96 protein-coding genes and 5 pseudogenes (1 of these 101 only partly in view) are annotated in these 113921 nt (G+C 72.0%); 55 read left to right on the plus strand and 46 right to left on the minus strand.

What is annotated here, in order from left to right:
• Positions 1-3 precede the first annotated feature (3 nt).
• Both ACZ7P3_RS14630 and ACZ7P3_RS14635 read left to right on the plus strand, forming a co-directional pair.
• The gene (locus tag ACZ7P3_RS14630; RefSeq protein ID WP_472081418.1) at positions 4-672 is read left to right on the plus strand and encodes a TetR/AcrR family transcriptional regulator; all 669 of its coding nucleotides are present in this window, start codon (positions 4-6) and stop codon (positions 670-672) included.
• 35 nt (positions 673-707) lie between these two features.
• Complete coding sequence (locus tag ACZ7P3_RS14635) at positions 708-1232, plus strand: GNAT family N-acetyltransferase (protein WP_472081420.1); 525 nt, start codon at positions 708-710, stop codon at positions 1230-1232.
• Between the two features lie 139 nt (positions 1233-1371).
• Here ACZ7P3_RS14635 and ACZ7P3_RS14640 read toward each other — a convergent pair whose 3' ends face one another.
• The 4 genes from ACZ7P3_RS14640 to ACZ7P3_RS14655 all read right to left on the minus strand — a co-directional run bounded on the left by ACZ7P3_RS14640 (position 1372) and on the right by ACZ7P3_RS14655 (position 7063).
• Positions 1372-1881 carry an inclusion body family protein gene (locus ACZ7P3_RS14640; RefSeq protein WP_472081422.1) on the minus strand — a complete coding sequence of 170 codons (510 nt, stop codon included), beginning with the start codon at positions 1879-1881 and terminating at the stop codon, positions 1372-1374.
• 46 nt (positions 1882-1927) lie between these two features.
• Positions 1928-3757, minus strand: a complete 1830-nt coding sequence (locus ACZ7P3_RS14645) for a thiamine pyrophosphate-binding protein (RefSeq protein WP_472081424.1) — start codon at positions 3755-3757, stop codon at positions 1928-1930.
• Positions 3754-5832, minus strand: a complete 2079-nt coding sequence (locus ACZ7P3_RS14650; protein ID WP_472081426.1) for a flavin monoamine oxidase family protein — start codon at positions 5830-5832, stop codon at positions 3754-3756. Before ACZ7P3_RS14650 ends, ACZ7P3_RS14645 begins: the two co-directional genes overlap by 4 nt.
• Positions 5833-6220: 388 nt before the next feature.
• Entirely contained in the window at positions 6221-7063 is an 843-nt protein-coding gene (locus ACZ7P3_RS14655) for a DUF6461 domain-containing protein (RefSeq protein ID WP_472081428.1), read from the minus strand.
• A 675-nt stretch (positions 7064-7738) separates the two neighbouring features.
• On the opposite strand from ACZ7P3_RS14655, the gene ACZ7P3_RS14660 reads away from it, so the two are divergent.
• From ACZ7P3_RS14660 to ACZ7P3_RS14675, 4 genes are all read left to right on the plus strand, one after another.
• Positions 7739-8488, plus strand: a complete 750-nt coding sequence (locus ACZ7P3_RS14660) for a GNAT family N-acetyltransferase (protein ID WP_472081969.1) — start codon at positions 7739-7741, stop codon at positions 8486-8488.
• A 465-nt stretch (positions 8489-8953) separates the two neighbouring features.
• A complete protein-coding gene (locus ACZ7P3_RS14665; RefSeq protein WP_472081430.1) occupies positions 8954-10339 on the plus strand; it encodes an MFS transporter in 1386 nt (461 codons plus the stop codon).
• Positions 10340-10426: 87 nt separating this feature from the next.
• Positions 10427-11137, plus strand: coding sequence for a response regulator transcription factor (locus ACZ7P3_RS14670; protein ID WP_472081432.1), 711 nt, complete (start codon positions 10427-10429; stop codon positions 11135-11137).
• Positions 11134-12501: a sensor histidine kinase gene (locus ACZ7P3_RS14675; protein WP_472081434.1), complete on the plus strand. Its 1368-nt coding sequence runs from the start codon at positions 11134-11136 to the stop codon at positions 12499-12501. Before ACZ7P3_RS14670 ends, ACZ7P3_RS14675 begins: the two co-directional genes overlap by 4 nt.
• 170 nt (positions 12502-12671) lie before the next feature.
• Here the strand turns inward: ACZ7P3_RS14675 and ACZ7P3_RS14680 are convergent, their stop codons facing one another.
• Positions 12672-13631, minus strand: a complete 960-nt coding sequence (locus ACZ7P3_RS14680) for a TAXI family TRAP transporter solute-binding subunit (protein WP_472081436.1) — start codon at positions 13629-13631, stop codon at positions 12672-12674.
• 120 nt (positions 13632-13751) lie between these two features.
• On the opposite strand from ACZ7P3_RS14680, the gene ACZ7P3_RS14685 reads away from it, so the two are divergent.
• Positions 13752-14522: an isoprenyl transferase gene (locus ACZ7P3_RS14685; RefSeq protein ID WP_472081971.1), complete on the plus strand. Its 771-nt coding sequence runs from the start codon at positions 13752-13754 to the stop codon at positions 14520-14522.
• A gap of 81 nt (positions 14523-14603) precedes the next feature.
• Complete coding sequence (locus ACZ7P3_RS14690; RefSeq protein WP_472081438.1) at positions 14604-14993, plus strand: RidA family protein; 390 nt, start codon at positions 14604-14606, stop codon at positions 14991-14993.
• A gap of 58 nt (positions 14994-15051) precedes the next feature.
• Here ACZ7P3_RS14690 and ACZ7P3_RS14695 read toward each other — a convergent pair whose 3' ends face one another.
• Both ACZ7P3_RS14695 and ACZ7P3_RS14700 read right to left on the minus strand, forming a co-directional pair.
• Positions 15052-16332 (minus strand): glycoside hydrolase family protein, encoded by a 1281-nt coding sequence (locus ACZ7P3_RS14695; RefSeq protein WP_472081440.1) that lies wholly within the window; start codon positions 16330-16332, stop codon positions 15052-15054.
• 280 nt (positions 16333-16612) lie between these two features.
• Positions 16613-19465, minus strand: a complete 2853-nt coding sequence (locus tag ACZ7P3_RS14700) for a M4 family metallopeptidase (protein WP_472081442.1) — start codon at positions 19463-19465, stop codon at positions 16613-16615.
• Between the two features lie 394 nt (positions 19466-19859).
• Between ACZ7P3_RS14700 and ACZ7P3_RS14705 the strand changes: the two genes are divergently transcribed.
• The 7 genes from ACZ7P3_RS14705 (at position 19860) to ACZ7P3_RS14735 (ending at position 29149) form a co-directional block, all read left to right on the plus strand.
• Positions 19860-20621, plus strand: a complete 762-nt coding sequence (locus ACZ7P3_RS14705; RefSeq protein ID WP_472081443.1) for a polysaccharide deacetylase family protein — start codon at positions 19860-19862, stop codon at positions 20619-20621.
• A 61-nt stretch (positions 20622-20682) separates the two neighbouring features.
• Positions 20683-20880 carry a hypothetical protein gene (locus ACZ7P3_RS14710; protein ID WP_472081445.1) on the plus strand — a complete coding sequence of 66 codons (198 nt, stop codon included), beginning with the start codon at positions 20683-20685 and terminating at the stop codon, positions 20878-20880.
• A gap of 66 nt (positions 20881-20946) precedes the next feature.
• A complete protein-coding gene (locus ACZ7P3_RS14715) occupies positions 20947-22143 on the plus strand; it encodes an EfeM/EfeO family lipoprotein (protein ID WP_472081447.1) in 1197 nt (398 codons plus the stop codon).
• Positions 22144-22280: 137 nt separating this feature from the next.
• Complete coding sequence (gene efeB / locus ACZ7P3_RS14720; RefSeq protein WP_472081449.1) at positions 22281-23564, plus strand: iron uptake transporter deferrochelatase/peroxidase subunit; 1284 nt, start codon at positions 22281-22283, stop codon at positions 23562-23564.
• A 177-nt stretch (positions 23565-23741) separates the two neighbouring features.
• On the plus strand, positions 23742-25571 hold the full coding sequence (locus tag ACZ7P3_RS14725; protein ID WP_472081451.1) for a phospholipase C: 1830 nt from the start codon (positions 23742-23744) through the stop codon (positions 25569-25571).
• A gap of 227 nt (positions 25572-25798) precedes the next feature.
• Complete coding sequence (locus tag ACZ7P3_RS14730) at positions 25799-26962, plus strand: phosphotransferase (RefSeq protein WP_472081453.1); 1164 nt, start codon at positions 25799-25801, stop codon at positions 26960-26962.
• A gap of 615 nt (positions 26963-27577) precedes the next feature.
• Entirely contained in the window at positions 27578-29149 is a 1572-nt protein-coding gene (locus tag ACZ7P3_RS14735) for a N,N-dimethylformamidase beta subunit family domain-containing protein (protein ID WP_472081455.1), read from the plus strand.
• A gap of 114 nt (positions 29150-29263) precedes the next feature.
• Here ACZ7P3_RS14735 and ACZ7P3_RS14740 read toward each other — a convergent pair whose 3' ends face one another.
• The 3 genes from ACZ7P3_RS14740 to ACZ7P3_RS14750 form a co-directional block, all read right to left on the minus strand.
• A complete protein-coding gene (locus tag ACZ7P3_RS14740; RefSeq protein ID WP_472081457.1) occupies positions 29264-29443 on the minus strand; it encodes a hypothetical protein in 180 nt (59 codons plus the stop codon).
• A gap of 123 nt (positions 29444-29566) precedes the next feature.
• Positions 29567-30169 (minus strand): hypothetical protein, encoded by a 603-nt coding sequence (locus ACZ7P3_RS14745; protein ID WP_472081459.1) that lies wholly within the window; start codon positions 30167-30169, stop codon positions 29567-29569.
• A 147-nt stretch (positions 30170-30316) separates the two neighbouring features.
• Complete coding sequence (locus tag ACZ7P3_RS14750; RefSeq protein ID WP_472081461.1) at positions 30317-30934, minus strand: TetR/AcrR family transcriptional regulator; 618 nt, start codon at positions 30932-30934, stop codon at positions 30317-30319.
• 223 nt (positions 30935-31157) lie between these two features.
• Here ACZ7P3_RS14750 and ACZ7P3_RS14755 point away from each other — a divergent pair, with 223 nt between their 5' ends.
• The 3 genes and pseudogenes from ACZ7P3_RS14755 (at position 31158) to ACZ7P3_RS14765 (ending at position 34598) form a co-directional block, all read left to right on the plus strand.
• The gene (locus ACZ7P3_RS14755) at positions 31158-32810 is read left to right on the plus strand and encodes an APC family permease (RefSeq protein WP_472081463.1); all 1653 of its coding nucleotides are present in this window, start codon (positions 31158-31160) and stop codon (positions 32808-32810) included.
• A 26-nt stretch (positions 32811-32836) separates the two neighbouring features.
• Positions 32837-34408: an amidohydrolase gene (locus ACZ7P3_RS14760; protein WP_472081465.1), complete on the plus strand. Its 1572-nt coding sequence runs from the start codon at positions 32837-32839 to the stop codon at positions 34406-34408.
• Positions 34409-34503: 95 nt separating this feature from the next.
• Positions 34504-34598 (plus strand): annotated as a pseudogene (locus tag ACZ7P3_RS14765).
• Between the two features lie 386 nt (positions 34599-34984).
• On the opposite strand, the gene bla reads toward ACZ7P3_RS14765, so the two are convergent.
• Positions 34985-35905 (minus strand): class A beta-lactamase, encoded by a 921-nt coding sequence (bla, locus tag ACZ7P3_RS14770; RefSeq protein WP_472081467.1) that lies wholly within the window; start codon positions 35903-35905, stop codon positions 34985-34987.
• 637 nt (positions 35906-36542) lie between these two features.
• Here bla and ACZ7P3_RS14775 point away from each other — a divergent pair.
• On the plus strand, positions 36543-37211 hold the full coding sequence (locus tag ACZ7P3_RS14775) for a DUF5134 domain-containing protein (protein ID WP_472081469.1): 669 nt from the start codon (positions 36543-36545) through the stop codon (positions 37209-37211).
• A gap of 340 nt (positions 37212-37551) precedes the next feature.
• Positions 37552-37752 (plus strand): hypothetical protein, encoded by a 201-nt coding sequence (locus tag ACZ7P3_RS14780; RefSeq protein WP_472081471.1) that lies wholly within the window; start codon positions 37552-37554, stop codon positions 37750-37752.
• A gap of 68 nt (positions 37753-37820) precedes the next feature.
• Here the strand turns inward: ACZ7P3_RS14780 and ACZ7P3_RS14785 are convergent, their stop codons facing one another.
• From ACZ7P3_RS14785 to ACZ7P3_RS14810, 6 genes are all read right to left on the minus strand, one after another.
• Positions 37821-38036 (minus strand): heavy-metal-associated domain-containing protein, encoded by a 216-nt coding sequence (locus ACZ7P3_RS14785; RefSeq protein ID WP_472081473.1) that lies wholly within the window; start codon positions 38034-38036, stop codon positions 37821-37823.
• A gap of 219 nt (positions 38037-38255) precedes the next feature.
• A complete protein-coding gene (locus tag ACZ7P3_RS14790) occupies positions 38256-39707 on the minus strand; it encodes a PepSY-associated TM helix domain-containing protein (RefSeq protein ID WP_472081475.1) in 1452 nt (483 codons plus the stop codon).
• 606 nt (positions 39708-40313) lie between these two features.
• Positions 40314-40901, minus strand: coding sequence for a copper resistance CopC family protein (locus tag ACZ7P3_RS14795; RefSeq protein ID WP_472081477.1), 588 nt, complete (start codon positions 40899-40901; stop codon positions 40314-40316).
• Positions 40880-41533: a superoxide dismutase family protein gene (locus ACZ7P3_RS14800; RefSeq protein ID WP_472081479.1), complete on the minus strand. Its 654-nt coding sequence runs from the start codon at positions 41531-41533 to the stop codon at positions 40880-40882. The genes ACZ7P3_RS14795 and ACZ7P3_RS14800 overlap by 22 nt, the downstream gene beginning before the upstream one ends.
• Before the next feature lie 144 nt (positions 41534-41677).
• The gene (locus tag ACZ7P3_RS14805; RefSeq protein WP_472081481.1) at positions 41678-42493 is read right to left on the minus strand and encodes a hypothetical protein; all 816 of its coding nucleotides are present in this window, start codon (positions 42491-42493) and stop codon (positions 41678-41680) included.
• A gap of 102 nt (positions 42494-42595) precedes the next feature.
• Positions 42596-42811: a hypothetical protein gene (locus ACZ7P3_RS14810; protein WP_472081483.1), complete on the minus strand. Its 216-nt coding sequence runs from the start codon at positions 42809-42811 to the stop codon at positions 42596-42598.
• A 297-nt stretch (positions 42812-43108) separates the two neighbouring features.
• On the opposite strand from ACZ7P3_RS14810, the gene ACZ7P3_RS14815 reads away from it, so the two are divergent.
• A complete protein-coding gene (locus ACZ7P3_RS14815; RefSeq protein WP_472081485.1) occupies positions 43109-43720 on the plus strand; it encodes a DJ-1/PfpI family protein in 612 nt (203 codons plus the stop codon).
• Between the two features lie 234 nt (positions 43721-43954).
• Here ACZ7P3_RS14815 and ACZ7P3_RS14820 read toward each other — a convergent pair whose 3' ends face one another.
• The 5 genes from ACZ7P3_RS14820 to ACZ7P3_RS14840 form a co-directional block, all read right to left on the minus strand.
• Complete coding sequence (locus ACZ7P3_RS14820) at positions 43955-44545, minus strand: sigma-70 family RNA polymerase sigma factor (protein WP_472081487.1); 591 nt, start codon at positions 44543-44545, stop codon at positions 43955-43957.
• Positions 44546-44782: 237 nt separating this feature from the next.
• Positions 44783-45493 (minus strand): hypothetical protein, encoded by a 711-nt coding sequence (locus ACZ7P3_RS14825; protein WP_472081489.1) that lies wholly within the window; start codon positions 45491-45493, stop codon positions 44783-44785.
• 134 nt (positions 45494-45627) lie between these two features.
• Entirely contained in the window at positions 45628-46170 is a 543-nt protein-coding gene (locus ACZ7P3_RS14830) for a copper chaperone PCu(A)C (protein ID WP_472081491.1), read from the minus strand.
• Positions 46167-48455, minus strand: coding sequence for a heavy metal translocating P-type ATPase (locus ACZ7P3_RS14835; RefSeq protein WP_472081493.1), 2289 nt, complete (start codon positions 48453-48455; stop codon positions 46167-46169). The genes ACZ7P3_RS14830 and ACZ7P3_RS14835 overlap by 4 nt, the downstream gene beginning before the upstream one ends.
• Positions 48455-48697: a hypothetical protein gene (locus ACZ7P3_RS14840; RefSeq protein WP_472081495.1), complete on the minus strand. Its 243-nt coding sequence runs from the start codon at positions 48695-48697 to the stop codon at positions 48455-48457. Before ACZ7P3_RS14840 ends, ACZ7P3_RS14835 begins: the two co-directional genes overlap by 1 nt.
• 749 nt (positions 48698-49446) lie before the next feature.
• Here ACZ7P3_RS14840 and ACZ7P3_RS14845 point away from each other — a divergent pair.
• Positions 49447-50418 (plus strand): ferritin-like domain-containing protein, encoded by a 972-nt coding sequence (locus tag ACZ7P3_RS14845; protein WP_472081497.1) that lies wholly within the window; start codon positions 49447-49449, stop codon positions 50416-50418.
• 265 nt (positions 50419-50683) lie between these two features.
• On the opposite strand, the gene arsM is transcribed toward ACZ7P3_RS14845, so the two are convergent.
• Positions 50684-51580 carry an arsenite methyltransferase gene (arsM, locus tag ACZ7P3_RS14850; protein ID WP_472081499.1) on the minus strand — a complete coding sequence of 299 codons (897 nt, stop codon included), beginning with the start codon at positions 51578-51580 and terminating at the stop codon, positions 50684-50686.
• Between the two features lie 105 nt (positions 51581-51685).
• On the opposite strand from arsM, the gene ACZ7P3_RS14855 reads away from it, so the two are divergent.
• The 5 genes from ACZ7P3_RS14855 to ACZ7P3_RS14875 all read left to right on the plus strand — a co-directional run bounded on the left by ACZ7P3_RS14855 (position 51686) and on the right by ACZ7P3_RS14875 (position 56106).
• The gene (locus tag ACZ7P3_RS14855) at positions 51686-52060 is read left to right on the plus strand and encodes an ArsR/SmtB family transcription factor (protein WP_472081501.1); all 375 of its coding nucleotides are present in this window, start codon (positions 51686-51688) and stop codon (positions 52058-52060) included.
• Positions 52057-52791, plus strand: coding sequence for an aquaporin (locus ACZ7P3_RS14860; protein ID WP_472081503.1), 735 nt, complete (start codon positions 52057-52059; stop codon positions 52789-52791). Before ACZ7P3_RS14855 ends, ACZ7P3_RS14860 begins: the two co-directional genes overlap by 4 nt.
• A gap of 32 nt (positions 52792-52823) precedes the next feature.
• Complete coding sequence (locus ACZ7P3_RS14865; RefSeq protein ID WP_472081505.1) at positions 52824-53240, plus strand: arsenate reductase ArsC; 417 nt, start codon at positions 52824-52826, stop codon at positions 53238-53240.
• A gap of 839 nt (positions 53241-54079) precedes the next feature.
• Complete coding sequence (locus ACZ7P3_RS14870; RefSeq protein ID WP_472081507.1) at positions 54080-55174, plus strand: LysR family transcriptional regulator; 1095 nt, start codon at positions 54080-54082, stop codon at positions 55172-55174.
• On the plus strand, positions 55171-56106 hold the full coding sequence (locus tag ACZ7P3_RS14875) for a serine hydrolase (RefSeq protein WP_472081509.1): 936 nt from the start codon (positions 55171-55173) through the stop codon (positions 56104-56106). Before ACZ7P3_RS14870 ends, ACZ7P3_RS14875 begins: the two co-directional genes overlap by 4 nt.
• A 213-nt stretch (positions 56107-56319) precedes the next feature.
• Here the strand turns inward: ACZ7P3_RS14875 and ACZ7P3_RS14880 are convergent.
• A pseudogene (locus ACZ7P3_RS14880) lies at positions 56320-56553 on the minus strand (GNAT family N-acetyltransferase); the annotation flags it as partial.
• Between the two features lie 196 nt (positions 56554-56749).
• Here ACZ7P3_RS14880 and ACZ7P3_RS14885 point away from each other — a divergent pair.
• Complete coding sequence (locus tag ACZ7P3_RS14885) at positions 56750-58081, plus strand: lanthionine synthetase LanC family protein (protein ID WP_472081510.1); 1332 nt, start codon at positions 56750-56752, stop codon at positions 58079-58081.
• 195 nt (positions 58082-58276) lie between these two features.
• Positions 58277-59683, plus strand: coding sequence for an IS1182 family transposase (locus ACZ7P3_RS14890; RefSeq protein ID WP_472081512.1), 1407 nt, complete (start codon positions 58277-58279; stop codon positions 59681-59683).
• A 150-nt stretch (positions 59684-59833) separates the two neighbouring features.
• On the opposite strand, the gene ACZ7P3_RS14895 is transcribed toward ACZ7P3_RS14890, so the two are convergent.
• Both ACZ7P3_RS14895 and ACZ7P3_RS14900 read right to left on the minus strand, forming a co-directional pair.
• Complete coding sequence (locus ACZ7P3_RS14895; RefSeq protein WP_472081514.1) at positions 59834-60349, minus strand: CBS domain-containing protein; 516 nt, start codon at positions 60347-60349, stop codon at positions 59834-59836.
• Positions 60350-60441: 92 nt separating this feature from the next.
• The gene (locus ACZ7P3_RS14900; protein ID WP_472081516.1) at positions 60442-61041 is read right to left on the minus strand and encodes an Rv1733c family protein; all 600 of its coding nucleotides are present in this window, start codon (positions 61039-61041) and stop codon (positions 60442-60444) included.
• Between the two features lie 361 nt (positions 61042-61402).
• On the opposite strand from ACZ7P3_RS14900, the gene ACZ7P3_RS14905 reads away from it, so the two are divergent.
• Entirely contained in the window at positions 61403-61861 is a 459-nt protein-coding gene (locus ACZ7P3_RS14905; protein WP_472081518.1) for a pyridoxamine 5'-phosphate oxidase family protein, read from the plus strand.
• A 275-nt stretch (positions 61862-62136) separates the two neighbouring features.
• Here ACZ7P3_RS14905 and ACZ7P3_RS14910 read toward each other — a convergent pair whose 3' ends face one another.
• Positions 62137-62580 (minus strand): universal stress protein, encoded by a 444-nt coding sequence (locus ACZ7P3_RS14910; RefSeq protein ID WP_472081520.1) that lies wholly within the window; start codon positions 62578-62580, stop codon positions 62137-62139.
• A gap of 320 nt (positions 62581-62900) precedes the next feature.
• Here ACZ7P3_RS14910 and ACZ7P3_RS14915 point away from each other — a divergent pair, with 320 nt between their 5' ends.
• The gene (locus ACZ7P3_RS14915) at positions 62901-63107 is read left to right on the plus strand and encodes a hypothetical protein (protein ID WP_472081522.1); all 207 of its coding nucleotides are present in this window, start codon (positions 62901-62903) and stop codon (positions 63105-63107) included.
• Positions 63108-63273: 166 nt separating this feature from the next.
• Here ACZ7P3_RS14915 and ACZ7P3_RS14920 read toward each other — a convergent pair whose 3' ends face one another.
• Positions 63274-63927, minus strand: coding sequence for a response regulator (locus ACZ7P3_RS14920; protein ID WP_472081524.1), 654 nt, complete (start codon positions 63925-63927; stop codon positions 63274-63276).
• Between the two features lie 583 nt (positions 63928-64510).
• Between ACZ7P3_RS14920 and ACZ7P3_RS14925 the strand changes: the two genes are divergently transcribed.
• Entirely contained in the window at positions 64511-65071 is a 561-nt protein-coding gene (locus ACZ7P3_RS14925; RefSeq protein ID WP_472081973.1) for a GlcG/HbpS family heme-binding protein, read from the plus strand.
• Between the two features lie 208 nt (positions 65072-65279).
• Here the strand turns inward: ACZ7P3_RS14925 and katG are convergent, their stop codons facing one another.
• The 3 genes from katG to ACZ7P3_RS14940 all read right to left on the minus strand — a co-directional run bounded on the left by katG (position 65280) and on the right by ACZ7P3_RS14940 (position 69568).
• On the minus strand, positions 65280-67505 hold the full coding sequence (gene katG, locus ACZ7P3_RS14930; protein ID WP_472081526.1) for a catalase/peroxidase HPI: 2226 nt from the start codon (positions 67503-67505) through the stop codon (positions 65280-65282).
• Positions 67506-67538: 33 nt separating this feature from the next.
• Positions 67539-67976 (minus strand): Fur family transcriptional regulator, encoded by a 438-nt coding sequence (locus ACZ7P3_RS14935; RefSeq protein ID WP_472081528.1) that lies wholly within the window; start codon positions 67974-67976, stop codon positions 67539-67541.
• 434 nt (positions 67977-68410) lie between these two features.
• Complete coding sequence (locus ACZ7P3_RS14940; protein WP_472081530.1) at positions 68411-69568, minus strand: abortive phage infection protein; 1158 nt, start codon at positions 69566-69568, stop codon at positions 68411-68413.
• Between the two features lie 441 nt (positions 69569-70009).
• Between ACZ7P3_RS14940 and ACZ7P3_RS14945 the strand changes: the two genes are divergently transcribed.
• Positions 70010-71221, plus strand: a complete 1212-nt coding sequence (locus ACZ7P3_RS14945; RefSeq protein WP_472081531.1) for an acyltransferase family protein — start codon at positions 70010-70012, stop codon at positions 71219-71221.
• Here ACZ7P3_RS14945 and ACZ7P3_RS14950 read toward each other — a convergent pair.
• The 4 genes from ACZ7P3_RS14950 to ACZ7P3_RS14965 form a co-directional block, all read right to left on the minus strand.
• Positions 71209-72072, minus strand: a complete 864-nt coding sequence (locus tag ACZ7P3_RS14950) for an inositol monophosphatase family protein (RefSeq protein WP_472081533.1) — start codon at positions 72070-72072, stop codon at positions 71209-71211. The two genes, ACZ7P3_RS14945 and ACZ7P3_RS14950, sit on opposite strands and share 13 nt — an antisense overlap.
• 47 nt (positions 72073-72119) lie before the next feature.
• Positions 72120-74003, minus strand: coding sequence for an RICIN domain-containing protein (locus ACZ7P3_RS14955; protein ID WP_472081535.1), 1884 nt, complete (start codon positions 74001-74003; stop codon positions 72120-72122).
• 246 nt (positions 74004-74249) lie between these two features.
• Positions 74250-74942: a metal-dependent transcriptional regulator gene (locus ACZ7P3_RS14960; protein ID WP_472081537.1), complete on the minus strand. Its 693-nt coding sequence runs from the start codon at positions 74940-74942 to the stop codon at positions 74250-74252.
• An 8-nt stretch (positions 74943-74950) separates the two neighbouring features.
• Entirely contained in the window at positions 74951-75490 is a 540-nt protein-coding gene (locus ACZ7P3_RS14965) for a YbhB/YbcL family Raf kinase inhibitor-like protein (protein ID WP_472081539.1), read from the minus strand.
• A gap of 159 nt (positions 75491-75649) precedes the next feature.
• Here ACZ7P3_RS14965 and ACZ7P3_RS14970 point away from each other — a divergent pair, with 159 nt between their 5' ends.
• Positions 75650-76354 (plus strand): GntR family transcriptional regulator, encoded by a 705-nt coding sequence (locus ACZ7P3_RS14970; RefSeq protein ID WP_472081541.1) that lies wholly within the window; start codon positions 75650-75652, stop codon positions 76352-76354.
• 93 nt (positions 76355-76447) lie between these two features.
• On the opposite strand, the gene ACZ7P3_RS14975 is transcribed toward ACZ7P3_RS14970, so the two are convergent.
• Entirely contained in the window at positions 76448-77626 is a 1179-nt protein-coding gene (locus tag ACZ7P3_RS14975; RefSeq protein ID WP_472081543.1) for an FAD-dependent oxidoreductase, read from the minus strand.
• Between the two features lie 362 nt (positions 77627-77988).
• On the opposite strand from ACZ7P3_RS14975, the pseudogene ACZ7P3_RS14980 reads away from it, so the two are divergent.
• Positions 77989-78099, plus strand: a pseudogene (locus ACZ7P3_RS14980) (IS5/IS1182 family transposase); the annotation flags it as partial.
• Positions 78100-78124: 25 nt separating this feature from the next.
• On the opposite strand, the pseudogene ACZ7P3_RS14985 reads toward ACZ7P3_RS14980, so the two are convergent.
• From ACZ7P3_RS14985 to ACZ7P3_RS14995, 3 genes and pseudogenes are all read right to left on the minus strand, one after another.
• Positions 78125-78702: pseudogene (locus ACZ7P3_RS14985) on the minus strand (transposase); the annotation flags it as partial.
• A 64-nt stretch (positions 78703-78766) separates the two neighbouring features.
• Positions 78767-79219 carry a hypothetical protein gene (locus tag ACZ7P3_RS14990; protein WP_472081545.1) on the minus strand — a complete coding sequence of 151 codons (453 nt, stop codon included), beginning with the start codon at positions 79217-79219 and terminating at the stop codon, positions 78767-78769.
• A 1014-nt stretch (positions 79220-80233) separates the two neighbouring features.
• On the minus strand, positions 80234-80935 hold the full coding sequence (locus tag ACZ7P3_RS14995) for an SDR family oxidoreductase (RefSeq protein ID WP_472081547.1): 702 nt from the start codon (positions 80933-80935) through the stop codon (positions 80234-80236).
• Between the two features lie 255 nt (positions 80936-81190).
• Between ACZ7P3_RS14995 and ACZ7P3_RS15000 the strand changes: the two genes are divergently transcribed.
• Genes ACZ7P3_RS15000 through ACZ7P3_RS15020 form a run of 5 tightly spaced genes read left to right on the plus strand, consistent with a single transcriptional unit; the run spans position 81191 to position 86326 of the window.
• The gene (locus ACZ7P3_RS15000; RefSeq protein ID WP_472081549.1) at positions 81191-82102 is read left to right on the plus strand and encodes an ABC transporter substrate-binding protein; all 912 of its coding nucleotides are present in this window, start codon (positions 81191-81193) and stop codon (positions 82100-82102) included.
• Positions 82099-82911 carry an ABC transporter permease gene (locus ACZ7P3_RS15005; protein WP_472081551.1) on the plus strand — a complete coding sequence of 271 codons (813 nt, stop codon included), beginning with the start codon at positions 82099-82101 and terminating at the stop codon, positions 82909-82911. The genes ACZ7P3_RS15000 and ACZ7P3_RS15005 overlap by 4 nt, the downstream gene beginning before the upstream one ends.
• Complete coding sequence (locus ACZ7P3_RS15010) at positions 82908-83969, plus strand: ABC transporter permease (protein ID WP_472081553.1); 1062 nt, start codon at positions 82908-82910, stop codon at positions 83967-83969. Before ACZ7P3_RS15005 ends, ACZ7P3_RS15010 begins: the two co-directional genes overlap by 4 nt.
• Complete coding sequence (mdlC, locus tag ACZ7P3_RS15015) at positions 83966-85570, plus strand: benzoylformate decarboxylase (RefSeq protein ID WP_472081555.1); 1605 nt, start codon at positions 83966-83968, stop codon at positions 85568-85570. The genes ACZ7P3_RS15010 and mdlC overlap by 4 nt, the downstream gene beginning before the upstream one ends.
• Positions 85571-85573: 3 nt before the next feature.
• Positions 85574-86326, plus strand: coding sequence for an ABC transporter ATP-binding protein (locus ACZ7P3_RS15020; RefSeq protein WP_472081557.1), 753 nt, complete (start codon positions 85574-85576; stop codon positions 86324-86326).
• 250 nt (positions 86327-86576) lie between these two features.
• Here the strand turns inward: ACZ7P3_RS15020 and ACZ7P3_RS15025 are convergent, their stop codons facing one another.
• Together ACZ7P3_RS15025 and ACZ7P3_RS15030 are read right to left on the minus strand one after the other, a co-directional pair.
• Complete coding sequence (locus ACZ7P3_RS15025; protein WP_472081559.1) at positions 86577-87701, minus strand: GNAT family N-acetyltransferase; 1125 nt, start codon at positions 87699-87701, stop codon at positions 86577-86579.
• A gap of 470 nt (positions 87702-88171) precedes the next feature.
• Positions 88172-89041 carry a helix-turn-helix transcriptional regulator gene (locus ACZ7P3_RS15030; RefSeq protein WP_472081561.1) on the minus strand — a complete coding sequence of 290 codons (870 nt, stop codon included), beginning with the start codon at positions 89039-89041 and terminating at the stop codon, positions 88172-88174.
• A 141-nt stretch (positions 89042-89182) separates the two neighbouring features.
• Between ACZ7P3_RS15030 and ACZ7P3_RS15035 the strand changes: the two genes are divergently transcribed.
• From ACZ7P3_RS15035 to ACZ7P3_RS15070, 8 genes are all read left to right on the plus strand, one after another.
• Positions 89183-89962, plus strand: a complete 780-nt coding sequence (locus ACZ7P3_RS15035) for an SDR family oxidoreductase (protein ID WP_472081563.1) — start codon at positions 89183-89185, stop codon at positions 89960-89962.
• Positions 89963-90063: 101 nt separating this feature from the next.
• Positions 90064-90279, plus strand: a complete 216-nt coding sequence (locus tag ACZ7P3_RS15040) for a tautomerase family protein (RefSeq protein ID WP_472081564.1) — start codon at positions 90064-90066, stop codon at positions 90277-90279.
• A gap of 76 nt (positions 90280-90355) precedes the next feature.
• Entirely contained in the window at positions 90356-90784 is a 429-nt protein-coding gene (locus ACZ7P3_RS15045) for a PaaI family thioesterase (protein ID WP_472081566.1), read from the plus strand.
• Positions 90785-91108: 324 nt separating this feature from the next.
• The gene (locus ACZ7P3_RS15050; RefSeq protein ID WP_472081568.1) at positions 91109-93721 is read left to right on the plus strand and encodes a glycoside hydrolase family 31 protein; all 2613 of its coding nucleotides are present in this window, start codon (positions 91109-91111) and stop codon (positions 93719-93721) included.
• Between the two features lie 120 nt (positions 93722-93841).
• Positions 93842-95050, plus strand: coding sequence for a chitinase (locus tag ACZ7P3_RS15055; RefSeq protein WP_472081570.1), 1209 nt, complete (start codon positions 93842-93844; stop codon positions 95048-95050).
• A gap of 112 nt (positions 95051-95162) precedes the next feature.
• Entirely contained in the window at positions 95163-95939 is a 777-nt protein-coding gene (locus ACZ7P3_RS15060) for a polysaccharide lyase family 7 protein (RefSeq protein ID WP_472081572.1), read from the plus strand.
• Positions 95940-96033: 94 nt separating this feature from the next.
• Positions 96034-96489, plus strand: coding sequence for a hypothetical protein (locus ACZ7P3_RS15065; RefSeq protein ID WP_472081574.1), 456 nt, complete (start codon positions 96034-96036; stop codon positions 96487-96489).
• 177 nt (positions 96490-96666) lie between these two features.
• Positions 96667-97668 (plus strand): hypothetical protein, encoded by a 1002-nt coding sequence (locus ACZ7P3_RS15070; protein ID WP_472081576.1) that lies wholly within the window; start codon positions 96667-96669, stop codon positions 97666-97668.
• Between the two features lie 231 nt (positions 97669-97899).
• On the opposite strand, the gene ACZ7P3_RS15075 is transcribed toward ACZ7P3_RS15070, so the two are convergent.
• The gene (locus ACZ7P3_RS15075) at positions 97900-101274 is read right to left on the minus strand and encodes a pyruvate carboxylase (RefSeq protein ID WP_472081578.1); all 3375 of its coding nucleotides are present in this window, start codon (positions 101272-101274) and stop codon (positions 97900-97902) included.
• 76 nt (positions 101275-101350) lie between these two features.
• Positions 101351-102292: a hypothetical protein gene (locus ACZ7P3_RS15080; RefSeq protein ID WP_472081580.1), complete on the minus strand. Its 942-nt coding sequence runs from the start codon at positions 102290-102292 to the stop codon at positions 101351-101353.
• Positions 102293-102649: 357 nt separating this feature from the next.
• On the opposite strand from ACZ7P3_RS15080, the pseudogene ACZ7P3_RS15085 reads away from it, so the two are divergent.
• Both ACZ7P3_RS15085 and ACZ7P3_RS15090 read left to right on the plus strand, forming a co-directional pair.
• Positions 102650-102778 (plus strand): annotated as a pseudogene (locus ACZ7P3_RS15085) (cytochrome P450); the annotation flags it as partial.
• 184 nt (positions 102779-102962) lie between these two features.
• Positions 102963-103952 carry an aldo/keto reductase gene (locus tag ACZ7P3_RS15090; protein ID WP_472081582.1) on the plus strand — a complete coding sequence of 330 codons (990 nt, stop codon included), beginning with the start codon at positions 102963-102965 and terminating at the stop codon, positions 103950-103952.
• A 188-nt stretch (positions 103953-104140) separates the two neighbouring features.
• On the opposite strand, the gene ACZ7P3_RS15095 is transcribed toward ACZ7P3_RS15090, so the two are convergent.
• From ACZ7P3_RS15095 to ACZ7P3_RS15105, 3 genes are all read right to left on the minus strand, one after another.
• Complete coding sequence (locus tag ACZ7P3_RS15095; protein ID WP_472081584.1) at positions 104141-105511, minus strand: MFS transporter; 1371 nt, start codon at positions 105509-105511, stop codon at positions 104141-104143.
• A gap of 133 nt (positions 105512-105644) precedes the next feature.
• Positions 105645-107123, minus strand: a complete 1479-nt coding sequence (locus ACZ7P3_RS15100; RefSeq protein WP_472081586.1) for an NAD-dependent succinate-semialdehyde dehydrogenase — start codon at positions 107121-107123, stop codon at positions 105645-105647.
• Between the two features lie 144 nt (positions 107124-107267).
• Positions 107268-108065: an IclR family transcriptional regulator gene (locus ACZ7P3_RS15105; RefSeq protein ID WP_472081588.1), complete on the minus strand. Its 798-nt coding sequence runs from the start codon at positions 108063-108065 to the stop codon at positions 107268-107270.
• A gap of 205 nt (positions 108066-108270) precedes the next feature.
• On the opposite strand from ACZ7P3_RS15105, the gene fae reads away from it, so the two are divergent.
• The 5 genes from fae to ACZ7P3_RS15130 all read left to right on the plus strand — a co-directional run.
• On the plus strand, positions 108271-108912 hold the full coding sequence (fae, locus tag ACZ7P3_RS15110; RefSeq protein ID WP_472081590.1) for a formaldehyde-activating enzyme: 642 nt from the start codon (positions 108271-108273) through the stop codon (positions 108910-108912).
• Positions 108909-110021 (plus strand): mandelate racemase/muconate lactonizing enzyme family protein, encoded by a 1113-nt coding sequence (locus ACZ7P3_RS15115; protein WP_472081592.1) that lies wholly within the window; start codon positions 108909-108911, stop codon positions 110019-110021. Before fae ends, ACZ7P3_RS15115 begins: the two co-directional genes overlap by 4 nt.
• Positions 110018-111541: an aldehyde dehydrogenase gene (locus ACZ7P3_RS15120; RefSeq protein WP_472081594.1), complete on the plus strand. Its 1524-nt coding sequence runs from the start codon at positions 110018-110020 to the stop codon at positions 111539-111541. Before ACZ7P3_RS15115 ends, ACZ7P3_RS15120 begins: the two co-directional genes overlap by 4 nt.
• 145 nt (positions 111542-111686) lie before the next feature.
• The gene (locus ACZ7P3_RS15125) at positions 111687-112622 is read left to right on the plus strand and encodes an NAD(P)-dependent oxidoreductase (RefSeq protein WP_472081596.1); all 936 of its coding nucleotides are present in this window, start codon (positions 111687-111689) and stop codon (positions 112620-112622) included.
• A 207-nt stretch (positions 112623-112829) separates the two neighbouring features.
• Positions 112830-113921, plus strand: partial view of an iron-containing alcohol dehydrogenase gene (locus ACZ7P3_RS15130; protein ID WP_472081598.1) — the 5' portion only. The gene runs 75 nt beyond the window's last position; only the first 1092 of its 1167 coding nucleotides appear in the window; its start codon is at positions 112830-112832; its stop codon lies off the right edge, out of view.

Genomic DNA, 113921 nt, shown 5'->3' on the forward strand with positions numbered 1-113921 from the left:
GGCATGCCGCAATCGTCCGCACCACGCAAGACCCTCGGCCGGCCTCCCCGCTTCTCTCGCGAGGAGGTCGTCCAGACGGCCCGCCGGATCGTGGCCGCGGAAGGCGTGGACCGGCTGACCATGCGCCGGCTGGCCACAGAGATCGGCAGTACGCCGATGGCTCTCTACCACCACGTGCGCAACAAGGAGGAACTGCTCGTCCTCCTGCTGGACGACTACGCCGCGCGGACTCTGCACCGACCCGAACTGCCCGCCGAGCCCCGCGAGCGGATCGTCGTCGCCGCTGCCACGATCCACGAGGCGCTCGCCGCCTGCCCCTGGATCGTGGAGGTGCTGACCGCCGACGACCTGATGTCCACGACCGCCCTGTGGTTCGTCGAGCAGATCGTCGACGGCCTGGTCGAATGCGGCCTGTCACCCGAGCGGGCCGTACACGGATACCGCGCGATCTGGCACTACACCGCCGGAGAGATCGTGGTCCGGACGACAGCGGCCCGGCGGCGCACCGACGACGACCGTCCCACCTACCGGGAGCGGGTGTTCGCCGATCTCGACCCGAGCGAGCTGCCCCGCCTGGCAGAGGTCGCGGACCGCTGGGCGCCGCTCACCGCCGAAGACACCTACCTGGACGGGCTCCGCGCCCTGGTGGACGGCCTCCTGACTCCCCGCTGACCCGCTTTGCCGACCGACCCGCCCTTGGAGCATCAGTGCATATCGAATCGAGAGCAGAGCACGAGATCGATTCACAACTTCACGAACAAATCCATGCACTCCTTGACAAGTGCTTTCCCGGGTATCCTGCGCGTAGCCATTACAAGCAGCTTCCGCAATTCAGATACCTGGCGTGGGAGGACGGAGGGCTGCTTGGGCATGCCGGCATCGAGCATCGAATGATCAGGAATGGGAGTACCCTGCTCCGGATCTTCGGAGTCATCGACCTCTGCGTCACTGCGTCGGCACGCTCGCAAGGATGCGCAAGTCAGCTGCTCTCCGAGATTGAATCCGACGCCCGGTCCTCCGGGGTCGATGCGATCATCCTCTTCGCAGACGATCCGCGCGTGTACCTGGCGAATGGGTATCAGCGTGTCCAGAATGATGGAATATGGCTCATGATTAATGACCATGAAACGCTGGGGATTGCCGAGAAGCCCCTGGACGCACTGATGGTGAAAATGCTGTCCGGGAAGCATTGGGACGCAGGCGTCGTCGACATGTTGGGCTACCTGTTCTGAGGTGGTGACGTCCGCGGCCCGCGGGCAGCCAAGACCCGCTTGCAGCCTGCGGAGCATCGTCAGAAGACATGCGGCGGGCCGGGCGCCGCGAAGGGCGGCGGCGGTCGTGACCGCGCCGCCGCCCGTCACGGCCGGACCGTCAGGAGTCCTCGATGGTGATGAAGGGGTCCCACTGGAAGTACCCCTTCAACTGCCGGTGCCGGTCGAGGACCTGGAAGTAGAAGTGGTACACGACCTTGCCGACGCTCTTCACCGTGGTGCGCCAGTAGTGGTCCTGGTACTTCTGCGTCACGAAATCCGGACTGCCCTCGCTGCCCTCCTGCGGCAGCGGATAGAGGCCGTCGACCACCTCGATCTCCGGCGTCCTGATGAGTGTGTGGTCGCGGTCGCTGCTCACGTACCGGTACAGCAGCGCCTTGTAGTCGCTGCCCAGCGACACCGTCGTCTCCCGCCACCGGACGGTGTCCCCGGGCTCGGCCCGCAGGTTCAGCTCGGCGCCCGAGGTACCGACGATGTGGTCGTGCCGCGTCGTCATGTAGATCAGGCTCTGGTCGACGTACGTCGGCGCGTCGGGATTCCGCGACGCGTTGGGGTTCTGCTCGACGATCGTGGCCGCGTCGAACGCGATCAGTACGTTCAGATCAGCCATTTCTTTCCCCCTCGGGATGCGAGATCTTCTGTGGTGAGCGTTGTGGTCACTTGGTCTTCGGCACCTTGTACGCCATGGCCCGCGGATAGTCGTGCCGGTGCAGGCGGACGCGGACCAGGAGGGGTCCTGCGTTGACCGGGTCGCGCGGATCGCCGAGGCGGGCGAGCAGGTCGTCCAGCTCCGCGGGGCCGGCGACGCTGAGGCCGCTCGCCGGGGTGTCCTTGCCGGCGAAGACGGCCGCGAGGCGGTCGTAGTGCCAGGGGTGCAGGACGTTGTAGAAGTCCGGCTCGGCGGGGTCCTGCCCGGCGTAGAAGGCCGGATGCACCAGCATCTGCTCGATGCCGTAGAAGTGCCCGTTGTCCAGGACGAACACCACCGAGCGCAGCCCGAGCCGGGTGTGGGTGGAGATCTCCTGGCAGGTCTCCTGGAAGGCGCCGTCGCCGACGAACACCATCGGGCGGGCACCCTCGCGTTCCGGGGCGAGCGCGGCGCCGGTGGCCGCGCCGACCGACCAGCCGATGGACAGCCAGCTGATCTGGGACAGGAAGCCGCCCGCGGACAGGGACAGGTTCATCGAGCCGATGAGGGAGAAAGCCGCGTCGGACACGACCGTCCAGTCGTCCGTGGTCTCCTGGCCCAGGAAGTGGTTGACCCGGTCGAACACGCCGTCGTAGGTGAGCCGTTCGGCGTCCCGGGACCGCGCGCCGCTGACGCTGAGCGAGGCGCGGTACTGCGCCAGGCCGGCGGGGCGGTCCACCCGCGCTCCCTCGTAGCTGTAGGACTCGGCGTAGTAGTCCGCGGACAGGCCGTCGCAGCCGTAGGCCTTCACCAGCGCGTCCTGGACGGCGGGCAGCAACTGGGCGAGCCGGACGTCGGGGAAGTAGGAGGTGCCGACGCTGACGCCGCCGTGCGCCGCCATCACCCAGTCGGTGCCGACGCTCTGCTCACCGCCGAGGTTCTTCGACGTGGACCAGGCGCCGAGGCCGATCCGGCAGGTGGCCCAGTCCTTGAAGACCGCGTGCACGTCCGGATGGCTGGCCTTGCCGTTGTAGACGCCGTGGAACTGCGGCAGGTCCTCGTCCACGACGGCCTTGGCGCCGACGGTCGTGCAGAACGGTACGCCGGTGGCCTCCACCAGGTCGATGAGTTCCCCGCCGAGCCGGTACCGGTCGATCTCCTCGCCGGCCCACACGATCGGGCGGGGCCTGCCGTCCGGGCCGGGGTGCTCCTCGATCAGGGTGAGGATCGCCTGCACGGCCTGGTCCAGCATGCTCTGGTTGCGCTCGCTGAAAGGCCGTTCGCGGCGGACGATCGGCTCCGCCGGCTCGGGGCAGGGCTCGTCCCACAGGTCTTCCATCACCTCCAGGTAGACCGGCCGGCGCTCGGAGACGCACGCGGTGAGCGCGGCGTCGATCTGGGCGGGCGCCAAGCCCGGGTGGGAGATGACCTGTGCGTCCACGGTGACCTGCCGGTAGACGTCCAGGTTGCTCTCGGCACGGGGGCTCATGTGCGAGGTGAGCAGCCCGACGGCGCGGAAGTTCTGCCACTGCTCGTACGGCGGGCAGGCGTTGACGGCGATGAGCGGGACCTGCTCGACGTACGCGCCGCCACAGGCGCCCAGCAGATTGAACGCGCCCACGCTGTACGTCACCGCCGCCGCGCCCACGCCGTGGATGCGGGCGTAGGCGTCCGCGGCCTGGCCCGCGCCGCCCTCGGTCGGAGTGCCGACCCACTCGATGTCGCCCTCGGCCCGCAGGGTGGTGAGGAACGGGCCGAGGTGGTTGCCGGGGACGCCGAACAGATGGGTGATGCCCAACTCGGACAGCCGCAGGGCGAGATAGCGGGCGACCGTGCAGGTGGGGGTGGACGCACTCACGAGATCTCCCCCTCCCGGTCCGCGCCCGAGGCGTCCGGGCCCGGGCCCGTGTCCTGCCTGTCGGTGACCGGCGGTGCCTGATGGACGGCGAGGGCGGCGCGGACGGCGCTCTCCAGGGCGCCCTCGATCCAGGCGTGCTTGAGGGACGTGTGCTCGCCGGCGAAGTGGACCGGGCCCTCGGGCCGGGAGACGTCCAGGTGGAAGCTGGTCATCTGGTGCGCGGTGTAGATGGCGGCCTCTCCGAAGGCGTACGGGTCGCGGGCCCAGCTCTGGGTGGCGCCCCGGCCGGTGAAGAACACCTCGATGCGCCGGCCGTGCACGGCCTGCAGGTTGCGCAGGGCGTAGAGGTAGCGCTCCGTCTTCGGCATGGAGTCCCAGCGTGCGGCGTCGTCGGACCAGGAGTACGAGGCGAGGACGACACCGCCGCCCGTGCTGTCCGCGACCGGGTGCGAGGGGTAGTACATGAACCGGTTGGGGTTGTCGGTGGCGGAGCCTCCGCCGAAGCAGTGGGTGGCGGGCCGGACGGCGGGGCCGCGCAGCGGCAGACCGCCGTCGATCCGCCGCATCTCCTCGGTGACGAGGCTGTCCTTGACGGCGGCGCCGAGCAGCCCGGCCTCCGGCTCGGGCAGCGTGGGCACGGACACGGTCCCGGTGTCCGCCTCGTGCCCCCGCCGGTAGTACTCGTACAGGCCGGGCGCGATGCCGTCCAGCGTGTCGCGCCAGTCGTCCTCGGTGAACTCCCACCAGCGGTGGCTGAATTCGAGCAGCACCTTGGTGGCCTGGTCGTAGTGGGTCTCGATGACGGCGCGGCGCTTCTTGTACGACATGGAGGGGACGATCTCCACGAAGCGCAGCGAGGAGAACGGGATGGTGACGACCGCCAGATCCGCCGTCCACAGACGGGGCAGTTCCTTAGGGTCCTCCTCGTCGACGGTCTGTACGGCCACGCCCCACCCGTCGGGTCCGACCGCGCCGGTGCCCTCGGGGTCGGTGTCGCGGCTGGGGTCGTGGTATTCGAGGCGGATCATGCGCTGGCCGAGCCGCACCTCGTCGCGCAGGCCCTGGTACAGGGCGTGCGGCAGGCGCCAGCTGCCGCCGGGGATCTCCCAGTAGCGGACGGCGGGGTTGATGTCGCTGCGGCTCAGGAAGCTGTGGAAGAAGGAGAGGTAGAGCCGCGAGGACATGTTCTCCAGGGTTCCGAGGGCCTCGACGGCCTCGTCGCTGAGCCCGGCGCGCTCCCGCAGGAAGGAGCCCATCGAGTGGCCGTCGAAGTCGCGGATCACCCGCGCCCAGCCCTCGACCCACTCGTCGAACGGCTTGTTGACCCGCTCGCCGTCGACGACGTCGGAGTAGTAGTCGCGCACGTTCTCCAGCGCCTCGTCCACCATCCGCGCGACGGGGGCGCGCACCTCGTCGTCGGTGAGGTGGAAGCCCTCGTTGATCCGCTCGGGGCCCGCGGCGTAGTCGGCGCGCCGCACCTGGACGCGGTTGGCGCGGATCCAGGACTTGCCGCGCTTGTCGGGTTCGGTGAAGTCCGGGCTGTCGTCGCCGTACGTCCACGTCCGGCCGGTGAAGGAGGTGTACGTCACCGGGGGGACGGGCACGTCGGGACCGCTGCCGGTGTGGGGATCGATGTCCACGTTGTAGAACTGGCGCCGGCCGAGCCCCAGCTTGTCGACCAGGGCGAGGACGAGCGGGTGGAAGTCGGGCAGCCGCATGGCCCCGGCCTCGGCGTACTGCGCCGGGTCGGCGAAGGGCTGGTGGTGCTTGGTGGTGCGGAAGGTCTTGATGCGTCCGCCGACACGGTTGGCGTTCGCCTCGAGGATGGTGACGTCGTGCCCGGCGTCCTTGAGCAGCCGGCCGACGACGAGACCGGTGATGCCGGCGCCGATGACGAGGACTTTCTTGCGCGGGTGACGGGTGGTGCCGAGGCGGCCCGTGTCTATCAGCGCGTGCAGATATTCGAGCTTGAGGTCTTTGCCGTCGGGTCCGACGAGGAGGAGTTCACGGGCGAGCCTGAGGCAGGTCTGCCAGCGGGCACGGGTGGCGGAGTTGTCCCGTGGAGTGTCGGTCATAGCCTGCGATCGTAGATATGCCGAAACGGTTTCGCGGTTCGCCCTGAAGACAAAGTCCTGAAACTACCGGGAGGACCGGGTGGCGCGATTTCTCCTTGCCTGAATTCTTGAGGAGAAAGCGGGAGATCCCTGAGGGGCGGAAGGGAAATCGGAGGCAACCGGAATATCAATTCACTCATGCCATGTGAAGCCCCCGAGAAGATGATGTGCCGACCCTGCCCACCGATCCGACGGAAAAACCGTCACCCACTCCCGCAACTGACCGTGCGATCAGCGGCGTTGACATATGCATCCGGCCAATGTGCACCTGGCCGCCGTCACGTCACCACCGGGCGCTCTTGTGGAGGGCGGCGAGTACCCCTGAGCACCCTCCCCACGCGTTCGCTCGCTACTCCCCCGTCCCGTGCTCCGAACGATCCATGGCCGGCGGCTCGTTGTAGGTGATCACAACCGGCGCGTTCGCCTCCGCCCGTGCGCGGTCCGACGCCGTCGCGATCTCCTCGTAGGTCCATTCCCTGTGCAGGCGCTCCCCGTGCGCATCAGTGATGTCGATGACCACGCCGGTCCACTCCTCGGCGGGCTGTTCGGGGACGAGTCCCAGCTCGTACGTGGCGTCCTGGAGGAGGGATTCGGTGACGCGTATGCCGGTGAGCCTCTCGGCCAGAGCGAGGACCGCCGCCTTCCGGTCGACGTCCGGGGCGCTCTCGTCGTGCTCTCCCCCGGGGGTCAGGGGGAAGCCGACTTCCCGCAGCAGGGGGACCAGTTCATCGGGGGTGTTGCCGTCGCGCGACGAGGGGCCCTCGAACGTCGTGCGGAGCTCACCGTCCTCGAACCAGTGGAAGAGGTGGATGGGCTTGCCGCCGTTGGTCGAGTGCGCCACGACCCGGCCGCCCTTCGACAGCGTCTCCACGCACGGCGTCGCGATCCCCAGGCCACCGTCGAAGCCGAGGACGAGTGTCCAGTCGCCGTTCTCGCCCGCAGCGCTGAAGGCACCCGCGACGTAGGACTCGTCCCAGTAGTCGTGATCCACCTCGACGCGGTGGGCGTCGTCCGCCTCGGTCAGCCCGGCCGTCCCCTCCCCTGTGCCGCGCGGCTGCGCCTCCATCGCGCGCAGCACCTCGCGCGGGGTCCGCCCCCGTATCAGTGTCAGGGTGTATCCGTTCTCCGTCATGTGGCGGAAGAGCGGCGAGGTGCGGATCCAGGCGTAGTCGTGCGCGGTCACCGAGTTCATACGGCGCAGTGTGCCTGATGCCTCTGACAACGCCCGGTGCAAGCCGGTTCTTGCAGCTGGATCCGGTCCTCGGGTCGCGCCGCCGAGTCCGTGTCCGCAACATGACCTTGTCACGAGCTCCAAAAAGCTCTGCTTCTTCCACAACAGACAACAGGTCCGCCCGGCACAAGGAACGACAGCGGTTTCAACGGGACCTTGGGCCCTGGGCGAAGCCGAGCGTAAGGGAGGTCCGCGAGGCGCCGGGCGCCGGTCGAGGTCCGGGCGCGCTGCGGTAGCGTCCGCCGCACGGTCATGGCCCGCGGGCCGCCGAGGGGGACGTCCCGCGGGTCTCGATCAGGAGCAAGCATCCGGTACGGGTGCGGCCGGTGTCCGGTTGACGGCGACCCCGGCGACCCCGGCGACCGGCACATATTCGCTTGCCGCGTTCTTGTGAAGTGTGTCAGGGTTGCGTCCAGTTGACCTGCACATACCTCTGCGCGATGAAGGACTGAAGCCTTTGATCTCGGCGTCCCCCAGCGGCCGCCGTCGGCACTGACACCGTCCGTCTGCCACACCGGCAGCCGACACCGGTGCCCTCGCGTCTCCTCACGGCGGCCCCACGCATGTCCCGTGTTCCCGGCTGCGGCCGGTCCCGCGGCCCTCGTGGCTGCCCTTCACCGTGAGGTCATCATCACCGTGCACACCGATGTCCAGAGCTTTGCCGTCGCCAACCTGCTGCGCCGTCCGGCGGCGGTCGAAGTCGGTGGCTTCGTCGCAGGTTTCGATCCGGCGACGACGAGTCCGTACGTCAACTACGCGACCCCGTTCCCCGGCGCCGAGCCGGCCGACCGCGATGTCAGCGCCCTGATCGCGGCCTTCCGCGAGCGCGGCCTCAAGCCCCGCCTGGAGTTCGCCCCGGATGCCGCACCCGCCGTCGAACCGGCGCTGCGCCGGGCGGGGTTCGGCACCGAGGCGGTCCACGAGTACCTGGTCTGCACTCCCGCCACGCTCGCGGTGCCGGCCGGGGCCATCAGGGTGGAGGTCCCCGCCGACGACAAGGACTACGCGGCGATCGACGCCGCCCTGTCCGAGGCGTTCGGCGGTGAGTTCCCGCCCTCCCCGGAAGGCGCGGCCCGGCTGCGGCACACCCAGGAGAGCGGCGGAGCCGTCCGCTTCGTCCGCGCCGACGACGGCGGATGCGCCGGGGCGGCCATGTGCTCGGCGCCCGCCGAGGGCACCGCGGAGCTGGCGGGCGTGGGCACCCGGCCCGCCCACCGCGGCCGGGGCATCGCCGCCTCGGTCACGGCGGCCCTGGCCGGGGCCGCGTTCGGCCACGGGGCACAGTCCGTCTGGCTGGAGTACTCGGGGGAGGGATCCCGCCGCGTCTACGAACGCGTCGGCTTCCGGCCCAGGGGAACGCGCCTGTACCTGACCCTGGAAGGGTGACGTACCCCCGGCGGGGGCCGAGCCGTGCTCAGCCCCCGCCGGGCAGCGGGTCGCAGGAGGTGAGGACCAGGCGGGCGATGCGTTCGTCGCGTACGCCGACGAGGAGCTGGGCTTCATGCTCGGCCGCGTGGCCCGCAGCACCGCTCCGGTCCTCGCTGCGGCCAAGGCGGCAGCGGCGAGCGTACGGGCGGTGGCACCGACGGACACGCGAGGCGCGCAGGACCGGCGAGCGAGGGACCGGTGACCGGAAAGCGGAGGGCGAGGGGCTTGCGTGCTGCGGCGCGCCCCGCGGGGAACCCGGTGCCGACGCTCCTTCCTTAGCGGCATGTTAGATCTGCCCGGCGGCTCTTGTCCGGGTGCGGCGGGCACCCGCATGCTCGGCGCACCCAGGTTCCGGGGGCACCCTTCCGCTCCCCCGTTCCCGCCGGACCCTCCTCGTCTGGACCCTCCCCGTCTGGAGCCGCCATGTCATCCCCTGCCGCCCTGCCCGCGAAGCCGTCGGCGGACGCCCGCGCCGGCCGCCGTCTCGCCCTCGTGGGCGGGTCGCTGGGCAATCTCGTCGAGTGGTACGACTGGTTCGTCTACGCCAGCTTCGCGATCTACTTCGCCGACTCGTTCTTCCCCGGCGACAACCCCACCACCAAGCTGCTGAACACCGCGGGCATCTTCGCGGTCGGCTTCCTGATGCGCCCGGTCGGCGGGTGGCTCCTCGGGCGGGCGGCCGACCGGCACGGACGCAAGAGCGCGCTCACCCTCACCGTCAGCATGATGTCCGTGGCCGCCCTGCTCATCGCCCTCGCGCCCACCTACGGCCAGGCCGGCTACTTCGGCGCGCTGGTGCTGCTGCTGGCCCGGCTGTTGCAGGGCCTGAGCATCGGAGGCGAGTACGCCGCCAGTGCCACGTATCTGACCGAGGCGTCGGCCCGCGACCGGCGCGGTTTCGGCTCCTCGTTCCAATACGTGTCGATGACGTGCGGTCAGCTCCTCGGCCTCGCGATCCTGATCACGATGCAGCACACTCTGAGCAAGGACCAGCTGGAGAGCTGGGGCTGGCGGATCCCGTTCGCGCTGGGTGCGCTGTTCGCCGTGGTGGTGTTCTGGCTGCGGCGCCGGCTGACCGAGACGGAGGCCTTCGCCGAGCAGTCCGGCGCGGACGAGCCTGCGGACACCGCCCGGGGCACGCTCCGGGCACTGTGGCAGCACCGCCGCGAGGCCGGGCTGGTCATGGCGCTCACCCTGGGCGGCACGGTGGCCTATTACACGTACACCACGTATCTCACCAAGTACCTGATCGGCAGCGCCGGCATGGCCAAGTCCACCGCCACGTTGGTGAGTTTCACCGCACTCACCGTCTTCGCGCTGCTCCAGCCCCTCGCCGGGCTGCTCTCCGACCGGATCGGGCGCCGGCCGCTGCTGATCACCTTCGCGGTCGGCTGCACGGTGGGCACGTACCCCATCATGACCGCGCTGGGCTCGGCCTCCTCCTACTGGTCGGCGCTGGGGCTTTCCCTGCTGGCCCTGGTCGTCGTCACCGGCTACACCTCGATCAACGCCGCCGTGAAGGCGGAACTGTTCCCCACCCGGATCCGTGCCCTCGGCGTGGCGCTGCCCTACGCCCTCGCCAACGCCCTGTTCGGCGGCACGGCGGAGTACGTGGCCCTGTGGTTCAAGGACAGCGGCCACGAGAAGATGTTCTTCTGGTATGTGTCGGGGTGCGCGCTGGTCTCGCTGGTCACCTACGTGCTGATGCCGGACACCCGCGACGCGGCGCTCAGCCGCGCCGAGGCGCGGGCACAGACCGGTTCCGGTCCCGATGCCGGGGCCTCCGCCCCGGCCGAAGCCGTCCGCTGACGGCAGCCGGCGCACGGTGCGGTGGTGACCGGGGCCCTGCCGCCTGCATAAGCTGCCGCCCAGGTCACCACGGCACAAGGACTTCCCATGCACGCGCTGCTCGTCGAGGACGACGACCGAATGGCCCAGGCCCTGAGCACCGCCCTGGCCCAGCGCGGGCACACGGTGCGCAGGGCCGGCCGGGCCCTGGACGCCCTGCGGCACGTGCGGGAGGCCGAGTTCGTACTGCTCGATCTCGGCCTGCCCGACCTGGACGGGCTGGAGCTGCTGCGGCGGCTGCGCACGGTGTGCGACGCACCCCTGATCGTGGTGACGGCCCGGTGCGAGGAGCGCGACATCGTGCAGGGACTGCGGGCCGGGGCCGACGACTACGTGGTCAAGCCGTTCCGGATGAACGAGCTGATGGCACGGATCGACACCGTGCGCCGACGCACCGGGGCCGCCACGGCCCGTGCGGACGGAGCGGACCGGGGAGGACGTCCCGTGCACGCGGGCGACGTCGAGATCGACATCGCCGGGCGTACGGTCAGGGTCGCCGGGACGGAGGTACGGCTCACCCGGCGCGAGTTCGACGTCCTCGCCCTCCTCGCGGCGCGGCCCGACGAGGTGCACTCCCGTGCGACGATCCTGGACCGGATCTGGGGCGACGCCTTCCTCGCCGCGTCCCGTTCCCTGGACGTGCATGTGGCGGGCATCCGCGCGAAGACGGGCCGCGCCGAACTGGTGCGCACGGTGCGGGGCTTCGGCTATCAGCTGGGGCCACCGGCGGCGGCCACGGACGGCCGGGCCGGCCGATGAGGCGCAGGCTGCTGGCCGTTCTGATGGTGCTGATGGGGGCCGCGACCCTGTTGCTGTCCGTGCCCCTGGCCGGCTCGTACGCGAGCGGGCGGACGGAGCACCTGCTGCTGCAGCGGCGCGCCGACGCCGTGCGCTTCGCCGACCTCGCCGACCGGGTGCGCACCGCGGCCGACCGCGCCGAACTGTCCACCGAGATCCGCCGGTACGCCGACCTGTACGGGGCCGGGGTGAGCGTGGTGGACCCGGCGGGGCGGGTGATCGCCCGGGCCGGTCCGGGCATCGCGCGGCGCTCGGCGGAGGACGTGCTGGGCCGGGCGCTGACCGGCCGGTCCACCGAGCGGCTGCCGACGGTCCGGCCGTGGGGGCCGGACCGGTCGGTGCTCGCCGAGCCGGTCGGGCGGGACGAGCGGGTCGGCGGAGCGGTCCTGCTGGCCGTCCCGACCACCGCGGCCCGGCGGGACGTTACCGTGCGCTGGGCGCTGGTCGCCGGCGGGGCGCTGACCGCCTTCGCCGCCGCCGCTCTGGTCGCGGCGGGCATCACCCGCTGGCTGATGCGCCCTGTGCGTGATCTCGACCGGGCCGTCGCGGGACTGGCCTCGGGCAGTCTGGAGACGCGGGCCGTCTCCGACACGGGGCCGCCCGAACTGCGCAGCCTGCGACGGCACTTCAACGGGATGGCCGAGGCGGTCGCCGACTCCCTCGGCCGCCAGCGCGCCTTCGTCGCCGACGCCTCGCACCAGCTGCGCAATCCGCTGGCCACGCTGGTGCTCCAGCTGGAGAACGTCGAGCCGCACCTTGTCCCGGGCCAGGGCAGGACGGAGCATGCACGCGCCCTGGACGAGGCGGAGCGCCTGGAGGAACTGCTCGACGGCCTGCTCGCGCTGGCGCGCGTGGAGGCGGGTGCGGAGCGGCGGACCGAGCAGGACGTGGCGCGTGCGGTGCGTGAGCGGGTGACGGCGTGGCAGCCGGTCTTCGAGGCCTCGGGGCTGACGCTGACCGCCACCGCTGTGGCGGAGGGGCTGCGGGTGCGGGCGGTGCCCGACGCGGTGGGCCGGATCCTCGACGCGGTCCTGGACAACGCCGTCAAGTTCGTCCCGTCCGCGGGCAGCGTGACCGTGAGCGCCGAGTGCGCCGACGGCGCGGTGCTGGTGCGCGTGTGCGACGACGGACCGGGCGTGCCGGGCGATCAGCTGCCCCTGCTCACCGGCCGTTTCGCCCGGGCGCCCGAGCACCAGAACGTGCCGGGCAGCGGTCTGGGCCTGGCCATCGCGGACGAGATCGCCCGCCTCAGCGGAGGCCGGCTCACGATGGCCGGCCACGATCCCCACGGCCTGGTCGTGGAGCTGCACCTACCGTCCGCCTGACCGGCCGGCCGCACCCCACGGCTCGGTCGCAGGCCTGCAACCGCCAACCACCGGCCCCGCCGACCACACCCCCACGGACCGGCCATGGACCTGCAACCGCCAACCACCGGCCCGCCGGCCACACCCCCACAGCCCGGTCGCAGACCTGCAAGCGCCATCCGCCCGACGGGTCAGCCGTAGACCGACCGGTAGTAGGCCGCCGCGCCCGGGTCGAGGGGTACGTCCCCCGTGGCGATCGCGAACCTGGGTTCGAGGCGGGCGCCCGCCGTCACCTCGCTGAGCAGCGTGCGCCACCGGTCGAACACGACGCGGAGCACGTCGCGCACCGCCGGCTGCGGGAGCCCGGAGCGGGCCAGCAGATAGTTGCCGACGCCGAGGGTGCCGACCGGCTCGGTGAGCCCGTAGACGCCGGCCGGGAGGGTGACCGCCGCGTAGACGGGGCCGTAGGTGTCACGCAGGCCGGCGGCCTGTTCGTCCAACGGGAGGAAACGCAACGGGAGTTCGCGGGCCAGGGCCGACAGGGCGGGGGTCGGCACTCCCCCGGCCCAGATCAGCGCGTCGACGGTGCCGGTGCGCAGCGCCCGGACGGAGTCGGCGAGCCCGAGCCGCCGCTGCCGTACCGCCCGCTGCCCGGTCAGCCCGCTCACCCGCAGCAGCCGGCCCGCGAGCACCTGCCCGCCAGAGCCCGCCGCGCCGGTGGAGACCGACCGCCCGGCCAGGTCCCGCACCGACCGGACGGGGCTGTGCGCCGGTACGACGAGATGGGTGTAGTTGACGTAGACACGGGCGAGGGCGGTCACCCGGGCCGGGTGCGAGAACGGCGCCCGTCCCCGGACGGCGTCCTCGGCGGCGTCCGCCATGGCGAGTCCCAGGTCCGCGGTTCCGTCGCCGAGCCTGCGGAGGTTGTCCACGCTCGCCGAGGTGTTCAGCGGGGTGATGTGCAGGTGGGGCGCGGCCTGTGCGGCCAGCGCCCTCCCGAAGGCGTTGTACGGGCCGCCCGGCGCTCCCGTCGCGAGCCTGAGCCGCTGCACCGGTTCGCCGTCCCCGGAGCATCCGGTCAGGGCGGCGGCGGGACCGGCCAGGAGAGTCGCCTCCAGCAGACCCCGGCGGCTCATCGGTCGACCGGTCACGCCCGCAGCGTAGCCGCTCCGCGCGCACCGGCCGATGCGCTCCCGCGTGGCCCGTACGGACCGCGTGGCACTATCGTGGCGCCCTCAAACACGGGTAGGAGAAGGGACATCGGTGTGGCGATGAAGGCCTTGCGCTCGGCGTTGGAAGTGGTCTACGTACGGCGCCTGAACCGCAAGCTGGAGGGCCTGCCCCGGCCACGGCATGTGGCGATCATGCTGGACGGGAACCGGCGCTGGGCACGGGGTGCGGGGCACCAGGACGTCCGTGAGGGCTACCGGGTCGGCGGCGCCAGGGTCTCGGACTTCCTGCACTGGTGCACCGATGCCGGGATCAAGCACGTCACGCTGTGGATGCTGTCCGACGACAACCTCCACCGCCCGGCCGACGAACTCGGCCCCCTGCTCGACATAATCGAGGAGACCGTCCGGCGCATCTGTGCTCCCGGGGAACCCTGGGAGATCGAGATCATCGGCGCGCTCGACCTGCTGCCCGGGAACACCGCCCGTGTCCTGAAGGAAGCCGCCGCGCAGACCGCGGGCCGTGGTGGACTCAAGGTGGACGTCGCCGTCGGCTACGGCGGGCGCCGTGAGATCGTCGACGCCGTCAAGGCGGCGTTCGACAAGCACATCAGTGCCGGCGGCGACCCCCGGGACCTGGCGGCGGACTTCGACCTGGAGCACATCAGCGACAATTTGTACTCGCCGGCCGGTCATGACACCGACTTCATCATCCGCACCTCCGGCGAACAGCGGCTGTCCGGGTTCCTGTTGTGGCAGTCGGCCTACGCGGAGGTGCACTTCGTGGACGTGCTGTGGCCGGCGTTCCGCCAGATCGACCTGTTGCGCGCCCTGCGCTCGTACGCCGCCCGGGAGCGCCGTTACGGCCGCTGACGGACGCGGTGCAGACCCGCTGTCGGGCAGTGCTGTCCCCGGCATTGGACGTATCCGTGCAGGCCGCCTAGCGTTCGGTGCATGACGGAACGGCGCGCGATTCTCAGTGGCTCCACCTTCGAGGAGCAGATCGGCTATGCCCGTGCCGTGGTGGACGGTGACTGGGTGCACGTGTCCGGGACCACCGGGTTCGACTACGCCACGATGACGATCTCGGACGACGTGGTGGAACAGGCCGAGCAGTGCCTGCGCACCATCGGGGCGGCGCTGTCCGAGGCGGGCTGCGGGTTCGCGGACGTCGTGCGCGTGCGGTATCTGCTCCCCGACCGCGAGGACTTCGAGCCCTGCTGGCCGGTCCTGCGCCGCTGCTTCGGGGACGTCCGCCCCGCCGCGACGATGCTGGTGTGCGGTCTTGCCGACCCTCGCATGAAGATCGAGATCGAGGTGTACGCGCGGCGGCCCGCCGCCTGACGGCTCCCCGGCCGTCCGTCACGCCCCGGGATCCCGGCATGTCCGATGCCCGGCACGCTCATTCCGGGCCGGACAGGTCGATCGCCCGGTCGACGTCCTGCGGGCGCAGCACGCGCAGGATGCCCTCCAGCAGGTAGTAGTCGGCGTACGGGAGGGAGATCTCGATCCCGTCCTCGGCGGGCCTGTTCCGGGTGCAGCGGGCGACGACCGCCTCGGCGCGCGACGAGTTCCTCGTCAGGCAGGTCCGCGCCAGCGCGGTCAGCATCCGCAGGGCGGCAGCCCGGTACTCGGGGCGGCCCGTCACGGCGGACAGGTCCAGCAGGCCGCAGGCCATGACGGCGCCGGCGGAGGCGTCCTTGACGTCGTACGGCTGCTGGGGTGCCCGGTAGTCCCACACGGGTATGTGGTCCGGCGTCAGGGCTCCCAGGGCATAGTCGGCGAGTCTGCGGGCGGTCGTCAGGAACCCGAGGTTGCCGGTGCGGCGGTGGATCGTCGTGAAGCCGTAGACGCCCCAGGCCTGTCCGCGGGACCAGCACGATGTGGGGCTGTAGCCCTGCACGGTGTTCGGACCGATCGGCGCGCCGGTGGCGGGGTCGAGGTCGTACACATGGGGAGTCGACCCGTCCGGGCGCGGGAAGACCCGCTGTGCGGTCTTGGCGTGCTCCGTGGCGATGTCGAGGTACTTCGCGTCGCCGGTCTGCTCGCTCGCGAAGGCCAGCAGATCGAGGTTCATCATGGTGTCCATGATGATCCGGCCTGCGTTGTCCGGGTCGTTCAGCGCTCCCCAGGCACGGATGAAGCGGCCGCGCGGGTTGTAGCGCCGGCTCAGCGAGTCGGCGGCGCGGAGGGCACCCGCGCGCCAGGTGTCGTCGCCCGTCAGGCGCCATGCGGTGACCCAGGAGGGGGAGAAGAGGAAGCCGAGGTCGTGGGTGGTGGTGTCGTACTGGCGGGGGGCGAGTTTCCGGGCGGAGGCGAGTGCCAGGGTGCGGAAGGTGTCGTCGCCGCTGTGGAGCCACGCCATCCAGAGCGTGCCGGGCCAGAATCCGCCGACCCAGTCGCCGTTCTGCGAGTACACCCACTTCTCGGCCTTCGTACCGACCGGGAAGGCCGTCACCCCCGGGGCGACGGTGCGGAGTTTCGCCGTCGCGTAGTCGGCGGCGGCGCGGAGCGTGCCCACGACGGCCGCGGGGGTCTGCTCGGTCTTGGGGATCTGCTCGGCCTCCGGGGTCTGCCCGGCCTCGGGGGTCTGCCCGGCCGCCCGGGCGGTCGTGGCCGGGGTCGTGTACAGCGCGGCGGCTCCGGCCGCCGTGGCCAGGACGGTACGTCGGGACAGCTCCATCGGTCCGCATCCTCCAACTGGGCATCGGCGCGGGGAAGTTGGTCGAGCCTTGCACGGCCCGCCCCTGCGTGTACACCCACGTGAGCAAGGTTCACGGACATGAACACATGGTCGGGCCGGAGGAACGGCCGCCTTCATCGCCGTACGCCGTCGCTCGTCGTCCGCAGGGGTGACGACGATCCTGGTCACCCCGTCCCCTGCGAAGCCCGGCGGGGGCCGGGGGCGGGGTGACCAGGCGCCGGCTTCCGCCTCTCCAGGGCTTCTGCCGGCGCGTCAGGCGTCAGCCGCAGGTGCCGGCCGGCCGGTCGCGGGTGACGATGTCGCTGACGCCGGTGGTCGCGTCGAGCCAGATGACCTGGGTGCCGGCGGCCGCGGCGGCGGAGAGCTGTTCGCCGCGGTTGCAGGAGACCCGGCTCCTGCGCGGGCCGTCACCGTCGTGCTCGGGCGCGAACTGCCAGAGCCTGGACAGCGATTCGTTGCTCAGCTCGGGAAGCGGCTTGCGGGCGACCATCGTCACCACCTGCCCGGAGACGGTCAGGTCGGAGACGTTCAGCGCCTGCGGGCCGGTCTCCGGGCTGAGGTCCGTGATGCCCGAGCCGTCGAGCCCGGCACGGCGCAGGGCCGTGGTGTCGTTCTGCGCGACCTCGTCCAGCAGCCAGTAGACGTGATCGCCGGTGACGGCCGTCGGCCCGAGATCGGTCCCCGGGGCGGCCCGCTGGATCACCCGGTCCTCGCCGGTCGCCACATCGACGATCCGGGTGGTGGACTCGTAGACCGCGCTCACCCGCTGCCTGTCCTGATAGACGACCCTGCCGTTGCTCACCGACGGGAACGTCGCCCGGTGGTAGGTGCCCCCGCCCACGGTGACCACGTTCGTGGGGTCCTTCAGGCTCAGACAGGCCACGCCCGCTCGTCCGCCGTAGTTGTTGTACGCGAAGGCCACCACGTCACCGTCGACGTCCAGCGCGTCGCCCACGCTGCGGCCGTGCCACAGGGTCTTCACCGGACCGCCCGCGAGGGGCCGGGCGAGGATGTCCACGCCGGTGGTCCCGTACGCCTGCCACACCACCGTCCGGCCGTCGGTGGCCGGGTTGACGTGGTAGCGGCCGTCGTTGGGGCTGATCACTTTCAGCTGTCCCCTGCCGTCGGTGCGGCCTGCCCGTACCGAGTAGGCCTCGGAGCCCGACTCGTCGGAGTCGGAGGCCACCCACCAGCCGCCCCCGGCGCCCAGGTGCGAGTCATGGGTGTTGACGCGTTCGAGCAGCAGGTCGGAGTCGACGCCGAGCGCGCGTTCCCAGTTCGGCACGATGCCGTGGGCGTCGAAGGCGCGGGTGACGGCCCGGACGGCCTTGGCTCCGGCCTTCAGGTCCTTGGCGGCCGCGAGGACCGCGTTGCGTCCCTGGGTGAAGCCGTCGAGCGGGGTGAGGTACTGGGTGAGCGCCTTGTACACGATCCTGTCGGCGAGGTCGGGACCGAGGTCCTCGCGGATGTCCCAGAGCGCGCCCGAGAAGATGGTGGAGTTGAGGTGGACACCCCCGCTGTCGGTGCCGAAACCGACGCCCAGGAAGGAACCCGCGGTGGTCCGCCCGTCGTTCAGGTCCCGGAAGGAGCATGCGCGCGGGGACTTGGTCCGGCACAGCGCCTGACCCATGAGCCCGGAGTCCGGGTCGTCCATGGAGATGCGGTACGCGTCCGACTCGATGGCGTTGCCGAAGTAGTCCGCGACCGCCTCGTTCAGGGCTCCGGACTGGCCGGCGTAGACGAGGCCCGCGGAGTGCTCGACGACACCGTGGGTCATCTCGTGGCCGACCACGTCGAGCGCGGCGGCGAGCGGCCGGTACTCGTCGTCGCCCGAGCCGTACACCATCTTCTGGCCGTCCCAGAAGGCGTTGACGTACGGCTGTCCGTAGTCCGTCGTCCCGACCAGGGAATTGACCGTCATGCCGTGCCCGTCCAGGCTGTCCCGGCCGAACTTCGCGTTGTAGTAGTCGTAGACCTGCCCGGCCGCCCAGTGGGCGTCCACCGCGCCGGACCCGGTCGCGTCCGTGCCGAAGGCGGGCGTCGGCGAGGAGAACTCCTTCAGGTCCTCGGGCCAGCTGCCGCTCAGGTCACCGGCCCAGCGGCCGCGCGCGTCCCAGGTCGCCAGGACGTTGTCGGGGTTGCTCCGGATCCGGGAGCGGTCGCGCAGCACGTAGGCGTCGCGGGTGTCGTCATGGGTGACGCTCAGGCCGACGGTGCTGCCGTCCAGTCTCACGCCCGAGCCGGCCGGCGCCCCCGGGTCGGACGCACCGGCGAGCCGGTGTGCCGCCGCACCGGGGAGACCGCGTACCGCCGCACCGGCGTGCCGGTGTTTCGCCACACCGGCGGGGCGGTGTGCCGCACTGGCCCCGGGGGCCGTGCCGGGCGCGCCGAAGGTCTGGACCCCGCTGTACTGGAGGACCGGGTAACCGGCGTGCGCGTCGATGTACACCTCCCGCAGCACCGGCTCGCCGTGTGCCGGGTCCTTGCCCCGCACGGTGATGTGCCGGGTGAGGACGCCGGTTCCGGTGGGCACGACGACCAGGCCGTGCGAAGTGCCGGTGAGTGCCGACTCGTCCTCCTCCCCCGCGCCGATCCCCTGTCTGGTCCCGCCCGCGCCGAACCCCTGTGTGGCCTCGCCCGCACCGAACCCCTGTGTGGCGAGGTCGTTGCGTACCGCGTCCACCGCGCGCTCGGCGGCGAGCGCGTCGTCGACCTCGGCGGTGGTGCCGGTCCGCAGCCCGGTGAAGTACCTGCCGGAGGTGCCGGTGACGGTCCGTCGCCCGGCCTTCTTCTCCATGCGGACGAGGTATTCGCCGCCCAGAACGGGAATGCCGTGGTACGTCTGCCGCAGCCGCACGGTCTCCTGTCCGCCGGCCGTGTCGGTCCCGGCCGGTGTCAGATCCCGGGCGGGGTCCGCGATGCGGTAGCGGTCCCGCTTCGCGGCGAGATAGGCGCGTGCGGCGCCCACCGGGGTCGCCGCTGGGGGCGCCTGTTCCCGAATGCCGTTCACCAGAGCGGGTGTGGCCGTCCGCTGACCCGCGATCAGCTCGCCCGGGCCGGGCGGTGCCGCGCCCGCCGGTGCCGCGCCGGCGGGCACGGCACCGGCGGGCACGGCCGCTACGACGAGTGCGGCGACGCCCAGAAGCGCCGCCGCACCGGATAAGCCACTTGTTCGTTGTCTCGATGATGCCGTCGAACGCTTCGAGCGCGTTCTGGAAGGACGCACGTGTCCCCAACCCCCACGGATGTCGCCGAGTACCGGCGGCGGGCCGCCGCCGGGCAGGGGCCATGGAAGCGGTGATGCGGCGGCGCATCAACAGGGCGAACGGGACGACAGGTGAATTCCGGCCCTGTGGAGCGCCTGGTTCCGTGGCGGACACCGGATTTCCTGTCGCAGAAAGACCGCGGAATTGTCCGTGATCGGTAACAGCCGGATCCTGCGGCCCGTCCGGTCCGTCCTGACAGGTGCGCGGGGACCGATCGACGACACGAGGAGCGGGGCGGACATGGCACGGCATGGCGGGCGGGGATGGTACGGCAGAGTGGTCGCTGCGGCGTTGGGGGTCACGGCAGTTGCCGCGGCCACGTCGGTGTGGACCGCGCAGGCCGGCTCCGTCGGCGGGCACCAGGCGCCGGCACACCCGGCCCCGCCGAAGACGGCGCCCGTCTCCGCCGCCATCGCCCACGCCTCGGACGGCGGCGCGCACGCGGTCAACATCACCATCGACGACGGTCCGGACCCGGTCTGGACCCCGCAGGTGCTCCAGGTACTGCGGGACAACGGCGTGAAGGCGACGTTCTGCATGATCGGCACCCAGGCTCAGGCCCACCCGGACATGGTCAAGCGGGTGGTGGCGGCCGGGCACCGGCTGTGCGACCACACGGTGTCGCACGACACCTCCATGGACAAGAAGTCCGAGGCCTACCAGTCCCAGCAGATCCTGGACGCCGAACGCCAGATCACGAAGGCGTCCGGGGGTGTCCAGCCGATGTACTACCGGGCCCCGGGCGGCGCGTTCACCCCCTACAGCCGGCACCTCGCGGCCTCGCACGGCATGCGGCCGCTCGGCTGGAACGTCGACTCCAAGGACTTCGAGCGGCCCGGCACGGCCGCCATCATCGCCACCGTCAAGGGCGAGCTGACCTTGGGCCCGACCCTGCTCTTCCACGACGCCGGGGGCGACCGCAGCCAGACCGTGGCCGCCCTGCGGACCTTGCTGCCCTGGCTGAAGCAGCAGGGGTACTCCTTCGGATTCCCCGTGCACTAGCAGGGAAGGCGCCGTCCCGGTCCGATGTCGGGGCAGGGTCGGTGCCGCTGTTGCTGTCGCTGTGAGCGTCGGCGTCGGGCTCGGCATCGGGCTCGACATCGGGCTCGGCATCGGGCTCGGCGTCGGCGTCGGCGTCGGCCAATGGGTTCGCCTGCACGGCGACGGTCGGGACACGGCGACGGTCGGTGAACCGGGAGGGAATTCCTGGTCAACGAATCCCCGGGAAGGCCGTTCGGGCGCGTGCGCCTGCCTAGGATGAGGCCGTCCCTCCGGTCCGCGCACCGCTGCGGGGACAGTTGCGTACGTCGTTCCGGAAAGGCTCGCCATGCCGTTGCCCCGCCTCGGCACGCGGCCGGTCCGTGTCCGGACGGCTGGAGTGCTGGTCTTCGTGCTGGCCCTCGCCCTGGGAGGAACCCTGCTGGCGTTCTCCCTCGGCGACGGGCACCACGCCCGGACCGCACGGCCCGTCACGGTCGAGGTCTCGCCGAGCCACTGCGGCCGGGGCTGGACCCGGCCGGCGCCCGGGGTACAGACCTTCGACCTGCACAACGCCTCCGACGGTGCCGCCGAGGTCTATCTCGAAGACCCGGCAAACCAGGCGGTGTACGGCGAGGTGGAGGGCATCGGGCCGGGCACGACACGGCAGTTGACCGTCCGCCTGGGCCAGGGGACGTACGCCTTCAAGTGCGTACCCGACGACGCCGACGCCGTCACCGGTCCCAGCGTCCGCATCGCTTCGGGGCGGCGCGGCCCGGGGGCGGCTCCCGTCACCGAGCACGACTTGATCCCGCCGTCGCTCGCCTACCAGAAGTGGGTCGGCGGCGGCCTCGACGAGGTGGTCCGGCTGACGGCACGGCTGCGGCAGGCCGTGGACCGCGGCGACCTTGCCGGCGCCCGCGCGGCCTGGCTGCCGGCCCATCTGGAGTACGAGCGGCTGGGGGCGGCCTACGACGCCTTCGGGGACACGGACGGGCAGATCAACGGCACGGACGCGGGGCTGCCCGGCGGAGTCGGCGACGAGGGCTTCACCGGTTTCCACCGTATCGAGTACGGGCTGTGGCACGGTCAGTCCGCCGACCGGCTGCGCGCTCCCGCGGCGGCGCTGGTCAAAGCGGTGAGCGGACTGCGGGACAGCTGGTCCCAGACCCGGATGGATCCGGCCCAGCTCGGTCTTCGCGCGCACGAGATCCTGGAGAACACCGTGCAGTTCGAGCTGACCGGCCGGACCGACTACGGCAGCGGCAGCAACCTCGCCACCGCCCGCGCCAATCTGGACGGCACCCGGGAGGTACTCTCCCGGCTGCGGCCCCTGCTCGCGACCCGGTACGCCGACCTGCCCGGCCTCGACCGGGACCTGGACGAGGCGCGGCACACGCTCGACGGATTCCGTCACGGCGGCCGCTGGACAGCGCTGTCCGCCCTTCCCCGTGCCCAACGCGAGCACCTCGACGCGGTCTTCGGCGACCTGGTGGAACGGCTCGCGTCGGTGGCGACCCTGTGCGATCCCCGGCGAACGGCATGAGCGAGGACGGCAACAGCGTGGACGGCACGAGTGGGTCAGGCACGAGCGCGAACGGCACACGCGGGGCAGGCACGAGCGCGAACGGCACACGCGGGGCAGGCACGAGCGCGAACGGCACAGACGTGGACGACACGAGCATGGACGACACGAGCGTGGACGGCATAGGCGTGGACGGCATAGGCGTGGACGGCACAGGCGTGGACAACCGGCCGGGCGGAGTGGGCCGGCGCCGGTTTCTGCGTGGTGCCGCGCTCGCGGGAGCCGGGTTCGCCACCGGTGCCGCCGCCCCGGCCGGCCCCGCAGCGGACGCCGCCGGGGCGGCCGTCGTGCCCTTCCACGGCAGCCACCAGGCGTCCGTGCTCGCGGCCCCCCGGCGCACCAGTGTGTTCGCCGCCCTGGACGTGACCGCGGAGCGCCGTGCCGACCTGACCGACCTGTTGCGCACCCTCACCGACCGGGCCCGTCTCCTGACCTCCGGCGGGACCCCGTCCCCCGTGGGCATCACGGGGCCGCCCGCGGACTCGGGCATCCTCGGCGACCGGCTGCCCTCCGGCGAGCTGGCCGTCACCGTCGGCGTCGGTGCCTCGCTCTTCGACGACCGGTTCGGGCTGGCCGCCCGCAGACCCCGGCGGCTGACCGCCATGCCCGCCTTCCCGGACGACGACCTGCGCGCCGACTGGTGCCACGGCGACCTGAGTCTCCAACTGCACGCCGACGACCAGGACACCGTCCTGCACGCGCTGCGCGACATCGCCCGTCACACCCGGGGCGGTCTGCAGGTCCGCTGGCGCCTGGACGGCTTCACCAGCCCGCCCCGGCCCTCCGGCACCTCGCGCAACCTGATGGGCTTCAAGGACGGCACCGCCAACCCGGACGCGGCCGCGGCCCGCGAGATGAACCGCCTGGTGTGGGTGGGCAGGGGCATGGGCGAGCCCAACTGGGCGGTCGGCGGGAGTTACCAGGTCGTCCGGCTGATCCGGATGCTCGTGGAGTTCTGGGACCGGGTCTCGCTGAGCGAGCAGGAGCGCATGTTCGGCCGCGCCCGCTCCTCCGGCGCGCCCCTGGACGGCGACCACGAGCACGACACGCCGAAGTACGCCGACGATCCCAAGGGCGACGTCATCCCGCTGGACGCCCACATACGCCTCGCCAACCCCCGCACGACGGCCACCGACGACCAGCGCATCCTGCGCCGCGCCTACAACTACGACCGCGGCATGGACACCAACGGCAACCTCGACATGGGCCTGCTGTTCTGCTGCTACCAGCAGGACCCGGCCCGGCAGTTCGAGACCGTGCAGCGCCGGCTGGCGGGCGAGCCGCTGACCGACTACATCACCCCGTTCGGCGGCGGTTACTTCTTCGCCCTGCCCGGCGTCCGGGACGGGTCGGACTGGTACGGGCGGGCCCTGCTCGGCTGAGCATGTCCGGACAACTCGGGGGCTTGCCAGGTCAATTCGGTGTCAAGATTTTCCCCAGCATCCCTGACCCGGAGTTCACTCCCGCGCCACCACCACTCCGCCGACGCGCCCTGCGCCGGGCGCAGCATGCGTGCTCGTACGATGCACAGACGTTCCCGCCCGGAGGGTGAACCAACCATGGCCAGCAGAGGTAGACGAGCGGCGATGCGAAGCCTCGGCGCGCTCGCCGGAGCCGCGGCACTCACAGTGCTCGGCAGCAACGCGCCCGGCTGGGCGGCGGTGCCCTCGGCCCGGCACGGCGGGGGGTCCTCCACCGCGACGCCGATCAAGCACGTCGTCGTGCTGTTCGACGAGAACATCTCGTTCGACCACTACTTCGCCACCTACCCCAAGGCCGCGAACACGGACGGCACGAAGTTCAAGGCGTCGAAGAACACGCCCGGGAACATCGACACCCTGGCGCACGCGGGCCTGCTGAAGAAGAACCCCAACCAGTACACGCCGAAGCGGCTCTCCCCCGCCCAGGCGATGACCTGCGACCAGAACCACTCCTACGGTCCTGAGCAGTACGCGGCGCACGGCGGCAAGGCCGACCAGTACGTGCAGAACACCGAGGTCGACAAGTGCAGCGGCGGCCTGTTCGGCGAGCCGGGCCTGGTGATGGACTACTACGACGGCAACACCGTCACCGGGCTGTGGAACTACGCCCAGCACTACTCGCTGAACGACCGGTCCTTCAGCTCGGTCTACGGCCCCTCCACGCCCGGCGCCCTCAACCTGATCTCCGGTCAGACCCATGGCGTGGTCTCCGTCGACCCGGCCACCGGCAAGCGGACGCCCACCCCCGACCCGTACGCGGTCAAGTCGCCCGACGCGAAGGGCGTGGGGACGGTGGTCAACGACCCCGACCCGGCCTTCGACGACTGCTCCGACAAGGACCACACCAGCAGCAACGCGCTGGCGTCCATGCAGGACCGGAACATCGGTGACCTGCTCAACGCGAAGAAGGTGAGCTGGGGCTGGTTCCAGGGCGGTTTCCGTCCGTCGGCCGCGTGGAACGGCACGTCCGGGTCGTACGCCAAGTGCGACACCACGCACACCAACGTGGGCGGCGCGGCCGTGGCCGACTACAGCCCGCACCACAACCCGTTCTCGTACTACAAGTCGACGGCCAACCCGCACCACCTGCCGCCGAAGAGCGTCTCCGAGATCGGCCACAGCGGACAGGCCAACCACAACTACGACCTGACCGACTTCACCGCCGCCGTCAGGGCGGGCAAGCTCCCGGCCGTCAGCTTCGTGAAGGCGGGCGAGTACCAGGACGGCCACGCCGGCTACTCCGACCCGCTCGACGAGCAGCACTTCCTCGTCAAGCAGATCAACGCGATCCAGAGCTCGCCGCAGTGGAAGTCGACCGCGGTCGTCGTCGCCTACGACGACTCCGACGGCTGGTACGACCACGCCTACGCCGCCCCGCGCAACGGCTCGAAGGACACCTCGCTCGGCTCCAACGGCCAGGCCACCGACAGCCCGGCCTGCCAGAAGGGCCCCAAGGCGTCCGGTGGTTACGCCGACCGCTGCGGCCCCGGCACCCGCCAGCCGCTGCTCGTGATCTCGCCCTACAGCAAGGTCAACAAGGTCGACCACACCCAGACCGACCAGGCGTCCCTCACCCGGTTCATCGAGGACAACTGGCACACCGGCCGCATCGGCGACCACTCCTTCGACAGCAGGGCCGGCTCCCTGGCGGGCATGTTCGACTTCCGGCGCCCGAACAACAAGCAGGTGCTGCTGAACTCGGACGGCTCGGTGAAGTCCGTCGGCCCGATCAAGCACGTCGCCGCGGTGGCGACGAGCATCACCCCCGGCCCGGCGATGCAGAACACCGCCGCCGACACCAGCGGTTCGGGCATCCCGGCCGTGCCGGTCGGCCTCGGCGTGGGCGCCCTGCTGGCCGCCGGCGTCACGGGCACGTACCTCACGATGCGCCGCAGGCAGCACTCCTGACCTGAGCGCCGCCCACGAGTGAGCCCCCGGCCCGCGGCCGGGGGCTCACTCGTCGCGCCGTGCCCTGCCGCAGCCACCGAAAGACGGGGGAGCCGGGCCGCGAAGCCCGGTCGGGGGTCGCGGCCGACCGGTACCGGGCCCGTACCGCTGGAAACCGGTGCCGCCACCACCCCGTGCCGGTGGAAAACGGCTGGCCACGCGCAGGTCACGGATGCTGGGATGGTGTGATGGAACAGCATGAGCCACTCACCGTGGACCGCGGCCGGCACCAGGACGCGGTGACTCCCTGGGAGCAGGAGTCCTGGCGGACGGCGGCCCTCGACTGGGTGCACGACCGGCTCGCCGCGCACGGTCTGCGGGTGGACGGACCGCTGCGGGTGCGGCTGCGGCCGTGGTCCGTCCTGATACGGGTGCCCGTGACGGGCCGGAAGGCCGTGACGAGCCGGGTGCCCGTGGCGGACCGCGAGGCCCTGACGGGCGGGGTGGCCGTGACGGACGAGGTGGCCGTGGCGGGCGGGGTGGCCGTGGCGGGCGGGGTGGCCGTGGCGGACCGGGAGACCATGGCGGGCGGGGTGGCCGTGGCGGGCGGAGAGGCCGTCTGGTTCAAGGCCAATCCGCCGGCCAGCAGCTTCGAGGGCGCGCTGACCGCAGAGCTGGCCCGTTGGGTGCCGGAGCATGTCCTGGAGCCGCTCGCGGTCGACGCCGGCCGCGGCTGGTCGTTGCTGCCCGACGGGGGCGAGCTCTTCCGGAGCGTGCTGGAGCGCACGGCCGTCGAGCCGGGCGTCTGGGAGCGCCTGCTGAGCCAGTACGCGAGCATGCAGTGCGCCTTGGTCCCGTACACGCGGGAGATCGAACGACTGGGTGTACCGAGCGCCCGGACCCCGGAACTGCCCGAGGTCTTCGACAGGCTGCTCGCGGAGAACGCGGCACTGCGGCCGGACGAGCGCGCGCGGCTCGGTGCGCTCAGGCCCCGTCTCGTGGACTGGTGCACCGAGCTCGCGTCCCTGGGCATCCCCGACTCCCTCGACCACTCGGATCTCCACGACGGCCAGCTGTTCCATCCGGAACCCGGCAGGTTCACCTTCTTCGACTGGGGCGACGCCGCCGTCTCCCACCCGTTCTGCAGCCTGCAGGTCACGGCCCGCCGGGCGTGCGACCGGTACGGGCCCGGCGTGGTGCCGCGCCTGCGCGACGCCTACCTGGAGCCGTGGACCGGAGCCGGCCGGACGGCCACGGAACTCCGGCGTGCGGTGCGGCTCGCCTGGCGTCTGAGCGCCCTGGGACGTGCCCGCGCCTGGGGCGGCCTGTTCCCGACCGGTGCCGGAACGTCCCTCCTGGCCAAGGAAAGCGCCCAGTCGCTGCTGAGTCTCTGCGAGGAGCCTCCCCTCTAGCAGCCGACAGCGGCACACGCTCCAGCATCTCGCGAAGCCGTCGTTCTTGGCCCCGGACAGCGCCGGCAACTCGCAGAGGCGATCGGCTCTAGCAGCGCGTCGCGGCGATCGGCTCCAGAAGCGGCGTCAAGGCGATCGGTGCCCGGGGGCTGCGGCCCCGGGCACAGTCCCGCGTTCCTGGCCACCCACCGACGCGACTCGACAGGCCGAAGGGGCACCCTTTGCAGCCGACCGGGTCGGGTGGCGGGTGGGCGAGGCCGGGGGCCGGGGCGGAGCCCCGTGGGGTCCGGCCGCAACGGGCGCGTCGGCACACTCGCCGCCACCTCCCCTTACAGCCGACCGAGTCGGGTGGCGGGTGGGCCAGGCCGGGTCCGGGGCGGAGCACCGTGGGGACACTCCCCCGGCCGGCCGGGCGGCGCTGCACGTCCGCCGCCGCCGACGTACCACTCGTACGGAACAACGTCCCGGTCCCGGCCCTGCCTGCCCCGGTCCGCGTGTCCCGCCCGGCCACCGCCTCCCGGTGCCACCGCCACGCAGCCATGGTGCGGTTGCGGGAGGCGGATCGGCCTCGGGAGCCTGGACACGGCACGAACCGGGGCGGATCCGGGAGGCTCAGTGACCCCAGCCCACGGCACTCCACCCCTGCCCGGCCACGGCCTGGCCCGCCGGGGTTTCCTGAGCCTGTGCGCGGGCGCGGGGCTGGGCGCGGCAGCCGCCTGCACGCCCGGGCTGCACCGTGAGCCCTTCCACCCCTTCGGAGGAAAGGGCGGCCGGCTGCGGCCGGAGTCCGAACGGGACGCACCGGGCACCACCGACTGGCGCATACGCTCGGCCGGTCCGCCGGAAGCCGTGGCCGGCTACACCGACCGGGTGAGCGTGACCCCGGGCCAGCAGTGCGGCCTGCATGTGTCGACCACCGCGGCCTCGTTCCGGGTCTCGGCGTTCCGCGTCGGCTGGTACGGCGGGAAGCAGGCCCGCCGGATTTGGACGTCACCCCGCATACCCGGCCGCACCCAGCCGCCCCCGCGCCTGCTGTCCGCCACGCGCACCGTACGCGCCGACTGGCCCGCCACACTGACCCTGGACACCGCCGGCTGGCCGGAGGGCGCCTATCTGCTGCGCCTGGAGTCGGACGCAGGCCACCAGCGGCACATCCCGCTGATCGTCCGCTCCGCCGAGAGCGTCGGCCGCACGGTCCTGCTGCACGCCCCTGCCACCTGGCAGGCCTACAACGCCTGGGGCGGCTACAGCCTCTACACCGGCCCCTCGGGCGCCTACGCCACCCGGTCGCTCGCGGTCAGTTTCGACCGCCCCTACGACGGCGAAGGCGCCGAGAAGTTCATGGTCCACGAACGGGCCCTGGTGGTGCTGGCGGAACGCCTGGGCATCCCGCTCGCCTACACCACCGGCGTCGACGTCCACCGGGACCCGTCGGTGCTGTACGGGGCGCGCACCGTCGTGTGTCTGGGCCACGACGAGTACTGGACGCCGCAGCAGCGGGCGTACGTCACCCGGGCCCGGGACTCCGGCACGAACATCGCCTTCCTCGGCGCGAACACATGCTTCCGCCGTGTCCGGCTGGAGGACGGGGAGGGGGCGGGCGACCGCACGGTGGTCTGCTACAAGACGTCCTACCGTGCCGACCCGTACTACTCGTCCGACCCGGCGCTGGTGACCACCGACTACCGCAACCCGCCCGGCGCCGATCCCGAGTCCTCGCTCACCGGCGTGCTCTACGAGGGCTATCCGGTCGACGCCCCCTATGTCGTCCATGCCGCCGACCACTGGCTGTACGACGGCACCGGCGCACGCCGCGGCGACGGCTTCGCCCACCTCGTGGGCGTCGAGTACGACCGGGTCACGCCGGCCTCCCCGACCCCCGGCCGGCTGGAGATCACGGCGCACTCCCCCGTGGTGTGCGCGGGCCGTGCCAGCCACAGCGACTCCGCGTACTACACCACATCCGGTGGCGCGGGCGTCTTCGCGACCGGCACGATGCGCTGGGTGGAGGCCCTGCTGGCCGGCACGGGCGAGCTGGGCGGCGACCACGGCATGGACAGTCGTACGCGGACGTTCGTCACCCGCACGACGGAGAACCTGCTGCGCACCTTCGCGCAGGGACCGGCGGCCCGCCACGGACCACCGCCCCGCGCGAATGTGCGGGAGCTGTACGGCGGCACGGCCTGACCGCGGCGACGGACCACGGCGACCGTACCCGCCGTCGTGGTGTCACCGTGTCACTGCGTCACGGTGTCACTGCGTCACGGTGTCACTGCGTCACGGTGTCACTGCATCACGGTGTCAGGCCGGTGCTTGATGCCCCGTGGAACGAAGGTGGTCCCTGCGGGCGTTGTTGTAGATCCGCAGGAGGTGCTTGGCCACGGCACACCGCGCGTTGTCGGCATGGCACTGGCGGCACGTCCGTACGTGCTGGTCGTAGTTGAAACGGGCGTTTTCCAACGCATCGTCGAGAGAAGACATGGACATCTCCGGGCAGGGCGCGTCTTGAGACGGGCCGAGTTGACTGACTGGTATACCCGAGACCAAGGTGATCATGTTACTTGCGGTACTGGGAAACCGGCGCCGGTGACTGCCGCGCTGCGGTCAGTGACCCCCCGAGGGCTGGTCGCAGCCGGTGTGGTCCGGGTACCCGCCGAAGGTGTCCGCCTTGGTCTGCGCACCGGTCATCTCGCCCTCCACGCACACCGGATAGTCGTCGACCTCGATGAGGAAACCGACGCCGGCCGAACCGTTCTGGTACGTCTGCACCTGCCAGTCGGCGTGGCCGAGGCCGGCCAGGGCCTTCCGGGCACTCTCGGCGCTGAAGTCCCCGCGCCTGCGCAGCGGTTCGAGTGCTCCCTCGACGCGCCCGACGGCCGCGAGACCCTGGCAGCGGCGCTCGCCGTGCAGCGGGAAAGGCACCATGAAACCGTGGTTCTCGGCGTAGTGGTCGGTGGGCGGTGCGGTGGGGCTCGGCGTGGCCGTGGAGGGCCGGGGCGTGGGAGCGGCCCGCTCGCCGGGGCACTTGAAGTCCACCGGCGCGCTCGGCGTCGCCACCGCGCTCGGCGTGACCACCGTGCTCGGCGAAGCGGCGCCCGCACCGGTGTCGTCGCTCGCGTGCTTCGTCCCGCACCCGGCCGCCAGTACCGCGAGCAGTGCCACGGGCAGCAGCGCGCGCCGGCCCCGCGCCGTCCTCATCGTTGTCATGTTCTGATCCTGGCCGACCGGGTCAGCCCCCGCCATGAGTACTCCTACTCAGATGCAGACCTGAGTGACGGCAGGGAGGAGGGGGAGCCGACTGCCCGGGCGCGAGGTGCGTGGCCACACCGACGGGGCCATCGGACGGAGGGGACTTCAGCCGGCCGCCCGGGGCTCGCGCATCGCCCGCGCGTGGCTCATGACGGCGGTCAGGCCCACTTCGAAGGCGCGGTCGGCCCGGCCCTCCCCGACGGCGGCGAGCACCTCGGCGAGGCGTGGGGTCGGGGTCCGGTCGGTGAGTTCCCACATCGTCTCCGGTGCCGCGAGGTCGAGGGCCGAGCCCAGCACCAGGTTCTCCAGCGCGATGACCAACGGCATGACCTCGGCCGGTCCGAACCCGGCCGCGAGCAGGAGGCCCACCGCCCGCTCGTACTGCTCCAGCACCCGGGGTGCCCGTACGGGCGACGTCATCAGGAGGGGGATGGCGCGGGGGTGCGCGGCGAACGCGGCCCGGTAGGAGCGGGCCCAGGCCTCGACGGCGGCGTCCCAGGGCGTGAGGTCGAGGGTGGCGGTGTCGATCGCGGAGGCGACGCGCTCGCGCAGCAGTTCCACGATGCCGTCCCGGCCGTCCACGTGGTGGTACACGGAGCCGGTCTGGACACCGAGCCGCCGGGCGATCTGCGGCACGCTGAAGTCCCCCGTCTCGTCGACGAGGTGCAGCGCGGTGGTGGTGATGCGCTCGCGGTCGAGGAGCGGTGTGCGCGGCCGTCCCATGGTCGGCGTCCTCCCTGAGGTCTTCCCGGATGCCCGACGGCAGGCTACATTGCCGAAACCGAAAGCCTTTAGGTTTACGGCTCCGGGCGCCCGCCATCCCCCGTGTGCGCCGGAGACGTCGGCATGCGCCCGCCCACCCCGCCCCCGGCCGCCGACGCCCGCGAACCCGGCCGCCCCACCACCGGGACCCCCTCCCCCTCCGCCGCCAGAAGGGCTCCCCCGTATGTCCGTGACCACCTCGGAGCTGCCGGACGAGGAGAGCGAGGAAAAGGCCTCGTCCGCCCCGGCCACGCTCCGCTCCGGTTCCCTCGGTACCGCCGACATCGCCTTCTTCGTCGTCTCCGCCGCCGCACCGCTGACCGTCATGGCGGGTGTCGCGCCCCTCGCCATCCTGCTGGGCGGCATCGGCGCGCCTGTCGGCTATCTCCTCGCCGGCCTGACACTCGCCGTCTTCGCCGTGGGCTTCACCACCATGAGCCGCCACATCACCCATGGCGGCGCGTTCTACGCGTTCATCACCCGCGGTCTCGGCCGCCCGGTCGGCATCGGAGCCGCCCTGCTGGCCCTGATCGGCTACAACGGCATGGAGATCGGCGTCTACGGCCTGCTCGCCTCCGCCACCCGGGACACCCTGCACGCCCTCTTCGGCGCCGACGCCCCCTGGCTGCCCATCTCCCTGGCCGGACTGCTCCTCATCGGCTACGGCGGCTTCCGCTCGATCGACTTCGGCGCCAAGGTGCTCGGTGTGCTCCTCGTCGCCGAGACCGGGATACTCCTCCTGCTCGCGGGCGGAGTCCTGGTCAGGGGCGGCGCGCACGGCCTGTCCGCGGCCTCGCTGGCCCCTGCGCACGTGTTCGTACCCGGTACGGCCGCGGTCCTCGCCTTCGCCTTCGCCGCGTTCACCGGCTTCGAGTCGACCGTCATCTACCGCCGCGAGGCGCGCGCTCCCGAGCGCACGGTCCCGCGCGCCACCTATCTGGCGGTCGGATTCCTCGGCCTGTTCTACGCGTTCGTCGTCTGGGTGGCCGTCCAGGCTTTCGGCGACGACCAGGTGGTCCGGGCGGCGGGCAAGGACCCGGCCGGGCTCTTCTTCACCGCGATCACCACGTACGTGGGCGGCTGGGCGGCCGACCTGATGCACGTCTTCATCATCACCAGCGTCCTCGCCTCCCTCCTCGCCTTCCACAACGCGATCAACCGCTACGCCCTCGCCCTGGCGGAAGAGGGCGTACTGCCCCGCCGGCTCGGCCGCGTCCACCCCCGGCACCGCTCCCCGTACCTCGCCGGCATCACCCAGACGCTCCTCGGGGCGGTCGTCGTCCTCGCGTTCCGGGCCGCGCACGCCGATCCGTACCAGCACCTGCTGCTGTGGGTGAACACCCCCGGAATGATCGGGCTGTTGCTGCTGCAGCTGCTCGCCGCCATCGCCGTACCATGCTACTTCCGGCGGGTCCGGCACCAGGAGGGCAGCCTGCGCACGGTGGTGGCGCCGGTCGCCGCCGCCGTCCTGCTGGCGACCGCGATCGTGCTGGTGGTGGGCCACATCGGCCTGTTCACGGGCGCCTCCCCGGCCGTCAACACCCTCCTCGTCGTCGTGGCACCCGCGATCTTCGCCCTCGGTCTCCCGCTGGCGTGGTGGCTGCGCCACAGTCGCCCGGAGGTGTACGCGGCCTTCGCCACCGATCCTGCCGGCCCCGCCGAGCCCGCTGGACCAGCCGAAACTGCCGGCCCCGCCGAGCCCGCCGAACGTGCCGAACGTGCCGAACGCGCCGAACGCGCCGAACCGACCGATCCCCGCGATCCCGCCTGTCCCACCCTGCCCGCCCTGCCCGCCTCTCCCACCCGTTCCGCCCGTTCCGCCCGTTCCGCCGAATGACCCGCTCCCGTAAAGGAGTTGCCCGCATGCCAGCTGCCGACCTCATCCTCTCCGGCGCCCGGGTACGCACCCTCGACCCCGGCCGCCCCAGCGCAACGGCGGTGGCCGTGCACGACGGGGTGATCGCCGCCGTCGGGGAGACGGCGGACGTGCGCGGATGGCGCCGTCCCGGCACCGAGGTCGTGGATCTGGCCGGGGCACACCTGGTACCCGGACTGGTCGACGCGCACAGCCACCCGGTGTGGGGGCTGGACATGGCCACGGGCACGGATCTGTCGGCCGTCACGGACCTGGGCGGGCTGCGCGCGGCGCTTGCCCGGGCCGAGCGGCTGGAAGGCTGGGTGGTCGGCCACGGCCTGGACCACAACGCCTTCGAGGGACGGCCCGTCCACCACGGCCTGGTCGCCGACGTACTGCAGGGCACACCTGCCTTCCTGCGCCTGTACGACGGCCACTCGGCACTCGTCAACGGCGCGGCGCTGGCGGCGGCCCGGGTGAGCGGGCCGCGCGCCTTCGCCCAGCGCGCGGAGGTCGTGTGCGACGCCGAGGGGCGGCCCACGGGTCACCTCGTGGAGCATGCCGCGATGGACCTCGTCGCCGGCATCGTGCCCCGGCCGCCGCGCGCCGAGCGGCGCGCGCGGCTGCTGGAGCTGCTGTCCTCGATGGCCGCCACCGGACTGACCGGCGCCCATGTGATGGACGGCGGTGACCTGGACCTGGTAGCCGAGGTGGCGCGCGAGACGGTGCTTCCGCTGCGGCTGCGGTTCGCCCCCTGGTGCATGCCCGGTGCGGACGACGACGCCCTGCGGGAACTGATCGGGCTGCAGGGCAAGGGCGGCCGGCACTGGCTGGTCGGCGGGGTCAAGTTCTTCATGGACGGCACGGTCGAGGGCGGCACGGCCTGGCTGGAGCACCCCGACTGCCACGGCCGGGGCACGGACGCGTTCTGGCCGGACCCGCAGGCGTACGCCGCCGCCGTACGCACCCTGCACACGGCCGGCGTGCGCACGGCCACGCACGCGATCGGCGACGCCGCCGTGCGCCACGTCCTGGACACCGTCGCCGCGCTCGGGCCCAGCGGGCACGGCGTCCACCGGATCGAGCACATCGAGACGGTCCCCGACGAACTCCTCCCCCGCTTCGCCGAGTTGGGTGTCGCCGCCTCGCTGCAGCCGCCGCACACCGGCTACACCCGCGGGGACGGCACCGACGAGTGGTCGCGCCGCCTGGGCAGCGAGCGGGCCGCCCGCGCCTGGCGGCTGCGCGATCTGCGCGAGGCCGGGGCGACGCTCGCCCTCGGCTCGGACTGGCCCATCGCCCACTACGACGTGCGCGCCGTGCTGGCGACGGCCCGCCGTCCCCGGGGTGCCGCGGCGCGGCGGCCGGGGCTGACGGGGTTGCAGGCGCTGGAGGGCTGTACCAGCCATGCGGCCGCGGCGGCCGGTGAAACGGGCATCGCGGGCCGCATCACGCCCGGGCGCCGTGCCGACCTGACCGCTCTGTCCGTGGACCCGGTGCACGCACCCGGCGACGAACTGACGGACGCACCGGTCGTGTTGACGGTGACCGGCGGCCGGGTGGTGCACCGGACCGTCTGACGGAGCACCTCGTCAGCGGCGCATCAGGAACCCGTCAGCCCCTCCTGCCACTCTCATCCATGTGAACGGCACGGGAAACCGGAGGCCGGGAACAGGGAGAGGTGCCCGGAGTGGTTGATCGGGGACCGGCGAGCACGCCTCGAGGTCGGGCCTCACCAGGCCCACGCAGGTTCGAATCCTGCCCTCTCCGCCCAGGGGACGAGCGTGCCGGGAGGGGCGCTCACGGGGCGGAAAGCACACCCGCTTCTCGCGGATCCTGATTGCGCGGTGCGCGACCGATCGGTGCGGCCGCTTCCCCGCGTCGGTGAGACGTACTTTCCGCCACTTCCATGGAAGCACTCTGCGGACGACATTGCGAGGTGCACCCGGCTCCTCGGGGCTCCCGTCGCTCCTGTACGCCGGGGTACGAGCGCCGCCGGGCCGTGGGGCGGTGCGGAAGCGGGTGCGGAAGCGTGCGCCGGCGCGGGCCGCCGGCGGCGAGTCAGCGGCACGCCGGCACCATCTGCCACTCCTGTTCCATGTGGACGGCAGGGGAGCGGCAGTGAGCGGCCGAACCGGCAGTGACTTGCCGGGCGCCTACTCGCCGGGGGCCAGGGTGCGCGCCAGGACGCGTGCCGCCTCGGCGATCAGCTCGTCGGCCACGGGCGCGTCCTTGGCCGCCTTGGTGGACAGCACGGCGAGCAGGATCGGGGTGTTCCGGGTCGTCCAGGCGACGCCGATGTCGTTGGCGCTCGCGTAGTCGCCGGTTCCGGTCTTGTCACCCAGGACCCACCCCTGCGGCAGCCCCGCGCCGAACCGCTTCGTACTGGTGGTGTTGCCCCTCAGCCAGGTGACCAGCTGCGCGCGGTCGGCCTCGCCCAGCGCCCGCCCCAGCGTCAGCCGTTCGAAGGTGCGGCCGATGGCCTCCGCCGTCGTGGTGTCGCGCAGGTCGCCGGGGACGGCGGTGTTCAGATCGGTCTCCCACCGGTCGAGCCGGCTCACCCGGTCACCGAGCGACCGGAAGAACCGGGTGAGGCCGTCCGGTCCGCCGATCTGGCGCAGCAGGAGGTTGCCGGCCGCGTTGTCGCTGTACTGGATCGCGGCCGCACACAGGTCCCCCACCGGCATACCGGTGGCAAGGTGCTCCTCGGTCTTCGGCGAGTTCGGCAGGATGTCCCTCGGCGGGTAGTGGACGACCCTGTCCAGAGGTGCGCAGTCACCGTGGTCGCGCAGGACGGCCGCGGCCGCGAACGCCTTGAAGGTCGAGCACATCGCGAACCGCTCCCCCGCGCGGTACGCCACGGTCGCGCCGGTGCGCACGTTCCGGGCGTACACGCCCAGACGCGCGCCGTAGCGCTCTTCCAGATCGCTCAACTCGGTGTGCGGGTCCGCCGTTGAAGGGCGCCGGGCCGCCGATGCGGCCGGTGCCGCCGTGGCGGGGGCGAGGGCGGCGGCGGTGGTGAGGGCGAGACCGGCCTGGAACAGGCGGCGGCGCGGCAGCGGGTTGGCACTGGTCATGTGCAGAGTTCTCCCAGGTCGTCCGTCGTCGGCTTGGTGGATCTTCGACGTGGACAGCGAAACAGCCGAACGTCACTCATGTCCAAGAGGGAACTTTGAAGGGGTCATAACTTATTGATATATCCAGTCGGCTCTCCGACCGGCACGCCCCCGTCGAGTCCGGGCTGAGGTGCCCGTACGTGGCCCACTCGCCCTGGACGTGGAGCAGGTCGAGTGCGGCAGGGTACGGAACCAACGAGGCTCCTGCGCCGATGGACTGAGACTTCGAACACCTCCCTCAACGGCGCGGGAGCCTCTGGCGTTGTCGCTGTCCACCCACCTCACCGCCGTCACCCGATCTGTGGCCGCGCTGAAAAGGTCGAACTGGCGGCCTCCCGCCACCAGTGTGACCGCGCTCATAGCGGGCTTCCGGAACTCACTCTGCTGTCGCACCGACTCCTGTTGTGGCCGTTCGCCAGGTACGCGTTCTCGGTGGATGAGGGCCAGGTGCCTCCATGCCCGCGCCGCCGTGGCCCCTGCGGTGGCGTGCGCTGCGGGTGCCTGCCCCGTCTTCCGTCCGTTCGCCCACCATGCCCGTGCGTCCGGCCCCGAGATTGTTCGTCGGCGCCATGCGGTGTCTTGGAGTTGGGGTGGTCTGGTGATTGCCGCGAGCGGGCTGCGTTGGGTTCTGAGTCTGATGTTCACCGTGCCGGTCCTGTACGGCGTGTGGAGGCTGGTTCTGCCTGGAGCGGGCATCGCAGATCGGGTGGATCACGCCCTGCACGCGGCGATGGGGGCGTTGATGATCGCGATGACCTGGCCGTGGGGCATGGACCTGCCGGTCGTGCCGCAGGTTGTGCTGTTCTCCGTGGGCGCCTTGTGGTTCATGGCTGCCGCTCCTTTCCGCGCGGAGGTGACATCACCGGGTCGGGCGATACTCGCCGCTCTCCCGCATGTCGTGATGATGGGAGCGATGGCGTGGATGGTGGCGGCGATGGATTCCTCCGCGACGATGTCCGGCGCCGCCGGGTCGAGCGGGATGGCCGACATGGCCGGAATGGACATGTCGGGTGGCTCGGGAATCGCCTCCATGAGTCTGACCGGGCCATGGCCCGTCACGACGGCGGTGCTTCTCGCGATCGTCCTGGGGAGCCTCGGGGTGGCCTGGCTGACCCGTGCGCTCGACCGGGCGCGGCCCAGACATGGGGACGGGAGGCATCCGGAGGACGGCCCAGTGGCGGAGGCGGGACACGCCGGTGCCCTGGCGCCGTCGTGTCATGCGGCGATGTCGCTGGGAATGGCCGTCATGTTCGCCGTGCTCGCGTGACGTCGCCGAGTCACAGGTATGGGGAACACCTCGGTGCGACAGGCCGGCACGGTCGGGCCGGAACGTGATCAGCGCCCGGCTCGCGCCCGTCGGCAGCGCGCCGCAAGAAGCTGTCGGCCCGTTGTTTCCCGGGGTTGCGGGTGGGGAGGAAACCGTCGAGCCGTCCATGGCCGGAAACACAGTGGGCGGGACAGCGGCGGAGAAGCAGGGGTGAGGCGTCATGCCCGGAGCACTCGGCAGGCGGGCGGCCCTGGTGGATGGCGCGTGGCCCTGGGAACGGCCGGTCACCCGTGCACGCGGATGGACGGCGGTGGGCGAACACCTGTGCAGGGTATGGTCCTTGTCCGCTCTGACCACCGCGATACTCGTCGCCGGATACGCCTGGCTCGGCTCCTTCGTCGAAGGGGCACCTGGGGCGGTGGTCGGTGCTGCCGCGGGGCTGGTGACCAGCGGGGTGCTGCACCTGGCGATGAACCGCGCCGTGTCCGGCCCGCGCGGCCACCGGCACATTCCCGGCCCCAGACGCCCTGGCGAGTGCTGAGGAGTGATCCCTTCCTCCCGGCCGCCGAAGCCGGTGTCCGCCGGGCGGCCGAGAAGGGGACGGGTCCGTCAGGCCGCGACCCTTTCGGTGACCTCGTATCCCGCCTCCACGATCGCCGCGCGCAACCGCGTGTCGTCCAGGTCCGTGCCGCCGACGGAGACCGAGCCCGCCGTGACGTCGACGTCCACCTCGGTGACACCGGGGATCCGGGAGACCTCCTCGGTGATACTTGCGGCGCAGTGCTCGCAGCTCATGCCGGTGACGAAGTACTGGTTCCGTGCCATGGCGCAACTCCTGGGTGTCGGTGAGGCGTCCGTACGCCTCCTTGTACGGACGGCACCGGCTCACGTGTTCATCCGGTGCCGTCCACCACTGAGTCGTCGCGCTTCCAGGGCGAGTTCCCGGATATGGTGCGTGTCACTCCGCAGGAGCATTACCTGCGGCGCCCGCCGTCGTTCACCGGGCCGGGTGGTGACACGACACGTTCCCGGCCCAGATGGCGGTCAGCCGGTGGAGGCGGATCCGGCCCTGCGGCGGCTCCGAAGCACGCCAACAGCCAGGTCGACGGCAAGGAACGCGGCCAGCGGTATGCCGAACAGGGGGATAACCCAGCCGAGTACAGCGACCACAACGATGCCGACGGCGACAGTCCAGGACGGCAAGGCGCGCCAGGCTCCGCGGGCGGGCGGGGCGCCCAGGACAGCACGGTGGTCGGAGCGGGTGGGGCGGCGCTGCCACCACATGCGGTAGCCCCACACGGTCACGCAGATCAGGCCGACGGCGAGCAGGGCCAGGAGGATCTGGTTGACGAGGCCGAAGAGAGTGCCCATGTGGGCGTTGATGCCCCAACGGGTGAGCTTGGCCATCACCGGCCAGTCGGCGAAGGCGACCCGGTCGGTCACATGGTCGGTGGCGGCGTCGACGGCGACGCTGTCGCGTCCGACCGGCCAGAGATTGCGGGTCTGCGTCACAGTCCAGGCGGTGGCGCCGTCCTGGGGCACCACGATCTCCACCGGCCCGCCGACGCCGTCGGCACGCGCCGCCTTCAGGACGCCGTCGATCGCGGCCGGGTCGGCGCTCTTCGCGGCGCCGGAGGCTTTCGTGCCGGTCTTCAGGGAGGTGGCCACCGCAGGCGTGTGGGAGTGCAGCGCGTCCAGCGCCTCGCCGAAGTTCGCTCCGGCGTAGCGCGACCACGTCAGGCCGGTGGCCGACAGGCCCAGCAGGCCGATGGAGAGCCAGAGTCCGGTCGCGGCGTGCCAGCTGCGAGTACGCCGCACACCCTTCTTCGCCGCCTGGTCCGGCAGCAGCAGGCGCCGCGCGGTCCGCTTGCCGTGCCGGCGGCGCCACCACAGGACCAGACCGCCGAGGACGAGCACCCACAGCCAGCTCGCGGCGATCTCCGAGTAGTACCGGCCGACGGTCCCGAGGTTCAGGTTGCGGTGCAGGGCGTCCAGCCACGTGGTGAGCGGAGTCTCGGCGTACCAGGTGGTCAGCTGTCCCCTGACCTTGCCCGTGTACGGGTCGACATAGACGGTGTGGGTCTTCTCCCCGAGCTCGGGCAGTGCGAAGTCCACCTGTGTGGTGTCGTCGCCGCTCCCCGGACGTACGGCCGTCAGCGTGCCCTTCGGATGCTCGGCGCGTGCGGCGGCTATCTGTTCGGACACGGGCCGGGCGCTGTCACCGGTGCGGGCGACGTGGAGTTCCCTGCCGTAGACGAGCGAGTCCAGCTGGGGCGTGAAGGTGTACAGCAGGCCGGTGACCGCCGCGACCAGCAGGAACGGCGCCACCAGGATCCCGGCGTAGAAGTGCAGCCGTGCCAGCAGGGCACCGAAGCCCCCCGGTCGCCGGGCGGGAGCGGTCGTCGTCGGTTTCGTGGCCGTCGCGGTGGCCGTGGCCCCGGCTCTGTCACCGGCTGGTACCGGCGGGCTGGGCTTTTCCGAGTCCGTGGATGTCATTGATACCTCGTGCTGGGTGGGCGGTGCAGGGCACTCGTGCCGGACGCTCGACGCCCGGCAGTCGGACCGCCGCGACGTCGCTCCAGTGGCCCGTTTCGGCCGCTGTCTTGAAACAGTCGGATGGAAGGGCGCCCCAGTTCCCTGGCGATCGCTCGAATCTTGACCGACGTCCAAACCGGTGAGCCCGGAGTGCCGTACCGGGCGCCGTCCCGACTGGTCAGTGGGTGTGGGCCGTTCTCACGTAGTCGTCGGAGAGCGCCCGTCGGTTCCCCGGCGTCGCGGGGACAATCCTCACGTGGGACAGTCCCGCGTCTGCGCTCCCCTGCCCGCCGGCGCCGTGCCACGATGACGGCACCGGGCCACGATGGAATTCGCCTTCCCGAGCGTGGCCCGGCCTGTGCCCGTCGGCCGCCACGTCGCCACATCCCGTCCCGGTGCGGGCGGCGGCCGACGGGCTCGGCCCGCCGACCGCCGGCTGTTGCGGCCAGGACTCCGCGGCCGCCCTGTGGACCGGTCGCAGCCCTGCCTCGGTTCCGGCGATCGCCACCATCCGGTAGGACCGGACCGGACTCCCGTCCCGCGGCATACGGGAGTCCGGACGTCAGATCACCCGCCTCCGCTCCCTTCCGGCGCTCTGCGGCGCCGTGCTGTGCGGGCTGCGAACAGTCCGCCGCCCGCGGCCACGGCGATCGTCCCCGCGAGGGTGGCAGTCGCCGCGGTGCGGCCGAGGCCCAGAACGGTGTCCGAGCCCCCCGTCCGCGGGGCAGGCAGGCTCAGATCCGCGCAGGCCGCCGGGGTGCCGGTGGGCTTGGTGCCGTCGGCGGCCTCGAACTGGTAGGCGTTGGTCTGGGCGTCACCGTCTCCCGCGGTGACCGAGTAGGTGAGGGTGATGACCCCTTTGGGCAGCGGGGACACGGCGGCACAGGCCGTGGTCGTGCCGGTGACGACCGGCTGCCCGACCGGGATTTCCTTGCCGTCCGGTCCGACCATGCTGATCTTCGGCGCGATGCCGGACGTCAGACTGCCGAAGGTCAGCGCCACCACATCGGTCCCGGCGCCGACCGTGGCCCCGGGGGCGGGTGTGGCGTTCTGGAGAGCGGTGTGGGCGTGTGCGGGTGCGCTGCCCAGGAGCAGCAGCGCGCACGCGCACGCGGCGGGTCCGGCCGTCGTCGTCAGAAGTCGAAGTCGGCGCATGCGATCCGGTTGTCCTGTGCCTCGTTGGGGTGGACGACGACCGCGACCGCGTCCTTGCCGGTCTTACGGAAGTTGGTCACCGTGGTCATGCCCATACCGGACTTATCGGCGGTGAACATCAAGTGGATCTCGTTCGGGGGCATGGTCGGCCCACCCTTGTCGAACTGGAAGTGTGACCCGCCATTGCCGTCCGAGCAGTGCTGGGCGTGCAGGTGGGCCATGTAAACGTGCCCCGGTTTGAGACCGGTCAGGGAGACGGTGACCGTGGTGCCCTTGGAGCCTTGGGCCAGCCAGGCTGTGCCCTTGACGTCGTTCATGCCCGGCGGGCGGGTGTCCAACATCTTGAAGATGCCCTTGGTCACGGTCGCTCCGGGCATCTTGTAGGCGGGGGTGGCCGAAGGGTCGCCCATCGCCTTGTCGGACATGCCCTGCATGCCGTGGGCGGAGGACGAGGCGGACGCTCCGCCGTGGGCGGAGGTGTCGGCGGCCGAGTCTCCTCCGCAGCCGGTGAGCAGGACGGTCAGGGTGGTCGCGAGGACGGTACCGAGGGCCAACCGGGAGGCTCGGCGCCGGGGTTGGAGCGTCAGCGGGCAGTCGGTCCCGGACGGGTGGACGAATGTGACGTGCTGCATGGGAATCCCGATCGAAGCATGGGGACACGCGCCGCCGCTGCGGGCGGACTGGCGCTGTGCCGGGCCGAGGTGGACAGGAACACACGAGGCGGGCGGCAGCAGCGCACGTGCATCGGCCCTGTCGGCCCCGGCGGACCGGGAGGTTCAGGAGCGTACGGCGGACAACAGGCCGGAGGACGCGCGAAGGACTGCCGAGCCTTCCCGTGGCGGCCCTCTGCGGACGACGGCGTGTCTGAGCACGGCGAGAGCCGTGAGCGAGGCAGGGGTGGCGTCCGGTACCGTCCGGCCCGCGAGAGTCCGGCGATCGGGGACGGGGCGCCCGAGCAGACGGCGGACGCGCCTCAGCGGCGCAAAGAGGAGGACCGCGAGCGCCCGGCCCAGCCGGTACATCGCCGTCTCGCCGCGCCACAGCCACACCCCGCACACGACGGCGGCGAGAAGGTGTGCCAGGAACATGGCGGCGGCGCCCTGGTGGGCCGCCGCGGGGAGTGTCGGCAAGACGTGGGACGTGCCTGCCGTTCCGCTGCGCGCCATGGCCATGCCCGACCCGGACTGGTCCATGTGCATGACCATTCCGGAGGGGGAGAACATCATCGCGTGGTCCATACCAGAGGCGAATCCGGCCTCCGGCGCGCGGGCCGGCCCGTGAGCCATCTCATGTGCCAGGTCGAACAGCAGGTGGAGCAGCCCCTGCGCGACGGTCGTGACACCGACCACGGTCACGGGGCCGCGTTCCCGGCCGGTGAGCCACCAGCCGGCCGAGACGGTCCCCGTGATCGCCACGCCCAACGCCCACCAGGGCAGCAGGTCGCCGGACATCAGGGCGTGTCCCAGTGCGGTCGTGACCACGCAGACGGCCGCAAAGACCGCCGCCGACAGCGCGCGTGGGTGGCCGACACGTTCTCCGGCCGACGTCACGCGGGTCATCGGGCGCGTCGCGCCGCGCCGACTCCGGGACACCAGTCAACTCCTCGTACCGATGGGCTCATTGCCTCTTACGGACGGGAGCGGTCCTTCATTCAGCCGCGCGGCGGTTCATTGTGATCTGTCGGGGGGCGGCCGTCAGGGGGTGGCTATGCCGTCCAGTTTTCCGGCCTTCGCCTCCTCGACCAGAGAGGCGAACTGGTCGGCGCTCATCTGGACGCGCTGTCCGAAGTCGTCGGTGAGCAGGACGCGGCGGTCCGCGGGAGCGCTCGGGTCGACGAACAGCTGCGGGCATCCGCAGTTGCAGTTTCCGCAGAAGGTCGCCAGGGGCTCAAGACCGGTGATCTCGTTCATCGTGCGCTGCCTTTCGACGGGGAGTCCGGGGGCCAGGTCCCTTTGCCGTCGCCCGGCGTCCGGTATGGCCGGGACATACCCCCGGGCGCCCGGTGGCACGCGCCGGCGTGCGGAGCGGTCGAGGCACGGCCGAGTGCGTCCGTGCGCTGCTTCGCCCCCGATGCTTCGCGTACCCGGCGTCTCCGCGGAACCGGTCAGGACTCGTCGACGACTACGTGGGGAGGCACCGGCGCCGGCTGGGAGAAACGGCACCGGGAAGCCCCGTGCCGTCCGTACCCGCCCGCTGGGGTGGCGGCCGTGGCCGACGACCTGACCATCGGAGTACTGCTCTTCGAAGACGTCGAGGAACTCGATGTGGTGGGACCGTGGGAGGTGCTCGGGTTCTGGGCCTCACCCATCTCGACCGCGTCGGTGCACGTCATGGCCGTCGGCCCGCACGTGGGAGTGGTGCGGGCTTCCAAGGGCCTCGGCCTCGTCGCCGACCACGCGCTCGACGGGGCGCCGCCGCTCGACCTGCTCGTCCATCCCGGTGGCAACGGCACCCGTGCCCCGTTCAAGAACACGGCTCACCTGGAGTCGCTGCGCGGCCTGCACGAGCGGGGCACCGTCCTGGCGAGCGTGTGCACGGGTTCGCTGGTGCTGGCCGCCGCCGGCCTGCCGGCCGGCCGCCCCGCCACCACCCACCGGGACTACCTCGACAAGCTCGCGAGGCTCGACCCCTCGGCCGACGTGCGGCGCGGGCCGCGGTTCGTCGACGACGGGACCGTCGTCACCAGTGCCGGGGTGTCGGCCGGGATCGACATGGCCCTGCACCTGGTGGCCCGCTACGACGGTCCCGAGGCTGCCGAGTCCACGCGGTCGGGGATCCAGTACGAGGCTCCGGAGCCCGTCCGGGACTCCGGGGCCTGACGCGGACTCACCCCCGGTTCAGCGGTCGGCGGCCCCGGCGCTGAGGCGGGCGCCGTCGTCCTCCACGCCCTCGTCCTCCGGCGTCGTGCGGCACCGGCCAACGCAACCGCTTGATGTTGATTCCCACACCCCCGTAGTCGGCCGCCCTTGCGGTCGAGTTCCCGGCGGCACGGCCCGATCCGAGGACCGTGCCGCCGGGGATGGAGACAACATCGCTCACAGCGCCGAAAGGCGTCAGGCAGCGAGAGTGCTCGCCGCCTCGGCCTCCTGCAACAGCCGTACGAGGGTCACGCGGGCTCGGGACACCCGGGAGCGGACCGTTCCGACAGGACAGCCGACGAAACCCGCCGCCTCCTCGTACGACAGGCCCACCACCTGGGTCAGCAGGAACGCCTCCCGACGTTCGTCGGGCAGGGTCTCCAGGAGGTCGAGCAGGGCAATGCCGTCGTCAAAGCCCGGCAGGCCGCAGGGCTGGGTGCCTTCCACCGCCATCTGCCAGTCGACGGCGTCCGCGATCCTGGGACGGACCGCGGCGCGACGCAGGCTGTCGGCGACCGCGCGGCGCGCGATCGACAGCAGCCAGGTACGGGCCGAGGCCCGGCCTTCGTAACGGTGCAGGCTGCCGAACGCCCGCGCGAACGTGTCCTGGGTCAGGTCGTGGGCGGTCTGGGGATCACCGCTGAGGTGAGCCACGTAGCGCAGCACGTCACCGTGCAGAGCACGGACGAAGTGCTCGGCCGCATCGGGGTCTCCGCCGCGGGCGGCCAGCGCCCACGCGGTCGCCGACGCGTCCGCGGAGGCACGATCCGCCCGTGGAGCGGGCATGACAGAGATCATCTTGTGATGTCCTTCTCGGGTCTTCCGGGACCAGGCCCGCACGGGGGCACGGCTCACCGGCGCATGGGGTGCGCCCGTACGCAGAGGTAGGGCGATGCCCGGAGCCGTCAGGAACAGTCCGCTCGCGGCGGCGCGTGGATGTGCCGAGTAAGAGAGTCCGGGCACACCTGCGCGCGAGAACACCGCAGGACGACAGGACAAGGGGCTCCGGTGGATCCGGCTGTCTCAGCGGACAGCGGCACCCACGGGTGGCCCCCGGAAGGTGAGGGAACAGCACAGAAGCAGACGCACCGGGGCCGGAGCGCCGACAGCACGGCGCCTGTGTACGTCAGGGCGGCGGAACGGCGTGGGCAGGGCCCCGAGCAGCCGCAGAGGAGCCGCCAGCCAGGCCGCCGTCGCCCGGAGAACGCGGAAGACGGCCCGCTCGCCATGGGCAAGCCACAGCCCGCACAGGACCGCGGCCAAGAGGTGCGCGGCGAACATGCCGACCGAGGCCGCACCGCTCATGCCCGCCATGTCGTGCATGCCGTGCATGTGGTCGAAGCCGGCCATGCCGTGGACCGTGCGGTCGGCGGACCCCATGCCCATCCCACCCATGGAGCCCCTGCCCATCGAGCCCATGTCCACGGCGCCCGTGCCCGTCGAGGGACGGGTGTGGAGCATGGCCGTGGGGCCGGACGCCGACGACTGCGCCAGCGAGAAGGTCTCGTGGAGTACCACCTGGGCGGCGGTCACGACCGCGACGATCGACGTGCGGCCGCGTTCCCGGCCGGCCAGCAGCCAGCCTGCCACGCCGGTCCCGATCGCTCCCGCGGCCATGGCCCACCAGGGGACGGGGGTTCCCGACATGGTCGCGTGACCGAGGGCGGCGAGCAGCACGCAGGCGGCGGCGAACACGCCGGCCCGCGCTGTGCGGCACCACCCTGGGACAGTCATAGCCCGCTCATCCTCGCACCCGGGGTCCGATCGTCGTCAGGGGGTACGCACGAACACCCACCCTCCGACTCACCGACAAGGAGGTGACACAACTCACAGCAGACACACGGGAACTCAGGGAGCCCAGGGAACGACTACTGCAGCGACACCGTACCCGGCCGAACCACCACAGCTAGGACCTTGACTGGGCCGCTGTGTCGGAACTCCAGGGTGAACGGCACGAGATCACCCGAACGCCACGCGTCCGAGGGCACGGGCACCGTCAGGTCGATCCCGCTCGGCGACATGGCGAGGTTGTCGCCCGCCGCGACGGAGACGGAGTCGATCACTGACCGGTAGGCCGCGTTGCCCTGTCTCATGCGGTGCCGGGAGAGCGTGACGTCGTCGGGAACGTCACGTGCGGTGATCCGGACGAGTGTGTCGGCGGAGCCGCCTTCGTTGGCGATGCGGAAGAACGCCGCCGTCTCCGGGACTCCGGCGGACGGCAGCAGTATCCGCCCCTCCGTGACACGGACCCGCGCCGGGCTGCCGGCCCGGCCCGTGCCGACCCAGGCGGTCAGCCCCGCCAACGCAACACTGCACGCCGCGACGGGCACCAGGACCGCGAGCGTGCCGTCCCGCAGCCGCCGCCGGTCGAGGCCCCTCGGCCAGGAGACCCGACCCTTGATCCGCCTCATCGAACACCCGCCTTCCCACCGCGCGTCCCAGCGGCCCGACCACGGGCCGCAGACGGCTGCCAGCCGCGCAGCCGCAGGCTGTTCGCCACCACGAGCACGGAGCTCATCGACATCGCCGCGGCGGCGACCATGGGATCGAGCAGGCCGACCATGGCCAGCGGCACGGTGACGATGTTGTAGCCGAACGCCCATGCCAGGTTGGCCCGGATCGTGCCCAGAGTGCGCCGGGCCAGCCCGACCGCGTCGACAAGGGCTTCGATGTCTCCGCGGGCCAGGGTCAGGTCGGCCGCGCCGATGGCCACGTCGGTGCCGCTGCCCATGGCGATGCCCAGATCGGCGCCGGCCAGCGCCGCGGCGTCGTTCACACCGTCGCCGACCACCGCCACCCGTGCGCCCTCCTGCTTCAGCTCCCGTACGAGGGCGGCCTTGTCCTCGGGGGTGCAGCGGGCGTGCACCTCGTCGATGCCGAGCGCGGCGCCGACGGCCTCGGCAGGCACCTTGCGGTCGCCGGTGGCCAGCACCGGGCGGATACCGAGCCGGCGCAACCGGTCCACGGCCCGGTAGCTGCCAGGGCGCACCACGTCGCCGACCGCTATCAACGCCTTGGCTCGGCCGTCCACCCGCACCAGAACCGGTGTGTGCGCGGCCTCCTCCGCCACGGTCAGCGTCTTGGCCAGCGCGCGCGGCAGCTTGCCGTCCGGCGCGCCGACCTCGATCTCAAGGCCGTCCACACGGCCGCTGACCCCGTAGCCGGGGACCGCGGCGAAGTCCGTCACGTCCGGCAGCGGTTCGCCGTCCCCCGTACGGCGCGCGTACGCGGTGATCGCCCGCCCGATCGGGTGCTCGGAGCCCTGCTCCACGGCCCCGGCCAGCCGCACCACCGCCTCCTGCCCGACCGCGCCCGGCAGCGCGGTGACCTTGGCCACCGTCATGTGACCGGTGGTCAGCGTGCCGGTCTTGTCCAGGACGACCGTGTCCACATGCTGAAGGGCCTCCAGCGTCCGCGGCCCCCTCACCAGCACGCCCAACTGCGCCCCACGCCCGGTGGCGGCCATCAGGGCGGTCGGTGTCGCCAGCCCCAGCGCGCAGGGGCAGGCCACGACGAGAACGGCCACGCAGGCGGTGAGGGCCGCCTCCGGATCGGCTCCGGCACCCAGCCAGAACCCGAGGACGGTCACCGCGATGGCGAGGACGACGGGTACGAACACTCCGGCGACCGCGTCGGCCAGCCGCTGTGCCCGCGCCTTGCCGGCCTGCGCCTCCGTGACGAGGCGGGTGATCCGCGCCAGCTGGGTGTCCGCGCCGACCGCCGTGGCCTCGACGAGAAGCAGTCCACCGGCGTTGACGGCGCCGCCGACCAGAGCCGAGCCGGGGCTCACTTCCACGGGCTCGCTCTCGCCGGTGACCAGGGACAGATCCACGGCGGAGGTGCCCTGCGTCACCCGCCCGTCGGTCGCAACCCGCTCGCCCGGGCGCACCACGAAGACCTGCCCTGCGCGCAGCCGCTCGATGGGGATCGACCGCTCGCCGAGCTCATCGCGTACCGACACCTTCTTGGCCGCCAGCTCGGCGAGCGACCGCAGCGCCGCCCCGGTCCCCCGCCGGGCCCGCCCCTCCAGGAACCGCCCGGTCAGCACGAACAGCGGGACGCTCACGGCCGCTTCCAGATACAGGTGCGCCATACCCTCGGACGCGGATGGCACCAGGCTGAACGACATCCGCATCCCCGGCTCACCCGCCCCGCCGAGGAACAATGCGTACACCGACCACGAGAACGACGCCACGACCCCCAGCGAGACCAGGGTGTCCATAGTGGCCGTGGAGTGGCGCAGCCCACGCAGCGCCCGGACGTGGAAGGGCCATGCGCTCCACACCGCCACCGGGGCGGCCAGCACGAGACACAGCCACTGCCAGTTGCGGAACTGCAGGGCCGGCACCATCGACAGCACCAGCACCGGCACGGCCAGCAGCGCGGTGACCGTGATCCGTTCGCGCTCGCGCCGGGACTCGATCTCGTCCTCGTCCGCCGCCTCGGAGTCCTCGCCGTCATCACTCACGGGCAGCGTGGCCTGGTATCCGGCCTGTTCGACCGCGGTGACGAGGGCCTCGGGTGCGACATCGGCCGGGTGGCTGACCCGGGCGAGCCCCGTGGCCAGGTTGACCATGGCCGTGACACCCGCCAGCTTGCCGAGCTTCTTCTCCACCCGCCGCACACAGGCCGCACAGGTCATCCCGCCCACGGTGATGTCCGTGACGACCAGGCTCGCCGTCGGTTCGACCGCCATCACTCACCGCTCCCATGGCTCATCCCGGGCATGTCGTCCACGCCCCCGCCGTTCCCGCCGCTGCCCCCGGTTCTTCCGGTGCCGTGCATGCCGGGCGCCACCGGCCCCGCCGCCGACCCGACGGCATAGGACACCGAGAACAGCAGCACCAGCAGGAGCAGAAATCCGCAGAGCGCGGGAGGCGGCAGCAGTCTGCGGCGGGTCACACCGGTAGAGCGGGGTGACAACGGAATATCGGCCATGCCCGACCTTCCTGGTCGCATCGAACCGTCGTGCAGGTGATGGCAGTTGTAGCCGTACCGTTCCAGTAGTCGGGTCGACAGAGCGTCGAGTTCCGGGACCTAATCGTGACTTACATCACCATCACTGACGCCATTGACCGAATCCCGCGGAGCAAGGAGCCACAGGCGAGGCCGGCGGCCGCGGATACGGGACAGGGCAGGCGCACCCGGGAACCGCTCGACATGCGGTGGGTCTACGTCACCCGTCGGATCGGACAGGCCAAGGGCCGAGTTCCGGAATGAGCCTCATCGACGGACACCGGATCGGACCTGGCGATCGCGACCGGCATGAAGGACTCCGCGGTGCCCCAGCCCGCAGGGCCGGTCCGAAACGGGACCCGTCCCGCGAATCCCGGTCTCCTCGATCTGTATGTAGTCGGGGCCGATGGCCGCTTGGTTCCCGGTCCTGGACCGATGGCGTGGTGGGGCGCGTCGTGGGCTGCAGGCGCCACGGAGAGACCTGGCGAGGCTGCTAGCTTCGCGCACCTGGTTCGAGGGCGATGCCGGGATCACCGGCGGGTGCGGAGACGGCGGTGGCGGTGGTGAAGGCGAGTGGATTTCCCGAGGAGTCGGCCGGTGTTCCTGTTCGGCGTCGTAGCCTCCTGGCGTCGGCTGCGTTGGCGGCGGGTACACCGGCCTCTGTGGCCGCTTGTACCCACAGCCCCAGACGTTCGGAGCCCGAACGGTACGCCGCACCGCAACACGGGACCGTGGGCCGCCTGGTTGCCGTCCCCGAGGAGAACCGCGGCGTCGACTGGCTCAGATCGGCCCTTCAGGTGGCCGTGGAAATCGAGCTCTCCACCATCCCGCCCTATCTGTGCGGCTGGTGGTCCATCAAGAACCGCAAGTGTGACGCCGCCCGGCTGATCCGGCGCATCATCTCCGACGAGATGTACCACCTCGGTATCGTCTGCAATCTGCTGGCGGGGTTGGGGGGCCGGCCGCGGATCAAGGAGTCGGCACCGGTCTACCCGGGTCCGTTGCCGGGCGGGGTGCATCCAGGGGTCGACGTGTACCTGTCGGGTCTGACCAAGGCACTGGTGCGGGACGTGATGATGGCCATCGAGGCGCCTGCGGCACCACTGACCGACAGCGCGCGTGAACCCCTCAGCATCGGCCACTTCTACGACGAACTGCTCAAGGCGTTCCGGGTGGTGGCACCCGATCTTTCCGTCGACCGGCAGATGCACGAACGCATCGGTGAGGACACACTCAGACCTGCCAAGACCCTTGAGGACATCGAGCGCTCGATCGAGATCATCAAGGACCAGGGGGAAGGCACCTCGGTCTCCCCGGCCGACGGCCTGGGAGACGGCCACATGGCGCACTACTACGCCTTCGCCGAGATTTACCACGGTCGGCAACTGCGTGAGGCCGGCGGCACGTGGCAGTTCACCGGAGCAGCGGTCCCCTTCCCCGACACGCGGCCCATGTCCATGGTCCCGGCGGGCGGCTGGGACAGGGCGCCCGCCGGGGCCCGGCGACTCCTGGACGACTTCGACCGCACATACGCCTCTCTTCTGGAAGCGCTCGACACGGCGTGGGGCGAAGGCGACCCCCACAGTCTCAGGACGGCTGTGCGGCGTATGCGCAGGCTGGAGACTCCCGCCGTGGACCTGATGGAGATGCCCATCACCGGCACCAAGGAGACCTATGGCCCTCAGTTCCGTCCCCGCGGATGACCCACGCCGGTCGGCGTCCGGGAACCCGACCGTATGGCGCCGACGCCAGGTGCAAGGCACCGGTTACAACCCTACGCACGTTCGCGCCACCGGGGACGGAACGTGGAGCGTAGAAGACGCCTCCAGGACGTTGGGGTTCTGGCTGGCGAAGGGCTACGACCTGGTTCGCTGCGAGGGGATCGACACCCAGAGCCTGCCCCGATAGCCACCAGCCGACCGGCCCGCTGCCGGACTCCGATGCGGGCCGTCCGGAGCCGTCATCGTGTCAGTTCTGGCAGCCGCACCCGGAGGCGCTCTTGGCCTCGGTGACGGTCAGGGTGCGGTCGGCGGCCGTCTCGGCCGGGGTGCAGCAGGCGTTCACACCGCAGCAGGCATCGGCCGACTCCGTCACCCCGGAATGGGTGTCAACGGCCACCGGCTTGACGGCGCGGACGATGGCAGAGTGCATACCGTCGGCGACGGCGTGCGTCGGGGTGATCTCGACGTCGGCGAACCCCGCGGCCTCCAAACCCTCCCGGTACTCGGCGAAGGACAGTGCGCCCGCGATGCAGCCGGCATGGTCGCCGTGCTCGCCCCGCTGCGCGGACGTGAGCCTGTCGTCGGCGACGACGTCGGAGACGCCGATACGTCCGCCGGGCTTCAGCACCCGGAACGTCTCGGCAAACACGGCAGGCTTGTCCGTGGACAGGTTGATCACGCAGTTGGAGATCACGACGTCGATGGTGTTCGCGGGCAGCGGGATGGCCTCGATGGTGCCCTTGAGGAACTCGACGTTCATCGCGCCCGCCTTCTCGGCGTTTGCCAGGGCGAGTTCGAGCATCTCGTCGGTCATGTCCAGCCCGTACGCCTTGCCGGTGGGGCCGACACGGCGGGCGGACAACAGGACGTCGATACCTCCCCCGGAACCGAGGTCCAGAACATGCTCGCCCGCGCGCAGTTCGGCAACGGCGGTGGGATTGCCGCAGCCGAGAGAGGCGGCGACGGCCTCGGCCGGCAGGGCGTCGCGATCGTCGGCGGCGTAGAGGGTGGAGCCGAAGTTCTCGTCGACCTCGACCGGCTCGGGTCCGCAACAGGCGGTGCCGCCCTCGGTGACCTTCACGGCCGCCGCGGCGTACCGCTGGCGGACGGTTTCGCGCAGGTCAGTGGTCGTCTGCTCGCTCATGACTCACTCCCAGATGACGGGTCGCAGCACGGACCCGGAACGGCTTGTATCGACGTTCATTGATGCAACCTTGCGCCTTGGATCGAAAAACGTCAACATAGAGGCATGTCGAAACAAGAGCTTGAGGTGACCGGCCAGGACGCAGCCTGCTGCCCGGGCCTGTCCGCCGCGCCCCTGGCCGAAGACCAGGCCGCCGACCTGGCGAAAGTCTTCAAGGCCCTGGGCGATCCGGCCCGACTGCGCCTGGTGTCGATGATCGCCTCGCGCGGCGAGGGCGGCGAGGTCTGCGTGTGCGAGCTGACCCCGGCCTTCGACCTGTCCCAGCCGACGATCTCCCACCACCTCAAGCTCCTGCGCCAGGCCGGACTCATCGACTGCGAGCGCCGCGGCACCTGGGTCTACTACTGGGTGCTGCCCGGCGTCCTCGACAAGCTCGCCGCGGTCCTGACCACCACGCAGCCTGCCGGAGCCGGCGCATGAGCACCTCTCTCGCCCGCCGGGCCGCCGCCGAGGCAATCGGCACCGGACTGCTGGTGGCGGTGGTGGTCGGCTCCGGCATCCAAGCCACCGAGCTGTCGCGCGACGTCGGTGTACAGCTGCTCGCCAACTCCCTCGCCACGGTCTTCGGCCTGGGCGTGCTCATTCTGCTGCTCAGGCCGGTCTCCGGCGCGCACTTCAACCCGGTCGTCACGCTCGCCGCCTGGTTCACCGGCCGCCGTGATCCGGACGGCCTGGCCCTGCGGGACGTCGCCGCGTACGTACCCGCCCAGATCACGGGCGCGACCGGCGGGGCTGTCCTGGCCGATGCGATGTTCGCCGAGCCGCTGGTCAAGTTCTCCGCCCACGACCGGTCCGCCGGTCACCTGCTGCTGGGGGAGGTCGTCGCGACGACCGGGCTGATCCTTCTGATCTTCGGCCTCAGCCGGATCAGCCGGGCCGCGCTCGCCCCCGCGGCGGTGGCCTCCTACATCGGCGCCGCGTACTGGTTCACCTCCTCCACGTCCTTCGCGAACCCGGCGGTGACCATCGGCCGGACGTTCACCGACACCTTCGCCGGCATCGCCCCTGCCTCCGTCGCCCCGTTCATCGCGGCCCAGGTGCTGGGAGCCGTGCTCGGTCTGGGGGCCGTCGCTGTGGTCTACGGCCGTCCTGCTCCCATCCCGGATGAGGTCGTCGTCCCGCACGGCGAGCCGGAACCCGCCGTCTCCTGACCGATCCGTTCTCCCGAGAAAGTCCCTGTTTCATGAGCTCTTCCGCCACGCCGCGCCCGTCGGTGCTGTTCGTCTGCGTCCACAACGCCGGCCGCTCCCAGATGGCCGCCGCCTTCCTCGCTCACCTCGCGGACGACCGCGTCGAGGTCCGCTCCGCCGGCTCGGCTCCCGCGGACACCGTCAACCCGGCCGTGGTCGAAGCGATGAGCGAGGTCGGCATCGACATCTCCGCCGAGACCCCGAAGATCCTCACGGTGGAGGCCGTCCGGGCATCCGACGTGGTCATCACCATGGGGTGCGGCGACGCCTGCCCCGTCTTCCCTGGCAAGCGGTACCTCGACTGGCAGCTCGACGACCCTGCCGGACAGGGTGTTGAGGCCGTACGCCCCATCCGCGACGCGATCGAGTCTCGCGTCCGGGTGCTGATTTCGGAAGTGACGCCCGGCTGACAGACCGGTCACTCGCGCTGGTTCAAGGCCCTGGTCCGCTACCGGTTGGCTTCCCGGGCAGCCTCCAGTTCGGCTTCGCGCTCCGCCAGGGACGCCTTCAGATCGACTGTCTGCTGCGCTACCAGGCCAGCGGAGCGATGGGGCCGCGCGATGAAGCGGGCGGACGGTCCTCTGCGGTGACCCGTGGCAGGCCGGCGACCGTCGTCTCCGGCAACGCCCTGGCGGTCGCTCCACGCGGTCCGCGCAACACCGGAGGGAACAGAGAGTCCCCAGCAGCCTCCAAAGACGTTTGGCTTTCCAAGGGTGAAGGCCACGACCTCGCTGACCCTCGACCTCCCCAGCCCGCGACGGCACCGGCCGGCACAGACGGCCCCCAGCTCCACGACGACGACGAGGGCTGCGACCAGGACGGTCGCGAAGGTCGACAACACGTTCAGCTCTCAGGACTCACCGACGACGCCGGCGAACGACGGAGCCTCCGCCCCGACAACAGGCTGTTCCAGCCCGCCCAATTGGGACGGCGACCTTCCCCCGGAAACCCCTGAGGACGTACGGTTCCCGCTCCGCACCCGGCCGCCCCGCCACACACAGCCGCAGCGGTCGGCCACCACATCGATGCCACGCCCGAAACGGGAACACACAGGAGATCAGCACCGACCCAGCACGGGACGGGTCTCCTCGGGTGATGACAGGTGCCTGCAGGTCAGCACACAGTAAGCACGGGTAGTACCAGAGGCCCGGAGCGCTCCGGGGCTCTAGCACTGTGACCTGCATGTTTGCTATAAGTGACGATCACTGCTAAATCGACACGGTAGATACCTTATTGATATGACTGCGGGATGGATCTCCTCGCCCATCTGGAGGCGTACGTCGCGACGGTCGACGAGTCGAGCTTCTCGCGCGCGGCCGACCGGCTCGGGATCGCCCAGCCGCTGCTCAGCCGCCGTATCAAGACGCTCGAGGCCCACTTCGGGGGCCCGTTGTTCGACCGGTCAAGGCGGCAGGTGGCGACGACCGAGTTCGGCATGCTGCTGCTTCCGTACGCACAGGACGTGCTGGACCGGGCCGAGCGGCTGGGACAGGCGGCCCGGTCCGCCCGGCAGGCGCGGGTGCGTGCGGTCGGGGTGCCCGCGGACTGTCCTCCGGCGGCGCTGGCGCGCGTGCTCCGTGCCGGTGCCGAACGCGGGATCACCCTCGGCGTACGCGAACTGCCGCCTCAGGAGCGGGTGGCCGGGCTGGCCGACGGATCGCTCTCCTGCGCACTGGTGCGTGTCGCTCCGGAGCACGCCGCGTTCCGGGTACCGCTCGGCCTGGCCTCGGCGCCGCCGGCCGATGCGCGGGAACCGGCACGCACCGACGCTGAGCCGGCACCCGCCGACGCGCAGGAGGCCACACGCGCGGATGCGCAGGAGCCCGCACGCGCGGATGCGCAGGAGGCCACACGCGGCGATGTGCGGGAAAACCGGCCGCGTGCGGTGCACCTGGAGGACCTGCGACCGCGCCGCAGGCGGGCCACGGACGGTGAACGGACCGCCGCGCCGCCCCTCGTGATCCTGCCGGAGGACGAAGTGCCGTACGCGTACGACAGGTTGGTGCGTGCCGCCGCCCGGTCCGGGCTGCCCGAAGGGCAGATCCGGTCGGCCGGTCCGGCGGCCACCGCGCTCGCCGAGACCCTGGCCGGCCGGTCGATGCTGCTGTGTGCCGAGCCGTTCGCACGGCAGCACGGGGCGAGGTGGGCGCCGCTCGCCGATGCCTCACTGCACCGGGGGTACGACGTGCACGGAACACGGCGCCAGCGGGGCGCGGAGGACGTTCCCGGCTGGCTGGTCGCCGCGCTGGCGGGAGCGGCCGGCGCCGCGGCTCCCGTACCGGATCCGCGGCGGCCCGGGCCCGTTGGCGAGGACGTCCCGGCGCGGCTGGCGGCTCGCGGATGAGCGCGGAACCGCCCTACCGTCCGGCCTGCGTCGCCGGTGACGGCGCCCTGCTCGACGTCGCCGAGGCGGTCGCGCGCGACTGGGCGGCCCTCGGGGTCCGCGGCTCGTTCCTCGCCCGTAACATCGACTCGGGCGAGCAACTCGGCTTCGACGTCGACGAGTCGCTGCCCCTGGCCTCGGTGGTGAAGGTCCCGCTCGCTCTGGCCGTGCTGGACCTGATCGCCGCCGGGGACCTCGACCCGGCCCACGCGGTGACGCTCGATCCGGCCACGAGCAGCGTCGGGCCCACCGGGCTCGCGGCGTTCCGGCACCCGGCCACCGTGGCCGTCGGCGACCTGCTCCTGCTGATGCTGGCGGTGAGCGACAACGCCGCCGCCGACGCGCTGTTCGCCCTGGTGCCGATGGCCGAGGTCGACACACGCCTACGGGCGTGGGGTTGCGAAGGCATACGGGTGCGGCACCGGATGAACCATATGTACGAATGCGCCGCCGGGGCAGCCGGCAACGACTTCTCCCTCGCCCTGGAACTGGCCGTGCGGGACGAGCGCGCGGGGCGGCACACCATCGAGACCCTGGATCCGGCACACGCCAACCTCGGCTCGGCCGCGGCACTCGTGGACCTGCTGCAGCGGATTTGGCGGGACGAGATCTCCCGTCCCCGCGCGACGGCCGAGCTGCGCCGGCTGATGGGCCTTCAGGTCTTCACCCAGCGGCTGGCTAGCGAGCTGCGCGCGGACTCGCTGCGGCTGAGCGGCAAGACGGGCACGTTCCTGCATCTGCGGCACGAGATCGGGGTGGTGGAGGCGGAGTCCGGCGACCGGGTGGCCATGGCCGCGCTCACCCGGGCGGACCGGCGGGCGGGCCTGGCGCCGGACATCGACTTCGCCATCGGGAACGCTGCACGGCAGGCCTTCGAGGCACTGCGCGGCTGAGCCGGCACGGTGGCGGAGGACGCCACGCGGATGCGCGCCCAGCCGGTCCGGCGCCCAGGAACCGGTCTCCGGCCGCCAGTCCCCGTTCTCCGGTCTCCGGTCTCCGGTCTCCGGTGATCGGTCTCCGGCCACGGACCACCGGAGACCGATCACCGGCCACCGGTCCCCAATCCCCGGTCCCCGGGTCCCCGGGTCCCCGGTCTCCGGTCTCGGCTAGGAGCGTGGGTCAGTATTCGCCGTCGTGTGGGTCCAGGTGATCTCGAAGTACCTGACGCGTTCATCTTGTCCGGCCGGCCGCATGCCGACTGCCATCATGACGTGCTGGGACGCGATGTTGTCGTGGTCGGCGTCGCCCTTCACACAGGTGACACCGCGTGACCGCGCGAACAGCAGCAGTCCGCGGAGGGCTTCGGAGGCGTATCCCTTGCCTCGCGCTGACGGGATGATGCACTTCTCACTTACACCGGCGCGCAGGTCGACGCGGACGCTCCCACCGCTACCAAGATCCCGCGCGACGGCCTCGAAGCCTGGCTGCGTGACCTGAGGACGGCCGCGCAGGCCGGTACCCACGACGGCCGGAACTGACGGGCCGACAGCACCTCACCGGGCAGACCGGCTCATCCGGCGGTTGTAGCGTGGCCGGATGAGGAGTGACGGATATCGGGACGTGGCCGAGGCCGCGTGGTCGTGGGTGCTGGACCACGTGCGCGAGGACGAGGGTCCGTGGCTCGTGGAGACGGTGGTGGAGGGCGCTCCGGAAGCCCCGTCACCGGCACAGGACCGCGACTCGCTGTACGCGGGAATCGCCGGCCTGGCCCCGGTGCTGGCCGAGATCGCGCAGTACCGGGAACTGAGCGCGACGGAAGCGGCACTGGCGACCGGCATCGTGACCAGGCTGTCGGCACAGGCCGGGCGGCGGACGGAGCCCTCGCTGTACGACGGCCTCGCAGGCGACGCGACGGCGCTCAGACTGCTCGCCCCGGGCGAGGAAGCCGTGGCGCTGCGGCGGCTGGCCGTCCTGGCCACCGGCGACGGATGGAAGACCACGCTCGATTTCGAGCCGGGCTCCGACGCGCCCCTGACGGACGTCATCATGGGGACCGCGGGCGTGGTGATGACGGCGGTCTGGGCGAAGAGCGAGTTCACCGAGGTGATCGCGACGACGGGAGGCGAGGCCCTGCTGCGGGCGGCGGACCGTACGGAAGCGGGCCTCGACTGGGGCATGACGCCGGGGAGACCGTCGAGGGCGCCGAACTACTCGCACGGAACGTCCGGGGTCGCGGCCGCACTGGCGGTCGCGGGCGCCGCCCTGGACCGCGAGGACTTCGTCGAGGCCGCGGTGGAAGGCGCCCGGCACGTCCTCTCGGTGGGGTCGTTGAAGGACGCGGGCTTCGTCGTCCCGCACACGATCCCGCCGTCGCGCCGGGAGGTGGAACCGGTGACGTACACGTGGTGCCACGGCCCGGCGGGTACCTCGCACCTGTTCACCGCGCTGGCGCACGCAGGGGTCACCGAGGTGGCGGGTCACCACGTCGACGAACTGCGGCAGCGCTGTCTGACCTCGATCCTCACCTCGGGTCTGCCGGAACGCCTCCGTCCCGGTTTCTGGGACAACGACGGCCGCTGCTGCGGAACGGCAGGCGTCGGAGACGTCCTGCTGGACGCCGCCCAGGACTGCCGGGCGCCGGAGAGGAGGCAGACCCTGCTGCGGGCCGCGCACCGCATGGGCGATGCGCTGGTCGACCGGGTCGTCAGGGACGGCGCGGGCGCCCGTTGGCGCTTTCTGGAACACCGCGAGGACCCGCCGCTGCTGCCGCCCCGGACGACGTGGATGCAGGGCGCGGCAGGCATCGCGGCCTACCTGCTGCGCCTCGCCCGGTACGGCGAGACCGGCCCCGACGCCCCGGTCGTGGACCGCCCGGACCAGTGGTGGGCGGTACCGGCACACCTGCGCAGTGCCCGGACGGAATCATGAGCGAGTGACCTCATTCGAGACAAGTAAGCCATAACGATCTCAGCAAAGCTGACCACGACCACGCACGAGGGCCCGCGGCGATCCACTGGCGCTTCGCGATCTTTCGTGCGAGATGATCTCGATATGCGTGGTGGGGATGGACTGTTCGAGGTCGAGCCGGTTGAGAGCAAACGGTCTCGGGGCCGTCCGGCGGTGGTGGACAAGACGTTTCGGGCCTTCGACCCGCACCAGGTCCTGCTGCTGCCTCCGTCGCTGGACGACTGGCTGCCCGAGGACCACCTCGCCCGGTTCGTCGCCGACCTGGTCGACGAGGTGCTCGACCTCTCGCCGGTGCGGGCAGACTACACCGAGAAGCGCGGCTACCCGCCCTACGATCCCCGGCTGATGCTGCGGCTGCTGATCTACGGCTACACCACCGGCGTCCGCTCCTCGCGGGCGATCGAGCGCAAGTGCACCGACGACGTCGCATTCCGGTTCCTGGCCGCCGACCACGCCCCGGACTACCGCTCGATCGCCCGGTTCCGCCGCCGCCACCTGGATGCCCTCGCCGACCTGTTCACCCAGTCCCTGTACCTCGCGCAGAAGCTCGACATGGTCAAGATGGGCCGCGTCGCCGTGGACGGCACGAAACTGGCGGCCAACGCCTCCAAGCACAAGGCGATGAGCTACGGCCGCCTGGTCGACAAGGAGGAGCGCGTCGAGGCCGAGATCGCCGCGCTGGAGGCCAAGGCCCACGCGCTGCTGGCCGACGCCGAGGCCACCGACACCGCCGAGGACCAGACCTTCGGTCCTGACGGCAAGGGCGTGGACCTGCCCGCCGAACTCGACCGCCGCGAGAAGCGCCTGGGCAGAATGCAGGCCGCCCGCGCCCAGATCGAGGCCGAAGCCGCCGACAACGCACGCCGTCACGCCGAGGAGAAGGAACGCCGCCGCCAGGAGCAGGCCGTCACCGACGCCGGACAGCAGGCCGCCGCGAAGGCGCGTCCGAAGCCCAAGGCGCAGGCCAACTTCACCGACCTCGACTCGCGGATCATGAAGAACAGCGACGGCGCCTACATCCAGGCATACAACGCCCAGGCCGTCGTGGACGAGAAGCACCAGGTCATCACCGCTGCCGACGTGACGACCAACCCCTCCGACGCGCTGAACTACACCACCATGCTCGACCAGTCGGCCTGGAACACCGGCCGCCACCCCAAGCAGGCGCTGGTTGACGCCGGCTACTGCTCCGAGGCCAATCTCAACGCCGCGAGGGACCGTCAACTGGTCTGCGGCACTGACACGTTCATGGCCACCGGACGCCTGGCACACGACGAGCAGGTCCCGCCCGCACCGCGTGGACGGATACCAGCGAACGCCACGCTGAAGGAGCGGATGGCCCGCAAGCTGCGGACCAAGCCCGGCAAGGCCGCTTACAGTCGCCGCAAGACCATCGTCGAACCCGTCTTCGGCCAGATCATGACCTGCCAGAACGGCCGCCAGCTCCTCCTGCGCGGCGAAGACGGCGCCCGCGGCGAGTGGCGCCTGCTGGCCGCCTGCCACAATCTCCGCAAGATCTTCCGACACACAGGAACCGCCGGACTCGCCGCCATGGTCGGCTGATCAGCGGGGCCGGCCCCGTCACGGTCCGACCAGGCCGCACACCTGACGGGCAGAACCCCCATCCCGGCCTCACAGACGGCGACCGGGCGACCGCGACTGATCCCACCGCTCACGGCCACTCGGCCAGCTGCCTGTTACTGACCCATGCTCCTAGGGGATGGGAATGCCTCGCTCCCGCTCCCTGAGGCGCGGCGGCAGCCCGGGCAGCGTGGCACGGGCAGGGGACGGACGGGGTGGATCGGGCACCTCCTGCACCGGCCCGGAGGCGCGGTGCCGGGCCGCGGCGGCTGCGACATAGTCCAGCGCCGTGAGCAGGCCGGTCAGGCGTCCGTGCGCGTCGGTGACCGGCAGCGCCTCCATGTGCTCCTCCGTCATCACGGCCGCGGCGCGGAACGTCGACTCCTCCGGATGGACCGTGACCGTACGGCGCCCGAACACGAGATCGCGCACCCGGCGCCGGGACAGCGTCACCGCCGGGGCCGCGCAGGCGACGGCCAGCTCGGCACCGTCGAGCACGCCCGCACAGCAGCCGTCGGCGCGGACCACCGGCAGCTGGCGCTGCCCGGACCGCTCCATGACCTCCCAGGCCATCAGCAGCGTCTCGTCCTCGCCGATCGAGTACGGCGCCGCGTTCATCAGGGCGCCCACCGAGAGCTCGTCGTCCACGGCTGCCTCCTCCCGCTCACCGCCGGCCGATCCGGGGACCGCCGCGGCGCCTTTGCGCGGGACGGCCGACCGGCGGTGGCTCGTCACGGTGATCAGCCCCTGCCGCCGCTCAGGTTCCGCCACTCGGGCCCGATGCGCTTCCATTCCTCGTCCCACTCGGCCAGCCGCCGCCGGACGAGCCGGGCCCGGACCAGCCAGCCCGTGGCCCACACGGCCGTGCCCGCGACCTGTGCCACGAGGACGCCGGCGAGAACCGTCTGCAGCATGCCCTCCGCCGGGGTGGTGGGCGCGGAGACGATCCGGCCCGAGCCGTCCGTCCACACCGTGACCGGGCTGCCCGTCGGCGCGCCCGGGCGGACCTTCGCCCGGTCCGTGTGCACGGCGCCGTTCCCGGTCGTCCAGCGCACGGTGGCCCATACCTGGCCGTCGTCGTACCCTCCGTCGGGCGCGGCCTTCGGCGCGCCGTCCGTGAGGACGGCGGACACGGCGTGCACCTGGGCCCGCCGCGCGGACAGCGCCGAGTCCATGGAGAGGGCCGCCGCCTGCCCCGCGAGCACTCCCGCCACCAGCGCGAGGATCCAGGTGCCGAGCACGATCCAGGCTTCGACGACGTCGCTGTGCCGCTTGAGGGTGTTGGGTCGCCACCGCCACAGCCGCACCCGTGCCACCGTCATGGGAGGTGTCCGTGTCATGGTCGCCGCCTCCTCTCGCCTTCCGGGCCGAGGTCCGGGTGACCGGGCGGACCGGGACGGTGCGCACCGCACGTCCACCACGCCGGCCACGGCTCGCGAGGCAGGCGGCGAGCGGCACCAGAGCCGATTCATGGATCCGGCCCGTAAGCGTCACCACACCATCGTGCACCTCGATCCGGACGGCTGCCGTGTCGATGGAAGAGCCGGCCGGAGTCCGTTTCCTCCCGCGGGTGGGACGTACGACCCGCCGGCAGGGCCGAACGGCACTGGAGAGCAGGTGCGGTCATGCGTCACAGTGGAGGCAGGAGCGGCACCGATCCCCCGCGGTGTCGCTCCGCTGCACTCCGCGAAGAAGCCGACCATGATCCGTAACGACCGTCCGGCGTACCGGCGCATCGAGCTCGACCGTCCCGAAGCGCTGCGGCTGCTGGGCAGTGTGTCCCTGGGAAGGCTCGTCTTCACCCGGCAGGCCCTGCCCACCGTCCGCCCGGTCGACCATGTCCTGTACGGCGGCGACATCGTCATCCGCACCCACGAGGGTGCGGCCCTGACCTCCCGGGCCGACCGGACCGGCGGCGTCGGTGTGGTCGTCGCCTACGAGGCCGACGCCATCGACCCGGACACGCACCTCGGCTGGAGCGTGGTGGTCACGGGCTACGCCCGCCTGGTCACGGACCCCGGCGAACTCGACCGCATCCGGGGGCTGCTGCACCCCTGGTCCCCGCACGGGGACATGGACCAGACGGTGCGCATCCGCCCCGATCTGGTCACCGGACTGCTGCTCACCGAGGCGGACACCGGCGGACGCGGTCCGCGGTGAGCGCGACCGGGGCCGCGCGACGGCTCGCGCCTTCGGGTGCGCCCCATGACGCGACTTGCCGGTGCGCACGATGTGTCGGTGCGCACGATCACGACCTGTCAGTCGTGCACGATCACGACCTCTCGGTGTGCACGATCACGGCTTCGCAGCCCGCGCGTTCACTTCTTCGCGGCCCGCACGTCCACCTCTTCACCGGCCCGCACATCCACCTCTCCGCGGCCCGCACATCCGCCTCTCCGCGGCCCGCACCTCCACCTCTTCACCGGCCCGCGCGCTCACCTCTTCGCTGCGCGCACGATCACGACCGGGCAGTTCGCGTGCTGGGAGACGTGCTGGCTGACGGAACCGAGCAGGGCGCGTGCGAAGCCGCCCCGCCCCCGGCTGCCGACCACCAGGACCTCGGCACCCTCGGCGGCCCGCAGCAGGACGTCGGCGGCATTGCCGTGCACCACGTGGGTCGTGACCGACCCGGCCGCGTCCGCGCCGAGCACGTCGGTCAGCTCCTGCCGCATCCGCTGCCGGGCGTCTTCCTCGTCCACGTCCATGTCCACGGCCGGCCCCGACCAGCCCTGCAGGCCGGGCAGTTCCCAGACGGCGACCGCCTCCACGGTGGCGCCGACGAGTCCGGCGTAGTGCAGGGCCCAGCGCAGCGCACCGTACGAGGACGGCGAACCGTCGACACCGACCACGACCCTCGGCTCGGAGACGTCCCTGTCCATGAGTCCCACCTCTCCTGCGGCTCTCGCGCCACCCGACCGGTCGCCCCCTCGTCTCCACGCTGCGCGAGGCGTCGCCGCCCCGCCACCGATGGACCTCCGGGGGCATGACGGACGGCACCCCGGCCCTTCGTCACGGCAGGACGCCTGGGTCCCGTCGGGTGCCGCTTCCGGTTCCCGCACGCTCGGCGGGTCGTGGGTTCATGCTGGAGGGAGGGCAGGACGGTCGAGGAGTGAGTGATCATGCATGCGCGCAGCGGCGACGCACCCCGGTTCACCGGGCGCGGTGAGTCCACGCGGGGGCACCTCCGACGGGAGGGGCCGTGAGCAGACGGGCCCGGGCACGGCGGCGGGGCGTACGCGGCGGCGACCGGCGGGCGGCGACCGGCGCGGCGCGGGTCCCGGCACCGCGGGCGAGGTCCGGCCGGCTGCCGCAACGTGCCCGGGGCACGGCCGGCGACTGGGTCCTGCTGCCCGGCGGCACCTGGCGGCGCGTCGAGACGATCCGGGTACGGAGCCTGTTCGGCTGAGGGCGGTGGAGGCGGAGTACGGCAGCGGGCAGGCACGGGAGCGGGCAGACGCAGAAGCCGGCGGGCGCAGAAATCGGCCCGCACAGGAACTGCCGGGCACAGAAGCCGGCAGGCACAGGAGCAGCCGGGCAGGGCAGGCGGCCGGGTACAAGAGCCGGCGGTCGTCTCAGGGCAGCAGGCGCTGCTCCTTCGCCACTGCCACGGCGCCGGCACGGGTGTCCACGCCGAGCTTGTCGTAGATGCGGCGGAGGTGGGTCTTGACCGTGGCCTCGCTGATGTACAGGGCGCGTGCGATGGCGTGGTTGGACAGGCCCTGGGAGAGTTGGGCGAGGATGTCGCGTTCGCGGGGAGTGAGGGCGGGCCGGGGGTTGCGCAGGCGGGCCATGACGCGGCCGGCGACCGGGAGTGAGAGGGCTGGGCGGCCCTGGGCGGAGGCATGGATCGCGGTGAAGAGGTCCTCGGGGCGCTCCGCCTTGAGGAGATAGCCGGTGGCTCCGGCCTCGATCGCACGGGTGACGTCCGCGTCGGTGTCGTACGTCGTCAGGACCAGGACGTGCGGGGCCGGTACGAGGGCGCGCAGCCGGCGGGTGGTGTCCACGCCGTCCATGCCGGTGCCCAGGTGCAGGTCCATCAGCACGACGTCCGGCGTCGTCCTGCGGGCCAGCGCCAGCGCCTCCTCGCCGCTGCCGGCCTCGCCGACGACCTCGATGTCCGGCGCGCTGTGCAGGAGCGCCAGCAGTCCGGCGCGTACGACGGCGTGGTCGTCGCAGACCAGGATGCGCACGGGACCGCCGCCGGTCGCCTCGGGTGTGCCGGTCATCTGGGCTCCAGCGGGATCGCGGCCGACAGGGCGGTGCCCTCGCCCGGCGCCGACTCGACGGTCAGGGTGCCGCCCAGCTGGCGCCACCAGGCCCAGCCAGGTCCGGCGGCGCAGGGTGGGGCGGGGGCCGAGGGCCGTGCCGAGCAGGTACAGCAGCGCCAGCAGCACGGACAGGCCGATGATCCACGGAGTGCGGGGACCGTCGGCGTGCCGGGCGAGGTAGCGGGCCAGGGAGGCGCCCAGCAGCACGAAGAACGCCGTGTGCATGACGACGGTGAGGGCACGGGTGTCGTCACGGTCGGGCATGGCCCCTGGCGGCTCCTCCCTCATCCGGCTCCTCCCTCGTCATCGCGCTGAACTGGGCAAACACCCTCCATTGTTCCCTGACCCGAGGCGTGCGGGGTCATCCGTTCGGATGACCACAGGGACCACCGGTCCGTCGACGGGGGGCCGCCGGTTCCGGGCCGAGGATCGTTGTGGGAGCCAGTCGGCCCCCGGATCCCGCTCCCGAAGGGTGCTCGCCATGTCCAGTCGCACGTCCCACCGCACGTCCGGCCGTATGTCCGGCCGTATGTCCGGCCGTATGCGCGGCCGCAAGATGCCGTCCCGCCGTACCCGCGTGCTCGTGGGCGGCGCCGTCCTCTCCGTCGCCGGTGCCGGTGCAGTCGGTACGGTCGCCGCCAGCGCCGCCGACTCCACGGGCACGGCACCCGCCGCCGTTGCCGCCCGGTCCGGCAACCTCACCGAGAGCCGGCACCTCACCCTCGACGCGGCCACGAGGGCGGCACAGGCCGCCGTGGACGCCGCCGAGCAGGACGGCCGGCAGGTGTCGGTGGCCGTCGTCGACCGCAACGGCAACACGCTGGTCACCCTGCGCGGGGACGGTGCGGGCCCGCAGTCGTACGCGTCCGCCGAACGCAAGGCGTTCACCGCCGTCTCCTGGAACGCCCCCACGTCCGAGCTGGCCAAGCGCCTGGAGCAGACACCGAACCTCAAGGACATCCCGGGCACGCTGTTCCTCGCGGGCGGCGCCCCGCTCACCGCCCACGACGCCCCGGTCGCGGGCATAGGCGTCGCGGGCGCCCCGTCCGGCGACCTGGACGAGCGGTACGCACAGGCCGGCGCGGCGACACTGGGCCGCTGAGGCCGGAGGCCGCGAGCGCGGCTACGAGCGCGGACCGCCTTCGGCAATAGCTGCGGCTATAGCTACGGCTACGGCTACGGCTACGGCTACGGGATGACCTGACCGGTGCGAGGCGACGGCAACGGCACCTCCGGCCGAGGCGCCCGGGCACGGCGAAGGCGTCCGGACCGGCCTGTGCGGGCCGGTCCGGACGCCTTCAGGGGGTGGATCAGACGAGGTCGAACCGGTCGAGGTTCATGACCTTGCCGAACGCGGCGGCGAAGTCCTTCGCGAACTTCTCCGCGGCGTCGTCGGAGGCGTACACCTCGGCGAGCGCGCGCAGCTCGGAGTTCGAGCCGAAGACCAGGTCGGCACGGGTGCCGGTCCACTTCACCTCGCCCGTGGCCACGTCACGGCCCTCGAAGGCGGTCTGGTCCTCGGACGTCGACTTCCACGTCGTGCCCAGGTCGAGCAGGTTGGCGAAGAAGTCGTTCGTGAGCGTGCCGGGCCGGTCGGTGAGGACACCGTGCTGCGAGCCCTGGTGGTTGGTCCCGAGGACGCGCAGGCCGCCGACGAGGGCGGTCATCTCGGGGGCGCTCAGGGTGAGCAGGTTGGCCTTGTCGAGCAGCAGGTACTCGGCCGGCAGGCGGTTGCCCTTGCCGACGTAGTTGCGGAAGCCGTCGGCGACCGGCTCCAGCGCCGCGAAGGACTCGGCGTCGGTGTGCTCGTCGGTCGCGTCGACACGGCCCGGGGTGAAGGGCACCTCGACCGCGTGGCCGCCGTCCTTGGCGGCCTTCTCCACGGCCGCGACACCGCCGAGGACGATGAGGTCGGCCAGCGAGACCTTCTTGGCTCCGGAGGAGGCGTTGAACTCCTGCTGGATGCCCTCGACGACGCGCAGCACCTGGGCCAGCTCGTCGGGCTGGTTGACCTCCCAGCCGCGCTGCGGCTGCAGGCGGATCCGGGCGCCGTTGGCACCGCCGCGCTTGTCGCCGCCGCGGAAGGTGGACGCGGACGCCCACGCGGCGGAGACCAGCTGGGACACGGTCAGGCCGGAGTCGAGCAGCTTGGCCTTCAGGGAGGCGATGTCCGCGCCGTCGATCAGCTCGCCCTCGCGCTCGGGCAGCGGGTCCTGCCACAGCAGCGTCTCCTGCGGGACCTCCGGACCGAGGTACAGCGACTTCGGGCCCATGTCACGGTGGGTGAGCTTGTACCAGGCGCGGGCGAAGGCGTCCGCGAACTCCTCCGGGTTCTCGTAGAACCGGCGGGAGATCGGCTCGTAGATCGGGTCGAACTTCAGCGAGAGGTCGGTGGTGAGCATCGTCGGGCGCTGCTTCTTCGACGGGTCGAAGGCGTCCGGAACGATCTCCGGGGCGTCCTTCGCCACCCACTGGTGGGCGCCGGCCGGGCTCTGGGTGAGCTCGTAGTCGTACTCGAAGAGGTTCTTGAAGAACCCGTTGCTCCACTGGGTCGGGGAGGTGGTCCAGGTGACCTCCAGGCCACTGGTGATGGCGTCCTTGCCCACGCCCGTGCCGTAGGCGCTCCGCCAGCCGAGGCCCAGCTGCTCCATCGGGGCGGCCTCGGGGTCGGGGCCGACGTTGTCCGCCGGGCCGGCGCCATGCGTCTTGCCGAAGGTGTGACCGCCGGCGATCAGGGCGACCGTCTCCTCGTCGTTCATCGCCATGCGGCGGAACGTCTCACGGATGTCGCGGGCCGCGGCGATCGGGTCCGGGTTGCCGTTGGGGCCCTCCGGGTTGACGTAGATGAGGCCCATCTGGACCGCGCCGAGCGGGTTCTCCAGCTCGCGGTCGCCGGTGTAGCGCTGGTCGTCCAGCCAGGTGGTCTCAGGACCCCAGTAGACGTCCTCCTCCGCCTCCCACACGTCCTCGCGGCCGCCACCGAAGCCGAAGGTCTTGAAGCCCATCGTCTCCAGGGCGACGTTGCCGGTCAGGATCATGAGGTCGGCCCAGGAGATGCTCTGGCCGTACTTCTTCTTGACCGGCCACAGCAGGCGGCGGGCCTTGTCGAGGCTGGCGTTGTCCGGCCAGCTGTTGAGCGGGGCGAAGCGCTGCTGGCCGGCGCCGGCGCCGCCGCGGCCGTCGCTGATGCGGTAGGTGCCCGCGCTGTGCCAGGCCATGCGGATCATCAGCGGGCCGTAGTTGCCGAAGTCGGCGGGCCACCAGTCCTGCGAGGTGGTCAGCACCTCGGCGATGTCCCGCTTCACGGTGGCGAGGTCGAGGGCCTTGAACGCCTCGGCATAGTCGAAGTCCTCGCCCAGGGGGTTGGCCACGGCGGGGTTCTTGGCAAGGATCCTCAGGTTGAGCCGGTCCGGCCACCACTGGCGGTTGCCACCGCCCTGGGTCGGGTGCGCGGCACGCCCGTGCGCGACGGGGCAGCCACCGCTCCCCTCCTCCGACTTCGCGTCTGCGACGATCGCGTCGTGGTTCTCAGTCATGGCAATCCTTCCGAACGGGACGGAACTCGGTGCTCAGAAACTGCGGCCGGTGGAACAGTCGGGGCAGGTGCCCCAGTAGACGACCTCGGCCTCGTCGATGGAGAAGCCACGGTCGTCGGACGCGGTCAGGCAGGGCGCCTCCCCGACCGCGCAGTCGACGTCGGCGACGGCACCACACGACCGGCACACGACGTGGTGGTGGTTGTCGCCGACGCGTCCTTCGAACCGGGCGGGGCTGCCGGCCGGTTCGATACGGCGTATGAGGCCCGCCGCGGTGAGCGCGTGCAGGGCCTCGTAGACGGCTTGCAGGGAAATGTGGCCCACGCGGTCGCGGACCCCGGAGGCGATCGCCTCGACGCCGAGGTGGTCACCGTCCCGGACGGTCTCCAGCAGCGCGACGCGGGCCGCCGTCACGCGCAGGCCGGCACCGCGCAGCTCCTCGGCGGTGGTCGGAGTCTGGGAGGCGGTCATGCCGCCGAACCTACCCTCATAAACACGAGAGATTCAAGAAAACGAACCATGCAATTCTGGCCTCGTGTCGCGGGCCGGTGTTTGCCTCTGCGTAGCTTCGCGGCTTCGTAGCCTTACCCGGCCCGGGCATGGTCCTACCCGCTCGCGTCCGGCTCCACCGGCCCGTGCGCGGCCGCCCCGGACCGGCGTGGCTGCGACCGGGGGGCGGAGACGTGGTTTCGGCCGGGAGGGGCCGAGGCGTTGTCTCGGCCGAGGCGCGGAGGCATGGTTTCGGCCGGCGGGGCGGAGGCACGGCTGCGGCCGGCGGGGCGCAGGGCGGGACCGGGGCGTGCGCAGGCACGGAAGCATCATGTGCCGGCACGTCCCGCCCCGGCCGCGCGCCGGGCCGAAGGATCCTGCGAACGGGTGAGCGCTCGGCTCCGCGACCGGTGCGGTCAGCCGCGGTGCGCGTCCCTCGCGTACCGCGCGGCCAGGGCGTGGAAGGCCTCCTTGGGTTCCCAGTGCCAGCCGGCGGCAGGGTCGTACGGGCGGTTCTCGATGGGCTTGGTGATGGCGTAGCTCGCCATGTCGAGGTCGTGGCGGGGATCGCCGGGCCGGTGCGGTGCGTCGGGGGTGACGAACTCGAACGCCATGGCCGCGTACAGGCCCATCGAGGAGAAGACGTCGACGAGCCGCGTGAGGTAGGCGGCCTGGGTGCGTTCGCTGCGCACCAGGTCGCCCTTGATCTCCTCGGGATCCTTGTCGTGGTCGACGACGTTCCAGCCCATGCCGGCCGTCTCGGGCGCGCCGACGTAGGCGCAGGTGCCGAACTCGGTGATCGCCAGCGGCTTGCCCCAGCGCAGGTGACCGCGCAGCTCCCGTACGTAGTCGGCGCGGCGGGGGAAGTACGAGTAGTAGTCGATGCCGACGATGTCGAAGAGCCGCCAGTCGACCCGGTCGTCCTGGGCGGCCGCATAGCTGAGCCGGCCGCGGAAGACGGACCGGCCGACCGCCGCCGCCCTGGCCGTGAAGCGGTCCAGGCGGCGCTGCATCGCGACGGGGTCGACCTTGCCGTCCAGCAGGTTCTGCACACGTTCGAGGACCGTGTCGCCCGGGACGATGCCCGGCACGAACAGCCAGAACTCGCAGCCCACGCTGAGATCGACGCTCGCACCCTGGCGGCGCAGCCGTTCCGCGAAGCGGCCGGTCTCGGCGAGGTGCTCCAGGATGTCCCGTTCGGGCACGTCGCCCAGGGTCGGCTGGAGCCAGATGTGCAGGCCCCGCTCCGCGGCCTCGGCGGCGGTGGCCGTCAGCCGCTCCACGCCGTCGCCGGTGACGTCCACGGTGTCGGCGTGCAGGTCGTCGCGGATCACGCGGATGTCCCGGCGCATCCGGGCGGCACGGAAGCCGGTGGCCGGCGTGGAGCCCTCGCCGACGGTGTAGACGACGCCTCGGTGGCGCAGTCCGTGCCGCGGTTCGGCCGCCCGGGCCGTGCCTGCCGGCAGCAGCACGGCGAGCCCGGCGCACGCCGTCCCGGCCAGGAACTGTGCACGGCCGATCCCGTCGGTCCGGTGCGTGTCGGGCCGGTGCATGGGGTCATGGGTCTTCTGCATACGGCCACCCTGGCGCCACCGGTCCCGCCCGCGCCGTCCCCCGATGGTCTACGGCACAGGGCCGAAGGAAGCGGATCGGGCGGCGAAAGTCGCGGCTGCCGGGGTGGCCGGCCCGGCCGGGAGCGCGCTTCGCACCTCCATGGGCCAGAACGGCGCCGGCCCCGGCCCTCGGCGGACCACCGTGCGGGAGCGGTGAACTGCCTTATGGACAGGGCGCGTTCACCCCTGCGAACGTCACCTCCGCCCGACTCCACCCACGGTCCGGCCGGTCAACAGGTCCCGTCACTCGTACGGGTGCATCACGTCGGGCCATCCGTGGCATACCGGGTACTGCGTCGTTCGGCAGCAGTGTGATGTTTGCACCAGGACGTGATTGAGAAGGTGCGAACGGGCAACGCTCCCCTTCATGCCCCACGCGAAACTCCAGCGGCAGGTGATTGGATGACCACGGCGACGACCCGGGCGACCCGGACGCCGCCCACACGGACCGGCACGGGCACCGCTTCGGCCCGGTCCTCCCCGCCCGCCGCGCTGCCCTCGCTGCCGTCCCTCACCGGGCTGCGGTGGATGGCGGCCCTGCTGGTGTTCGGACTGCACGTCAACAACTTCGGCTACTTCGGAGGCGGCGCCGGCCGCATCGTGCTGTGGGGATTCGGCGCCGGCGCCACGGGCGTGTCGTTCTTCTTCGTGCTGTCCGGTTTCGTGCTGACCTGGTCCGCGCGGCCCCACGACCGCGCGCTCGCGTTCTGGCGCCGGCGTATCGCGCGGATCTACCCGGTGCACCTGGTCACCCTGGCCGTCGCGCTCCTCATGACGTACACGCTGGCCCACCAGGGGAACCCCACGCCCAGACAGACGCTGGCCAACGTGCTGCTGCTGCACTCCTGGTGGCGTCCCTGGTGGCAGACGCTGAACCCGGTCAGCTGGTCGCTCGCGTGCGAGGCGTTCTTCTACGCCTCCTTCCCGCTGCTGATCCTGCTGCTGCGCCGGCTCGGCGCCCGGGGCTCCACCGCGCTGGGCGGGGTGTCGGTCGCGGCGGTCCTGGTGCTGGCCTGGGCCGACGCCCACCAGTGGATGACCCAGTCGGTGTACTCCTTCCCGGCCGCCCGGCTCCCCGAGTTCGTCCTGGGCGCCGTGACGGCCCGGTTGGTGCTGCTCGGCCGGTGGCGCGGGCCCGGACTGGAGGCGTCGATGGCCCTGGCGATCATCGGCTACTTCCTGGTCCCGCAGGTCACGCCCGGGTACTCCGCCACGGTCTGCACCCTCGCCGGGTTCACCCTGCTCATTCCGGCGGCGGCCGTCGCGGATCTGCACGGGCTGCCGTCCCTGTGGCGGCATCGGCGGCTCGTACGTCTGGGCGAACTGTCGTTCGCCTTCTACATGATCCATCTGCTGGTCCTGCGCGCGGGCACGAACCTGCTGGGCACCAAGCCGCACTTCGGTGTCCTTGCGGGTGTGACGGTCACCGTCGTCGCCTTCAGCGTGTCCCTGGGTCTGTCCTGGGTGCTGTTCGAGGCGGTGGAGCGTCCGGCACGACGGCTGCTGCTGCGCCACCGCCGGAGCGGCGGCGGGTCCGCCCGGCAGCTGGAGTCGGTGCCCTCCAGCCGGGAGGCTCCCGCCCCGCCCCCCGACCGATCCGGTCAGGGCGCGTGATCCACGGGCTCGTCGCGGCCCGGCGGCCGCCGGTTCATCTGGTCCCCGGCCATCGCCAGCAGCGCGGCGTGCGTCTCCGCGTCGGCGGCCACGATCAGTCCGCCCGCACCCGTGTGCACAGGCCCGCCGTCGATGCCGGTCACCGTGCAGCCGGCGGCCCGGCACAGGGCGATCCCGGCCGAGAAGTGCACGCTGTCGCGCAGGTCGCCGTCGGTGACGTACGCCGCCCGGCGGCCGGCCGCCACCCAGGCGACCGCGAGGGTGGTGGAGACCACCCGGGGCCGGAACCGCTTGGCGAATCCCGGATCGGCCAGGAGCCGGACGGCACGGAAGCCGGGAGCGTTCGGGAACGGCGGGTCGAGGTTGACATCCACCAGCGCGGAGTCCGGCGAGGGCGCCAGCTCCTCGTCCGTGCCGTCGAGACGGACCCGGGCCCGGTGCCCGTCGGTCCAGAACACCTCGCCGCTGAACGGGTCGGCCGTCGCGGCCGCGGTGACCTCGTCGCCCACCCGCAGGGCCACGTTCACCCCCACCAGCATGTTCCCCACCGCGTAGTTGAGGGTCCCGCACAGCGGGTCGACCAGCCATCGGCGCCGCTCCTCGCCGCTGCCGGTGCTGCCGCTCTCCTCCCCCGTCACGGCGTCGCCGGGCCGCGCCTCGCGCAGCAGTTCGACGATGGTCCTCTCGGCCGCGAGGTCGGCCGCCGTCGCGAAGTCACCGGCGGCCTTCTCGAAGCGGGTGAGCGATCCCCCGTACATCTCCCGCACCACGTCCGCGCCCGCCCGGGCGGCCCTCAGGGCCAGCTGGGCGTCGGACTCCCCGTCGGACAGTTCCCCGTTGATGATCGACATACAGGCAGGGTAGGTTCCGGGCCCGCCCGGCGGCGGACCCGGCTGGGCTACGGCCTGCGGGCCTGGCCGGTCGGGGTGAGAGACAGGGTCTGCTCGGCCGCGGTGCGCCCGCCTCCGACGGAACTGCCGCTCCTGTCCGTCCAGTTGCGTGGCGCGGTGGTCTCGACGCGGCGGTCCGGGGTCCCGGACAGGGCGAGCACCAGGCCGCTGTAGCGGTTGACGAGACGGTAGGTGCCACTGCCGGCGGCGCTGCGGATCACGAACCACTGCTGGCCGACCGAAGGCCCGTCCGCCGGTGCCTTGGTGACGGTGGGCCTGGTTCCCCAGGCGCGGCCGCTGGTGGCGGCTGAGTCGACGCCCAGCAGACGGCCGCTGGCGGCATTGGCGAGGGTGAAGGCGCCGTCGCCGGTGGGGGTGAAGGTCCAGGCCTGGCGGGCCGAGCCGCTGGGAGAGGTGAGGGACGTCGTGGCGGAGCCGCCGGAGGCCTGGGCGAGGACGCGTCCCGAGCCGCTCGCGATGCGGTAGCGGCGGGTGGTGTCCATCGGCGGGGCGGCGGGCCGGGCGGAGTCGACGGTGACGTCGACGTATTCGCCGGAGGCGTCGTGGGAGCAGCCGAAGGAGCAGTAGGAGCGGAAGGTCTTCCCGACGACGGAGGAGCCGGTCCGGCCGGCGGGGTCGAGGAACCAGCGGTACCAGGAGGCGTTCGTGTAGCCGCCGGTGTCGCCGATGAGACGCCACTTCTGGGAGGCCAGGTCGTCGGTGGCATAGAAGTACTGCGGTGAGTTGCCGCTCTGGTCGACGGCCTGCGGTTCGCCGATGTACAGGCCGAGGTAGGCGTCGTAGGTGATGTTCATGACGAACAGCGGCGAGGTCGGGGGCATGGTGCCGGCCGCGATCTGCTCGGCGGCGGTGCCGGTGTTGGCCGGGTCGTACTCGTCCGCGACCGGGGTGTAGCCGGTGGGGTGGGCTGTGTCGACGGGCACGATGTTGCTCTCCCGGCCGCCGGTGCCGGGCTGGGACCAGGTGCCGTCGTACCACTTGCGCCAGGATCCGGGCGCCATCTTCGCGGAGATCGGGGCGCGGGCCACGTGCTCGTAGAACGCCTTCCAGCTGCCGTTCTTGTCCACGATCCGGGAGCCGTAGTAGACGTAGAAGTAGCCGGAGGCGGTGTCCACGAAGAGGCGCTGGTCGCCGTCGCCGTAGGAGTACGTCTGGTGCGGGAAGGCCGTTGTGTCGCCGCGCTCGGTGCTGTACGGGGACGTGAGCACGTGGTCCTTGATGGTCCAGGTGCGGCCCCGGTCGGTGGAGACGGCGTAGTCGATGGCGTCGTAGTGCAGTCCGTCGCCGAAAGGCTGCGGGGTGAACTCGTTGTGCACCAGGCCGTACCAGTCACCGGTGTCGGGGTCGACCCAGACACCGGACAGGTCGCAGTAGTTCTTCTGTGCGTAGCCCGAGCCGGCCGGCGGATAGGTCGCCTCGCGTCCGGTCGGGCTGTTGTTGCACCGCCAGGTGGTGTCGTCGTTGCGGTCGTCGGCGTTGGCGGGGTCGGCGGCCTTGCTCAACGTCTTGTCGAAGGTGGCGCTGTCGAAGTCCTTGCCGGTGTAGAAGTCCCAGGTCCGCGGGTCCGTGGCGCCGTAGAGCGCGGCGGACTGCTGGTAGTGGAAGGTGCCGTCCCGGTCGATGTAGGGGGTGGCCGGGGTGTCGGTGGGGTGGGTGAACGGTACGGGTGTCCCCACGCTCACGCGGTATGCCGCGTCGGCGGCCGAAGAGACGGCGGAGGACCGAGAGACGGCTGAGGGCGAAGAGACGGCGGAGGGCGAAGAGACGGCGGGTGCCGGGGGGACGGCGCAGGCCGGGGCCGCGGTGGCGCCGCCCAGGGCCAGGGCGACGGCCGCGGCCGTGGCGCCGCCTGCTCTGCTCAAGAGTCGCACGGGTGCTCCTTGGTGCCGAAGGGCCGGTTGCACCCGAACGATCCGGCCCCGCGGTTTCCCCCGGCAATGGACTCCCCTGCTCCGCCTCTTGCACTTTCGCGGCGCGACGCCGCCTCTTCCGGACCGGGACAACGAGCGAGGACGAGTCCGCGTCGCGCAACGAGGCCGGCCCCCGGCCACGAGCGTGGTCGAGGGCCTTCCTCGTGTCTGCGCCGGACCCGGCACCGGGCTGGCGCCCGGCCGGGTTCAGCGCTCGGCCACGAAGACGTGCGCGGCGCTCTGCGTGGGCAGTTCGGCGGCCTCCCCGCCGCTGCCGACCGTGACGCCGCCGGGCGACGAGGTCACACTCACGACCGCGCCGGGCCGCACCCCGGCGTGTCGCAGGATGTGCATCAGCCGGTGGTCGGTCTGGATCGGCTCCCCGATCCGCCGTACGACCGCGCTCGCGCCGTTCGGCCCCGGCCTGAGGTCGCGGAGGCTGACCGTGCTCTCGCCGGGGAACGGATCCACGGCGCTCTGCTCGCCCAGCTCCTCCAGGCCCGGGATCGGGTTGCCGTAGGGCGAGTGCGTCGGGTGCCGCAGCAGTTGCAGGACGCGGCGTTCGACGGCCTCGCTCATCACGTGCTCCCAACGGCAGGCCTCGGCGTGGACCTGCTCCCACTCCAGGCCGATCACGTCGACGAGCAGGCACTCCGCGAGCCGGTGCTTGCGCATCACGCGCGTGGCCAGCCCGCGGCCGTGGTCGGTCAGCTCCAGGTGCCGGTCGTCGGCGACGTGCAGCAGACCGTCGCGCTCCATGCGGGCCACCGTCTGGCTGACGGTGGGGCCGCTCTGGTTCAGGTGCTCGGCGATGCGGGCGCGCAGGGGGACCACGCCTTCCTCCTCGAGCTCCAGGACGGTGCGGAGGTACATCTCCGTGGTGTCGATGAGTGAAGACATGCTGTTCGTCAGGCGGGGGTCTCGGCGGTGGCGGTCAGGACCGCGCGGCCGAGGATGTGGCCGGCCATGGTGAAGCCGAGGACGGCCGGGGTGGCGTCGGCCGCGACGCCGACGGACTCGACGCCGAGGGCGTGCACCACGACGAAGTAGCGGTGGGGGCCGTGCCCGGCCGGCGGGGCGGCACCGATGAAGCGGGCCGCGCGGGCGTCGTTGGGCAGCTGGAAGGCGCCCTCGGGCAGGCCGGAGCCGGTGTCGTCGCCGGCGCCCTCGGGCAGAGCGGTGACGGTGGCGGGGATGTCGGCGACCGCCCAGTGCCAGAACCCGGAGCCGGTGGGGGCGTCGGGGTCGTAGACGGTGACGGCGTAGCTCAAGGTGCCTTCCGGGGCACCGCTCCAGGACAGCTGCGGGGAGACGTCCTTGCCGCCGGGGACGCCGAAGATGCCGGAGTGCTGCTCGGGCGGCCAGGCGGCGCCGTCGGTGACCGTGGTGCTGGTGACGGTGAAGGAGGCCGCCTCGGGGAGGCGGGCGAAGGGGTCGTTGGCGCTCATCGCGTCGTTCCTTTCAGGCCGTGCTGTGGGGTGGCGGTGATGCGGCCGGCACGGGGCCCGCAGTGTCACGGGGAAGCATCGCCGTTGCCTTTCATCGACCGCCCGGATCGACCATAACACTAATAATCGATTATTCGCAGGATCGTCTATGGTGGATCCATGACGCAGACGGCCCACACCTCAGCCTCGTCGGGGAAGCAGATGCTCTCCGAGCAGGTCTACGCACACCTGCGGGACGCGATCATGCGCGGGGACTACGCCCCCGGTGACGCCCTCAAACCGCAGGACCTCGCCAGGGAACAGGGCGTGAGCCTGGCCGTCGTGCGCGAGGCGCTCGTGCGGGTGGTCGGCGAGGGCCTCGCCGACCGGCTGCCCAACCGCGGCTTCGCCGTCCCGGCCTTCTCCGACCGCCGCTGGCAGGAGATCGCGGAGGCCCGCCGGACCATCGAACCGGTCTTGCTGCGCATGTCCATCGAGCGCGGCGATGTCGACTGGGAGGCCCGCGTACGAGCCGCCCACCACCGACTGGCCCGCACCCCGGCGTACGTGCCGGAGGAGGGCGAGTACTACAGCGGCGCATGGGCCGAAGCGCACCGGGTCTTCCACCGCACCCTGCTGGAGGGGTGCGGCAACCCGGTCCTGCTGGAGACCTTCGACCGGATGTGGACCGCGAGCGAGCTGGCTCGCCGCTGGTCGGCGCACCGCGTCCCCGACCGGGACAGCGTCGGCGAGCACCGCCGGCTGGAGGAGGCGGCGCTGGCCCGCGACGCCGACACCGCGGCCGCGGTACTGGCCCGGCACCTCACCATGACCGCGGCCGGACTGACCGGCCGCACCCACGACGGACCCGCGGAGCAAGCCTGATGCGCCCCGCCGGGCCGGCCGCGCCGGTGGCCTCCGGCGTGCGGTAGGACAGGCGCCCGACCGCGACACGTCCCTGCCGGCCGCCCGCGCGGCTCAGTCCGTACCGTCGGGGGCGGACAGCGGTACGTCCCAGGCCAGTTGACGGATCAACGCGTCGTCCGGGCGCCGGTCGCCGGGAGGTGCGGAGGCGTCGCGCGAAGGGGTGTGCGTGCCGCGGGAGATGCCGCCGCTGACGGTGATGTTGTGCTCCACGCGCGGACGGCGGTACTGCTCGTGGACGGCGAAGGCGGAGTGCGGATCGGGGGCGTCCCGCAGGGACTTGGCGAGGACGACGGCGTCCTCCAGCGCCATCGAGGCTCCCTGCCCGGTGGCCGGGGAGGCCACGTGGGCCGCGTCGCCGACGAGGAGGACGCGGCCCTTCCGCCATGCGGTGCCGAGCGGCATCTCGGTGGCGTTGGTCGCCATGATGCGGTCGGCGCAGGCCGCGACGATGTCGGCCGCGGGGGTGGAGTCCTTGCGCAGCAGAGAGACGAGCTCGTCGCGCCGGTCGGCGGCCTCGCGGTACACCGAACCGCCGGCCGGCAGCGGCTCTCCCCCGACGCGGGCGAACCAGTAGGTCTCCCCCGTCGGCGAGAGCGCACAGCCGAAGGCGGACTCGCCGCCGCGCACCATGGTGATGACGCCGGTGGCGTCGGTGACGGGAGCGTCGTCCGCGTAGCCGTAGAAGACGCGCTGGCCCGCGTAGCGGGGCTGTGGCGCGGGCCCGAAGACGTGCCGGCGCACGGTGGAGTTCAGGCCGTCCGCGCCGATGAGGAGGTCCGCGGCGGCGCTGCTCCCGTCGGCGAAGCGGGCGGTGACACCGTCGGGGCCGTTGGTCACGGACACCAGCCGGGCGCCGTGGCGCACGGGTATCCCGCGCCGGGCGGCCTCCGCCTGCAGGGACGAGTTCAGCTCGCCGCGGCGCAGACAGCGAAAGCGCAGGGCAGGGTCGTCCGCCTCGCCCAGCGGCGCCCGGGTCACTTCGGCACCCTGGCTGTCGAGCAGGCGCAGCGACGTCAGCGGAAAACCGATGGCCGTGACGGCGTCCGTGGCGTCGAGCTGGGCGAGGGCCCGCATGCCGTTGCTCGCCAGGGTCAGGAAGGCGCCCAGGTCCTCGGCCGCGTCGGGATGCGCCTCGAAGACCGTGACGTCGAGACCCGCCTTGTGCAGGCCCAGCGCTGCCGCCGTGCCCGCGATTCCGCCGCCGATCACCATGACGCTCGTCGCCGCCATCGCTGTCACTCTCCGCTCCCGCCGTCGGTGTTGACCGCATCCGTCTGGCAGGCCGTCCGTCCGCGATCGGGCACACGGACCCGGCGCACCACCATGACGACCTCCAGGACTCCTGGGCCGCGGTGAAGCACTCCGGCCTCCCCGCAGTGTCCTTCCCCGGGGCGGGGGGATTCGAGCAGGGCGGCGGAGACGACTTTCGATCGGCTCGACGAGCCGGACCACGTCGTGGACGTGGTCAACGGCCGTGACTACCTGCCCAGTTGGGCGCGGCCCGGACGACCGTAGGTGTCCAGGAGCGCGGGGTGGGCCGTTCCGCGCAGCACCGGGTCGAGCTTCCATGATCGGGCGAGGACGGGTCCTGACTGTCCGGCTGTCGGCGCTTGCACCGCAGCTACGAGCGCAGGCCCGAACGCTTCCTCGCCTTCACAGCGATCGCCACCAGCCTCATCAACTGCCGCCGACTCACCAAGTGAAACGACGTCCAAGAGGACAGGGGGGACCGAATGACCGGTTTGGTCGATGCTCACGCGCACTCGTCACCGACCGGTACATCGACGAGGCGAAGGCAGCCGGGCACGCGCGACCCGATGGGATGGACGCCTGGCCGCAGTGGACGGTGTTGGCGGCGGTGATCGCCACCGAGATCGGCAGTCCGTCGCGGTCCGCGATGAGGTGGTTCTTCGTCCCGCTCTTGCCACGGTCGGTCGGATTCGGTCCCGTCAGCTGCTCCCTTCGAGGGCATGGACGCTGAAGGAGTCGATCCCGCACCGAGACCGGTCCGACTCGCCGGCGGCACCGAGTTCGTCAAGGATCACGCGGTGGAGGCGGGCCCAGACGCGGGCCTGGGACCACTGGGTGAAACGGCGGTGGACCGTCGGCCAGGCACCGGGCCGAACACCGGAGGCAACTGCCCAGGGTGCACCCCGTCGTCGCCACGAACACGACCGCCGCCAGCACCTCACGATCCCCGGCCGGCGCCGGCCGCCGCCCTGCGGGCGTATGACCACGCTCTCTGGCACCACCCGCCGGAACACCCACGACTCCTCCGGGACCAACCGCTCGATCAAGACCGTCATGGGCAGCACAACGACACAACGGCCCAACGGCCCAACGGCCCAACGGCCCAACGGAGACGATGTCTTACCAGGCCGGGCGGGGGTCCCGGAGCTCCGACGGGGTCTGCTCGGGCAGTTGCTGGTGCATGTCAGTGCGCAGCAGCGTCCCGGGGTCCGGCGGGTACTGCTCGGTCGGCGGTGCAGGCTGGTGGAACCGCTCCGTGCGCGGCAACGGCACCTCGACCAGCTTGCCGTCGTGCAGCATCCACAGGCCAAAGCAGTCGTCGTCCTGGTCGCGGATCAGCACCTGCACTCCGCCCGGATGCGGCCAAGGCAGTGCCTCCAGATCCTTGAGGAGCCCGGATCGTCCACGCGCCTTGTCGAACTCGATCGCCCAGCCGTAGCCGAAGCCGCCCTCCTGGGCCCGCACCGGTTCGAACCGCCCCCGCCAACTGCGCCCGGGTTCCTCTCGGGTCAGCGGTTCCATCACGTCGTCACAGTAGGGGGCCAGCACGATGACGTCCGCGGCTCTGCTCATGGCGAGATGGGACCACGCACCGTGCCCGACCGGCAACTTGCGCTACCAACGCAAGTCTGAGCACTTCCCCGTCTTCGCTACCAGCCTCATGAATCTCCGTCGTCTCACCAAGTGAAACGACGTACTGTCGGACGCTACTCGAACCGTAACGGCCCTTTCACTGTTCTGCATCAACGGTTCCACTGACTGGCACACCGAGGATCGGAGGACGTCGAGCGAGGCTGTCGAGCGAGTCCCGTTTCGCGCGACACGGCACCGTGATCACTCTGTGCCCGAGCGCATCGACTCCGGCCTTCCCTTCCGGCGCTTCCTCATTGCGGTGGTGGTCCCGGCCGCCATCTCATTCCTGTTCCGCTGAATGGCATTGGCGGTGCTACTCGGTGGTCCGCCTCTCTACCGTCGGGGAAAGCCATCGGCTCCGACATCGGGCGTGCTGTCACCAGCACAATGCCCACCGACTGCTGGAGCGGCTCGCAACTCCGCGAGCGGACGCGTCGCTGCCCGAAGGCCGACATGAAGGAGGCTTTGACGATGGCCCACTGGGAGGTCACCTTTCCCTTCCCCACCCGCAGCGGCGGAGAGGGAATACACGTTTTCACCTACCCCTTTGATCAATACCCCGAGGCAACCGCCGTGGGGATCGCGGCCGCCACGGACTTCGCCAGCCCCGAACCGGTCCGGCACCGGGGAGGCATACCCCACCGGGTTCACCCGCGACCGTGGTCCGCGATCCGGACATGTGTCCGCGGTACGCCATGCCCGGCAGGTGAGCCGTTGCCATCGGCCGCCCCTCGCAGGAGCCGTTGCCATCTGCCGCTCCTCGCAAGAGCCGTAGCCATCTGCTGTCCCTCGCAGGAAAGGGCGGCACTTCGCCTCATTGACGCTTGCCGGCCTTGGCGGCGCCGTCGTCGCAGCCGCCCACGCCGTGGACGAGTTGCCTGAACATCGTCGTGGCCGGCGCCCCGGCCCGGGCGAGCCCGTCCGCCCGGTCGGCTCCGCAGGAGTGCCGGGCGGCTACGCGGCGAGCTGCCCGTACATGGTGGCCACGTCCGCGGACAGGGCGCCCTTGGCCCAGCGGGTGAGGTCGTCGCCCAGCACCTCGTAGGCCCCCGCCTCGACACCGTCGAGCGCGGCCACCGCGATGTCGTGGGCGTCCGTCTTCGGGGCCTGGATGCCCGCCGTCATGTCCGTGTCGACGTACCCCATGTGCAGGCCGGTGACGTCGATGCCGCGGGGGCGCAGCTCCAGGCGCAGGCCGTTGGTCTGGGACCACATCGCCGCCTTGGTGGAGCTGTAGCCGCTGCCGTCGGAGAGCCAGGAGAGCACGGAGTGGACGTTGAGGATGTGTCCGCCGCCGTTGCGCTCGATGACCGGCGCGAAGGCGCGGGTGAGCAGGAGCGGGCCGAAGTAGTTGATCTCGAATTCCCGGCGGATGGCGTCGAGCGGCGCGTCGAGCAGACGGGCGCCGGTGGCCACCCCGGCGTTGTTGATCAGCACGGTGACGTCCTGTGCGCGCTCGGCCACGGCCGCGACGGAGGCGGGATCGGTGACCTCCAGGGCCAGCGGTACGGCGTCGGGATGGGTGACGGCGTGCGGGTCGCGGGCGCTGGCGTAGACCTTGGCGGCGCCGCGGGCGTACAGCTCCTCCACCAGCGACTTCCCGAGGCCGCGGCTGCCGCCGGTGACGAGGGCCACGGAGTTCGCGAGTGCGGTCATGACAGTCTCCAGACAGATGATGAAACCGATCGGTTTCCAACTACGGTAAACCGATCGGTTTCATCCGTCCAGCCCGCCTCGGCCGGCGCGCGCCACGCAAGTACGCCTTTCTTCAAAGACCGGCGATTTTCCCCAAAGACCGGCGAAACCGCCCGCCGCATGTAGAGATCATGACAATCGCGGGGTAGGCATGGCCGTATGGCGTTATGTCGATCACGAACGCGACGGACCAGGTTCGCGGCGGCCGTCGCCGCCGTGGCACTCACCCTCTCGGGCTGCGGAGACGGCGGGGGCTCCTCCTCCGACGGCGGGCGGCAGAAGCTGACGGTGGCGGCGCTGCCGCTCACCGACTCGGCCGCCCTCTATCTCGCCCGGGACCGCGGCCTCTTCGCCAAGGAGGGCCTGGACGTCGACATCCGGCCCGTGCAGCAGAGCATCCAGGCGCTGCCCGCGCTGATCAAGGGCCAGGTCGACGTGATCGCGAGCGCCAACTACGTCACCTACCTCCAGGCGTACGAGAAGGGCACCCTGGACCTGCGCATCCTCGCCGAGGGCGTGCGGATCGCCCCGCACATGATGGACGTCCTCGTGTCCAGGGACTCCGCGCTCAGGACACCGGCGGACCTCGCGGGCAAGAAGGTCGCCGTCGCCGTCCTCAACAACATCCAGTCACTGACCCTGAACGCGATCCTCGACGCCGACGGCGCCGGCCGGCCCGTCTACCGGCAGATCCTCTTCCCGCAGATGGGCCCCGCCCTGGAACGGGACCAGGTGGACGCCGTCCACGCGGTCGAGCCCTTCGGCACCGCGATCCGGGGTGAACTGGGTGCCCGCGTGCTGCTGGACGGCGGCTCGGGACCGGCCCGCGGCCTGCCCGCCAGCGGATACGTCACCACGCGGGCCTTCACCCGGAAGAACCCGAAGGCTGCGGCGGGCTTCCGGCGTGCCGTCCAGGCCGCCTCGAAGATCGCCGCCGAGGATCCGGGGGCCGTACGCACGGAGCTGCCGAAGTACGCCAGGGTCACCGCTGACCAGGCCAGGTCGATCCGCCTGCCCGCGTATCCGGTGACCGCCGACGCCGGGCAGCTGCGGCGCCTGGTACGGCTCATGCGCGCGCAGGGACTGCTGAAGAAGGACCTCGATCCGGCGCCGTTGCTGGCCCCATGACACGGCGTCAGGAGCTGCTGTTCGGCGTCCTCGGCACGGTGCTGGCCTTCGGCGCCTGCGAGGCGGTCGCCCGGGCCGGAATCGTGCGGCGCAGCTATCTGCCGCCCGCCTCCGAAGTCCTCGCCCGCGCCGTGCGGCTGGCGGGCGACCGGGCCTTCCTCGACGGGATCGGGGCCACCCTGAGTGCCTGGGCACTGGGCCTCGGCCTCGCCTGTGCCATCGCCGTACCGCTGGGGCTGCTGCTGGGTGCGGTGCCTGTCCTCGACACCGCCCTGCGTCCGATCGTCGAGTTCCTGCGGCCGTTGCCGTCCGTCGCACTGATCCCGCTGGTGTCGCTGCTGCTCGGATCCGGCACCACGACGGAGGTGACGCTGATCGCCTACGCGTCCCTGTGGCCGGTGCTGTTCAACACCGTCTACGGCCTCGCCGAGACCGACCCGCTGGCCAAGGACACCCTGCGCGCCTTCGGCTTCGGCCGCCTCGCGGTGCTGCTGCGGGTGGAACTTCCCGGCACCGCCCCGTTCATCGCCGCCGGGGTACGGATCTCCGCCGCGGTCGCGCTGATCCTGGCCGTCGCCTCGGAGATCCTTTCCGGGTTCGGCGAGGGGCTCGGCATCTTCATCGCCCAGGCCCAGACGGCCACGGACGGCACCCGGGACGTCCTCGCGGGCGTCGTGTGGGCGGGCACCCTGGGCCTGGTCGTCAACGGTGTACTGGTCGCAGCGGAGAGGCGGTTGTTCCGCTGGGCCCACGACACCCCGTCCGCGCGGCGGCAGCCGGCGCCGGGGCGGCAGGAGGCCCGGACATGACGGCGGACCGGCAGCGGAAGCGGCACCAAACCCGCCGTAGTCCGGACGGCACCCCTGCGCGCCCGTCCGACACCCGCGCCCGTCCGCACCCGGCCGACCCCCGCATCGACACGTCCCGCACACCGATCTTCTCCCGCTACCGCCCGGCCGGTGCGCAGCCTTTCTCCCGCCGCCGCCCGGCCGGTACGCGGCTCTTCTTCCGCCTCCCGACCGGTACACGGCTCCTCTCCCGCCGCCGCCCGGCCCGTGCGCCGCTCTCCGACCGCACCGGCCCGGCCCGTGCCGCCGTGCCCCTGCTGCTGCGCTGGTCGGTGCTCCTGGTCGCCGTCGCCGGCTGGGAGGCTGCCGCCCGCGCGCACGGCAGCGTGTTCTTCCCGCCCCCGCTGCGCATCGCCCGCCACGCCCACGACCTGTGGTTCTCCGGTCCCCCGGGCCGCCTGTTCCTCACCCGGGCGGCCGTCGACACCATCCTGCCGAGCCTCGGGCGGATGGCGGCGGGGTTCGTGCTCGCCGCCGTCTCCGGGATCGCCCTCGGGATCGCGGTGGGCCGTTCGCGGCGGGCGTACGCGCTGTGCAACCCCGTGCTCCAGTTCGCGCGGGCCGTTCCGCCGCCCGCCCTGGTGCCGGTGTTCGTCGTCGTCCTCGACTTCGGTACGCCCATGCAGGTGGCGTCCATCGCGTTCGGCGCCGTATGGCCGGTGCTGGTCAACTCGGCGGAGGGCGCCCGGGCCACGGACCCGCTGCGGCTGGAGGTGGCCGCGGTGCTGCGGCTGACGGGGCCCGAGCGGCTGTGGTTCCTGGTGCTGCCCTCCGCGCTGCCCCGGATCTTCGCCGGCCTCAGGCTGAGCCTGTCGCTGTGCCTGATCCTGATGGTCTTCTCGGAGCTGCTGCCGGGCGCCGCCGACGGCATCGGCTTCACGCTCACCGACGCCCAGACGCGTTCCGACCTGCTCACCGTGTGGTCCGCCCTGCTGCTGCTCGGCGTGCTCGGATTCCTCCTCAACACCGGCCTGCTGGCGGTCGAGAGGCGGCTCATCGGCCCTGGGAGGTCCTCGTGACGGCAACGGTCCGGGACGCGGTCGTCCGGTTCCTGCGGGACACCGGCATGACCACCGTGTTCGGGAACCCGGGTTCCACGGAGCTGCGCATGGTCCGTGACTGGCCCCGGGACTTCACCTATGTGCTCGGGCTCCAGGAGTCCACCGCGGTGGCCATGGCGGCCGGACACGCTCTGGGCACCCGGCGCGCGGCCTTCGTCGGCCTGCACTCGGCCGGCGGGGTGGGGCACGCGCTCGGTGCGGTCTTCAACGCCTTCCGCGACCGTGTGCCCCTGGTGATCGTGGCGGGCCAGCAGTCGCGCTCGCTGATCCAGCTGCGGCCGTTCCTGGGCGCCGACGAACCGGCCCTGTTCCCGCGCCCGTACGTGAAGTACGCGCGTCAGCCGGAGCGGGCCGAGGACGTGCCGGCCGTGCTCGCCGAGGCGTACCGGATCGCGATGGCGCATCCGCGCGGCCCGGTCTTCGTGTCGGTGCCCGAGGACGACTGGGACCGGCCCGCCGAGCCCGTGGCGCCGCGCACGGTGCACTCCGGGTTCACGGCCCGGCCGGAGGTCCTCGCAGCGGTTGCCGCCCGGCTCGACGCCTGTGCCCGCCCGGCGCTGGTGGTCGGTCCGGGCGTGGACGACGAGGACGCGCTGGACGAGGTCCGGACGCTGGCCGAGCGGCTGCGCGCCGGGGTCTGGATCAGCCCGTTGTCCGGCCGTTCCGGGTTCCCCGAGTCGCACCCGCTCTTCCAGGGCTTCCTGCCACCGGTCCCCGGCCCGCTGGCCGCGCGCCTGGCGCCGTACGACGTGGTGGTCGCCCTGGGTGCACCGGTGTTCACGTACCACGTGGCGGACGGCGGGCCGCCGCTGGCGCCGGGCACGGACCTGTTCCACCTGGACTGCGATCCCGGGCAGGCCGCCTGGCTGCCCACCGGCACCAGCATCGTGACCACGCTGCGGCCCGCGCTGGCCCGGCTCACCGAACTCCTGAAGGCGGCCGACCGCGATCCGCCGCCGCCCCGCACCGCACCGCCGGCGGCCCGCGCGCAGGGGCCGCTCACGCCGGAGCTGCTCCTCGATCTGCTGCACGCGCGGCTGGCGCGCGACCGGGTGCTCGTCGAGGAGGCGCCCAGTCATCGTGACGCCCTGCACGCGCGCGTGCCGGTCGACCTGAGCGGCGGGTTCCTCACCACGGGCAGCGGAGCGCTCGGCTGGGGCCTGCCCCTGGCGGTCGGCCGGGCGCTCGCCGACGGCCGCCGGGTGGTGTGCGTGGTGGGTGACGGCTCGGCGCTCTACTCCGTGCAGGCCCTGTGGACCGCGGCCCGGCACGCGGCGCCCGTCACCTACGTGCTCCTCGACAACGGCGGCTACGGGGCCGTCCGTGCGCTGGGCCGCCGGATCGGAATCGCGCACGTTCCCGGTACGGACATCGAGGGCATCGACTTCACGGCGCTTGCACAGTCCCTCGGCTGCCCGGCGGCCCGCGCCGAGCACCCCGCCGCACTGCCGGCCGCGCTGGACCGTGCCCTGGGGCGGGGCGACGACGCGGGCCCGTTCCTGCTCCATGTGCGGGTCACCGGCAGCGCGGGCACCCTCTACGAGCCCTGGGCCGGGTGAGAGATGCTGCGCCTCGACTCCGTCAGCCAGCGCTACGGCGGCCATCCGGTCCTGGACGGCATCAGCCTGACCGTGCCCGACGGGCAGCTGCTGTGCGTCGTCGGGCCGTCGGGCTGCGGCAAGTCCACGCTGCTGCGCACGGTCGCCGGGCTGCTGCCCGCACCCGAGGGCACGATCACGGTCGACGGCACACCGGCGACCGGCGTACCCGAGCGGCTCGCGGTCGTCTTCCAGGAGTACGGCCGCTCGCTGCTTCCCTGGCTCACCGTGCGCGACAACGTGGCCCTGCCGCTGCGACGCAGGAACCTGGGGCGGGCGGCCCGGCACGCCGAGGCCGGGGCGATCCTCGAACGCGTCGGCCTGTCCGGAGCGGGCCGCCGGCATCCCCGGGAGCTCTCCGGCGGGATGCAGCAGCGGGTCGCCATCGCCCGGGCGCTGGTCTGCCGGCCGTCGCTGCTCCTCATGGACGAGCCGTTCGGCTCCCTGGACGCCCGTACCCGCGAGGACCTGGAGGACCTGCTCCTCGAAGTGCACCGCGCCGACGGCACGACCATCGTGTTCGTCACCCACGACATCGACGAGAGCGTGTACCTCGGGGATCGCATCGTGGTCCTCTCCCCCGGCCCCGGCTCCCGTGTGATCCGGGACCTGGCGGTCGATCTGCCCGGCAGGCGCGACCAGATCACCACCCGGGGCCTGCCGGGCTTCGTGGCGCTGCGCACGGAGGTGGGGCGAGCGGTACGCAACGGCGAGTGAGGCCGGCGGTCATCTCCCCCCGCATCCCGCCGGTTATCTCCGCCGGCATCCCCACGGTCGTCTCCACCCGCATCCCGCCGGTCGTCTGCACCCATCCCGGCCGTTGTCACCGCCCGCGTGACGGCACCGCCCGCCTATCGGGTGCGGGAACACCGGCCCCCTGGCGCGTTCTTGACGACGAGCTGCCGGTGACTACTGGTCCCACCGGGGATGTTGCTGCACGCTGTTGCGACGCGCTGTTGCGGCCCGCTCAGCCTGAGCGCGGGTCGCGCAGGGGGACGGCGGCGGCCACCGGCCGGTCCTGGGTGCGCAGATGGCCCACCGTCTTCAGCAGCCGGTCGGCAGGCTCGCGCAGCCGGGGATGGGCCAGGACCGTGTTGCGCAGACCGCGTACCGGCCGGCGCCACAGCCGCTGGGCGACGGCCACGGGGTGCGGCCGGGCGGCGAAGCCCTCACCGACCCGCAGTTCGCGGGTCTTGAGCCAGTCCTTGTACTCCTTGTCGCCGCGCCCCAGGTCGACCAGGGTCACCCCGTGCCGGGCGGCCCCCTCGGCCGTCCTCAGGTGCATCATCAACCCGGGTGAGTAGTAGTGGAGTTCGGGGTCGTAGGCGGTGAACCAGGCGGCCAGGACCGTGCTGGAGCGGGGGCCGAAGTGGGCCGCGACCGGGCGGTCCCCGGCGTAGAGCACGGACAGCACGCCGGTGAAGTGCTCCTCGCGGACGTGGAAGAGATGGTCCACCAGGTCGACGATCCAGGGCCGCGAGAACCGGTCCATCCGTCCCGTGCGGCGGTACTGGGCGGACTTCCACCGCATGAGCGTGTGCAGGACCTCGGGATCGCGCTCGTCGAACACGAACCGCACCTCGCCGATGTCCCGCCCCAGGCGGCGTTCCTTCTTCAGCGTCGTCTTGGCCAGCCCCGGGTAGGTGCCGCGCAGCCACTCGGCGTAGCCGCCGTCGCCGGGCTTCACATCGATCACCGGTGAGGCGAAGGTGCCGGTGACGTGCGCGGCGAACGGCCGCTGTTCCTGGACGAGATGGTCGAACTCGAAGATGCTGAGCCCGCAGGCGCGCAGCAGCTCTCCGGCGTCCCAGGTGACTCCGGGCCGGTGCACCAGCGCCTGGCAGTCGGACAGCCCGAGGCCGACGGCCCGGCCGGTGCCGAAGGGGCCGCGCTCGTACGGGAAGAAGCCGACGGGTTCCCCGCCCTCCCGCAGGACCGCCACGCGCGTGCCGCCGCGGTGGCGGCCGACCCCGATGGTGAACTCCGGTGCCAGGAACGGGTTGGCGTATTCGGGCGACTCGTCCATCGCCCGGTGCCAGGCTCCGCGCAGTGCGGAGGTCAGGTCGCCGGGTCTGTGGATGGTGATCTCCACTTCAGGTCAACCGCCTTTCAGCCGGTTCCGCGCATGATCTGTCGCGTGCGGCGCAGGCCGGTGCGGCGTGTGGATCATGGCTCATGGATCGCACGGGCGATCACTCCCCCCATGACGCGCCGGGCGCGTCCTGCCATTTCTACCGATGTCTACGCATCCCCACCGTGCGCCGATGCTCAAACGTCGCGAAACCGTACGCACACTGTCAAGGGTGCCCCAGGCGGCGGATGCTCCGCCATGGGTCTGCGGACATCGGTGATGATTCAGGATGGACGACGTGATTCTCACGCCCCCTCGGCCGGGGAGGGCGCGCGGACGACACGCTCTTCGACCAGCCCGGCAGGCGCGTGAACGGCACCCTCACCGCCCGGCCCGGCACGCCCGCGAACGGCACCCTCACCCACCTGCCTGGCACGCCCGCGAAGGCACCTTCGCCGACCGGCCCGGCAGCCCCGCGCACGACAGGCTCGTCAGCCCGGCCGGCGCCCCAGTCCTTCCGTGCCGGCCGCCATGTCCTGTGTGCCGACCACCGAGAGCAGTTCGAGCTGTGCGGCGCCCTCGGTGCCGGGCGGGGCGCTGAACCACAGCAGGCGCTGGCGGCCGTCCTCGCTGAACAGGTTGTGGCAGTCCAGCTCGATGACGCCGAGCGTGGCATGGACGATGCGCTTGTGGTCGGTGCGGCGCAGGGCCACGTCCCGCTGTTCCCAGAGCACGGCGAACTCCTCGCTGTGCCGGCGCAACGCGGCGACCATTCGGCCCACTTCGGCGTCGCGGGCACGCCGGGCGGCCACCGCCTGCAGGTCGGCGACGAAGACCCGCGAGTGGTGCGGGTGGTCCTCGGCGGGGTAGACGGCGCGGGCGCCGGGGTCGGTGAACCAGCGGTAGACGAAGCTCGCCGCGGGGCCGCGGGTGGCCGGGGGCGGGCCGAGCAGCGCCACGGCGAGGGGGTTCTGGACGAGGGTTTCGTGCAGGTCGTTGATGACCTGGGCGGGCGTGGTGGTGAGCCGGTCCAGCAGGCCGAGCAGAGCGGGCTGGGCCTGCGCCGCGGTGCCGTGGGCGGTCGGCACGGGGCGGTCGGCCAGATGGAAGAGGTGATCGCGTTCGTCGCCGCTCAGCCGGAGCGCGCGGGCGAGCGCGGCCAGCACCTGCACGGAGGGCCGGGCCCCGCGACCGCGCTCCAGCTCGGTGTAGTAGTCGGCGGACAGTTCGGCCAGCTGGGCGACCTCCTCGCGGCGCAGGCCCGGCACCCGACGGCGGGGCCCGACGGGCAGGCCCACGTCGGCCGGGCGGATCCGGTCGCGGCGGGACTTCAGGAAGGCAGCCAGCTCCGATTGGTTCACGCCCCCCATGGTCACTCCTGCGGCCGCGCGGAACCAGGGGTTGCCGACCCCAGGGTGAGCACAGCCGTGGCCGGCGGCGGACCGGCGGCCCAGGCTGGAGGCGTTCGCCGGGCGCCCCGCCCCGCTGTCCCTGGAGGTCTCATGTCCACCGGAATGTCCACCGAAGCGTCCACCGGAGCAACGACTCCCTCCGCGCCTCGCACGGCCGTCGTCACCGGCGGCTCCCGCGGCATCGGCCGGGAGACGGTCAGGCGGCTCGCCGCCGACGGATACGCCGTGGTGGTCGGGTACGCGGGCAACGGCGACCAGGCCGAGGCCGCCGTCCAGGAGGCCACCGCGGCCGGCGGCCGTGCGGTCGCCGTGCGCGCCGATGTCGCCGACGAAGCGCAGGTCGCAGAGATGTTCGAGACCGCGGCCGGCGTGTTCGGCGGAGTCGACGTGGTGGTCCACGCGGCCGGGCGGATGTACCTCGCGCCGGTCGCCGAGCTGGACCTGGCGGAGCTGGACGCGATGCACCGGACCAACATCCGCGGCACCTTCGTGGTCGCCCGGCAGGCGGCCCGGACACTGCGCCCGGGCGGCTCGTTCATCACGTTCTCCACGTCCGTGGTGGGCCTGTCCTTTCCCGGCTACGGCGCCTACACCGCCAGCAAGGGCGCGGTCGAGGCGCTGACGATGGTCCTGGCCCGCGAACTGCGCGGCAGGGACGTCACCGTGAACTCCGTGGCCCCCGGGCCCACGGCCACCGACCTGTTCCTGGACGGCAAGGACGAGGAGACCCTCGCGAGGCTTGCCGCGCAGCCTCCGCTGGAGCGTCTCGGTACGCCGGCCGACATCGCGGAGGTGGTGGCCTTCCTCGCCTCTCCGGCCGGCCACTGGGTCAACGGCCAGGTCGTCCGCGCCAACGGCGGCATCGTCTGACCGCCCTTCACATCCCCGGCGCGCCCCGGCCGGTGCGCCCCGACCGACACCGCTCTCGACAAGCTCAACAAGCTCAACAAGCTCAACAAAGGAGATTTCCGATGCCGTTCGCGAACTTCAAGGTTCCTGCCGGAAGCCTGGACGAGAAGCAGAAGGAGCTGATCGTCACCCGCACCACCGATCTGTACGCCGAGATCTACGGCGAACGCGCCCGCGCCACCACGCTGGTTCTCGTCGAGGAGGTCGCCGACGGCGGCTGGGGCATCGGGGGCGGCGTGCTGACCCTGGCCATGATCCAGCAGCCGTCCGAGGAGTGACTGGCGCCCGCCGCCCCGCGCCACCACAGTGGATCACCGTCCGGAGCACCACGGCACATACGAAAGGCGGTACGTCATGTCCTCCTCCGAGCCGGTCGTCCCGATCCCCGCTGATCTGCTGGCCACCATGCCCTTCGCGGCCGGGCTGGGCATCGAGCTGCACGAGGCCACGGCCGAGCGCACCGTCGGCAGTCTGGGCTGGTCCCCGGGCGTCTGCACGGCGGGCGGTGCCCTGCACGGCGGGGCACTGATGACGCTGGCGGACAGCGTCGGTGCCGTGTGCGCCTACCTCAACCTGCCCGAGGGGGCGTCCGGTACGTCGACGGTGGAGTCCAAGACCAACTTCCTGCGGGCGGTCACCGCCGGGCGCGTCCGTGCCACGGCCCGCCCCCTCCATCTGGGCGGCACCCTGATGGTGGTGCAGACGGATCTGCGCGACGACAGGGACCGGCTGGTCGGCCAGACCACGCAGACCCAGATCGTGCTCCGCAAGAGCACCGGGTGAGCGACACCGGCCGGACGGACCGAGCGACACCCGGCCACACAGGTTGAGCCACACCGACCGGACCGCACCAGCGGGTCCGGCCGGACCTGCCGAGCGACACCGGCCAGAAGGCCGGCCCCACCGTCCACCGGGGCCGGCCTTCGTCGTGCCCGGCCGTGATCCGCTCCGCCGTATTGACATGAACCTGTGCCAACCCCGAGGCTTCGTGCGTGAAGTTGCTCGATTGAAGCTTGTTTCGAGCGCTTACGCGCAGCAAGCGTAAGAACAGTCAGTCCGCGATGGTGCGATGGGAGCTGTTCCGCCGTGCGAAGACTCCGACACCGTGTGCCGTGGCCGTCCTGGGTTCCGCTGGGGCTGGCGGCCGCCCTGGCCGGGACCCTGCTCGCCGCCCCGGCACCCGCCGCGGCCGCCGCGCAGGCGGCCGGCGCCGCGCTCGATCCCGCTCACAGCAGCGTCGAATGGCAGAGCCCGGTCTATCCGAAGGGCACCGGCGGCGGCACCGAGAGCTGTCCCGGTGCCGCCGCCGACCCCGACAACAAGGTCTGCGACCGCTTCGACCTGACCGTCTCGGTGCCGGACGGCTACTGGGACGACAACCCCGAGGGCGGTGTGCCGCTGTCGGTCAAGTGGGAGAAGCCCACCGACGACTTCGACCTGTACGTCTACGACGACCACGGCACCCAGGTGGCGTCCAGCGCCGGCACCGCCGACCCCGAGGCCACGGTGATCCCGCGGGCCTCGGGGACCTACCACGTCCTGGTCGTGCCGTACGACGTGCACGACAACTCGTTCACGGGCACCGCCTATCTGCCCGCGACCACCGACGCCGGGAACCTCACCTCCTTCTCGGGCCGCGGGGGCAGCTACACGATCGGGGCGGGCCCGCTCACGGCCCGCGCCGACTTCCTGACGGGAGGCCGGCTCCGCCTGCAGGCCGACCCGTCGGGGTCGCTGAGCGATCCGGCGGGCACGGCCATCGTGCGTACACCGCCCGCGCTCCAGCGGCACACCTCGGCCTTCGACGCGGGCGACTACTACGGCATCCGCTCCCCCGAGGCCGTGCTGCGGGTGTACAAGAAGCCGCTGCGGTTCGGGCTGTACAAGCCCGACAACAGGACCCGGATCTGGCAGGAGGACAAGCCGCTGCGCTGGTCCACCGGCGGAATGCGGCAGAGCCTCGAGCGGGGCGGCGACGAACAGTTCTTCGGCGGCGGCGAGCAGAACGGCAGCTTCTCGCACCGCGGGCAGACCATGTACGTGGCCAACAGCTTCGACTGGAACGAGGGCGGCTACAACAACTCCCAGCCGTTCTACCTCTCCAGCGCGGGCTACGGCGTCTTCCGCAACACGTTCGCCCCGGGCGTGTACACCTTCGGCTCGCCCGTCACCACCGGACAGCAGGAACGGCGCCTGGACGCCTACTACTTCCTCGGTGATCCCAAGCAGGTCATCGGCCAGTACACGGCACTGGTGGGCAAACCCTTCATGCCTCCGGTCTACGGCCTCGAACCCGGCGACTCCGACTGCTACCTGCACAACGCCAACCGGGGCGAGCGGCACACCCTGGACGCGCTGAAGATCGCCGACGGCTACACCGAGAACCAGATGCCACTCGGCTGGATGCTGGTCAACGACGGGTACGGCTGCGGGTACGAGAACCTGCAGCAGACCGCACAGGGCCTCCAGGACCACCACGCGCAGCTCGGTCTGTGGACCCAGGACGGCATCGGCAAACTCGCCGACCAGGTCAAGGCCGGCCAGCGGGTGGCCAAGCTGGACGTGGCCTGGGTCGGCAACGGCTACAAGTTCGCGCTGGACGCGTGCGACGCGGCCAAGAAGGGGATCGAGGACAACAGCGACGCCCGCGGGTTCGTGTGGCTGCCCGTGTCCTGGGCGGGCGCCCAGCGCTGCGGGGTCCTGTGGAGCGGTGACCAGAAGCTGTCCTGGGACTACATCCGCTGGCAGATCCCGACCTATGCCGGGGCGACGATGTCCGGCATCGCGTACAACACCGGTGACGTGGGCAGCATCTACCGCCACGACCCCAAGATGTACGCCCGTGACCTGCAGTGGAAGGCGTTCCTGCCGGCCATCATGACCATGGACGGCTGGGCCAGTGACATCACCACCGGCAAGGCCGCCGACCAGCAGCCGTGGCTCGACGGCGAGCCGTACACCTCGATCAACCGCAAGTACCTGCAGCTGAAGGAGCGGCTGCTGCCGTACATGTACACCCTGTCCGCCCAGGCGGCGAAGACGGGGGTCGGCGCGGTGCGTCCGCTCTGGCTGGAGTACCCGGACGACCCGAACACGCTGGGCGCGCAGGCGAAGTACGAGTTCCTGTCCGGTCCGGACTTCCTCGTCGCCCCGGTCTACCAGGACTCCGACACCCGTGACGGCATCTATCTGCCCAAGGGCACCTGGACCGACTACTGGACCGGCCGCACCTACCAGGGTCCGACCACCCTGAACGGCTATCACGCCCCGCTCGACACGCTCCCGCTGTTCGTGCGCGAGGGTGCGGTCGTCCCGATGTGGCCCCAGGGCACGACGAGCTGGCAGAGCCGCGACCGGCACGAGCTGGACTGGGACGTGTACCCGTCGGCGCACGGCACCAGCGGCTACACGCTCTACGAGGACGACGGTGTGACCCGCGACTTCGCCAAGGGCGCGGCGGCCACCCAGCGGGTGTCGGTGCACACCGGCGCCGCGGGGACGACCGTCTCGGTCGGCGCGAGCAGGGGCGCGTACACGGGCAAGGTGGACGCACGGTCGTACCGGTTCACCGTGCACGGCGACACGGCTCCGGCCCGCGTGTTCCTCGACGGGCGTCGACTGCCGCACTCCGCCTGGTCCTACGACCCCGGCAGCCATGTGACGAGCGTCCGGACGCCGAGTCTGCCGCTCGGCCGGGGCTTCACCCTGCACCTCCGGTAAAGAAATCGTATGGTCTAGTCCAAAGAGACCTTTGGACTAGACCAACCCATTGACGTGAGCGCAACAGCTCCCGGAGGCTGGGGCCCCCTCTCCCCACCCCACCCCTCTGGGAGGCACGCAGTGAGACGTCTTCGTGCATGTCTGGGTGCGGCGGCCGCCGTAGGACTGGCCGCCGCGGGCACGACCGCGCTCGTCGCGGGCAACGCCTCTGGGGCGACCACCGCACTGGACAACCGGTGGTACGCCGCAGCGCCCTACCTGATGCCGCTGGACAACGACCCGCCGGACCCGGCCGCCATCATGGACGCCACCGGCCTCAAGGCCTTCCAGCTGGCCTTCGTCCTCGCGCCGAACGGCGGCGGCTGCTCCCCCACCTGGGGCGGCACGGCCCCCGTCTCCTCCGACACGGCCGTCGGTTCGCTCATCGACACCATCCGCGCCAAGGGCGGTGACGTCTCCGTCTCCGTCGGCGGGTACGGCGGCACCAAGCTCGGACAGAACTGCTCGGACGCGGCCTCCACGGCCGCGGCGTACCAGCAGGTCATCACCAAGTACGGGCTGCACGCCATCGACTTCGACCTGGAGGAGCCCGAGTACGAGAACACCGCGGCGATCAAGAACGAGATCGGCGCCGCGAAGATCCTGCAGCAGAACAACCCGGGCCTGTACGTCTCCGTGACCACGGCCGGCACCGCGGACGGCACCGGCTGGTTCGGCAAGCAGATGCTGCTGGAGGCCAAGTCCCAGGGGTTCACCCCGAACAACTTCTCCATCATGCCGTTCGACGGCGGCTTCAACGGGGCGGCGAGCCAGACCGGCGCGCTGACCAACTTCAACTCGATCCTCCAGTCCACGTTCGGCTGGGACCAGGCGACCGCCTACGCCCACGAGGGCTTCTCCGGCATGAACGGCCGCAGCGACAGCGGCGAGTACTTCACCCAGGCCGACTTCCAGACCGTGCTGGACTACGCCACGAGCCACCACATGGACCGGTTCACGTTCTGGTCCCTGAACCGCGACCGCCAGTGCTCGCCGCCCGACAACGGCGGCCGTACGTCGGGGACCTGCTCCAGCGTGACCCAGAATCCCTGGGACTTCGCGAAGTACTCGGTGCAGTTCGCGGGCGTCACCCCGCCCACCTCCACCCCCACACCCACGCCCACACCGACGCCCACCTCCTGCAAGACCGCCTGGAGTTCGGCGGCGGTGTACACGGCCGGGAACGAGGTCTCGTACGGCAAGCACAACTGGAAGGCCAAGTGGTGGACCCAGAACGAGGCGCCCGGCGCCTCGGAGTGGGGCCCCTGGCAGGACGAGGGCGCCTGCTGAACCTCTTGACGTGTCAGGTTCAGACCTTTAGCTTCACGGGTCACCGGCGACCAAGGATGCGTTCAGCGTTCATCATGCTGAACGCATCCCGGTCCGACGAAGGGACCCCCACATGACCCGCCACCGGCTCCTCGCGGCGACGACCGCCGCGGGCCTCGCCCTCGCCCTCACCGCGCTCACCGGCGGCAGCGCGGATGCGGCCGACCCGCATGTCGCGCCCGGCGGCAACTTCGACCTCTCGACATGGCAGCTGCAGGAGCCCGTCGGCTCGCCCGGCTCCCCGACCACGATCCCCTCGTCCCGGCTGCAGGGGGCGAACGGCTATCAGGACGCGTACTTCTACACCGACACGCGCGACGGCGCGATGACGTTCTGGGCGCCCGAGAAGGGCGTGACCACCCCGAACTCCAACTACGCGCGCTCCGAGTTGCGCGAGATGAACCGCAACGGCAGTGCCGCCGACTGGAAGCTGAGCGGCTCGCACCGGATGAGCGCGACCCTGCGGGTGGTCTCGGTGACCAAGAACGTCTGCGTGGGGCAGATCCACCTGGGCTCCGGCGGTTCGTCCACCAAGCCGCTGCTGGAGCTGTACTACCACGCGGACGGCGACATCGTCCTCGGCACCGAGAACTCGCCGTCCGGCGGCCAGACCCCGCACACCGTGGGCCATGTGTCCGTCGGCAAGACGTGGACCTACACCATCGCCGTCTCCGGCGGGAACACCATCGGCCTGACCGTCGACGGCACCACCACCCACTACGCCATCCCGTCCTCGTTCGCGCAGTACAAGCAGTACTTCAAGGCGGGTTCCTACAACCAGTCCTCCTCGGACAGCACCACGAAAGGCGCCCGGGTCGCCTTCTACGGGCTGTCCGTCTCGCACGGCTGACACGCCGCGCGACCTGCGCGACTGGTGCAACCGGGCGGACGGTCGTAGCGTCGAGATGCACGCAGCGGTACACGCACGACGGGCGGGAGCGGCCATGCGCGGTTCACTGATGGGAACGGCGGTCACCCTGGCAGCGGGAGCCTTGCTCACCGCATCCATGACCACGGCCTCGGCGAGCCCCCCGACCGCCGCGGGCCCGAAGGCCTATCCCCGGCAACCGGTGCTGGTCGACTGCTTCTGGAAGCGCAACGTCCGCCCGACCGACTTCATCCTCGCCTGCGGCGACGGCAACAGCCGCCTCACCGGGCTCCACTGGACGCGGTGGAGCCCCACCGCCGCCACCGCCGAGGGCGTGAACGCGGTCAACGACTGCAAGCCGTACTGCGCCGCCGGCACCTTCCGCTCGTACCGTGTGACCGTGCGCCTGGACCGCCCGCAGCCGTGGAAGAAGCACCCGGACGTCCAGCAGTACACCCGGATGAGCCTGACCTACGAGGGCTCCCGGCCGGACGGCTTCAAGCAGGTCATGGTCTACCCGCTCTGGAGCTGACCTCACGCGCGCCACACGCGGCCCGGCCCGTCACCCGGGCGGGCCGCGCGCGGCGCCAGGTCGTGGGCTGTGCGGGCGACCCCCCGGCCCTGGCTCCCCCGGCCGGTGACCGGCACCCCGTCATCTTTGTGTGGCCCCGCACGCCGGCGCCCCGTGCGCCGTACGAAGAGAGGTCACATGCCCCGACTCCCCCGCCTGGCCACAGCCACCGCGGCCGCGCTCGCGCTCGGCCTGCTCACGGTGGCACCCGCCACCGGCACCGAGCCGATCATCACGGACTCGCACACGGTCGCCCACTTCGGCCTGGCCTCCGGGCAGACGCCGGAGAACATCGCCCTCGAACCCGACGGCTCCGCCGACCTCGCCTTCGCCCTCGCCCGGCAGGTCGCCCACGTCACCCCCGACGGGAAGACCCGCGACGGCAGGGTCCGGATCCTCTCGACCCTGCCGGCCGTGGCGAAGGCGGACGCTCCGGTCGTGCACAGCCCCGTCGTCACCGGCATCGTCCGCGCCCAGAACGGCACGCTGTACGTCAACTACGCGACCGGGACGCATGAGACCGGCATCTGGCGCATCCCCCGCGGCGGCGGAACGCCCGTGCAGATCACCGAACTTCCGCACGACGGACTGCCCAACGGCCTGGCCCTCGACGAGCACCGCGGCATGCTCTACGCCGCCGACTCGGTGCAGGGCACCGTCTGGCGCGTCCCGGTGTCGGGCGGCAAGGCCACGGCCTGGGCCAAGGGCACCGAACTGCGGCCGCTCACGGCGCAGCCCGGCTCCAGCTCCGGCTACGGGGCCAACGGCATCAAGGTGCACCGCGACGCGGTGTGGGTGTCCAACTCCGTCCGCGGAACGCTGCTGCGCTTCCCGCTCCGCCCGGACGGCTCGGCCGGCCCGGTCGAGACGCGGGCCACCGGTCTGGCCGGCATCGACGACTTCGCCTTCCCCGGGCACGGGAGCAGCGTGCTGGCCGCGCTGAACGACACCAGCCAGGTCGTGCTGGTGAGCCGGGACGGCAGCCGCACGGTCGTGCTGACCCCGCAGGACGGGCTGTCCAACCCGACCTCGGTGGCCGTGAGGGGCCGCAACCTCTACGTGTCCAGCGGCGCCTTGGTGACCCGGCAGGACCCGAACCTGCTCCTCGCCCGCCTGCGGTACCTGTTCGGCCGCCTCTAGCCGACCCGGGCAGCCCGCCACGGCCAATGAACTGCCCCGGCTGCCCGCCACGACCAGTGAGCTGCCCCGGCCCATCGTCCCGACCAGTGAGCTGCCGCGGCTGCTCATCCCGGCCGACGTGCGGCCCCGGCTGCCCGCCACGGCCGGCGTGCGGCCGGGCAGCTCGCCGCGTGCGACGTGCGGCCCCGGCTGCCCGCCGCGACCGGTGCGGGGTCGCGGCGCGCTGCCGTCTCAGCCGATCTCGACCAGGAGGTCGCCGCCCTCGACCTGCTGGATCCGGTTGATGGCCAGCCGGGACACGCGTCCCGCCTTCGGCGCGGTGATCGTGGCCTCCATCTTCATCGCCTCGATGGTCGCCACGGTCGCACCGGCCGCGACCTCGTCGCCCTCCGCCACCGCGAGCGTCACCACGCCGGCGAACGGCGCCGCCACGTGGCCGGGGTTGGCCCGGTCGGCCTTCTCCGTCACCGGCACGTCGGAGGCCGCCGCCAGGTCGCGGACCTGGATCGGCCTGAGCTGCCCGTTGAGCGAGGACATCACGGTGCGCATACCGCGCTCGTCGGCCTCGCCGACCGCCTGCAGCTCGATCAGGAGCCGTACGCCCGGCTCCAGGTCGACGGCGTACTCCTTGGCCGGCCGCAGACCGTAGAAGAACGCCTTGCTGTCCAGGATGCTGGTGTCGCCGAAGCTCTGCCGGTGGGTGTCGAACTCGCGGGTCGGGCCGGGGAACAGCAGCCGGTTGAGCGTGGCCCGGGGGTCCTTCGCGAGCCCGTCGCGGTCCTCGGCGGACAGCTCGGGAGCCGGCTTGCGCTCGCCGCGGCCCTGGAGGGCCTTGGTGCGGAACGGCTCGGGCCAGCCGCCGGGCGGGGTGCCCAGTTCGCCGCGCAGGAAGCCGATGACCGAGTCGGGGATGTCGAACCGGTCGGGGGTCTCCTCGAAGTCCTCCGGCGAGACCCCGGCGCCGACCAGGTGCAGGGCGAGGTCGCCGACCACCTTGGACGACGGGGTCACCTTGACCAGGCGGCCCAGGATGCGGTCGGCGGCGGCGTACATCGCCTCGATGTCCTCGAAGCGGTCGCCGAGACCGAGGGCGACGGCCTGGGTGCGCAGGTTGGACAGCTGGCCGCCGGGGATCTCGTGGTGGTACACGCGCCCGGTCGGGGAGGCCAGGCCCGCCTCGAACGGGGCGTAGATCTTCCGGACGCCCTCCCAGTACGGCTCCAGGTCACCGACGGCCTGCAGGTCGAGTCCGGTGGGCCGCTCGGAGTGGTCGGTGGCGGCCACGAGCGCCGACAGCGACGGCTGCGAGGTCGTGCCGGCCATCGAGGCCACCGCGCCGTCCACCGCGTCGGCGCCCGCCTGGACCGCGGCGAGGTAGGTGGCGAGCTGGCCGCCCGCGGTGTCGTGGGTGTGCAGGTGCACCGGCAGGTCGAACTCACGGCGCAGGGCGGAGACGAGCCGGGCGGCGGCCGGGGCGCGCAGCAGTCCGGCCATGTCCTTGACGGCGAGGACATGGGCGCCGGCCTCGACGATCTGCTCGGCCAGGCGCAGGTAGTAGTCGAGGGTGTACAGCCGCTCGGCGGGGTTGCTGAGGTCGGCGGTGTAGCAGAGGGCGACTTCGGCGATCGCGGTGCCGGTCTCGCGTACGGCGTCGATGGCGGGCCGCATCTGGCCGACGTCGTTGAGGGCGTCGAAGATGCGGAAGATGTCGATGCCGGTGGCGGCGGCCTCCTGCACGAAGGCGTCGGTGACCTCGGTCGGGTACGGGGTGTAGCCGACGGTGTTGCGGCCGCGCAGCAGCATCTGCAGACAGATGTTGGGTACGGCCTCGCGCAGGGCCGCGAGCCGCTCCCACGGGTCCTCGGCGAGGAAGCGCAGGGCGACGTCGTAGGTCGCGCCGCCCCAGCACTCCAGGGACAGCAGCTCGGGCAGGGTGCGGGCGACGACCGGGGCGACCGCGAGGAGGTCCTTGGTGCGGACCCGGGTGGCGAGCAGGGACTGGTGGGCGTCGCGGAAGGTGGTGTCGGTGACTCCGAGGGTCGGGGATGCGCGCAGATGGCGGGCGAAGCCCTCGGGGCCCAGGTCGACCAGCCGCTGCCGGGAGCCGGCCGGGGGCTCGCCGGCCGGCCGCGGCGGCAGCTTGGTGACCGGGTCGGGCAGGTCCGGGCGCTCGCCGTGCGGCTTGTTGACCGTGACGTCGGCGAGGAAGGTGAGCAGCTTGGTGCCGCGGTCGGCGGAGTGGCGGGAGGTGAGCAGGTACGGGCGCTGCTCGATGAAGGAGGTGGTGACCCGTCCGGCCTGGAAGTCGGGATCGTCCAGGACGGCCTGCAGGAAGGGGATGTTGGTGGCCACGCCGCGGATGCGGAACTCGGCCACGGCGCGCCGGGCCCGCAGGACGGCGGTCCTGAAGTCCCGTCCCCGGCAGGTGAGTTTGACCAGCATCGAGTCGAAGTGCGCGCTGATCTCCGTACCCGCGTGGGTGGTGCCGCCGTCGAGGCGGATGCCGGAGCCGCCCGGCGAGCGGTAGGCGCTGATCCGGCCGGTGTCCGGGCGGAAGCCGTTGGCGGGGTCCTCGGTGGTGATGCGGCACTGGAGGGCGGCACCGCGCAGGGTGACCGTCTCCTGGGACAGGCCGAGGTCGGCGAGGGTCTCGCCGGAGGCGATGCGCAGCTGGGCCTGGACCAGGTCGACGTCGGTGACCTCTTCGGTGACCGTGTGCTCGACCTGGATGCGCGGGTTCATCTCGATGAAGACGTGGTTGCCGTCCGGGTCCAGGAGGAACTCCACGGTGCCCGCGTTGCGATAGCCGATCTCGCGGGCGAAGCGGACGGCGTCGGCGCAGATGCGGTCGCGCAGCTCCGGGTCGAGGTTGGGCGCGGGCGCCAGCTCGATCACTTTCTGGTGGCGGCGCTGGAGCGAGCAGTCGCGCTCGTACAGATGGATGACGTTGCCCTCGCCGTCGGCGAGGATCTGCACCTCGATGTGGCGCGGGTTCACGACGGCCTTCTCCAGGAAGACGGTCGGGTCGCCGAACGCGGACGCGGCCTCGCGGGCGGCCGCTTCGATGGACTCGCGGAGCTGGCCGGGGTCCTCCACCCGGCGCATGCCGCGGCCGCCGCCGCCCGCCACCGCCTTCACGAACACCGGGAAGCCGATCTCCGCGGCGGCGCGGACGAGTTCGTCCACGTCGGTGGAGGGGGCGGAGGAGCCCAGCACGGGCACGCCGGCCGCGCGGGCGGCGGCCACCGCGCGGGCCTTGTTGCCGGTCAGTTCCAGCGTCTGCGCGTCCGGCCCGACGAAGGTGATGCCCGCCTCCTCGCAGGCGCGGGCCAGTTCGGGGTTCTCGGACAGGAACCCGTAGCCGGGATAGACGGCATCGGCGCCCGCCCGGCGTGCGGCGCCCACGATCTCCTGCACGGAGAGGTAGGCGCGCACCGGGTGCCCCGGTTGTCCGATCTCGTACGCCTCGTCGGCCTTCAGCCGGTGCAGCGAGTTGCGGTCCTCGTGCGGGAACACGGCGACCGTGCGCGCACCGAGTTCATAGCCCGCCCGGAACGCGCGGATCGCGATCTCTCCACGGTTGGCGACCAGCACCTTGCGGAACATCCTGGATTCCCTTCAGCTGCCTGCCGGCGACGAACACCATGGTGTCAGCCACGCCCTGCCGTATCTGGCGGCAACCTTAGGGGGTGCCCGCACGTGTCGAAGTGCGAAAACCATCACATTGACGTGCTGCGGACATGCCAGGAGCGGTACCGCCGGGGAGGGGCCCGGGAGCGGCGGAGGGGGCGGGAGAACCGGAGGGGCCGCGGTCGTCGGTGCCCACGGGCACACGTACGGGTACGGACTGCGGCCGCAGTGGTGCGGGTTCGGGGCGGCGCGGGGCGCGCAGGGACCGTACGAAGGACCTCAGCCGCTCCCGTCGGCCGTGCAGGAGACCGAGCACGACCGCCGCGCCCACCGCGATCAGGTGCTCCCGGCCGGCGAGGTTCGGGACCGCGATCGATTCCCACACCATCGAACCGCCCGTCAGGGTGAACACGACGGGCGCGCGTCGCACCACCGCGAGGTAGGTGAACAGGCCCACGACCGCCGCGGAGGGTCCGGTGTCGAGCACCTTGCCGCACTCGGGGGGCAGTCCTAACCCCCACCAGCCGGGGCCGAGCGCGACCATCACGCGCGCGGTGAGGGTGCCGGCCAGCGTGGTGATGTAGGCGATCGCGAGCGTCCGGCGCCGGCCGAGGGCCAGTTCGGCGAGCGCGAAGGCGAGGAACAGCTGGGTGATGCCCGCCCACACCGGCAGGTCGAGCGCCGGAACGTACAGCGACACCGGGGTGCGCAGCAGGGAGACCCACAGCGGCAGGTCGGCCGTGACGCCGCCGAGCCGTCGTACCCACAGCGCTCCGGTGGGGTGCTGCGCCAGGTCGTGGAAGAAGACGACACCGAACGCGGCGAGGAACGCCAGCACCAGCCCGGACAGTCCGCGCCGCGCGAGCCGGTGCACCGGGTCGACGATGATGGCGTGCCACTCCGCCCGCAGCGTGCGCCCGGTGAACCGGGCGAGTCGTGCGAGCCCGGAGCGGATCCACTCCTTGCGCTCGTCACTGCTCCCGACGGCGTTCATGAAATACGGCAGCCCATCGCCTGCGGGTCCCCCGACACCTGCATCGCCCCCTCGACCCCGCGTCCGGCGTCCCGTCCGTGCGGGGAGTTTCCTGGTCTTCCACCCGATTTCGGTCGCCATCGTAAAGATGTGCGGGTCACAGTTCAGCGAGCCGGGGGCCGGGCGTCAAGATCCGCAGAGCCTGCGGTGCCGTGACAAGAATCCGGCGCACGGCAGGCAACCCGGACGGCTTCGGAACCGTCCCCCGACGGGAGTGTCCGTCCGCACGCTCCCGAGGCGCCCGGTTCACGGCCAACGCACGGATACGGCCGTCCACTTCATGGAACAACTCCGGAACCTTCCGGATCCGATCACCAACTCGCGGGCGTGGCGCTGCCCGCCCTGTACGCCCGTTTCCCGGGCCTGGACCTGGCGGTGCCGGCGGCAGAGCTGCGCAGCAGGCCGGTGGTGACACAGAACGACCCGTTCGAGCTGCCGGTCCGGCTGAACGCCCGAGTTGACTTCGAGCGCGCTCCAAGTCATAGCGTCGCAGACATCCCGGCGCACGAGGGTCACCTCGGCCGCGGCCTTCCCCACGGGATGCCGTGCGGCCGGATCCGTCGCTAGATGGATGAGGGGCTTCGTGCGTTCGGAACGACGATCTAGTGTGCAGGAAAGGCTGGGACACCACATGCGACAGCGCAGTCTGCGGGACCTCCAGGTATCGGCCATCGGCCTCGGGTGCATGGGCATGTCCGCCTTCTACGGAACCACGGACCAGGACGAGGCCATCGCGACCATCCGGCACGCCCTGGACCTCGGCATCACCTTCCTCGACACCGCCCAGCTCTACGGCCCGCTCACCAACGAGTCGCTGGTCGGCGAGGCGGTCAGGGGCCACCGCGACGAGTATGTGATCGCCACCAAGTTCAATTTCCGGATGGACGACGCCGTACCGGGCGACATGAGCACGATCGGCCGGCAGGACGGCTCGGCCGAGCATGTCCGCAGCTCCGTCCTCGGCTCGCTGGAGCGCCTGGGCACCGACCACATCGACCTGTACTACCAGCACCGGGTCGACCCGGCCGTGCCCATCGAGGAGACGGTCGGCGCTCTCGCGGAACTGGTCGCCGAGGGCAAGGTGCGGCACATCGGGCTGAGCGAGGCGAGCGCGGAGACCATCCGGCGCGCCCACGCCGTCCACCCGGTCACCGCGGTGCAGAGCGAGTACTCGCTGTGGACGCGGGACGTGGAGGCCGAGGTGCTGCCCGCCTGCCGGGAGCTGGGCATCGGCTTCGTCCCGTACTCGCCGCTCGGCCGCGGTTTCCTCGCCGGGCGTTTCTCCTCCCCCGAGGAGCTGGACGCGAACGACTACCGCCGTAAGAGCCCGCGCTTCACCGACGCCAACATCGAGGCGAACCAGCGGCTGGCCGCGAAGGTGAAGGAGATCGCCGCGGAGAAGAGCGTGACCCCCGCCCAGCTGGCGATCGCCTGGGTGCTGGCCCAGGGCGAGGACCTGGTACCGATCCCGGGCACCAAGCGCCGCACGTACCTGGACCAGAACGCGGCCGCGGTCGACATCGAGCTGACCAAGGAGGACCTCGCCCGCATCGACGCCGAGCTGCCCGAGGCGTCCGGGGAGCGCTACGACGAGGCCGGGATGCGGGCGGTCAACCGCTAGCCGCGCCGGCCGCGGAGCCCCTGCCACCAGGACGCCGGGTGCGGGCTGCGGTCGGAACGCGTGCGCCCCGCGCGGGTGGCGGTCGGAACGCGTGCGCCGTGCATAGGTGACGGTCAGCAAGCGAGCGTTCGGCGCGGGTGGCGGTCGGGACGCGCCGTACCCGGGGGCGAGGGCCGGCGGCCGTGTGTTCAGGCCGCCGGTTCGCGGGCTGCGCGGGCCGCCGTGGCCAGGTCCAGGTCCGTGGTCTCCGGGGCCAGGAACTGGGAGACCAGGGCGCCTACGGCGAGCACGGCGGCGCCGGCGAAGAGGACGAAGCGGGCGCCGAAGCGGTCCAGGCCCATGGGCAGCAGGAACGTGCCGACCGCGGCGCCGACCCGGCTCATCGCGGTGGCGAAGCCGACGCCGGTGGCGCGCAGGGACGTCGGGAAGACCTCCAGCGGGTAGACGGCGGTGAGCGCGCTGGAGGCGGCGTTGAGGAAGATGAAGAACAGGAAGCCGCCGACGATGACCGGGGTGGAGGACGGCCACAGCGCGACCAGGGCCAGACAGCCGGCCGTGATCCAGAACGGCGGGATCAGCAGCCTGCGGCGGCCGATGCGGTCCACGACCAGGCAGCCCACGGTGACGCCGGCGACGGCCGTGAAGGAGTAGACGAGCAGCGCGGCGACCGCGTTGTCGCCCATGTGGAGAGCGTCGAAGACCTGGGTCCAGAAGGTGCCGATGGCGAAGTAGGGCAGGACGAGCGCGGCCCAGAAGACACTGGCAAAGACGGTGCTGCGCAGGTGGCGGCGGCTGAACAGGGCGCGGAATCCGGCGCGTTGGTCCTGGCCGGTCTCGTCCAGTTCGGCGGTGACGTCGATCTCTATGCCGTACTTGGCGATGAGGTGCTCTGCCTCCTCCCTGCGGCCCCTGCTCAGCAGCCAGCGGGCCGATTCGGGGATGCCGCCGCGCAGTGCCACGCACACCACGGCGATGGCCGCGCTGCTGGCCAGCGTCCAGCGCCAGCCGCCCTGGACGTCGGCGAAGACGGCCCCGACGACGGTGGCGAGCGCGTAGCCGACGTACCAGCTGATCTCCAGGCTGGCCAGCAGCCGGCCGCGGCCGTGCCGGGGCGCGTACTCGGAGAGCAGCGGGGCGCCGATGGCGTACTCGCCGCCGATGGCGATGCCCATGACCAGCCGGATCAGGAAGAGCTGGAGTCCGTCGGTGACGAAGAACTGGAGCACCGAGCCGATCAGGAAGATCAGCATGTCGGCGAGGAACACCGGGCGCCTGCCGAACCGGTCGGCGAGGCGGCCGAAGACCGGGCCGCCCACGAAGATGCCGATCAGCGGCGAGGCGCCGACCAGGCCCTCCATCACCGTGGACAGATGCAGGTCGGTGGTGAGTGCGGCCATCGCCATGCCGATGCCGCCGATGATGTAGCCGTCGATGCCCTCACCGATCTGGGTGGCGAGCTTCAGCTTGGTGTGCAGACGGCGGCGTTCGCGCAGGAGCGCGGGGGACGGCGGAACATCCGGCGTGTCGAACTGGTGTTCAGTCACGGGCGTCGTTGCCATGAGCGGTCCTTGTCTGGGGACGGGAGGTGCGGACGGGTCCGGGGGGACGTGGGTTCCGGGCGGACGTGCGGCAGGGGAACGTATGGTCCGGGAACGGGCGTTACGGGAACGGGCGGTCCGAGGGTCGTGCGGGTCAGTCGGTGGGCCAGTCCAGTGCGACGTACTGCGTCTCCAGGAACGCCTCGATGCCCTCGCGCCCGCCCTCCCGGCCGAGTCCGGACTGCTTGACACCGCCGAACGGGGCGGCCGGGTCGGACAGCAGGCCCCGGTTGAGGCCGACCATGCCCGCCTCCAGGCGTTCGGCCAGGCGCAGGGCACGGGCGACGTCACGGGAGTAGACGTAGGCGGCGAGTCCGTGGACGGTGGCGTTGGCTCGGTCGAGGACCTCGTCCTCGTCGGTGAAGGCGACGACGGGGGCCACCGGTCCGAAGACCTCCTCGTGCAGGATGCGGGCGTCGTCGGGGACGTCGGTGAGGACCGTCGCGGGGTGGTAGAAGCCGGGACCGTCGGGCACGGTGCCGCGCGCGGCGATCTTCGCGCCGCGGGCGAGGGCGTCGTCGACGAGGGAGCGGATCCTGTCGACGGCGGCCCGGTTGATCATCGGGCCGAGGGTGACACCGTCCGCGAGGCCGGGTCCGGTGCGCACGGCGGCCATCGCGGCGCCGAACTTCTCGGTGAACTCGGCGGCGACGCCGGCATGGACGTAGAACCGGTTGGCGGCGATGCAGACCTCGCCGCCGCCGCGCATCTTGGCGTCCATCGCGCCGCGTACGGCGGCGTCGACATCGGCGTCCGCGCAGACCACGAAAGGCGCGTTGCCACCCAGCTCCATCGTCACGTTGACGACGTTCGCCGCGGCCTGTTCCAGCAGGAGCCTGCCCGTGGCGGTGGAGCCCGTGAAGGAGAACTTGCGGACCCGTTCGTCGCCCAGCCAGGCGGAGACGACCTGGGGTGCGCGGTCGGTGGGCAGGACGTTCAGCAGGCCGCCCGGCAGTCCGGCCTCGGCGAGCAGGGCCGCCACCGCGAGCGCGGTGAGCGGGGCCTCGGGGGCCGGCTTGAGCAGGACGGGGCAGCCGGCCGCGAGGGCGGGGGCGATCTTGCGGGTGGCCATGGCGGCCGGGAAGTTCCAGGGCGTGACGAACGCGGTGACGCCGACCGGGTGCCGGCGTACGACGTGCCGGAAGCCGCCGCCGGGCGCGTCGGCGAAGGAGGAACCGATCCGCACGGCCTCCTCGGCGAACCAGCGGAAGAACTCGGCCGCGTAGCCGACCTCGGCGAGCGCGTCCCGGTGGGCCTTGCCGTTCTCCAGGACGATCAGCCGGGCGAGGATCTCGCGGTGTTCCCGCATCAGCCGGAAGGTGTCGTACAGGATCTCCGAGCGGCGCCGGGGCGGGGTGGCCCGCCAGCCGGCCCCGGCCCGCTCGGCGGCGGCCAGCGCCGCGCGGGCGTCGTCGGCGCCGGCCGCGCAGACCTGGCGCAGCGGCTCGCCGGTGGCCGGGTCGTACACGGGATAGGTCCGCCCGTCGGCGGCCGGGAGCCAGCGGCCGTCGAGGAACAGGTCACCGTCAGCGAGCGGGGCCTTGGCGAGGGCGTCGATGCCGGCGAGGTTCATGAGCTGCTCTTTTCTCCGTCCCGGACGGGGATCCCTTGGATGCGCGGTGAATTTACGAGCGCGTCATGGGGCCGACAAGTCCACTCCGGCGGATCGCAACGGGGGTTGCTGTGAGGGCAACTCCCCCTCGTGCGCGGCAGCGGCTCAGGTGAGCCGGGGACCTGGTGCGGCGATGCGCCGCGGCTCCCAGCCGAGCAGCACCGACACCCGGGCCGCCGCCCGGGCCGCCGTACGTCCGGCCTCGTCGAGGCGGTCGCCGAGACGGGACTTCGGTGCGGAGATGTTCAGGGCGGCGACGACCCGGCCACGGAAGTCCCGCACCGGTGCGGAGACACCGACCAGGCCCGCCTCGAACTCCTCGCTGACACGGGCGTATCCGAGCCGTCCGGCCTCCTGGATCAGCGCCCACAGCTCGGGCACCGGCAACTCGCTCGCCGTGCCGAACCGGACGTAGAGCTCGTCGGGTGTGGCGTCGGCCAGCAGGACGCGGCCCGCCGAGGTCTGCCAGGCGGGCACCCCGCGGCCCTCCCAGCCGTGCACGCGGAAGGAGTGCCCGGACACCGACAGCAGGGTGAGCACCTCGCGGTCGCTGAGCACACACAGATGGCTGGTCTCCTCCAGGTCCGCCGACAGGGCGTGCATGACGGGCTCGGCGACCCGGACCAGGCGGCTCTCGGAGGTGCGGGCGACGAGCGAGAACAGCCGCCAGCCCAGGCGGTACTCCAGGGTGTCGGGATCGCGTTCGACGATCCCCGCGGCGGCCAGGGCCTTCAGGGCGCGGGAGACCTGCGTCTTCTCCCGGCCCACCAGCTGGGCCAGGCGGACCACACCGAGGCCGCCGGCGTGCTGGGCCTCCTCGGAGGCGAGTGCCTCCAGCAGATCGATGTCCCGGCGCAGGCCGTGCCCGCGCGAGGCCGGGGATGTGTCCGTCACGCGCGCCATCCTAGGGGCCTGAAGCGGTGTGGGAACGCGCAGGTCAGGCACTGAGTTGCCAGGGGAGCAACCGGCATTTCGATTCCCGCTCCCGCCTTGCCCGGCGCTGCCGGCGGACCTAGATTCGCCGCATCGGGCCGGACGAACTGCGCGGAATGCGAGGTTCGTCCCGCTCTCCCTTCGCACCCCGTCTCCCCTAGGTCCAGGAGATCCCATGCCCTCCCCGGCCCCGGCCTCCCCCACCCACCCTGGCGAGGATCCCCCCACCCACCGTGCCGCGGATTCCCCCACTCACCCCCCCGGCTTCGCCGCCACCGCACTGATCGGCGAGTCCTTCGTCGGCGAGGGCCCGAACGCCGCGCACACGAACATCGTGATCGGCCGCAAGGGCGGCCCGGTCGAGACGGCCTGGGCGACCGCGCTGGCCACGCCCAGCGCCGGACACGTGCCGTTCATGACGGTCGTACGGCCGTCCGTGCCCGTGAAGCCGCTGACCCTGTTCGTCACCAAGGCCCCCGCCGGGAGCGACCTGCACGAGCGTGCCACCTGGGGCAGCGCGCAGGCCGGCCTGGCACAGGGCGTCCTGGACGCCGTCACGGAGGGCCTCGTCCCGGCCGAGGAGGCCGACGACGTGCTGATCATCGCCGCGGTGTGGGTCAACCCCGCGGTGCACGACCTCGACGCCTGCTTCACCAACCAGCGGGCCGCCGCGTACGGCGCGCTCCGCGCCGCCGTGACCGGTACACCGTCGGTGTCCGACGCCCTGGCCGCGGCAGCGCAGGGGCCGGCCAACCCGTTCTACACGCCGGACCCCCAGGTGCTCGCCGCCTCCGCGCCCGGGACGGTGGCGCGTTGAAGATCACCGACATCACGCTGGACCGGCTGCGCCTGGAGCTTGACCCGCCGTTCCGTGCGGCCTGGGATCCCGAGCCGCGCCGCCGCTTCGACGCCACGATCGTGCGCGTGCACACCGACGAGGGCATCACCGGCATCGGCTCCGGCGACCTCATGGACGGCTTCGACACCTACAAGCACCTCTTCGTCGGCGAGGACCCGCTCGACATCACCCGGCATGTGAAGGCCATCGAGACGGCGAACTTCCACGGCGCGTACTACTGGCCGCTGGAGGCGGCCCTGTGGGACGTCATCGGCCAGGTGCACGGCCGTCCCGTGGCCGAACTCTTCGGCAACGCGGCCAAGAAGCTGCCCGCCTACGCCTCCTCCGGGGAGCTGAAGTCCCCCGCCGAGCGGGTCGAGACCGCGCTGAAGGTGCGCGAGGCCGGCTTCCGCGCCCTGAAGATCCGGATCGACCGCAACCGCGTCGAGGACGGGATCGCGGCCGTCCGGGCCGTACGCGAGGAACTCGGCGACGACTTCGAGATCATGGTCGACCTCAACCAGTCCTGGCGGATGGCGGGCGACACCGCGCCCGCCTCCGACCTCGCCAGAACCCGCAGGATCGTCGCGAGGCTCGCCGAACTGGACGTCTTCTGGGTCGAGGAGCCACTGCCCTACGCCGACCTGGACGGCTTCAAACGGCTGCGCGCCGAGAACCCGGGCCTGCGCATCGCCGCCGGCGAGATGCACCACTCCCCCACCGAGCTGCTGCGCTACCTCGAACAGGACGCGCTCGACATCTACCAGATGGACGTGGTGCTCGCGATCGGCATGCACCGCGCCCGCACCCTGGCCGAACTGGCCCAGCTCAAGCACCGCCAGTTCACCCCGCACAGCTGGACGAACGGCATCGGGGTGCTCGCCAATCTGCACGTCGCGGCGGGCGTCGGCGGCGGCCCGTACTTCGAGTTCCCCTACGACCCGCCCGGCTGGACCCCCGAGCGCCGTGACTTCATGCTGGCCGAACCGCTGCGGGTCGACGCCGACGGGTGCCTGGAGGTGCCGGACCGGCCGGGGCTCGGCGTGCAGCTCGACGAGGACGCGATAGACCGCTGGAGGGTGAAGTGAGCGACACCACCGAGGAGTTCTGGGCCCGGACGTACGGCGAGTGGCGGGCCGCCGCCGACAAGCTCGTCCTCGACGCCCGGCCGTACATCGACGGCGCCTTCACGGACGCCGCCTCCGGTGAGGTCTTCGCGAGCGTCTCGCCGCGGGACGGCCAGGTGCTGACCGAGGTGCAGGCGGCCTCCGCCGAGGACGTCGACCGGGCCGTACGGTCCGCGCGCGCCGCCTTCGAGGACGGCCGCTGGCGGGATCTCGCACCGAAGGAGCGCAAGCGGATCCTGCTGCGCTGGGCGGAGCTGATCCGGGCGAACGCCGGGGAACTGGCCCTGCTCGACACGCTGGAGATGGGCAAGCCCATCACCGAGTCGCTGCGCGTGGACGTCGCCAAGGCCGCCGAGACCATCGCCTGGTACGCGGAGACGCTCGACAAGACCTACGACGAGGTGGCGCCCACCCCGGGCGACGCCCTCGCGCTGATCACCCGGGAGCCGCTGGGCGTCATCGGTGTGGTCGTGCCGTGGAACTACGCGCTGCTGATCGCCTCCTGGAAGCTGGGCCCCGCGCTCGCCACCGGCAACAGCGTGGTGGTGAAGCCGGCCGAGCAGACCTCCCTCGCCACGCTGCGGCTGGCCGCGCTCGCCACCGAGGCGGGGCTCCCGGCCGGGGTGCTGAACGTGGTGCCCGGACGGGGCGAGGTCGCCGGTCAGGCCCTGGGCCGGCACCGGGACGTCGACAAGATCGCCTTCACCGGCTCGGCCGAGGTCGCCCGGCTCTTCCAGGTGTATGCGGGCGAGTCCAACGGCAAGCAGGTCGCCGTCGAGGCGGGCGGCAAGTCGCCCCAGCTCGTGCTGCCCGACGCGGACATCGAGGCGGCGGCCTCCGCCGTGGCCTGGGGCATCTTCTACAACGCCGGACAGACGTGCAACGCGGGCTCGCGCGTCGTCGTGCACACCTCGGTCAAGGACGAACTCCTGGCCGCCGTACGCCGGATCACCACCGAGACCTTCCGCATCGGCGATCCGCTCGATCCGGCCACGGTGATGGGCCCGATCGTCGACGAGACCCAGCTCGCCCGGGTCCTCGGCTACATCGAGCGCGGCGTCCGGGACGGCGCCACCGTGCTGCTCGGCGGCGACCGCGTGCTGACCGGGACCGGGGGCAGCTATCTGGAGCCCACCGTGCTCGACGGGGTGGAGAACTCCTCCGTGGTCGGGCAGGAGGAGATCTTCGGTCCGGTGCTCGCGGTGGTGTCGTACGACGGCGACGACCCCGGCGAGGGCGTGCGGCTCGCGAACGAGAGCGACTTCGGGCTCGTCGCCTCCGTCTGGACACGGGACGTGACCGTGGCCCATCGCACGGCGAAGCGGCTGCGGGCCGGCACGGTCTGGATCAACACCTTCGACGCCAGCGACGTCATCACACCCTTCGGCGGCTTCAAGGCCACCGGTGCGGGCCGCGACAAGTCGCTGCACGCGCTGGACGCCTACACCGCGCTGAAGACCACGTGGATCAGCCTCGCCTGAACCACGCCCGCTTCGGCACCCGCCCTCACTCCCCTTCCCTTTCCCCTGCCTCCTACCTCCTTCTTCCTTTCTTCTCTTCTTCTTCCTGCTTCCTGCTTCCTGCTTCCGGCTTCCTTCTTCCCTTCGACTCGCAGCGAGGACAACGATGAGGATCGGCTTCATCGGCCTGGGCAACATGGGACGCCACATGGCCCGCCACCTGATCCACGCAGGACACCTGGTCACCGTGCACGACACCCGGCCCGAGGCCGCGGCCGAGCATCTCGCACTGGGCGCCCGCCGGGCCGACTCGCCCGCCGACTGCGCCCGGGACGCCGAGTTCCTGATCACCATGCTGCCCAACCCGCGCATCGTGGAGGACGTGCTGCTGCGCGGCGGGGCGGCGGCCGCCCTGCCCGAGGGCGCACTGTGGATCGACATGTCCACGTCGACGCCCGCGGCCGCCGCACGGGTGGCGGCCGAGGTGCTGGACGGGCGCGGAGTGCGCCGGCTCGACGCTCCGGTCAGCGGTATGGCCCGCGGTGCCGAGGCCGGGACGCTGCAGATCTTCGTCGGCGGCCCGGAGGACGACTTCCGGATCGCGTTGCCCGCGCTGGAGGCCATGGGCGATCCGGACCGCGTCCTGCACGTCGGTCCGCTCGGCGCCGGCTACACCGTGAAGCTGATGATCAACCTGTTGTGGTTCAGCCATCTCGTCGCCACCAGCGAGGTGCTCGCGATGGGGGTCAAGGCGGGCGTCGACCTGGGTGTGCTGCGCGCCTCCCTGCTGGCGTCACCGGCGGCGTCGAACTTCCTGGCGAACGACATCATGTGCGTGCTCGCCGACGGCGACTACGACGACTCCTTCGCCATGACCCTGGCCTGCAAGGACCTCGGGCTCGCCGTCGACCTGGGCCGCGACCTCGGTGTCGCCACGGAGCTGTCGGCGCTGGTCGAGCAGATCTACCGCCGCTCCAAGGCGCAGCACGGCGACCTCGCGGGCGAGATGAGCCCGGTCCGCCTCTACGAGGCGCTCGCGGGGCGGGAGTTCAGGCTGCCGGATCCGGCGGCCGCGCCGGCCGATGCGGCCCTCACGGCCTGAAGCCCCGCCTGCGTCACGGCCCACGGCACGGCCTGAAACACGGGTCTGCGGCACGGCCCGAGGCACACGGCCGAAAACATGGCCCGCAGCACGGCCCGAGGCACGCAGCCTGAAGCTCGGCCCGCAGCACGGCCCGAGGCGCACGGTCTGCAGCATGGCCTGACAACGGTCTCAAGCCCACACGACACTTCCAGGAGCCGCACACCCATGACCGACAGCCTCGCACCCGTGAGCATCGACACCGTCTGCCGCGTCGAGTTCGGCCCCGGCCGCATCGACCTGCTTCCCGAGCTGATCGCGGCCACCGGCCACCGGCGCGCCTTCCTCGTCACCGACCGGGGTCTGCGGGCCGCCGGTGTCGCAGAGCGCGTGCTGAAGATCTTCGACGCGGCGGGCGTGGAGCACACCGTGTACGACGAGGTGGCGCCCAACCCGTCCACCGGGAACGTCGACGCGGGCGCCGCCCGGGCCCGTGCCTTCGGCCCGGCCGTCGTCGTCGCGCTCGGCGGCGGCTCGGTGCTGGACGCCGCGAAGGGCATCTCCCTGCTGGTGGGCAATCCTGACGCGGCGGCCGCCGACGCGGACCGGCTCTGGGAGGCCGCCGACGGCCTGCCGCTCATCGCGGTCCCCACCACCTCGGGCACCGGCGCCGAGGCCAACGGTTTTGGTGTCATCGAGGACGCGGCGGCCTGCCGGAAGGTGTACATCGGCCATCCGTCGGTCAAGCCCCGCGTCGCCCTGCTCGACCCGGAGCTGACGCTCGGCCTGCCGCCGGCGGCGACCGCGGCGACCGGCATCGACGCGCTCGTCCACGGCATCGAGTCGCTCGCCTCGCGCGGCGCGAACCCGTTCTCCGTGGCCTGTGCCGTCCAGGCCGTCGGCATGGTCTCCCACGCCCTGCCGCTCGCCCACCGGGACGGGACGGACCTCGGCGCGCGGGCCGAACTGATGATGGGCGCGCATCTCGCCGGCCAGGCCCTGACCCTGTCCGGCCTGGGCCTCGTCCACGGCATCGGGCATGCGATCACGGCCCACACGGGCACCCCGCACGGTGTCGCCCTGGCCGCCGTGCTCGAGGAGGTCATGGAGTTCACGGCCCCCGCGGCGCAGGAGGCGTACGAGCGGGTGGCCCGGGCGATGCGCGTGGCCCCGCCCGCGGACGGCGACTGGGCGCGTGCGGCCGTGACGGCGGTACGGGAGCTGTCCGGTGCGCTGGACATCAAGCGTCCGTTGCGTGCCCTGGGCGCCGACCGTGCCCTGCTCCCGGCGATCGCCGCCGGCGCGGTCGCGGACGCGGTG

The sequence above is a fragment of the Streptomyces sp. NPDC107581 genome, from assembly GCF_055657175.1.

Bases quoted from the DNA above. Each gene is read 5' to 3' on its own strand.
- ACZ7P3_RS15095 (WP_472081584.1), bottom strand. From the start codon at position 105,511: ATGGCAACGACGCCCGTGACTGAACACCAGTTCGACACGCCGGATGTT.
- ACZ7P3_RS14790 (WP_472081475.1), bottom strand. From the start codon at position 39,707: ATGACATCCACGGACTCGGAAAAGCCCAGCCCGCCGGTACCAGCCGGT.
- ACZ7P3_RS15105 (WP_472081588.1), bottom strand. From the start codon at position 108,065: ATGGCGCGCGTGACGGACACATCCCCGGCCTCGCGCGGGCACGGCCTG.
- ACZ7P3_RS14745 (WP_472081459.1), bottom strand. From the start codon at position 30,169: ATGACAACGATGAGGACGGCGCGGGGCCGGCGCGCGCTGCTGCCCGTG.
- ACZ7P3_RS14945 (WP_472081531.1), top strand. From the start codon at position 70,010: ATGACCACGGCGACGACCCGGGCGACCCGGACGCCGCCCACACGGACC.
- fae (WP_472081590.1), top strand. From the start codon at position 108,271: ATGCCCTCCCCGGCCCCGGCCTCCCCCACCCACCCTGGCGAGGATCCC.
- ACZ7P3_RS14795 (WP_472081477.1), bottom strand. From the start codon at position 40,901: ATGCGCCGACTTCGACTTCTGACGACGACGGCCGGACCCGCCGCGTGC.
- ACZ7P3_RS15045 (WP_472081566.1), top strand. From the start codon at position 90,356: ATGTCCTCCTCCGAGCCGGTCGTCCCGATCCCCGCTGATCTGCTGGCC.
- ACZ7P3_RS14715 (WP_472081447.1), top strand. From the start codon at position 20,947: ATGCCGTTGCCCCGCCTCGGCACGCGGCCGGTCCGTGTCCGGACGGCT.
- ACZ7P3_RS14905 (WP_472081518.1), top strand. From the start codon at position 61,403: ATGATCCGTAACGACCGTCCGGCGTACCGGCGCATCGAGCTCGACCGT.
- ACZ7P3_RS15125 (WP_472081596.1), top strand. From the start codon at position 111,687: ATGAGGATCGGCTTCATCGGCCTGGGCAACATGGGACGCCACATGGCC.
- ACZ7P3_RS14650 (WP_472081426.1), bottom strand. From the start codon at position 5,832: ATGACCGACACTCCACGGGACAACTCCGCCACCCGTGCCCGCTGGCAG.
- ACZ7P3_RS14870 (WP_472081507.1), top strand. From the start codon at position 54,080: ATGGATCTCCTCGCCCATCTGGAGGCGTACGTCGCGACGGTCGACGAG.
- ACZ7P3_RS14910 (WP_472081520.1), bottom strand. From the start codon at position 62,580: ATGGACAGGGACGTCTCCGAGCCGAGGGTCGTGGTCGGTGTCGACGGT.
- ACZ7P3_RS14970 (WP_472081541.1), top strand. From the start codon at position 75,650: ATGACGCAGACGGCCCACACCTCAGCCTCGTCGGGGAAGCAGATGCTC.
- ACZ7P3_RS14965 (WP_472081539.1), bottom strand. From the start codon at position 75,490: ATGAGCGCCAACGACCCCTTCGCCCGCCTCCCCGAGGCGGCCTCCTTC.
- arsM (WP_472081499.1), bottom strand. From the start codon at position 51,580: ATGAGCGAGCAGACGACCACTGACCTGCGCGAAACCGTCCGCCAGCGG.
- ACZ7P3_RS14860 (WP_472081503.1), top strand. From the start codon at position 52,057: ATGAGCACCTCTCTCGCCCGCCGGGCCGCCGCCGAGGCAATCGGCACC.
- ACZ7P3_RS14665 (WP_472081430.1), top strand. From the start codon at position 8,954: ATGTCATCCCCTGCCGCCCTGCCCGCGAAGCCGTCGGCGGACGCCCGC.
- ACZ7P3_RS14800 (WP_472081479.1), bottom strand. From the start codon at position 41,533: ATGCAGCACGTCACATTCGTCCACCCGTCCGGGACCGACTGCCCGCTG.
- ACZ7P3_RS14960 (WP_472081537.1), bottom strand. From the start codon at position 74,942: ATGTCTTCACTCATCGACACCACGGAGATGTACCTCCGCACCGTCCTG.
- ACZ7P3_RS15065 (WP_472081574.1), top strand. From the start codon at position 96,034: ATGCGCGGTTCACTGATGGGAACGGCGGTCACCCTGGCAGCGGGAGCC.
- ACZ7P3_RS15090 (WP_472081582.1), top strand. From the start codon at position 102,963: ATGCGACAGCGCAGTCTGCGGGACCTCCAGGTATCGGCCATCGGCCTC.
- ACZ7P3_RS15080 (WP_472081580.1), bottom strand. From the start codon at position 102,292: ATGAACGCCGTCGGGAGCAGTGACGAGCGCAAGGAGTGGATCCGCTCC.
- ACZ7P3_RS14820 (WP_472081487.1), bottom strand. From the start codon at position 44,545: ATGCCCGCTCCACGGGCGGATCGTGCCTCCGCGGACGCGTCGGCGACC.
- ACZ7P3_RS14935 (WP_472081528.1), bottom strand. From the start codon at position 67,976: ATGACCGCCTCCCAGACTCCGACCACCGCCGAGGAGCTGCGCGGTGCC.
- ACZ7P3_RS15040 (WP_472081564.1), top strand. From the start codon at position 90,064: ATGCCGTTCGCGAACTTCAAGGTTCCTGCCGGAAGCCTGGACGAGAAG.
- ACZ7P3_RS15020 (WP_472081557.1), top strand. From the start codon at position 85,574: ATGCTGCGCCTCGACTCCGTCAGCCAGCGCTACGGCGGCCATCCGGTC.
- ACZ7P3_RS14810 (WP_472081483.1), bottom strand. From the start codon at position 42,811: ATGAACGAGATCACCGGTCTTGAGCCCCTGGCGACCTTCTGCGGAAAC.
- ACZ7P3_RS15100 (WP_472081586.1), bottom strand. From the start codon at position 107,123: ATGAACCTCGCCGGCATCGACGCCCTCGCCAAGGCCCCGCTCGCTGAC.
- ACZ7P3_RS14630 (WP_472081418.1), top strand. From the start codon at position 4: ATGCCGCAATCGTCCGCACCACGCAAGACCCTCGGCCGGCCTCCCCGC.
- ACZ7P3_RS14730 (WP_472081453.1), top strand. From the start codon at position 25,799: ATGGAACAGCATGAGCCACTCACCGTGGACCGCGGCCGGCACCAGGAC.
- ACZ7P3_RS14990 (WP_472081545.1), bottom strand. From the start codon at position 79,219: ATGAGCAGAGCCGCGGACGTCATCGTGCTGGCCCCCTACTGTGACGAC.
- ACZ7P3_RS14670 (WP_472081432.1), top strand. From the start codon at position 10,427: ATGCACGCGCTGCTCGTCGAGGACGACGACCGAATGGCCCAGGCCCTG.
- ACZ7P3_RS14855 (WP_472081501.1), top strand. From the start codon at position 51,686: ATGTCGAAACAAGAGCTTGAGGTGACCGGCCAGGACGCAGCCTGCTGC.
- ACZ7P3_RS14940 (WP_472081530.1), bottom strand. From the start codon at position 69,568: ATGCAGAAGACCCATGACCCCATGCACCGGCCCGACACGCACCGGACC.
- ACZ7P3_RS15075 (WP_472081578.1), bottom strand. From the start codon at position 101,274: ATGTTCCGCAAGGTGCTGGTCGCCAACCGTGGAGAGATCGCGATCCGC.
- ACZ7P3_RS14785 (WP_472081473.1), bottom strand. From the start codon at position 38,036: ATGGCACGGAACCAGTACTTCGTCACCGGCATGAGCTGCGAGCACTGC.
- ACZ7P3_RS14750 (WP_472081461.1), bottom strand. From the start codon at position 30,934: ATGGGACGGCCGCGCACACCGCTCCTCGACCGCGAGCGCATCACCACC.
- ACZ7P3_RS14920 (WP_472081524.1), bottom strand. From the start codon at position 63,927: ATGACCGGCACACCCGAGGCGACCGGCGGCGGTCCCGTGCGCATCCTG.
- ACZ7P3_RS14885 (WP_472081510.1), top strand. From the start codon at position 56,750: ATGAGGAGTGACGGATATCGGGACGTGGCCGAGGCCGCGTGGTCGTGG.
- ACZ7P3_RS14830 (WP_472081491.1), bottom strand. From the start codon at position 46,170: ATGAGGCGGATCAAGGGTCGGGTCTCCTGGCCGAGGGGCCTCGACCGG.
- ACZ7P3_RS14695 (WP_472081440.1), bottom strand. From the start codon at position 16,332: ATGGAGCTGTCCCGACGTACCGTCCTGGCCACGGCGGCCGGAGCCGCC.
- bla (WP_472081467.1), bottom strand. From the start codon at position 35,905: ATGACCAGTGCCAACCCGCTGCCGCGCCGCCGCCTGTTCCAGGCCGGT.
- ACZ7P3_RS15035 (WP_472081563.1), top strand. From the start codon at position 89,183: ATGTCCACCGGAATGTCCACCGAAGCGTCCACCGGAGCAACGACTCCC.
- ACZ7P3_RS14865 (WP_472081505.1), top strand. From the start codon at position 52,824: ATGAGCTCTTCCGCCACGCCGCGCCCGTCGGTGCTGTTCGTCTGCGTC.
- katG (WP_472081526.1), bottom strand. From the start codon at position 67,505: ATGACTGAGAACCACGACGCGATCGTCGCAGACGCGAAGTCGGAGGAG.
- ACZ7P3_RS14685 (WP_472081971.1), top strand. From the start codon at position 13,752: ATGAAGGCCTTGCGCTCGGCGTTGGAAGTGGTCTACGTACGGCGCCTG.
- ACZ7P3_RS15010 (WP_472081553.1), top strand. From the start codon at position 82,908: ATGACGGCGGACCGGCAGCGGAAGCGGCACCAAACCCGCCGTAGTCCG.
- ACZ7P3_RS14875 (WP_472081509.1), top strand. From the start codon at position 55,171: ATGAGCGCGGAACCGCCCTACCGTCCGGCCTGCGTCGCCGGTGACGGC.
- ACZ7P3_RS14995 (WP_472081547.1), bottom strand. From the start codon at position 80,935: ATGACCGCACTCGCGAACTCCGTGGCCCTCGTCACCGGCGGCAGCCGC.
- ACZ7P3_RS15005 (WP_472081551.1), top strand. From the start codon at position 82,099: ATGACACGGCGTCAGGAGCTGCTGTTCGGCGTCCTCGGCACGGTGCTG.
- ACZ7P3_RS15060 (WP_472081572.1), top strand. From the start codon at position 95,163: ATGACCCGCCACCGGCTCCTCGCGGCGACGACCGCCGCGGGCCTCGCC.
- ACZ7P3_RS14950 (WP_472081533.1), bottom strand. From the start codon at position 72,072: ATGTCGATCATCAACGGGGAACTGTCCGACGGGGAGTCCGACGCCCAG.
- ACZ7P3_RS14740 (WP_472081457.1), bottom strand. From the start codon at position 29,443: ATGTCTTCTCTCGACGATGCGTTGGAAAACGCCCGTTTCAACTACGAC.
- ACZ7P3_RS14705 (WP_472081443.1), top strand. From the start codon at position 19,860: ATGGCACGGCATGGCGGGCGGGGATGGTACGGCAGAGTGGTCGCTGCG.
- efeB (WP_472081449.1), top strand. From the start codon at position 22,281: ATGGACGACACGAGCGTGGACGGCATAGGCGTGGACGGCATAGGCGTG.
- ACZ7P3_RS14840 (WP_472081495.1), bottom strand. From the start codon at position 48,697: ATGGCCGATATTCCGTTGTCACCCCGCTCTACCGGTGTGACCCGCCGC.
- ACZ7P3_RS14640 (WP_472081422.1), bottom strand. From the start codon at position 1,881: ATGGCTGATCTGAACGTACTGATCGCGTTCGACGCGGCCACGATCGTC.
- ACZ7P3_RS14675 (WP_472081434.1), top strand. From the start codon at position 11,134: ATGAGGCGCAGGCTGCTGGCCGTTCTGATGGTGCTGATGGGGGCCGCG.
- ACZ7P3_RS14655 (WP_472081428.1), bottom strand. From the start codon at position 7,063: ATGAACTCGGTGACCGCGCACGACTACGCCTGGATCCGCACCTCGCCG.
- ACZ7P3_RS14925 (WP_472081973.1), top strand. From the start codon at position 64,511: ATGCGCGGCCGCAAGATGCCGTCCCGCCGTACCCGCGTGCTCGTGGGC.
- ACZ7P3_RS14835 (WP_472081493.1), bottom strand. From the start codon at position 48,455: ATGGCGGTCGAACCGACGGCGAGCCTGGTCGTCACGGACATCACCGTG.
- ACZ7P3_RS14900 (WP_472081516.1), bottom strand. From the start codon at position 61,041: ATGACACGGACACCTCCCATGACGGTGGCACGGGTGCGGCTGTGGCGG.
- ACZ7P3_RS14760 (WP_472081465.1), top strand. From the start codon at position 32,837: ATGCCAGCTGCCGACCTCATCCTCTCCGGCGCCCGGGTACGCACCCTC.
- ACZ7P3_RS14725 (WP_472081451.1), top strand. From the start codon at position 23,742: ATGGCCAGCAGAGGTAGACGAGCGGCGATGCGAAGCCTCGGCGCGCTC.
- ACZ7P3_RS15070 (WP_472081576.1), top strand. From the start codon at position 96,667: ATGCCCCGACTCCCCCGCCTGGCCACAGCCACCGCGGCCGCGCTCGCG.
- ACZ7P3_RS14975 (WP_472081543.1), bottom strand. From the start codon at position 77,626: ATGGCGGCGACGAGCGTCATGGTGATCGGCGGCGGAATCGCGGGCACG.
- ACZ7P3_RS14825 (WP_472081489.1), bottom strand. From the start codon at position 45,493: ATGACTGTCCCAGGGTGGTGCCGCACAGCGCGGGCCGGCGTGTTCGCC.
- ACZ7P3_RS14690 (WP_472081438.1), top strand. From the start codon at position 14,604: ATGACGGAACGGCGCGCGATTCTCAGTGGCTCCACCTTCGAGGAGCAG.
- ACZ7P3_RS14755 (WP_472081463.1), top strand. From the start codon at position 31,158: ATGTCCGTGACCACCTCGGAGCTGCCGGACGAGGAGAGCGAGGAAAAG.